The 113,441-nt window shown below is 64.0% G+C and carries 107 protein-coding genes and 1 tRNA gene; 57 read left to right on the top strand and 51 right to left on the bottom strand.

Annotated elements, in window-relative coordinates; genetic code table 11:
- Positions 1 to 257 precede the first annotated feature (257 nt).
- Positions 258 to 361 (top strand) — tRNA-Arg (locus C480_RS08355).
- 237 nt (positions 362 to 598) lie between these two features.
- Here C480_RS08355 and C480_RS08360 read toward each other — a convergent pair.
- From C480_RS08360 to C480_RS08370, 3 genes are all read right to left on the bottom strand, one after another.
- Complete coding sequence (locus C480_RS08360) at positions 599 to 1,078, bottom strand: type IV pilin (RefSeq protein ID WP_006665172.1); 480 nt, start codon at positions 1,076 to 1,078, stop codon at positions 599 to 601.
- 629 nt (positions 1,079 to 1,707) lie between these two features.
- Positions 1,708 to 1,911 (bottom strand): hypothetical protein, encoded by a 204-nt coding sequence (locus C480_RS08365; RefSeq protein ID WP_241433806.1) that lies wholly within the window; start codon positions 1,909 to 1,911, stop codon positions 1,708 to 1,710.
- Between the two features lie 564 nt (positions 1,912 to 2,475).
- The gene (locus tag C480_RS08370) at positions 2,476 to 2,964 is read right to left on the bottom strand and encodes a hypothetical protein (protein WP_006665174.1); all 489 of its coding nucleotides are present in this window, start codon (positions 2,962 to 2,964) and stop codon (positions 2,476 to 2,478) included.
- A 312-nt stretch (positions 2,965 to 3,276) separates the two neighbouring features.
- On the opposite strand from C480_RS08370, the gene C480_RS08375 reads away from it, so the two are divergent.
- The 4 genes from C480_RS08375 to C480_RS08390 all read left to right on the top strand — a co-directional run bounded on the left by C480_RS08375 (position 3,277) and on the right by C480_RS08390 (position 6,158).
- Positions 3,277 to 3,912, top strand: coding sequence for a VOC family protein (locus C480_RS08375; protein WP_006665175.1), 636 nt, complete (start codon positions 3,277 to 3,279; stop codon positions 3,910 to 3,912).
- Entirely contained in the window at positions 3,909 to 4,586 is a 678-nt protein-coding gene (locus tag C480_RS08380; protein ID WP_006665176.1) for an alpha/beta hydrolase, read from the top strand. The genes C480_RS08375 and C480_RS08380 overlap by 4 nt, the downstream gene beginning before the upstream one ends.
- Positions 4,587 to 4,700: 114 nt before the next feature.
- On the top strand, positions 4,701 to 5,222 hold the full coding sequence (locus tag C480_RS08385) for a hypothetical protein (RefSeq protein WP_006665177.1): 522 nt from the start codon (positions 4,701 to 4,703) through the stop codon (positions 5,220 to 5,222).
- Between the two features lie 156 nt (positions 5,223 to 5,378).
- Positions 5,379 to 6,158, top strand: a complete 780-nt coding sequence (locus tag C480_RS08390; protein ID WP_006665178.1) for an SDR family oxidoreductase — start codon at positions 5,379 to 5,381, stop codon at positions 6,156 to 6,158.
- Between the two features lie 25 nt (positions 6,159 to 6,183).
- On the opposite strand, the gene C480_RS08395 is transcribed toward C480_RS08390, so the two are convergent.
- Positions 6,184 to 6,600, bottom strand: a complete 417-nt coding sequence (locus tag C480_RS08395) for a universal stress protein (RefSeq protein ID WP_006665179.1) — start codon at positions 6,598 to 6,600, stop codon at positions 6,184 to 6,186.
- 97 nt (positions 6,601 to 6,697) lie between these two features.
- On the bottom strand, positions 6,698 to 7,939 hold the full coding sequence (locus tag C480_RS08400; protein ID WP_049903461.1) for an MFS transporter: 1,242 nt from the start codon (positions 7,937 to 7,939) through the stop codon (positions 6,698 to 6,700).
- Positions 7,940 to 8,110: 171 nt separating this feature from the next.
- Here C480_RS08400 and C480_RS08405 point away from each other — a divergent pair, with 171 nt between their 5' ends.
- From C480_RS08405 to C480_RS08420, 4 genes are all read left to right on the top strand, one after another.
- Positions 8,111 to 8,779: a DUF6517 family protein gene (locus tag C480_RS08405; protein ID WP_241433807.1), complete on the top strand. Its 669-nt coding sequence runs from the start codon at positions 8,111 to 8,113 to the stop codon at positions 8,777 to 8,779.
- Positions 8,780 to 8,913: 134 nt separating this feature from the next.
- Positions 8,914 to 10,254 carry an O-acetylhomoserine aminocarboxypropyltransferase/cysteine synthase family protein gene (locus C480_RS08410; protein ID WP_006665182.1) on the top strand — a complete coding sequence of 447 codons (1,341 nt, stop codon included), beginning with the start codon at positions 8,914 to 8,916 and terminating at the stop codon, positions 10,252 to 10,254.
- Entirely contained in the window at positions 10,251 to 11,513 is a 1,263-nt protein-coding gene (gene metX, locus C480_RS08415; RefSeq protein ID WP_006665183.1) for a homoserine O-acetyltransferase MetX, read from the top strand. The genes C480_RS08410 and metX overlap by 4 nt, the downstream gene beginning before the upstream one ends.
- Before the next feature lie 124 nt (positions 11,514 to 11,637).
- Positions 11,638 to 12,669, top strand: a complete 1,032-nt coding sequence (locus C480_RS08420) for a hypothetical protein (protein WP_006665184.1) — start codon at positions 11,638 to 11,640, stop codon at positions 12,667 to 12,669.
- Positions 12,670 to 12,778: 109 nt separating this feature from the next.
- Here the strand turns inward: C480_RS08420 and C480_RS08425 are convergent, their stop codons facing one another.
- Positions 12,779 to 13,168 carry a hypothetical protein gene (locus C480_RS08425; protein WP_006665185.1) on the bottom strand — a complete coding sequence of 130 codons (390 nt, stop codon included), beginning with the start codon at positions 13,166 to 13,168 and terminating at the stop codon, positions 12,779 to 12,781.
- Between the two features lie 96 nt (positions 13,169 to 13,264).
- Entirely contained in the window at positions 13,265 to 13,909 is a 645-nt protein-coding gene (serB, locus tag C480_RS08430; protein WP_006665186.1) for a phosphoserine phosphatase SerB, read from the bottom strand.
- A gap of 357 nt (positions 13,910 to 14,266) precedes the next feature.
- Here serB and C480_RS08435 point away from each other — a divergent pair, with 357 nt between their 5' ends.
- The 5 genes from C480_RS08435 to serA are packed head-to-tail and all read left to right on the top strand — an operon-like array spanning position 14,267 to position 21,485.
- Positions 14,267 to 15,817, top strand: a complete 1,551-nt coding sequence (locus C480_RS08435; RefSeq protein WP_006665187.1) for an ABC transporter substrate-binding protein — start codon at positions 14,267 to 14,269, stop codon at positions 15,815 to 15,817.
- 1 nt (position 15,818) lies between these two features.
- The gene (gene nikB / locus C480_RS08440; RefSeq protein WP_006665188.1) at positions 15,819 to 16,769 is read left to right on the top strand and encodes a nickel ABC transporter permease; all 951 of its coding nucleotides are present in this window, start codon (positions 15,819 to 15,821) and stop codon (positions 16,767 to 16,769) included.
- A complete protein-coding gene (gene nikC, locus C480_RS08445) occupies positions 16,766 to 17,674 on the top strand; it encodes a nickel transporter permease (RefSeq protein WP_006665189.1) in 909 nt (302 codons plus the stop codon). Before nikB ends, nikC begins: the two co-directional genes overlap by 4 nt.
- A 2-nt stretch (positions 17,675 to 17,676) precedes the next feature.
- Positions 17,677 to 19,839 carry a dipeptide ABC transporter ATP-binding protein gene (locus C480_RS08450; protein ID WP_006665190.1) on the top strand — a complete coding sequence of 721 codons (2,163 nt, stop codon included), beginning with the start codon at positions 17,677 to 17,679 and terminating at the stop codon, positions 19,837 to 19,839.
- Positions 19,840 to 19,898: 59 nt separating this feature from the next.
- Positions 19,899 to 21,485 carry a phosphoglycerate dehydrogenase gene (gene serA / locus C480_RS08455; RefSeq protein ID WP_006665191.1) on the top strand — a complete coding sequence of 529 codons (1,587 nt, stop codon included), beginning with the start codon at positions 19,899 to 19,901 and terminating at the stop codon, positions 21,483 to 21,485.
- Between the two features lie 88 nt (positions 21,486 to 21,573).
- On the opposite strand, the gene C480_RS08460 is transcribed toward serA, so the two are convergent.
- Complete coding sequence (locus C480_RS08460) at positions 21,574 to 22,518, bottom strand: hypothetical protein (RefSeq protein ID WP_006665192.1); 945 nt, start codon at positions 22,516 to 22,518, stop codon at positions 21,574 to 21,576.
- Positions 22,519 to 23,266: 748 nt separating this feature from the next.
- Here C480_RS08460 and hisI point away from each other — a divergent pair.
- Both hisI and C480_RS08470 read left to right on the top strand, forming a co-directional pair.
- Entirely contained in the window at positions 23,267 to 23,680 is a 414-nt protein-coding gene (hisI, locus tag C480_RS08465; RefSeq protein ID WP_006665193.1) for a phosphoribosyl-AMP cyclohydrolase, read from the top strand.
- Positions 23,681 to 23,689: 9 nt separating this feature from the next.
- The gene (locus C480_RS08470; protein WP_006665194.1) at positions 23,690 to 24,850 is read left to right on the top strand and encodes a DUF7118 family protein; all 1,161 of its coding nucleotides are present in this window, start codon (positions 23,690 to 23,692) and stop codon (positions 24,848 to 24,850) included.
- Positions 24,851 to 24,981: 131 nt separating this feature from the next.
- Here C480_RS08470 and C480_RS08475 read toward each other — a convergent pair whose 3' ends face one another.
- Together C480_RS08475 and C480_RS08480 are read right to left on the bottom strand one after the other, a co-directional pair.
- Positions 24,982 to 25,209, bottom strand: a complete 228-nt coding sequence (locus tag C480_RS08475) for a helix-turn-helix transcriptional regulator (protein WP_006665195.1) — start codon at positions 25,207 to 25,209, stop codon at positions 24,982 to 24,984.
- Positions 25,210 to 25,213: 4 nt separating this feature from the next.
- Positions 25,214 to 25,618 carry a hypothetical protein gene (locus tag C480_RS08480; RefSeq protein ID WP_006665196.1) on the bottom strand — a complete coding sequence of 135 codons (405 nt, stop codon included), beginning with the start codon at positions 25,616 to 25,618 and terminating at the stop codon, positions 25,214 to 25,216.
- Between the two features lie 180 nt (positions 25,619 to 25,798).
- Between C480_RS08480 and C480_RS08485 the strand changes: the two genes are divergently transcribed.
- Positions 25,799 to 26,248 carry a universal stress protein gene (locus C480_RS08485; protein ID WP_006665197.1) on the top strand — a complete coding sequence of 150 codons (450 nt, stop codon included), beginning with the start codon at positions 25,799 to 25,801 and terminating at the stop codon, positions 26,246 to 26,248.
- Between the two features lie 103 nt (positions 26,249 to 26,351).
- Positions 26,352 to 26,861, top strand: a complete 510-nt coding sequence (locus C480_RS08490; RefSeq protein ID WP_006665198.1) for an HPP family protein — start codon at positions 26,352 to 26,354, stop codon at positions 26,859 to 26,861.
- A gap of 17 nt (positions 26,862 to 26,878) precedes the next feature.
- Here C480_RS08490 and C480_RS08495 read toward each other — a convergent pair whose 3' ends face one another.
- From C480_RS08495 to alaS, 3 genes are all read right to left on the bottom strand, one after another.
- A complete protein-coding gene (locus C480_RS08495; protein ID WP_006665199.1) occupies positions 26,879 to 28,246 on the bottom strand; it encodes an AMP-binding protein in 1,368 nt (455 codons plus the stop codon).
- An 80-nt stretch (positions 28,247 to 28,326) separates the two neighbouring features.
- Positions 28,327 to 29,133: an alpha/beta fold hydrolase gene (locus C480_RS08500; RefSeq protein WP_006665200.1), complete on the bottom strand. Its 807-nt coding sequence runs from the start codon at positions 29,131 to 29,133 to the stop codon at positions 28,327 to 28,329.
- Between the two features lie 295 nt (positions 29,134 to 29,428).
- On the bottom strand, positions 29,429 to 32,209 hold the full coding sequence (gene alaS / locus C480_RS08510) for an alanine--tRNA ligase (protein WP_006665201.1): 2,781 nt from the start codon (positions 32,207 to 32,209) through the stop codon (positions 29,429 to 29,431).
- A gap of 300 nt (positions 32,210 to 32,509) precedes the next feature.
- Between alaS and C480_RS08515 the strand changes: the two genes are divergently transcribed.
- Positions 32,510 to 34,786 (top strand): GAF domain-containing protein, encoded by a 2,277-nt coding sequence (locus tag C480_RS08515; RefSeq protein ID WP_006665202.1) that lies wholly within the window; start codon positions 32,510 to 32,512, stop codon positions 34,784 to 34,786.
- A gap of 26 nt (positions 34,787 to 34,812) precedes the next feature.
- On the opposite strand, the gene C480_RS08520 is transcribed toward C480_RS08515, so the two are convergent.
- Positions 34,813 to 37,905 (bottom strand): replication factor C small subunit, encoded by a 3,093-nt coding sequence (locus tag C480_RS08520; RefSeq protein WP_006665203.1) that lies wholly within the window; start codon positions 37,903 to 37,905, stop codon positions 34,813 to 34,815.
- Positions 37,906 to 38,044: 139 nt separating this feature from the next.
- On the opposite strand from C480_RS08520, the gene C480_RS08525 reads away from it, so the two are divergent.
- The 4 genes from C480_RS08525 to C480_RS08540 all read left to right on the top strand — a co-directional run bounded on the left by C480_RS08525 (position 38,045) and on the right by C480_RS08540 (position 42,048).
- Positions 38,045 to 39,196 (top strand): bactofilin family protein, encoded by a 1,152-nt coding sequence (locus tag C480_RS08525; RefSeq protein ID WP_006665204.1) that lies wholly within the window; start codon positions 38,045 to 38,047, stop codon positions 39,194 to 39,196.
- Between the two features lie 575 nt (positions 39,197 to 39,771).
- Positions 39,772 to 40,032: a ubiquitin-like small modifier protein SAMP2 gene (samp2, locus tag C480_RS08530; protein ID WP_006665205.1), complete on the top strand. Its 261-nt coding sequence runs from the start codon at positions 39,772 to 39,774 to the stop codon at positions 40,030 to 40,032.
- A 141-nt stretch (positions 40,033 to 40,173) separates the two neighbouring features.
- Complete coding sequence (locus tag C480_RS08535; RefSeq protein WP_006665206.1) at positions 40,174 to 41,418, top strand: serine hydroxymethyltransferase; 1,245 nt, start codon at positions 40,174 to 40,176, stop codon at positions 41,416 to 41,418.
- Between the two features lie 279 nt (positions 41,419 to 41,697).
- Entirely contained in the window at positions 41,698 to 42,048 is a 351-nt protein-coding gene (locus tag C480_RS08540) for a nuclear transport factor 2 family protein (protein ID WP_006665207.1), read from the top strand.
- A 217-nt stretch (positions 42,049 to 42,265) separates the two neighbouring features.
- On the opposite strand, the gene C480_RS08545 is transcribed toward C480_RS08540, so the two are convergent.
- The 3 genes from C480_RS08545 to C480_RS08555 form a co-directional block, all read right to left on the bottom strand.
- Positions 42,266 to 43,891 carry a BCCT family transporter gene (locus C480_RS08545; protein WP_006665208.1) on the bottom strand — a complete coding sequence of 542 codons (1,626 nt, stop codon included), beginning with the start codon at positions 43,889 to 43,891 and terminating at the stop codon, positions 42,266 to 42,268.
- A gap of 191 nt (positions 43,892 to 44,082) precedes the next feature.
- Positions 44,083 to 45,402: a threonine ammonia-lyase gene (gene ilvA / locus C480_RS08550; protein ID WP_006665209.1), complete on the bottom strand. Its 1,320-nt coding sequence runs from the start codon at positions 45,400 to 45,402 to the stop codon at positions 44,083 to 44,085.
- 4 nt (positions 45,403 to 45,406) lie between these two features.
- Positions 45,407 to 47,923 carry a GcvT family protein gene (locus C480_RS08555; protein ID WP_006665210.1) on the bottom strand — a complete coding sequence of 839 codons (2,517 nt, stop codon included), beginning with the start codon at positions 47,921 to 47,923 and terminating at the stop codon, positions 45,407 to 45,409.
- Positions 47,924 to 48,859: 936 nt separating this feature from the next.
- Between C480_RS08555 and C480_RS08565 the strand changes: the two genes are divergently transcribed.
- Positions 48,860 to 49,666, top strand: a complete 807-nt coding sequence (locus C480_RS08565; protein ID WP_006665212.1) for a mechanosensitive ion channel family protein — start codon at positions 48,860 to 48,862, stop codon at positions 49,664 to 49,666.
- A 15-nt stretch (positions 49,667 to 49,681) separates the two neighbouring features.
- Here C480_RS08565 and C480_RS08570 read toward each other — a convergent pair whose 3' ends face one another.
- Positions 49,682 to 50,107 (bottom strand): hypothetical protein, encoded by a 426-nt coding sequence (locus tag C480_RS08570; RefSeq protein WP_006665213.1) that lies wholly within the window; start codon positions 50,105 to 50,107, stop codon positions 49,682 to 49,684.
- A gap of 214 nt (positions 50,108 to 50,321) precedes the next feature.
- On the opposite strand from C480_RS08570, the gene C480_RS08575 reads away from it, so the two are divergent.
- Complete coding sequence (locus tag C480_RS08575; RefSeq protein WP_006665214.1) at positions 50,322 to 50,774, top strand: hypothetical protein; 453 nt, start codon at positions 50,322 to 50,324, stop codon at positions 50,772 to 50,774.
- A 26-nt stretch (positions 50,775 to 50,800) separates the two neighbouring features.
- Here C480_RS08575 and solA read toward each other — a convergent pair whose 3' ends face one another.
- The gene (solA, locus tag C480_RS08580) at positions 50,801 to 51,955 is read right to left on the bottom strand and encodes an N-methyl-L-tryptophan oxidase (RefSeq protein ID WP_006665215.1); all 1,155 of its coding nucleotides are present in this window, start codon (positions 51,953 to 51,955) and stop codon (positions 50,801 to 50,803) included.
- Positions 51,956 to 52,221: 266 nt separating this feature from the next.
- Here solA and C480_RS08585 point away from each other — a divergent pair, with 266 nt between their 5' ends.
- On the top strand, positions 52,222 to 53,361 hold the full coding sequence (locus C480_RS08585) for an aromatic ring-hydroxylating oxygenase subunit alpha (protein ID WP_006665216.1): 1,140 nt from the start codon (positions 52,222 to 52,224) through the stop codon (positions 53,359 to 53,361).
- A 29-nt stretch (positions 53,362 to 53,390) separates the two neighbouring features.
- The gene (locus tag C480_RS08590; protein WP_006665217.1) at positions 53,391 to 53,807 is read left to right on the top strand and encodes a hypothetical protein; all 417 of its coding nucleotides are present in this window, start codon (positions 53,391 to 53,393) and stop codon (positions 53,805 to 53,807) included.
- Positions 53,808 to 53,877: 70 nt separating this feature from the next.
- Here the strand turns inward: C480_RS08590 and C480_RS08595 are convergent, their stop codons facing one another.
- Complete coding sequence (locus C480_RS08595; RefSeq protein WP_006665218.1) at positions 53,878 to 54,525, bottom strand: helix-turn-helix domain-containing protein; 648 nt, start codon at positions 54,523 to 54,525, stop codon at positions 53,878 to 53,880.
- Positions 54,526 to 54,759: 234 nt separating this feature from the next.
- On the opposite strand from C480_RS08595, the gene C480_RS08600 reads away from it, so the two are divergent.
- A complete protein-coding gene (locus C480_RS08600; protein WP_006665219.1) occupies positions 54,760 to 55,212 on the top strand; it encodes a GNAT family N-acetyltransferase in 453 nt (150 codons plus the stop codon).
- Positions 55,213 to 55,309: 97 nt separating this feature from the next.
- Positions 55,310 to 55,957 (top strand): SHOCT domain-containing protein, encoded by a 648-nt coding sequence (locus C480_RS08605; protein WP_006665220.1) that lies wholly within the window; start codon positions 55,310 to 55,312, stop codon positions 55,955 to 55,957.
- A gap of 60 nt (positions 55,958 to 56,017) precedes the next feature.
- Here C480_RS08605 and C480_RS08610 read toward each other — a convergent pair whose 3' ends face one another.
- Positions 56,018 to 58,390 (bottom strand): ATP-dependent DNA helicase, encoded by a 2,373-nt coding sequence (locus C480_RS08610; protein WP_006665221.1) that lies wholly within the window; start codon positions 58,388 to 58,390, stop codon positions 56,018 to 56,020.
- Positions 58,391 to 58,781: 391 nt separating this feature from the next.
- Between C480_RS08610 and C480_RS08615 the strand changes: the two genes are divergently transcribed.
- Genes C480_RS08615 through C480_RS08625 form a run of 3 tightly spaced genes read left to right on the top strand, consistent with a single transcriptional unit; the run spans position 58,782 to position 59,616 of the window.
- On the top strand, positions 58,782 to 59,018 hold the full coding sequence (locus tag C480_RS08615; RefSeq protein WP_006665222.1) for a hypothetical protein: 237 nt from the start codon (positions 58,782 to 58,784) through the stop codon (positions 59,016 to 59,018).
- Complete coding sequence (locus tag C480_RS08620; protein WP_006665223.1) at positions 59,018 to 59,416, top strand: hypothetical protein; 399 nt, start codon at positions 59,018 to 59,020, stop codon at positions 59,414 to 59,416. Before C480_RS08615 ends, C480_RS08620 begins: the two co-directional genes overlap by 1 nt.
- Positions 59,417 to 59,418: 2 nt before the next feature.
- A complete protein-coding gene (locus C480_RS08625) occupies positions 59,419 to 59,616 on the top strand; it encodes a helix-turn-helix transcriptional regulator (RefSeq protein ID WP_006665224.1) in 198 nt (65 codons plus the stop codon).
- Between the two features lie 32 nt (positions 59,617 to 59,648).
- On the opposite strand, the gene C480_RS08630 is transcribed toward C480_RS08625, so the two are convergent.
- Entirely contained in the window at positions 59,649 to 60,602 is a 954-nt protein-coding gene (locus tag C480_RS08630) for a CPBP family intramembrane glutamic endopeptidase (protein WP_006665225.1), read from the bottom strand.
- A gap of 204 nt (positions 60,603 to 60,806) precedes the next feature.
- Between C480_RS08630 and C480_RS08635 the strand changes: the two genes are divergently transcribed.
- Positions 60,807 to 61,442 carry a DUF1684 domain-containing protein gene (locus C480_RS08635; protein WP_006665226.1) on the top strand — a complete coding sequence of 212 codons (636 nt, stop codon included), beginning with the start codon at positions 60,807 to 60,809 and terminating at the stop codon, positions 61,440 to 61,442.
- Between the two features lie 154 nt (positions 61,443 to 61,596).
- Here the strand turns inward: C480_RS08635 and C480_RS08640 are convergent, their stop codons facing one another.
- Complete coding sequence (locus C480_RS08640; protein ID WP_006665227.1) at positions 61,597 to 62,277, bottom strand: class I SAM-dependent methyltransferase; 681 nt, start codon at positions 62,275 to 62,277, stop codon at positions 61,597 to 61,599.
- 339 nt (positions 62,278 to 62,616) lie between these two features.
- Between C480_RS08640 and C480_RS08645 the strand changes: the two genes are divergently transcribed.
- The gene (locus tag C480_RS08645) at positions 62,617 to 63,195 is read left to right on the top strand and encodes a DUF7090 family protein (RefSeq protein WP_006110821.1); all 579 of its coding nucleotides are present in this window, start codon (positions 62,617 to 62,619) and stop codon (positions 63,193 to 63,195) included.
- A 65-nt stretch (positions 63,196 to 63,260) separates the two neighbouring features.
- Here the strand turns inward: C480_RS08645 and C480_RS08650 are convergent, their stop codons facing one another.
- From C480_RS08650 to C480_RS08670, 5 genes are all read right to left on the bottom strand, one after another.
- Positions 63,261 to 64,049 (bottom strand): DUF7089 family protein, encoded by a 789-nt coding sequence (locus C480_RS08650; RefSeq protein WP_006665228.1) that lies wholly within the window; start codon positions 64,047 to 64,049, stop codon positions 63,261 to 63,263.
- Positions 64,049 to 64,138 carry a hypothetical protein gene (locus C480_RS24910; protein WP_006665229.1) on the bottom strand — a complete coding sequence of 30 codons (90 nt, stop codon included), beginning with the start codon at positions 64,136 to 64,138 and terminating at the stop codon, positions 64,049 to 64,051. Before C480_RS24910 ends, C480_RS08650 begins: the two co-directional genes overlap by 1 nt.
- A gap of 160 nt (positions 64,139 to 64,298) precedes the next feature.
- Complete coding sequence (locus tag C480_RS24760; RefSeq protein ID WP_083873359.1) at positions 64,299 to 65,405, bottom strand: OapC/ArvC family zinc-ribbon domain-containing protein; 1,107 nt, start codon at positions 65,403 to 65,405, stop codon at positions 64,299 to 64,301.
- A gap of 6 nt (positions 65,406 to 65,411) precedes the next feature.
- Positions 65,412 to 65,819, bottom strand: coding sequence for a DUF2073 domain-containing protein (locus C480_RS08665; protein WP_006110825.1), 408 nt, complete (start codon positions 65,817 to 65,819; stop codon positions 65,412 to 65,414).
- Positions 65,820 to 65,825: 6 nt separating this feature from the next.
- Complete coding sequence (locus C480_RS08670) at positions 65,826 to 66,464, bottom strand: Era-like GTP-binding protein (RefSeq protein WP_006665232.1); 639 nt, start codon at positions 66,462 to 66,464, stop codon at positions 65,826 to 65,828.
- A 1,137-nt stretch (positions 66,465 to 67,601) separates the two neighbouring features.
- Here C480_RS08670 and C480_RS08675 point away from each other — a divergent pair.
- Together C480_RS08675 and C480_RS08680 are read left to right on the top strand one after the other, a co-directional pair.
- On the top strand, positions 67,602 to 69,560 hold the full coding sequence (locus C480_RS08675; RefSeq protein WP_006665233.1) for a Cdc6/Cdc18 family protein: 1,959 nt from the start codon (positions 67,602 to 67,604) through the stop codon (positions 69,558 to 69,560).
- A gap of 87 nt (positions 69,561 to 69,647) precedes the next feature.
- A complete protein-coding gene (locus C480_RS08680; protein ID WP_006665234.1) occupies positions 69,648 to 70,211 on the top strand; it encodes a twin-arginine translocation signal domain-containing protein in 564 nt (187 codons plus the stop codon).
- Between the two features lie 83 nt (positions 70,212 to 70,294).
- On the opposite strand, the gene C480_RS08685 is transcribed toward C480_RS08680, so the two are convergent.
- Entirely contained in the window at positions 70,295 to 71,392 is a 1,098-nt protein-coding gene (locus C480_RS08685) for a S24/S26 family peptidase (RefSeq protein ID WP_006665235.1), read from the bottom strand.
- 131 nt (positions 71,393 to 71,523) lie between these two features.
- On the opposite strand from C480_RS08685, the gene C480_RS08690 reads away from it, so the two are divergent.
- Positions 71,524 to 73,110: a DNA-directed DNA polymerase II small subunit gene (locus C480_RS08690; protein ID WP_006665236.1), complete on the top strand. Its 1,587-nt coding sequence runs from the start codon at positions 71,524 to 71,526 to the stop codon at positions 73,108 to 73,110.
- A gap of 163 nt (positions 73,111 to 73,273) precedes the next feature.
- Here C480_RS08690 and C480_RS08695 read toward each other — a convergent pair whose 3' ends face one another.
- On the bottom strand, positions 73,274 to 73,888 hold the full coding sequence (locus C480_RS08695; RefSeq protein ID WP_006665237.1) for a TetR/AcrR family transcriptional regulator: 615 nt from the start codon (positions 73,886 to 73,888) through the stop codon (positions 73,274 to 73,276).
- Positions 73,889 to 74,051: 163 nt separating this feature from the next.
- Positions 74,052 to 74,495 (bottom strand): hypothetical protein, encoded by a 444-nt coding sequence (locus tag C480_RS08700; protein ID WP_006665238.1) that lies wholly within the window; start codon positions 74,493 to 74,495, stop codon positions 74,052 to 74,054.
- Positions 74,496 to 74,721: 226 nt separating this feature from the next.
- On the opposite strand from C480_RS08700, the gene C480_RS08705 reads away from it, so the two are divergent.
- The gene (locus tag C480_RS08705; RefSeq protein WP_006665239.1) at positions 74,722 to 75,900 is read left to right on the top strand and encodes an aspartate kinase; all 1,179 of its coding nucleotides are present in this window, start codon (positions 74,722 to 74,724) and stop codon (positions 75,898 to 75,900) included.
- A gap of 221 nt (positions 75,901 to 76,121) precedes the next feature.
- Positions 76,122 to 77,468 (top strand): tryptophanase, encoded by a 1,347-nt coding sequence (locus C480_RS08710; RefSeq protein ID WP_006665240.1) that lies wholly within the window; start codon positions 76,122 to 76,124, stop codon positions 77,466 to 77,468.
- 99 nt (positions 77,469 to 77,567) lie between these two features.
- On the opposite strand, the gene C480_RS08715 is transcribed toward C480_RS08710, so the two are convergent.
- Together C480_RS08715 and C480_RS08720 are read right to left on the bottom strand one after the other, a co-directional pair.
- Positions 77,568 to 77,936, bottom strand: a complete 369-nt coding sequence (locus C480_RS08715; RefSeq protein ID WP_049903482.1) for a hypothetical protein — start codon at positions 77,934 to 77,936, stop codon at positions 77,568 to 77,570.
- Between the two features lie 62 nt (positions 77,937 to 77,998).
- Positions 77,999 to 79,093 carry a thiamine ABC transporter substrate-binding protein gene (locus tag C480_RS08720; RefSeq protein ID WP_006665242.1) on the bottom strand — a complete coding sequence of 365 codons (1,095 nt, stop codon included), beginning with the start codon at positions 79,091 to 79,093 and terminating at the stop codon, positions 77,999 to 78,001.
- A 118-nt stretch (positions 79,094 to 79,211) separates the two neighbouring features.
- On the opposite strand from C480_RS08720, the gene C480_RS08725 reads away from it, so the two are divergent.
- Positions 79,212 to 79,943 (top strand): DUF5518 domain-containing protein, encoded by a 732-nt coding sequence (locus C480_RS08725; protein WP_006665243.1) that lies wholly within the window; start codon positions 79,212 to 79,214, stop codon positions 79,941 to 79,943.
- A gap of 15 nt (positions 79,944 to 79,958) precedes the next feature.
- On the opposite strand, the gene C480_RS08730 is transcribed toward C480_RS08725, so the two are convergent.
- Both C480_RS08730 and C480_RS08735 read right to left on the bottom strand, forming a co-directional pair.
- Positions 79,959 to 81,269, bottom strand: a complete 1,311-nt coding sequence (locus C480_RS08730; RefSeq protein ID WP_006665244.1) for an ABC transporter permease — start codon at positions 81,267 to 81,269, stop codon at positions 79,959 to 79,961.
- Entirely contained in the window at positions 81,269 to 82,039 is a 771-nt protein-coding gene (locus tag C480_RS08735) for an ABC transporter ATP-binding protein (RefSeq protein ID WP_006665245.1), read from the bottom strand. Before C480_RS08735 ends, C480_RS08730 begins: the two co-directional genes overlap by 1 nt.
- 126 nt (positions 82,040 to 82,165) lie before the next feature.
- Here C480_RS08735 and C480_RS08740 point away from each other — a divergent pair, with 126 nt between their 5' ends.
- Together C480_RS08740 and rpiA are read left to right on the top strand one after the other, a co-directional pair.
- Complete coding sequence (locus C480_RS08740; protein ID WP_006665246.1) at positions 82,166 to 82,918, top strand: S24/S26 family peptidase; 753 nt, start codon at positions 82,166 to 82,168, stop codon at positions 82,916 to 82,918.
- 106 nt (positions 82,919 to 83,024) lie between these two features.
- Positions 83,025 to 83,771, top strand: coding sequence for a ribose-5-phosphate isomerase RpiA (gene rpiA, locus C480_RS08745; protein ID WP_241433808.1), 747 nt, complete (start codon positions 83,025 to 83,027; stop codon positions 83,769 to 83,771).
- 6 nt (positions 83,772 to 83,777) lie between these two features.
- Here rpiA and C480_RS08750 read toward each other — a convergent pair whose 3' ends face one another.
- Together C480_RS08750 and C480_RS08755 are read right to left on the bottom strand one after the other, a co-directional pair.
- A complete protein-coding gene (locus C480_RS08750) occupies positions 83,778 to 84,203 on the bottom strand; it encodes a hypothetical protein (RefSeq protein ID WP_006665248.1) in 426 nt (141 codons plus the stop codon).
- 98 nt (positions 84,204 to 84,301) lie between these two features.
- Positions 84,302 to 84,718, bottom strand: coding sequence for a hypothetical protein (locus tag C480_RS08755; RefSeq protein ID WP_006665249.1), 417 nt, complete (start codon positions 84,716 to 84,718; stop codon positions 84,302 to 84,304).
- Between the two features lie 139 nt (positions 84,719 to 84,857).
- On the opposite strand from C480_RS08755, the gene fni reads away from it, so the two are divergent.
- Positions 84,858 to 85,919: a type 2 isopentenyl-diphosphate Delta-isomerase gene (gene fni / locus C480_RS08760; protein WP_006665250.1), complete on the top strand. Its 1,062-nt coding sequence runs from the start codon at positions 84,858 to 84,860 to the stop codon at positions 85,917 to 85,919.
- 158 nt (positions 85,920 to 86,077) lie between these two features.
- Here fni and C480_RS08765 read toward each other — a convergent pair whose 3' ends face one another.
- Positions 86,078 to 86,245 (bottom strand): DUF1931 family protein, encoded by a 168-nt coding sequence (locus C480_RS08765; protein ID WP_006665251.1) that lies wholly within the window; start codon positions 86,243 to 86,245, stop codon positions 86,078 to 86,080.
- A gap of 258 nt (positions 86,246 to 86,503) precedes the next feature.
- On the opposite strand from C480_RS08765, the gene larB reads away from it, so the two are divergent.
- From larB to C480_RS08775, 3 genes are all read left to right on the top strand, one after another.
- Positions 86,504 to 87,262: a nickel pincer cofactor biosynthesis protein LarB gene (gene larB, locus C480_RS08770; protein ID WP_006665252.1), complete on the top strand. Its 759-nt coding sequence runs from the start codon at positions 86,504 to 86,506 to the stop codon at positions 87,260 to 87,262.
- A 118-nt stretch (positions 87,263 to 87,380) separates the two neighbouring features.
- Complete coding sequence (locus C480_RS23775) at positions 87,381 to 87,539, top strand: DUF7563 family protein (protein WP_006665253.1); 159 nt, start codon at positions 87,381 to 87,383, stop codon at positions 87,537 to 87,539.
- A 93-nt stretch (positions 87,540 to 87,632) separates the two neighbouring features.
- The gene (locus tag C480_RS08775) at positions 87,633 to 87,944 is read left to right on the top strand and encodes a GIY-YIG nuclease family protein (protein WP_006665254.1); all 312 of its coding nucleotides are present in this window, start codon (positions 87,633 to 87,635) and stop codon (positions 87,942 to 87,944) included.
- Between the two features lies 1 nt (position 87,945).
- Here the strand turns inward: C480_RS08775 and C480_RS08780 are convergent, their stop codons facing one another.
- The gene (locus C480_RS08780; RefSeq protein ID WP_049903486.1) at positions 87,946 to 88,545 is read right to left on the bottom strand and encodes an NADPH-dependent FMN reductase; all 600 of its coding nucleotides are present in this window, start codon (positions 88,543 to 88,545) and stop codon (positions 87,946 to 87,948) included.
- 175 nt (positions 88,546 to 88,720) lie between these two features.
- On the opposite strand from C480_RS08780, the gene C480_RS08785 reads away from it, so the two are divergent.
- Entirely contained in the window at positions 88,721 to 90,172 is a 1,452-nt protein-coding gene (locus C480_RS08785) for a phosphohexomutase domain-containing protein (RefSeq protein ID WP_006665256.1), read from the top strand.
- 93 nt (positions 90,173 to 90,265) lie between these two features.
- On the top strand, positions 90,266 to 90,643 hold the full coding sequence (locus C480_RS08790) for a hypothetical protein (RefSeq protein WP_006665257.1): 378 nt from the start codon (positions 90,266 to 90,268) through the stop codon (positions 90,641 to 90,643).
- Positions 90,644 to 90,744: 101 nt separating this feature from the next.
- Here the strand turns inward: C480_RS08790 and cysE are convergent, their stop codons facing one another.
- From cysE to C480_RS08805, 3 genes are all read right to left on the bottom strand, one after another.
- Positions 90,745 to 91,257 (bottom strand): serine O-acetyltransferase, encoded by a 513-nt coding sequence (gene cysE / locus C480_RS08795; protein ID WP_006665258.1) that lies wholly within the window; start codon positions 91,255 to 91,257, stop codon positions 90,745 to 90,747.
- A gap of 304 nt (positions 91,258 to 91,561) precedes the next feature.
- Positions 91,562 to 92,230, bottom strand: a complete 669-nt coding sequence (locus C480_RS08800; protein WP_006665259.1) for a metallophosphoesterase family protein — start codon at positions 92,228 to 92,230, stop codon at positions 91,562 to 91,564.
- Positions 92,231 to 92,344: 114 nt separating this feature from the next.
- A complete protein-coding gene (locus tag C480_RS08805) occupies positions 92,345 to 92,941 on the bottom strand; it encodes an IMP cyclohydrolase (protein ID WP_006665260.1) in 597 nt (198 codons plus the stop codon).
- Positions 92,942 to 93,048: 107 nt separating this feature from the next.
- Between C480_RS08805 and C480_RS08810 the strand changes: the two genes are divergently transcribed.
- Positions 93,049 to 93,642: a homing endonuclease associated repeat-containing protein gene (locus tag C480_RS08810; RefSeq protein WP_006665261.1), complete on the top strand. Its 594-nt coding sequence runs from the start codon at positions 93,049 to 93,051 to the stop codon at positions 93,640 to 93,642.
- A gap of 230 nt (positions 93,643 to 93,872) precedes the next feature.
- Positions 93,873 to 94,679 carry a rhodanese-like domain-containing protein gene (locus C480_RS08820; protein WP_006665262.1) on the top strand — a complete coding sequence of 269 codons (807 nt, stop codon included), beginning with the start codon at positions 93,873 to 93,875 and terminating at the stop codon, positions 94,677 to 94,679.
- Here C480_RS08820 and C480_RS08825 read toward each other — a convergent pair.
- The 5 genes from C480_RS08825 to C480_RS08845 all read right to left on the bottom strand — a co-directional run bounded on the left by C480_RS08825 (position 94,676) and on the right by C480_RS08845 (position 101,862).
- Complete coding sequence (locus C480_RS08825) at positions 94,676 to 96,100, bottom strand: oxidoreductase (protein WP_049903473.1); 1,425 nt, start codon at positions 96,098 to 96,100, stop codon at positions 94,676 to 94,678. The two genes, C480_RS08820 and C480_RS08825, sit on opposite strands and share 4 nt — an antisense overlap.
- A 93-nt stretch (positions 96,101 to 96,193) precedes the next feature.
- Positions 96,194 to 96,709, bottom strand: a complete 516-nt coding sequence (gene cgi121 / locus C480_RS08830) for a KEOPS complex subunit Cgi121 (protein ID WP_006665264.1) — start codon at positions 96,707 to 96,709, stop codon at positions 96,194 to 96,196.
- Positions 96,709 to 99,129, bottom strand: a complete 2,421-nt coding sequence (locus C480_RS08835) for an ATP-dependent DNA helicase (protein WP_006665265.1) — start codon at positions 99,127 to 99,129, stop codon at positions 96,709 to 96,711. The genes cgi121 and C480_RS08835 overlap by 1 nt, the downstream gene beginning before the upstream one ends.
- Before the next feature lie 123 nt (positions 99,130 to 99,252).
- On the bottom strand, positions 99,253 to 100,629 hold the full coding sequence (locus tag C480_RS08840; RefSeq protein ID WP_006665266.1) for a hemolysin family protein: 1,377 nt from the start codon (positions 100,627 to 100,629) through the stop codon (positions 99,253 to 99,255).
- 180 nt (positions 100,630 to 100,809) lie between these two features.
- The gene (locus tag C480_RS08845) at positions 100,810 to 101,862 is read right to left on the bottom strand and encodes a poly-gamma-glutamate hydrolase family protein (RefSeq protein WP_006665267.1); all 1,053 of its coding nucleotides are present in this window, start codon (positions 101,860 to 101,862) and stop codon (positions 100,810 to 100,812) included.
- A 198-nt stretch (positions 101,863 to 102,060) separates the two neighbouring features.
- On the opposite strand from C480_RS08845, the gene C480_RS08850 reads away from it, so the two are divergent.
- Positions 102,061 to 102,306 carry a ferredoxin gene (locus tag C480_RS08850; protein WP_006665268.1) on the top strand — a complete coding sequence of 82 codons (246 nt, stop codon included), beginning with the start codon at positions 102,061 to 102,063 and terminating at the stop codon, positions 102,304 to 102,306.
- 14 nt (positions 102,307 to 102,320) lie between these two features.
- Here C480_RS08850 and C480_RS08855 read toward each other — a convergent pair whose 3' ends face one another.
- Entirely contained in the window at positions 102,321 to 102,977 is a 657-nt protein-coding gene (locus tag C480_RS08855) for a helix-turn-helix domain-containing protein (protein WP_006665269.1), read from the bottom strand.
- A gap of 80 nt (positions 102,978 to 103,057) precedes the next feature.
- On the opposite strand from C480_RS08855, the gene C480_RS08860 reads away from it, so the two are divergent.
- Positions 103,058 to 104,494, top strand: a complete 1,437-nt coding sequence (locus tag C480_RS08860) for a cytochrome P450 (RefSeq protein WP_006665270.1) — start codon at positions 103,058 to 103,060, stop codon at positions 104,492 to 104,494.
- A 17-nt stretch (positions 104,495 to 104,511) separates the two neighbouring features.
- Here C480_RS08860 and C480_RS08865 read toward each other — a convergent pair whose 3' ends face one another.
- Together C480_RS08865 and mdh are read right to left on the bottom strand one after the other, a co-directional pair.
- Entirely contained in the window at positions 104,512 to 105,186 is a 675-nt protein-coding gene (locus C480_RS08865) for an HAD family hydrolase (protein ID WP_006665271.1), read from the bottom strand.
- Between the two features lie 223 nt (positions 105,187 to 105,409).
- Positions 105,410 to 106,324: a malate dehydrogenase gene (gene mdh / locus C480_RS08870; protein WP_006665272.1), complete on the bottom strand. Its 915-nt coding sequence runs from the start codon at positions 106,322 to 106,324 to the stop codon at positions 105,410 to 105,412.
- 90 nt (positions 106,325 to 106,414) lie between these two features.
- On the opposite strand from mdh, the gene C480_RS08875 reads away from it, so the two are divergent.
- The 5 genes from C480_RS08875 (at position 106,415) to C480_RS08895 (ending at position 110,716) form a co-directional block, all read left to right on the top strand.
- Entirely contained in the window at positions 106,415 to 106,873 is a 459-nt protein-coding gene (locus tag C480_RS08875) for a TIGR00725 family protein (protein ID WP_006665273.1), read from the top strand.
- Positions 106,874 to 106,977: 104 nt separating this feature from the next.
- Complete coding sequence (locus C480_RS08880; RefSeq protein WP_049903474.1) at positions 106,978 to 107,415, top strand: GNAT family N-acetyltransferase; 438 nt, start codon at positions 106,978 to 106,980, stop codon at positions 107,413 to 107,415.
- Between the two features lie 164 nt (positions 107,416 to 107,579).
- Positions 107,580 to 108,356, top strand: a complete 777-nt coding sequence (locus C480_RS08885) for an Sjogren's syndrome/scleroderma autoantigen 1 family protein (protein WP_049903488.1) — start codon at positions 107,580 to 107,582, stop codon at positions 108,354 to 108,356.
- A 171-nt stretch (positions 108,357 to 108,527) separates the two neighbouring features.
- Positions 108,528 to 109,685, top strand: a complete 1,158-nt coding sequence (locus C480_RS08890; protein WP_006665276.1) for a multicopper oxidase domain-containing protein — start codon at positions 108,528 to 108,530, stop codon at positions 109,683 to 109,685.
- Between the two features lie 152 nt (positions 109,686 to 109,837).
- Complete coding sequence (locus C480_RS08895) at positions 109,838 to 110,716, top strand: phosphatase PAP2 family protein (RefSeq protein WP_006665277.1); 879 nt, start codon at positions 109,838 to 109,840, stop codon at positions 110,714 to 110,716.
- A 46-nt stretch (positions 110,717 to 110,762) separates the two neighbouring features.
- Here the strand turns inward: C480_RS08895 and C480_RS08900 are convergent, their stop codons facing one another.
- A complete protein-coding gene (locus C480_RS08900) occupies positions 110,763 to 113,267 on the bottom strand; it encodes a DEAD/DEAH box helicase (protein WP_006665278.1) in 2,505 nt (834 codons plus the stop codon).
- Between the last annotated feature and the right edge of the window lie 174 nt (positions 113,268 to 113,441).

The raw sequence follows: 113,441 nt of genomic DNA on the forward strand, positions 1-113,441 counted from the left end.
GATGTGTATAAGAGACAGGGGCAACATGGACGGAACGACGGACGACACCAGCGGCGACGAAACCGAGACCGGTACCGAGACAGGCGACAACGAATAGTCCCCTGACAGAGAGCCAGCCACCCTGAACGCAGACACCAGCACAGAACACACCAACCCCTTCCTTTTCGGTTCCCGATTCCGATCGTCCGACCCGTTCGGACCCATCAGTCAAAGGGTATAAATTGGCCTGACGAATACGGACGTGATGACGAACTCGTGGGCACGTAGCTCAGTCTGGACAGAGCGTCGGACTTCTATCCTCATTGGGATTGCAATGGGGGAAGCCATCCGATGGTCGTGGGTTCGAATCCCATCGTGCCCGTTATCTGCGAACGACGTGAGCAGTAACGGCACCGGGATTCGAATCAGGGAGGTGTTACTGTGACCGCGGTTCGAATCCCATCGTGCCCGTGCAGAAACTATCTCCGCGTTGCGGGACTGCTCGACGAGAACGGCAACCGACGAGACAACCCTCACATTCGCAGTCGTCACGTTGGCAAGGGGAATAGCGTCTTGAACGCGTGGAATTGAATTACGACCGATAAATACGGAGAGTGGGTTAGCTGAAGTCCCAACTCCCAGTAGAGGCCTGGCTTTCTGCGCTCCCGTCTTGTGCTACGACAGTGAATTCACCAGCCGAATCCAGCGTGTAATCGGAGGTGGAACCGTCAGTAGAGAACCCGCTGAAGTTAGACGTACTATTAGACAACGTCGCTGATTCGCCCGCAGCGTTCACGTCTAACTCGATTTCAGCCACATTGTTGAAATCATCACTACGAACGATGAAGGTACTCGCATCTTGGGGGTCCTCAATAGAGACATCAATTGTCCCGTCATCGTTGGCAACGTCCGTTCCAACAATCGCGTTCACTGGACCCTCACCCACACTATCGCCCATGTCAAGCACGAACGCCGCGATCACAGCTGCGAGAATGACTGTTATTGCAACCATGAGAATGAAACCAATAACGGGCGAGGCGGCGCGCTCCTCTTCGTTGCCGATCAGTTTGGCTCGATATTTCGGACTATCCATCGTCATTTGTGTTAGCTGAAGTCCCAACTCGCCGTTGCAATTTGACTCTCTGCACTTCCATCCTGCGCCACGACGGTCAATTCACCTTCTTGCTCACTAATCTCGTGAACGTTGGCGTTATTACTAATCTCAGATTGTTCAGCGGAATCCGGGTTATAATAGAACGTATCCGATTCGCCAGCAGAGTTCGAATCGAGCGTTGTCTCATCGATATTGTCTCCTCGGACAACAAATGAACTCGCATCCTGTGAGTTTTCAATAGAAATCTCGAATTCTCACATCTGATAGTTTCAGCGGCCGGATTTTGTCTCTCTGCACTGCTGTCACCGATAAACTGAAACCAGTCGGTGATCGACGAGCACGAACTCCCACGCCGACGATAGTGGGGCGGACTGGGTCACAGCACGACCACTTGCGTCAGTAGTAACGGCTACAACCGCGTTCATTGCTCCGGGAATTGCGATTCCAATGAAGACTGAACGTGAGAATTGATGCACCGACCATCGTTCAGTTCTGGCATCGGTTGTGTGACGACGAAAATCAACGCCGACCTGCTGGTCCATCAATGACCAATATAGAGTTCACCAAACGATCGAAGCCACGGTACGGATACACCGGTGGAGAGAGGAGAGCGACTAGCGGCTAGCCTCGAACCGCTGGAGCACAACAACCACCCTGTAGAGAAGATACGTCACGGCCAAGCCGATCCCCATCCAGAACCACGAGACAACGATTCCGCTGTCCGCTTCCTGCCCGCCGCCGAAAATACCGATTGCTGTACAGACGAGAAGGATACTGATCACTACCTGTCGAATATGAGAACGCTGATCGGTGGCCATACGTCCGGCATTCTGTCCGATTGCCATCACTATTACGATAACTACAACGTCGACGACGGAAACAAACATCAGTGGTTCGGTGTGGGAGGCGACACTCCGCTCGAGAGTTGAACGCGAGGTCTAATGGCCGTTTGGCAGCCGGGTACCGCTGTCAATCGAACGCAAATCCGGCTGCAGAGACTGCAAGCCCAGCCGCGAAGAAGGGGAACCGGGTTCGACGGCAAATCCGAGAAGTGTAAAGTGAAGTCCAAAGATCGTTAGTTTGAGCCCCGTTTGGTGACCGTCGAGTGTTGGCATCACTTCGAATATTCCGTTTCATTCACACCAGCGTTCGGATTTCGACCGGCAACGAGGTTTCGGCAGGCGACTCTCGCTCGCGAGAACGCCGATCCGCGGTGTTAACTGAGATACGAGCGCGGGAGCGAGCGGTCCACCGGTCCGTCGACAGTACGGAGAACGTATCTGATCAATTTCGTTGCTCAGCGTACGCATGCCGCTGCTTCTGCGAGTTCAGGTCGTTCGATCCGCGCGTCGCCGGAGCGCAATCGCGGCGCAAATCGCCGGTCACGCGGCGGACGACGAGTCTCGGTGAAAACCGATGCGGACGATGCCGTCGGCGAGTTCGTCCGTCGACTGTATCCGGTCGGTTCGGTACGTCGTCTCCTGGTCGAGATCGACCTCGAACGGCGGAAAGAAGAGCACTCGTTCCTGCGTGTTCTCGTATCGAATGAGGCGTGTATCGTAATCGCTCCAGTAGAGGTCTCCCAGAAACGTCTCGCCTTCCTGAACCGAAACGGCGGGTTTGTATTCGAGGGAGGAAGAGACCACGCGAAAGCGCGCAGCGGGATAGAAGTCGTTGCCGTAGAGTCGAGCCTGGAAGTCTGGTTCGGGTTCGGATTCGGCCTCGGATTCGGGTTCCGATTCAGAACTGGACCCGGATTGCGCCGAAACGCGCGTAGCACCGATCGATCCGGAGGCGAGCGCACCGAGGAGAAGCGACCCGGTTCGCACGACCGATCGTCGCGAGACGGAGTGATGGCCTGGGTTTGACATAGTTGCCTCGCCGGTTGCCCGGTACTGCGTCGGTCTCGATCGCACGAGTTCACAACTACTCGCCGATCGGGAGGACCTCGCCGCTGGTACACGTCGGAACTGCATAAACGGCGACGATGAGAGTACAGGGCAGCGTAGTGGCCGGCGGGGCGTTCCTGCGCCGGGCGAACTCCTCTCCGTCGGGTTCAGGAGGGAGCTGTTCGTGCGGTCTCGGTGGCAGCACTGTCCGGGCGGGTCTAGTAACACGGATGTCACGTGGTTGGTCCCGCGTCTCTGCAGGCTTCATACGTCGCGGTAACATAGTGTAACCACATGAGCGACGAGACGACACCATCGAGTTCGGTGCCGGTAACGCCGGAGCGCCCCGACAGCCCGGTCCACATGCAGGGGACCGACCACATCACGATCTGGGGGAGCAACGCCGAGGACACGATCGAGTTCTATCGCGACCTGCTGGGAATGCCGCTGGTGCTTCGCCAGCCGAACCTCGACGATCCCTCGCAGACGCACCTGTTCTTCGATACGGGCGACGGGCGGATTCTGACGTTCTTCGTCAGCGACGACCGGCCGTCGAACCGGCGCGGGCAGCGCGGCGGCGTCGGAGCCGTCCACCACCTCTGTTTCAGCGTCGACCCCGACGAGTACGAGGAGACGATGCGGGCGCTCGAGGACGCCGGCCACCAGTACAACGTCTTCGACCGGGGTATTTTCCACTCGATCTACACGACGGACAACAACGGGCTCGTCATCGAACTCTCGGCGGACAAGTACGAGATTCCGAACGACCGCCGCGGCGAGGTGCTGGCGAAAGCCCAGGAGCTGCGCGAGTCCGACGGTGCCGAGTACGCCAAGGACGAACACCTCCGCGGAGCGATCGAGGAACTGGGACTCGAGGTCGTCGAGAACGACTTGCCCGACGCGAGCGCCGGCGTCGGTGGTCTAGAATGAGTGACGCGAGCGACGGTATCGACGGTCCCCACCAGGACCAGCCGCTCGTCACGGCCGGCACCGAACTCGGGGACGCCACGGCCGCGGTGATCCTGGTTCACGGACGGGGTGCGACCGCCCGGAGCATCGTCCAGATGGGGCGGGAAGTCCACCGCGAGGGCGTCGCCCTCCTCGCACCGCAGGCCGAGCGCAACGAGTGGTACCCGAACTCCTTCCTGGCACCCGTCGAGTCGAACGAACCGGGCCGGTCCTCGGGGCTGCGGGCGATCCGGGATGCGATCGAGACGGCGACCGACGCCGGGATTCCGACCGAGCGCGTCCTGGTGCTCGGCTTCTCCCAGGGTGCCTGTCTCGCGAGCGAGTTCGTCGCGCGCAACCCCCGACGGTACGGCGGGCTGGCAGCGCTGAGCGGCGGCCTCATCGGTGACGAAATCGAGGCCGACGACTACGCGGACACCGACGACGACCTCGACGGAACGCCCGCCTTCCTCGGCTGTAGCGACGTTGACCCGCACATTCCCGAGGAGCGAGTTCACGAGACGGCGCGCGTTCTCGAGGCGTTAAACGCGGACGTCACCGAGCGCATCTACGAGGGGATGGGCCACGGGGTCAACGAGGACGAACTCGAGGCCGTCGCGGAGCTGGTCGCTGAACTCGTCTCGGCGTCGCGGTAAGGTTTCCTCGTCGACCCGGTTTCGAGTGCAGCACCCGTCGTATCCGTTAGCAGCGACGACGTTCCGATTGACGCGGACTGGGGCTTATGCTGCTCTCCGTGCTAATACGACCTAATGGCCGCGAACCGATCGGAACGGCGCGCGTTCGTGGCACGCACTGGTGCGGTAGCCGCGGGAGTGGTCAGTGCCGGCTGTCTCGGATGGGGGAATAACTCGACGGGCGACGCCGAGACCGACGAGTCGGAGCCGGTCGTCGACGTGGCGGAAGCGACGACGAACGACACCGATCCCGATACCTGGGCGTCCGTCTCGACGGTCCGACTCGACGCTTTCGTCGGCGGGTGGGTCGGCGTCGAACCCGCACACATCGACCGCGTCGAGAATCCGACGCTCGTGCTCCTCGAGGGTCGGGAGTACGAGTTCACCTGCGAAAATCGGGATAACGTCAAGCACAACCTCGCGATTTACGACGCGGCCGAGGAGGCCGTGGATGAACTCGCGACTGGTGTCGTGGCTGACCGGGGCGAGACGGCGAGTCTCACCGTCGAAGCGACGGCGGAGATGACGACCTATATCTGCGAGCATCAGCCGGTGATCCAGCGAGGAGAGATCGAGGTTATCGATCCGGACCTGTGAGTGTGAGTGAGTGTGAGCGTGTGCGTTCGCGTGAGTGCGAATACGAGCGTGGGTGGGGCCGGAGTTCGGGGCCGGTGACGGGTCGAATGTGAGGACCTATTGGCGGGGTGACTGATGGACACTACTTAGCAGACTGCTGTGGTACGACGGTCGGCTATGGCACAGTCACAGATGCTCGAAGACGACGTAACGATCGTAACCGGCGGATCGAGCGGCAACGGACGCGCGATTGCGCGCCAGTTCGCGACGGAGGGATCGGATGTCGTCGTCGCGGACATTCGAGATTCGCCGCGCGAGGGCGGCACGCCGACGCACGAGCTAATCGAGGAGGAAACGGACGCCGGCGCGACGTTCGTCGAGTGCGACGTGACGAGCGTCGGCGACCTCGAGAACGCCGTCGGCGCGGCCGACGAGTTCGGCGGCGTGACCGTGATGGTGAACAACGCCGGGATCTTCCACGGGGAGGAGTTCCTGGAGGTCGGCGAGGACGACTTCGATCGGATGATGGACATCAACGTCAAGGGGGTCTACTTCGGGGCGCAGGCGGCGGCGAATCGGATGGTCGAGGCGGACGGCGGCCGCATCATCAACCTCTCGTCGATCGCCGGGCTCGAGGGGGCTGGCGATTTCGTCACCTACTGCGGGACGAAGGGAGCGATTCGCCTGCTGACCTACGCGATGGCGGCGAAGTTGGGTCCGGAGGGCGTTCGCGTGAACGCGATCCATCCCGGGCTGATCGAGACGACGATGACGACCGACGACGTCGAAATCTTCGGAACCGAAGCGGAGTCGGGATACCTCGAGACGATTCCCTCACGACGGGCGGGCCAGCCCGAGGACGTGGCAGACGCGGCGCTGTATCTCGCGAGCGACCTCTCGTCGTACATCAACGGCGAATCGCTCGTCGTCGACGGCGGGCTAACGAATACGCAGTGAGTCGGCTGTGCCCGTCAGGGGGCGACTACCGAACGATCGTCACCGGCATCGGGGCCCGGCGGGCGATCCGCTCTGCAACGCTGCCGAGAAGCACTCGAGAGACGCCAGACCGGCCGTGGCTGCCGACGACGATCTGATCGACATCGTTCTCCTCCGCGAACGCGACGATCTCACGATCCGGCCGTCCCACGACGGTTTCCGTCGTGAACTGGACGTTCTCGCTGTTTGCGAGTTCAGTCGCCTCGTCGCGGAGCGTGTCGGCCGCGGTGTCTTCTTCTTCCTTGAGGAGGTCCTGAGCGTAGTTGATGCTCGCGCCGGTCGAGCCGTCCGCGGCTTCGACGACGCGCAACAGGATGATCTCGTCGTCCGCGTGGGTGGTGAACGCGTACTCTGCGGCCTGCTGTGCCGGGGCCGAGCCGTCGTAGGCGACGAGGATGGACATCGGTATTCGTTCGTATCGTGCCGGGAGCGTATAAAAACGGCTGTCGTCACGGGTGCACGGAGACGGGTGGTACCGCTTTCGAAGCGGACAGCGTCGATTAGCGGTTGCCGGTCTCGCGTCCGGTGCTGCCGTCCATGGCCGGATCGGAACCGAGCGAGAGTCGGACGAAGATCGGAATCGTGACGATCGCGATCGCGATTTCGAGGCCGCCGACGACGAGAAACGCCAGGCCGTAGCCGTAGGCGCTGGCGACGGTGCCGCCGACGAGAAAGCCGCCGAGGAAGCCGAGGCTGCCGGCGAGATTGAATCCGGCCATCGCAAGGCCGCGCTCGCGTTCGGACGCGAGATCGGTCACGAGCGCCATGGTCGCCGGGGAGACCAGCGCGCCGAGGATGCCGACAATAACCATCGCCACGGCGGCGGTGCGTACCGACGGGGCGACGCCGACGCCGAGGATACCGAGCCCGTAGCACGCCGACCCGGCGACGATCGGGATCGTTCGGCCGATTCGATCCGAGAGCGATCCCATCGGATACTGGAGCAGGGCGAACGGCGCGAAGAAACACGCGAGCAAAAGCCCGGTCGTCCCGGCGTCGAGATCGAACGCGTCCTGGAAGTAAAGCGTTCCCACGAGGGCGAAAAAGCCCGCTGTCATCCGATCGATGAAGCCGAACGCGTAGGGGATCGACAGCGTCGGTCGCCGGCGGACGCCCTCGAGCAGTGCCCGCGCGCTCCGGCTCGTTTCGGGCGTTCGATCGGCGAGTCGAGAGACGAGCGCGCCGACGCAGACGAGCAGTCCGGCCGCGACGAGCAACGGCGCGACCGGATCGAGTTCGGTGAGTTGGCCGCCGATCGGCGCGCCGAGGGCGGCCCCGAGGCCGATGGCGATGCCGGCCGCGCCCATGTTGCGCCCGTGGCCGCCCTCCAGGTCCATCAGCATGGTCATCGTGAGCGAGAACGCGCCGATGGTCATCGCGCCCTGGAAGACCCGCAGGAGGAGGACGCCGCCGAAGGGGATCGAGCCGATCGCGGGAACCGCCGCGAGGACGGCGTAGCCGACGGCTCCGGCGAGTGCGCTCGCGACGATGAGGGGCGTTCGCCGGCCGGTCACGTCGCTTATCGCTCCCCAGACGCCGACGAAGACGACGTAGGCGGCGAACTCGGAGACGAGAAACCACATGCTCGCGTCGAGCGTCGTCGCGGTAAGTCCCGAACCCGTCGTCTCCGCGCCCAGCACGGAGACGAGCGTGCCGATGCCAGGGTAGAGCAACAGTTGGGAGAATAACACGGCGAAGACGACACCCGCGAGCACCAGCCGGTCACGATCACTCGAGTGCACGCTGGCCCCTTCGGACTACGGCCCTATGAAGCCGTCCGTTTCGCCGCGTAGAGCGCCGAATCGACCAGAAGCGGTCCTGCACGACGTCCCCGAACCGAGTGACTGTCACTGAACTGTCCCGTTACGAGCCATATCGACGGCTTTTCACTGATCCACGACACCTCGTGAATGATGACATACACGCGTCGACACCTGCTGGCGATGGGTGGGGCGACCGCAACAGCGGCCCTGGCCGGGTGCTCCGGGCGGCTCGAAGGAACGCTGTCGGCGGGGCCAGCAACCGTCTCCGCGGACGCACGAGCGGAAACCGGCTACGAGGAACACACCGTCGAAGAACTCGTCGTCGAACGGACGGTCGGCCGGTTCGGTATCGAGCGGACGATCGAAGCGACCAACTGGTACGCCGAGTACGACCGCGCAATCGCCCTCGATAGCCTCGGCCTGACGCGCGTGCAAGCAGCAGTTACTGCGGTGCTTACCACGCCGCAGGTATCCGTTCTCGGACGAACGTTCAACCCCGTCGGCGACCTCTCGACGGCCGAACTCGTCACCATGATCCAGAACCGGTACGACGGGCTCGAATCCGTCGAGTTCGAAGACGAGACGACCCTCTCGATACTCGGATCCGAGACGACCGTCGATCGGTACGTGGCGGAGGCGCGCCTGATCGACGCCGGGACGACGGTCGACGTGTACCTGCAGGTGTCCGAACCGGTCGAACACGGCGAGGACTTCGTGATCTGCATCGCCGTTTATCCGCAGGCGCTCGGGTTCGAAGCGGAATCGGGCGCGGTCGAAACGATGTTCGAGGGCCTCGAACACGACGCGGAGGGCGACTAGCGAAGGCGCAGCCCACGGTGAACTCGTCTCGCGGCGAAGCGAGAGGCGGCGACTGCGTGCGATGTGTCAGCACGTCCAGCGGATTTTGCCGTTACTGCGACGCATATGTGGATGGATCAGTATGCATACTAAACATGAGTGACGACGCGAGCGACGGGACTGGCGCCGAGTTCAGTGCGGACGGATTCGGTACGCGAAGCGTCCACGCCGGGCAGGAGGCGGATCCGGAGACGGGTGCGCGAGCGCCGCCGATCTACCAGACGACATCCTACACCTTCCCCGACGCGGATACGGCGGCCGAGCGCTACGCCCTGGCGGACGACGGCTACATCTACTCACGGATCAGCAATCCAACGGTCGAGACCCTCGAAGAGCGACTCGCCTCGCTCGAGGGCGGCGCTGGTGCGGTCGCGACCGGTAGCGGCATGGCCGCGCTCGACTCGGCCACGCTGATCCTCGCCGAGGCGGGCGACAACGTGGTCTGTTCGACCGATACCTACGGCGGGACGACGGCTTACTTTTCGAAGACGGCGACGCGACGGGACATCGAACCGCGATTCGTCTCGACGCTCGAGTACGACGCCTACGCGGACGCGATCGACGAGAACACCGCCTTCGTCCACGTCGAAACGATCGGGAACCCCTCGCTCGTCACGCCCGACTTCGAACGCGTCGCCGCGATAGCTCACGAGCACGGCGTGCCGCTGGTCGTGGACAACACCTTCGCCACGCCGGCACTGTGTCGGCCGCTCGAACACGGCGCGGACGTGGTCTGGGAGTCGACGACGAAGTGGCTCCACGGCTCAGGAACGACGGTCGGCGGGGTCCTCGTCGACGGCGGCTCGTTCCCCTGGGGTGAGCACGGCTACGACGAAATCGCCGGGCAGAACCACGCCTACCACGACGTCGACTTCTCGCGGGACTTCCCCGAGGCCCCCTTCGCCGCCGCGGCCCGGTTCCGATCGCTGCGGAGTCTCGGGAACCAGCAGTCGCCGTTCGACGCCTGGCAGACCCTCCAGGGGCTCGAATCCCTGCCGCTTCGGGTGGAGAAACACTGCGAGAACGCCACCATCGTCGCCGAGTACCTCGACGACCACGACGACGTGGCCTGGGTCACCCACCCCGGTCTGGAGTCACACCCGACCCACGATAACGCCACAAACTATCTGGCCGACTACGGCGGCATGGTCGCGTTCGGCCTCGAAACCGGCTACGACGGCGGCAAGACATTCTGCGAGAGCGTCGAACTCGCCGGCTTCCTCGCCAACATCGGCGACGCGAAGACGCTCGTGATCCACCCCGCCAGCACGACCCACGGCCAGCTCACCCCCGACGAACAGGACGAAGCCGGCGTGACGCCCGACCTCGTCCGCATGTCCGTCGGCATCGAAGCCCCCGAAGACATCCTCGCGGATCTCGACCAGGCCATCGAAACCGCGACGCGCACACCGACGGGAGGGCACCCGCACACATGACGAGAGACACCGTCGACCTCGGCGAGTTCACCTTCGAATCCGGCGAGTCGATTCCCGAACTCGAGGTGGCCTACGAGACCTACGGCGAGTTCACCGGCGACAATGCGGTGCTCATCTGCCACGCGCTGACCGGGAGCGCCCACGTCGCGCGCCGACCGGACGCCGGCGACGAGACCGCGGGGCAGGCGCGGGCCTGGTGGGGCGACGTGGTCGGCCCCGGGAAGGCGATCGACACGACCGAGTACTACGTCGTCTGTGCGAACGTGCCGGGCTCGTGCTACGGAACGACCGGCCCCGCGAGCACGAACCCCGAAACGGGCGAACCCTACGGCACCGACTTCCCGCCGGTGACGGTCGGCGACTGGACCCGCGCCCAGCGCCGACTGCTCGACGAACTCGGCGTCGGTCGCCTCCACGCCGTCGTCGGCGGCAGCGTCGGCGGGATGAACGTGCTGGACTGGCTCCGGCGGTATCCGGACGACGTTGGCCGGGCGGCCGCCGTCGCAACGGCGGGACGGCTCGACGCGCAGTGTCTCGCGATCGATACGGTCGCGCGACGGGCGATCACGAGCGATCCCGACTGGAACGGCGGCCACTACTACGAGGCCGCCGGAAGCGAAGCGAACGGCGACTCGTCGGACGAGTCCGACGGTGACGGCGGTACCGGACCCGAGGACGGCCTCGCCCGGGCGCGTCAGCTCGGACACATCATGTACCTCTCGAAGGCGTCGATGGCCCAGAAGTTCGGTCGCCGCTCGGCCGGCCGCGAAACGGTTCGCGAGGAGCCGCCGGATCCGGCGGCCGCGTTCTTTCCCTACCGCGAGGTCGAATCCTACCTGGACTACCAGGCCGAGAAGTTCGTCGACCGCTTCGACGCGAACAGCTATCTCTACCTCACGCGCGCGATGGACGATTTCGACCTCTCGACGGGCTACGAGTCCGATACGGCCGCGCTCGCCGCCTTCGAGGGCGAACTGCTGCTCCTGTCGTTTACCGCCGACTGGCACTTCACCGTCGACCAGGCCGAAGCGCTCGCCGAATCGGCTCGCGAGGCCGCCCTCGATGTCGCACACCACGTCATCGAATCCGACCACGGCCACGACGCCTTCCTCGTCGAACCCGAGACGGTCGGGCCGCCGCTGTCGGCGCTCCTGGCTGACGGGCTCTCGGGGCGACCGATTACGGACACCGCCGAGTCGAACTCGTCGGCTCCGTCCGAAACGTTCGCCCCTGTTCACACGAGTTTGTTTTCACAGTGATTTCTGAACACTGTACGAGATCGGTCTGCCGACCGATAGAAACCGCGAAGTACAGTGTGAGAACCCGAACGGGCGGTTCGAAACTAGGCTTTTTTATATATCACGTTCGCTGGTGTATTCGTACATGACTAACAGCGGATCGCGGAGCGGCCGCGGAAGCGGTAGTGAGAAGCGCAGACGGTTGCTATCGAAACGGCTCGCCCTCTTTGGCGTCGTCGCCGTGCTCGTGCTGACGGCCGGTTGTCTCGGCGTCCTCGGCGGCGGTGACAGCGAACCCGCCGAGCACGCGCCTGCGGGCAGCAACATGCTCTTGCACGTGGACGCGGACGTTTTGAGCGACGAGGACAACCAGCAACTGGTCGACGCGTTCGCCTCCGTGGAAGACGAGGAGGCGGTCGACGACCAGGGAGACGTCGTCAGCGAGTTCGAGAACGAAACGGGACTCGACATCCGCGAGGCGAATCAATTCCTGCTGTTCGCAAACACCGACGAGGGTCCCGTCGACGAAAGCGGCGGCATCATCGTCTACAGCGACTGGGAAACCGATGCCGTCATCAGTGCGATCGAGGAGGAAGACGAGACGGAGTACGAGCAGACCGAGTTCGAGGGCGAGGGCGTCCTCTACGAACCGGCTGAAGATCCCGAGTACGGAGCGCCGCAGTACGTCGGCGACCTCGGTGACGGCCGGTTCGTCTTCGGACCAGAAGCACCCGTTCGCGGAGCGCTCGAGGTCGAATACGGCGATGCAGACCCGGTCTCCGGCGACGTGCGGGAGGCCTACGACGAGACGCGGGACGGGCACGTGACCCTGGCGATGTCGCTTCCCGACGGATCGGTTCCGGAAAACGATCCGATGACCCCCAACGTCGACGTCAGCGCCTTCCAGAACGTCAGCGTCATCACCGGCGTCTACGACACGGACGGCGGCGAGGCCGGCATCGAGATGGGAATCCACGCCGACAGCGAGGACGACGCACTCGACGTGAAAGACGTGATCGACGGCGCGATCTCGATGTTCAGCGGCTCCACGACGAACGACGATCTCAAGGACACCCTCCGCGAGATCGAGGTCGAACAGGACGGCACGACCGTCGACGTCTCGTACTGGAACGACATCGACGAACTCGTCGAGTTAATCGAATCGAACGACCTGTAAGTCAGTTCGAGCGAGAAGGGAAAACAGAAAAAGAGAGAACAGCACCGTTCCCGCTGCTATCGAACGTGAAAGCAGCGATTACCGAACGGTACCGGCCTGCAAATTACTCTTAATCGGCTGCGTTACGTTGTCCGTGCTGTTCGTGTCCCGGATTGGCCTGTGCGTACTGATCGACGACGCTGTAACTCGGCCGTCGTCGTGCCGCCCACCGTCGCAAGTCGCTACCGAGTAAGTCGAGGCCGGTCGCTCGCATGAACCGCCGTGCAGGCGGCGATCGAATCATCGTGATCAGGGCCCACATCGTTCCCGCCGTAAACGATCCCATCGCCGAGAACGTCATCCCGAGCGTCAGGAACGTCGCCGAGTAGACGTACCCGATCGTCATCGACGGAATGCTCGTTCCGAGCGGCACTCGTGAACTCGGGTTCAACAGCGTCGGCCCGAGAAAGACGATAGAGAGGCCGCTTCCGATCATGAAGACGAAGTCTTGCCACATCATCAAACGCGCTTACTCGATTGTGAGTTAAAACTCTCTCGGTCGGGAAATAAGCAGTTACAACCGACATTCGTGCTGAATCGAGGTACCAGATCCGAACTAGGAACGGTCGAGAACGCCCTCCGAAACTAGCGTCTCTTCGACGGCCGCCATCGAGGAGACGACAACATCACAGTGCGGTTCAACGGCCGGTTTCGGCTCGAATCCGATCGCGAGCGACGCGGCCTCAAGCATCGGTAAGTCGTTCGCGCCGTCGCCGACCGCAACGGTGTCCGCGAGTGAGACGCCGACCGTCTCCGCGAGTTCAGCGAGCGCATCGTCTTTGGTGCCCTCGATCAGCGGACCGTCGACCTCGCCGGTGAGTTCGGCTTCGGTTACCGGCAAGCGATTCGAGACGATGTGATCGACGGTTACGCCCTCGCGCTCCAGTGCGGCCGCGACGCCGCGTTCGAAGCCGCCGGTGAGAATCGCCGTCGTCACGCCGGCCTCGTTCAGCGTCTCGATGAGATCGGCCGCCCCCGGTCGGAGTTCGACCTGATCGAAGGCGGCGGTCGCGTCGGCCTCCGGCAGCCCTTCGAGCAGGGCCGCTCGCTCGCGGAGGCTCGTCGCGTACCCGATTTCGTCGTTCATCGCGCGATCCGTGATCTCGGCCATCTCGTCGGCGACGCTCCGGCGCTCGCCGAGGAGCACCGTCATCTCCGAATCCGAGAGCGTCCCGTCGAAGTCGAAAGCGACGACTGTCATTGCCCGCCGATTGTGGCCGGTCGGATAAACCAGTTCAGGTTTCAGGCAGGTTTGACGCAGTGTTGGAAACCGGCCATCCGCGGAGTCCCATCGAAAGAAGCACCGAAACGCCTCGTCCCGGGCGGTAGGACACGCCCCAATCGAGTCACGTCAGGTGTCGAGAACCAAACCAGAACATTCACAAGTGTACTTTCAATACACAAATTTAGATTGTATAATGCGCGAAATCGACCCGATACCCGACGTTCACAACCTGACGGAAACCGACAGTAAGGCCGATCTCTCACGGCCACACGGCGATATTCCCCAGCTGTTCCGGATTTCCCGACGAGGACCATCCGAATAGAGACGAAGACAATGACTGCAGACCTCTCACGACGACACCTCCTCTCCAGCGTTGGTGGCGTTGGATTCGCCGGTCTCGCCGGCTGTGCAGAAACCGGGTTGGACGATACCGAAACTGCGTTCACGATCGTCCCCGGTTCGGATCCGACCGGGACCGGCGACTCCTGGGATAACTGGGGTGGGATGGCTCCCTACTGGACGCGCGTCGTCGAACCGCTCGTCTGGGGAACTGACGACATGCAGCCCCAGCCGTGGCTCGCCACCGACTGGACTGCAACCGACGAGACAACCTGGGTGTTCGAACTCCGGGAAGGCGTGTCGTTTCACAACGGTACGGAACTGACCGCCGACGATGTCGTCCACTCCTTCGAAGAAAACATTCTCACCGAGCGCGGCGACTTCGTCCACGGCTGGCTCCACCTGGAACCCGGAAGCGTCGACCGAATCGACGAGTTCACCGTCGCGTTCGAGACGACCGACCCCTTCCCTGGCTTCCCCGGCACGATCGCACACAACATGATCGACATCCAGCCCCCCGAGGCCGACCGCCGGGCCGGCGAAATCATCGGCACCGGGCCGTTCGAACTCGCGAAAATGGATCAGGGCCAGCAGCTCCGCGTCGAACGCTTTCCGGACTACTGGGGCGGCGAGCCAGCCCCGACTGAACTCGCGTTCCGGGCCGCCGAGGACGCGACGACGCGAACCGACCTGCTCGAGGCCGGCGAAGTCGACCTCGTCTACGAACCCGCAACGAGCCGTATTTCCGGACTTCGCGATCGCGACAACATCCGGACCGAAATCCAGCAGTCCTCCGCCTCTCGGTTCGTCTCGATCAACATTCATCGAGCGCCAACCGACGACACCGATCTACGGCGAGCGCTCAACTACGCGATTTCCCAGTCGGAAATCGTCGACACCGTCCTCGAAGGCATCGGCGAACCCGCACACGGACCGATTTCGACGGTCATCGACTGGGCTGCAGATGAATCGCTACCGCGCTATGACCGGGATCGAGACACGGCGCGCGAACTCGTCTCGCAGTCATCTTACGACGGCGAGGCGCTCACCTGCCTCGTCGAAACCGATATGGACGACGGCCGGACGCTCGTCCAGATCCTACAAGAAGCGTTCAAGTCGATCGGGGTCAGCCTCGATATCGAAGTGCTCGAGAAAGCGTCGCTACAGGACCGCACCGATCGCGGCGAGTTCCATCTCGAACTCACTAATTCCCAATCAAACAGCCCGGCGGCGGACTACATCATGTGGGAAAACTTCCACACGATGGGCATCGAGAACAAAGACCTGTACGAAGCCGAGGGAACGGGACTGTACAATCTCGGCGGCGAGGTCGATGACCTGATCGAAACGGGATTCCAGTCCTACGATGCAACGGAAACCCGGGAGTCCTACATCGCCGCACAGCGTGCGATTATGGATGCGGCGGTTGTCATTCCCCTCTTCTACGAAGAATACGTCGTCGCCGCAGACGCCTCCATCGATGGGCTCGACCTGCACCCGATCGACAAGTTCGCCCAATGGGGCGACCTGACACGGACAGCATAACATGGACGACGCCACGTACCTCCTCCACCGGCTTGGAACGTCGATCATCGTCCTCCTCGGCGTTTCGGTCGTCACCTACGGGCTCCTCTTTCTCACGCCCGGCGATCCAGCTGAGGTGATCCTTACCCAGCAACTCGACCGCCAGCCCTCCGCGTCCGAAGTCGAGTCGTTTCGGGCGACCCACGGCATGGACGACCCGGTTCCGGTCCAATACGTGAGCTGGGTAACCGACGTGCTCCGGGGCGATCTTGGCACCTCCTACTACAGCGATACGGCGGTGTCGACGCTCATCGTTGACGCGCTCCCGCTGACGATCGAACTCGCCGTCGCCTCGCTACTCGTCGCGCTCGCGATTGCGATCCCGACCGGCGTCTTGAGCGCCGTCCACCGCGGCTCGGCGATCGACTACGCGAGCCAGCTCGGCGCGCTGGTCGGCGTCTCGATGCCGAACTTCTGGCTCGGCTATCTGCTCATCCTCGTGTTCGCATTGACCCTTGGATCCCTCCCGGTCGCAGGCGCAGGCAGTTACGGCCAGCTCGTCCTGCCCGCGATCACGCTCGGTACCGGGATGGCCGCCGTGCTGACGCGACTCATCAGGAGTTCGATGCTCGAGGTACTGGACGAGGCGTACGTCGATACCGCACGCTCGAAAGGGCTGCGCGAGCGGATCGTCCTCTACAAGCACGCGCTGCGGAACGCGCTCGTTCCCGTGGTGACGATTCTCGGTGTCCAACTCGGATCGCTGCTCAACGGGGCTGTGGTCGTCGAAATCGTTTTCCAGCGGCCGGGACTCGGAATGTTACTCGTCGACGCGGTGTTCGAACGAAACTATCCCGTCGTACAGGGGATCACGCTCGTCACGGCGGGTATCTTCGTCGGAACGAACGTGCTCGTCGACCTCAGCTACCGGTACCTCGATCCGCGGGTGGAACTGGGAGGTGAGACGGTGTGAGCGGCGTGCTCGGGTCGGTCGGAACCGCCGTTCGCCGTCGTTACCGGGCCCTCCGAACCTCTCGCAAGGTGGCTGCGTTCTGTGCGAATCCGCTCAACGTTGTCGGGCTCGCACTCGTCGTCGCGATCGCGGTCGCCGCGGCCGTCGGCCCGTTCATCGCACCGTACGACCCGACGACACAGCAGCTGACGAACAGGCTACAGCATCCCTCGCTGGCGCACCCGCTCGGAACCGACCAGCTCGGCCGGGACGTGCTCTCGCGACTCCTCCACGGTGCGCGGCTCTCGCTCGGCATCGCCGTCGCCGTCACCGGAATCAGACTGACTCTCGGGACGACGATCGGCCTGCTCGCGGGCTACGCCGGCGGCTGGACCGACGAGTTCTTGATGCGACTGGTGGACGTGCAACTCGCGTTTCCGGGACTCGTTCTCGCGCTCGTAATCGCCGGGATTCTCGGTCCGAGCCTGCGGAACGTGATGCTCGCACTCGCGCTCGTAGGATGGGCGTCCTACGCTCGTCTCGTTCGCGGAACCGTCCTCGCGACGAAAGAGCGCAACTTCGTCCGAGCGGCGCGGCTGCTGAACGTCTCCCGGTTTCGGATCGCGACGCGACACCTCCTCCCGACCGTCGCCGGTCCCGTCGTCGTCCTCGCGACGCTGAACATGGGAACGGTCATCCTCGGCACCGCCGGCCTCTCGTTCATCGGCCTCGGCGCACAGCCGCCGACCGCCGAGTGGGGGACGATGCTTTCGGACGGCCGCCACCACCTCCGGAGCGCCTGGTGGATCGCGAACGTTCCCGGCGTCGCGATCATGCTCACCGTGCTCGGATTCACCCTCCTCGGCGACGGCCTTCGGGACGTGCTCGATCCGAAACGCGATGCAACGATCGAAAAACTATCCTGATCATGCAACAACCGAGAAAGACCGCGTCGGAGTCGACGCATTCGACGCCCGCGTTCGATACCGACGATTCGAACCACACTGCCTGTACAGCCGAGTCGACAACCGATCTCCTCACCGTCGAGGGCCTCCGGGTCCAGTTTCCGTCCCCCGACGAACCCGTTCGGGCCGTCGATGGCGTCTCCTTCGGCATTGCCGACGGCGAAATCGTCGGCCTCGTCGGCGAAAGCGGCTGTGGCAAGTCCGTCACCGCTCGTTCGATCATCGGACTCGACCCACCGGAGGCGGCCGTCCGCGGCTCCATCGAACTCGACGGTACCGACGTGACTGCCGCAAGTGAGCGACAACTCCGCCGACTCCGCGGAGATACCGTTTCGATGGTGTTTCAGAACTCGATGGAGACGCTCAACCCCGTCCTCGACATCGGCGAACAGATCGCCGAATCGACCAAGGTCCACGACCACCCCGACTCACAGCGTCTGCTCGATTACCTTCACGCACCCCTGTTCAGCAGCCGCGCCGACTGGCACGAGCGCCGCGAACACGCGGCCGAACTCCTGGATCAGGTCGGCATCGCCAGCCCCGAAGAACGCGTCGACGACTATCCGCACGAACTCTCCGGCGGCCAGATTCAGCGCGTCGCGATCGCACTCGCACTCGCATCGGACCCCGACTTGCTCATCGCCGACGAACCCACGACCGCGGTCGATGCAACCACGCAGGCACAACTTCTCGATCGATTTCGACACCTCAACGACACCCGCGGGATGGCACTGCTCCTGATCACGCACGATCTCAGCGTCGTCGCCGAACTCTGTGACCGAGTCGTCGTCATGTATGCCGGGCAGGTAGTCGAAACCGGACCCGCAGGACGCGTTCTCCGCGATCCGAGCCATCCCTATACCCGGGCGTTGCTCAACTGTCTCCCACAGCGCGTCGACCGCAACGAACGGTTGCCGACGATCGAGGGAGCAGTCCCCGACCCGACCGACGACCGTTCAGGGTGTCCGTTCGCGCCGCGGTGTGAACGTGCGACCGACGACTGCCGACACGGCGACGTACCGACGATCGATCTCGGAGACGGCCGCGGCACTGCGACTTGTTACGATGTCGATGATAGCCGACCAGCGGCCCCCTACAACCGACCCGGGATCACCGTCACCGCCGGCGAGGACGAATCCGACCCGACTCGAGAACCGACGACCGCCGCCGAAACGCCCGCCGCCGAAACGCCGAGTTCAGAATCGACGGCGCGCTCGTCGACGAGAGAGAAAACGCGACCGGAATCGACCGCCGACGGCGATCGGCAGCCGCTTGTCGAACTCGAGGGCGTTACGAAGCGGTACGCGACGGCGAACGGGCTCATCGATCGCCTGTTCGGAGCCACCGCCACTCGCCGTGCAGTCGCCGATGTCGACCTCGAGATACGCGCGGGAGAGACGCTCGGCCTCGTCGGCGAAACCGGCTGCGGGAAAACGACGCTCGCCGAACTCGTCACCGGGCTGGAGACGCCGACAGCCGGCGAGATTCGGTTCGGCGGGGACCCGGTAGGGGGCGTCGAGAGCCGCTCGGCCGAGACGCTCGCCGATGTCGGCGTCGTGTTTCAGAATCCGCGGTCGAGTCTCAACCCGCGACTGACCGTCGAGCAACTCGTCGCCGAACCGCTGCGCAGTCGGGGATGGTCGACGGGCCGTCGCAGAGAGCGCGTCCGGACCGTTCTCGATCGGGTCGGGCTCTCGGAGCATCGCGCAAGGAGCTATCCGCACGAACTCTCCGGCGGACAGGTCCAACGCGTTGCGATCGCACGTGCGATCGCTCCCGATCCGACGCTGATCGTCCTTGACGAACCGGTTTCCGCACTCGACGTGTCCGTTCAGGCCCGCATCCTCAACCTCCTCTCGGAACTGCAAGCCGAGTTCGGACTGACGTACCTACTGATCTCCCACGACCTCGCCGTCGTCGAACACGTCGTGGATCGCGTCGCGGTAATGTCCCGCGGCGAATTGGTGGAGATCGGCCCCGTCGACCGGGTGTTCGATCAGCCGACACACCCGTACACGAAGACGTTGCTCGCCTCGATTCCGTCGCTTTCACCCGAGGAGACAACCGGTGTCCGACCGTCCGCGTCCGACGGCGTTAGTAGCTCTCTCGACCGACCGACGCGGTAGTTTTTGCCACCCGTGTCGACAACGGAAGGGTTTACCTGCTCCGCCCGATTGTCTCGCGCATGAACGTGCTCGTCACGGACCCCATCGCGGACGCGGGTCTTGACGTACTCAGAGACGCCGGCCACGAGGTCGAAACGGGCTACGAACTCGAGGGCGAGGCCCTTCTCGAAGCGGTCTCGGACGCCAACGGACTCATCGTTCGATCCGGGACGGAGGTCACCGAAGAAGTACTCGAAGCCGCCGACGACCTGGTTATCGTCGGCCGCGCCGGGATCGGCGTCGACAACATCGACATCGACGCCGCAACCGACCACGGCGTCATCGTCGCCAACGCACCGGAAGGCAACGTTCGCGCCGCCGCAGAGCACACCGTCGCCATGACCTTCGCCGCCGCCCGCTCGATCCCCCAGGCCCACATCCGCCTCACGGACGGCGAGTGGGCAAAAAGCGAGTACCTCGGAGCCGAACTCGACGGCAAAACCCTCGGCGTCGTCGGCCTCGGCCGCGTCGGTCAGGAAGTCGCCAAAAAACTCGACTCGCTCGGCATGGACATCGTCGCCTTCGATCCCTACATCTCCGAGGAACGCGCCGACCGCCTCGGCGCCGAACTCGTCGAGTTCGACGACTGCCTCGCACGCGCCGACTTCCTCACCATCCACACGCCGCTGACCCCCGAAACCGAAGGCATGATCGGCGAGGCTGAACTCGACCTCCTCGAAGACGGCTACGTCATCAACGTCGGCCGCGGCGGCATCATCCAGGAGGATGCACTCGCCGCGAAGGTCGAAGACAGCACGCTCGCCGGAGCAGCGCTCGACGTGTTCGCGGAGGAACCGCTGCCCGCCGAGTCGCCGCTGCTCGAACACGAGGACGTTATCGTCACGCCCCACCTGGGTGCGTCGACCGAGGCCGCCCAGGAGAACGTCGCGACCTCGACGGCCGAACAGGTCAACGCAGCCCTCTCTGAGGAGCCGGTCGCAAACGCGCTCAACGCCCCCTCGATCGACGAGAGCGCGTTCCCCCGCGTCGAACCGTACATCGAAATCGCCGAGACCGCCGGCAAGGTCGCCGCCCAGTTGCTCGACGGCCGCATCGAAACCGTCGAGGTCACCTACGAGGGCGAGATCACCGACGAGGACATCGAGTTCGTCACGGCGTCGGCACTGAAGGGCGTCTTCGAGCCGCTCGAGTGGCAGGTCAACGCGGTTAACGCGCCCCAGATCGCCGAGGATCGCGGCGTCGACGTGACCGAATCGAAGACCCACCAGGCCGCGGACTTCCAGAGCCTGATCTCCGTGACGGTCGGTAACGACGAGGACGAGATCTCCGTCGACGGAACGCTCTTCGCCGGCGACGACCCGCGGATCGTCCGCGTCGACGGCTACCGGGTCGACGCCATCCCGCACGGGAAGATGGTCGTCACGCGTAACACGGACGAGCCGGGCGTCATCGGCCTGATCGGCTCCGTCATGGGCAAACACGGCGTCAACATCGCCGGCATGTTCAACGCCCGCGAAGCCCACGGCAGCGAGGCGCTGACGGTGTACAACGTCGACAGCCAGGTTCCCGACGCGGCGAAGGACGAACTCAACGAGGACGAGCGGATCATCGGCGTCGACTACATTACGCTGAACGGCCAGAACTGAGCCTGAGGCTGAACGGCCAGATCTAAGCCGCATTGCACTCGATAGCCGGCGTTCAGATTCGAATCGCTGCTCCGGCGACCGTTGAACGTTATTCCGACTGGGATTCCTGGTCCTGTTCCGCCGACGGCGACTGCTCCGGCGTCTCCGGCGGCTCCGGTGCCGACCCCGTGATCGTCACCGTCCGCCCCTCGACGCTACTCTCGTGAACGTCGCTCGTAATTCCTTCGAGTTCGGCCACGACTTCGTCGGTCAGGTCGGTGCCCGGCTCGAGGATGAAGACCCAGGTCATGGTATCCGCCATCGGCGTCTCGCTGGAGACGCCCCAGATGTATATTTCGTCGAGCGTGACCGCATCGCCCGCTGGAGCGTTGTATTCGCCGGTAACGGTCGTCTCGTGCGGAAGTTGTCTGAAGAGGTGGGTGAACTCCTGGTCGACGTCTTCGAGGCGGTCGTGGTCGCCGTTGTGGGCGTCGATCCGCTCCTCGTAATCCGGCCCGACGACGATGGTCTCGTTGCTCACCGCGATGTCGCGCCGTCCAGACGAGTTCGGAATCGCGCCGTCGATGACGGCGAAGTCCGCGTACTCCTCGACGAACTCGTACTCGTCGTCGCCCTCGACGCCGTCGACGATGGCCTGCTTGTCGAACGAGCCGAAGAAGACCTGCGTGAGCGACTGGATCAGGTGTGCATCGACGGTGTCGGCGGAGACGCCGAAGTACTCCGGGAAGACGGAGGAGAAATCGGTGTCTTCGGGGAACGACTCGGTGTAGTCGAAGCGTCGGTTACCGCCGTTGAACGGGTCTGCGTCGGTCAGCCACGTTCGGAAGGCGGCGGCCTCGTCCCAATTCGCGTCGATGTCGCGGTCCGGGATGTCCCGGTCGAGGCCGTCCTGTTCGCCGTTGCCGTCAGTGCTGTTTCCGTCATCTTGATTGCCGTTCCCGGTATCTTTGGAGTCGTTACTGCCCATACAGCCCGCCAGTCCGACTGCGAGAAGCCCGATGACGCCGCGGCGCGTGACCGTTGAAGATGCCATGTCTCTGGTAGGCGTCAATCACGGGCAGACGGATAATGACTCGTGACTGTCTATCCGCGTGAGAACGTCCGTAATGTTAAGGTGTCTCGTAGCGCTGCAGGCGCTGGTGGGGCGCGAACGCGGACCGCACATCGGGCGCAGTCCGCGCCGAGCGACGTTCCGAGCGGGTAACAGTAGGTATAAGCCGCTATAGATCAACAATTAGACCGGAAGCCACACTCCAGAGTGGGGACAACCGCGCAAGCGGAAATGTCCCGGGTGCTAGGCCCACCCGAGACGTGGCTTCCAAGTTTGCACCACTTCGAAGCCATGACCTGGTTCATTCTACCGGGATATAAACGTCCCGACAGATTGACGAATACGCGGGAGAATCAGTGGCATCCGCCGGGTTTGAATCTGACAAGAATAAGAGAAATACGGCCAACAACTGAGGCGGGTCGAGGTGAGCCCGATGTGTGATCGCGATCCACCCGATGACGCTGAGCGGCCGAACGTCCTCTCACTGTCTACCTGTCCGGTGTGCGGCGGGTCGATCACTCGCGTAACAGTTCACAGCCCCTCCAAGGCCGTTTCGACCCCCTGTGGCTGTCAGTTTCCGCCCGCCGGTCTCGAGTTCGAGTAGCCGGTCGCGTCCGCAGTATCCACAGCCAGTCGGTACCGAACAGGTTCGGGTATCCAGTGCCCGCGTGCGCGATGTGCGATCGGTAGCGGCAAAAGACCTATCGGCCCAACGGCCAACCCATCACTTATGAACGACAATGCCGACGTCGCGGTCGAGTTCGACGACGACGGACTCGTTCCCGCCGTCGCACAGGACGCCGAAACGGGCGACGTACTCATGCTCGCGTACGTCTCCCAGGAAGCGCTCGATCGAACACGGGAAACCGGCCGCGCACACTACTACTCGCGCAGCCGAGACGAACTCTGGGAGAAAGGGGCAACGAGCGGTCACGTCCAGACCGTCCGGGAGGTACGCGTCGACTGCGACGCCGATACCCTCCTCTATCTGGTCGAGCAGGACGGCGGCGCGTGCCACACCGGCTACCGCTCGTGTTTCTACCGGACCATCGAGGGCGATGTCGTCGGCGAGCGGGTGTTCGATCCGGATGCTGTCTACGACGCGGACGCAGACGGCGAGGAAACGACCGAAACCGAGGGCTAACACGGGCGAATGAGCGAACGCGTCCACCCCGCCGCCGACGTCGGCGACGAGACACCTACACCCCTCGAAGCGCTCGAAGCGGCCAGAGAACGGCTCGAGCAGGCAAATCGGCGCATCGAGGACCACGGCAGCGACGCCGTCGCCGAGGCCGCCGAAGCCTACCGCAACGCGGACGAACTCCTGACCGAGTACGTCGACCGAGCCACCGGCACCGGCCGCGAGAACTTCCAAGCCTACGTCGAACTCGAGGGCCAGTTCTCGACGCTGGTCGAAAGCCTCCCCGACGACCTGAAAGCGCGCGCGGCGTTCGACGACGCACTCGACGCGATCGACAAACGCCGTCTCAGCGAAAGCGACTTCGAACGCGCACACGACGCCCTCGAACCCGCCGCCCAGTACGCCGACCTGCTCGACGAACGCGAAGCCGCCCGCGAGGCTCTCGACGACGCCCGAACCGTCGCCGCCAAGCGCCGCCGCGAACTCGACGACGAGATCGGCGAGCGCGAACGACTCGTCGAACTCGGGACCGCCGATCTCGATGCCCCGGTCGAGCGGTTGCGAGACCCGATCGAGCGCTACAACGAGGCGGTCCGCGAGGCGTTCTCGGCGTATCTACACGAGACGTCGGCTCGCGATGTCTTCACCCTCCTCGAACGAAGCCAGTGGTACCCCTTCGTCGAGTTCAGACAGCCGCCCGCAGACCTGCGCGAGTACGTCGAAGAGAGCGCCGACGGCGAGGACACGATCCCGGAACTGCTCAAGTTCGCCGACTACTCGCGGTCGAAACTCGAGCACTACGTCGAGAGCGCGGACGTGCTCAAACGTCGGGTTGCGACCCAGCAGACCTATCTCGACGGAATCGACGCCGAGCCGCTGACCGTCGAGTGGCCGCCCGGTCCCGCCGGCGCGCTCCGACGCCGAGTCCGGGAGTATCGCCCGTTCGTCGCCCGCGTCGCCGACGAGGAGACGGTCGATCGACTCCGAGCGGTCCGCGAGTGCACGTTCGAGGACGAGTACGACCGCCTCCAGACGGCCGCTCAGGCGGTCGTCCGGCTCACGCCCGACGAGCGCGAGCAACTCGCAAGCGGCGCACTCGACGCTGAACTCGAGGCGCTACGAGAGGAGCAGGCTGCGCTCGAAGCCGCACTCGAGGTCGACGATCCGGTATAACGCGGTTCGAGACTGCGGCTGTGACGGGGTTTGAAACACAGTTTCGCTTAATGAGCAGTGAGTATCGGAGATCGATCATCGAGAAGCGAGAAACGAGAAGCGAGAAGCGAGAAGTGAGCATCGAGCATCGATCAGTCGTCAGGACTCGTCCCGTTTTCCGCCGCGAGTTCACCCGGTTCGAAAATGTCCTCGATCGGGCAGTCGAAGTACGCGGCGAGTTCGAACGCGAGTTCGAGCGAGGGGTCGTATCGCTCGCGTTCGATCGCGTTGATCGTCTGTCGGGTGACGTCGACGGCCGCGGCGAGGTCACCCTGGCTCAGGTCGGCCCGTTCGCGGCGGGTCCGAAGGTCGTTTTGCATACTGTTACGCTCGGAACCGGACGTACGTGTACGTACCGCCCCAGAGCAGCCAGAACGCACACCACGCCCAGAAGACGGAGAGGAGTTCCGAACTCCAGGTGAACCGCCCGAGGAGTTCGAGCGTCCACAGCGAGACGAAGACGGCGAAGCCGCCGAATCCGATCGCCGTCAGGACGAGGTCGCTCGTGCGAGCGGCCAGCGCCTCGTCGCGTTCGTCATAGACCGGCTGCGGTGACGCTCGCGGGATCGTGACGCCGACGGCAAACGCGGCGACGTAGACGACAGTGCCGATCAGCGCCTCGCCGACGGCGACCCCGAGGAGGAGCGCGGCGATGCCGACGACGTAACTCGCGTTCGACGCTCTACGGTACGTCCGGGAACTGAACTCGGAAATTGGGAGTGCGGTCATGGGTGGTCTCGGCGGGAACGGTGGAAAGTTCCCTTTACAGTAAAGGATGTTTTACACCCTTATGAAACTAGCCACTAGTCGGATTTCTGTCAGTGGATCGACCCCGGACGAGACCACCAAAGGTGGGCAGAATCGACGGCCGAGCACGGAGTTTTCACTGTCGGTCGCATAACGTCGGCCATGACTCGCCACCTGCTCGTTCCGATGGATGACTCCGAACCGGCTCGTGCAGCCCTCGAGCACGCGCTCTCGGTATTCCCCGACGACGAACTCACGGTTTTGCACGCCGTCGATGAACTCGAGGCCGGTTATGGCGGCGAGCCGTCAGCCGCCACTGCCGCCGTCAACGAGGGCAACGAGAGCGACGAGTTCGAGCCCGAGTTCTTTGCGACTGTCCGATCGATGGCCGCGGAATACGACCGGAGCGTCGAAACGGCCGTCGTCGAGGGTACGTCGGCAGCAGCGATCCTCGAGTTCGCTCGCGAGGAGGGCGTCGATCAGATCGTCATGGGAAGCGAGGGGCGATCGGGCGTTTCCCGGATGTTGCTCGGGAGTATCGCGGAGGGGGTCGCTCGACGCTCGACGGTTCCGGTGACGATCGTTCCGGGTGGAGAGACTGAGGAGGACTGACGAGTGACGAACGAACAGATGTTTAGCAGACAAGTGACGAACTGAGAGACGGCGGATCGCCGAAAATCGGCGGGTTTTCCAGGGCACAGCCCAATCGAGACGTATGGACGACAGGACGGGGACGACGCTACACACCGGCCTGCTTATCCTGACGACCGCCACGATCGCGTGGCTGTCCGGGCTGCCGATGCTGTTTCCGAGTCTCGGTCCGTCGGCGTTCGTCCTCGCGCTCTTTCAGGACAGTGACGCCACCTCGCCGCGGCGGGTGATCGGCGGGCACGCAATCGGCGTCGCCGCCGGATTACTGGCGTATCACCTGCTCGCGACCGGCGTCTCGATGACGAGTTCACCGCCGCCGGGGTCGATCGAGGGGCTTCGCCTCGCGGGGAGCGCCGTCCTCGCGACGATGCTCACGGCGGGCGGGATGCTCGCAACCGATACCCGTCATCCGCCCGCGTGCGCGACGACGCTGATCGTTTCGCTCGGCCTCCTCTCGACCGTCTTCGAGGGGGTGCTGATCGCGCTCACCGTCGTCGTCCTCGTCGTCGCACACCAACTCCTCCTCGCGACCGAGCGCGCGGGTGCGCGATACGAAAAGCGGCTCCGATCGTGAGGACGCACTCCCCGCGTTCAGCGTCGGACGTAGCGTCCGTCCTCGTCGCGGGCGAACGGTTGGCCGGTGTCGAACCAACCGTCGACGAACCGACCGGCGGCTGATGAGTCCGCATCGGTCGCGTCGGATTCTACTGCCTCGTGCTCCCGTTCCGTCTCCGCTCTCGTATCCGCCTTACTTTCGCTACCGACGGGCGGCGCGCGTTCGTCGGCGACGATCGGTCCCGTCACCTGCAACCGGCCGGTTCCCGCTCCCTCGAGTTCGGCGTCGCCGGCGTCTACCAGTCGCACGCGGCAGTCGAGCACCGGTCGGCCGACCGCGCCTGGGACGGACTGGGCGTCCGCTCGCTCGCCGTCTGGCGTCTCCCGGTTGCGCTCGACCGACTGCGCGAGAACGGTCGGACATTCGAGGCGGCCGTAGGCCCGCGAAACGGCGATCCTACTCGTGTTCGTGTTCCTGCGCTCACTTTTGTTCCCGTTCCCGTTCCCGTTCTCAGCGTCAGAATCAGTTCCGGGAGCAGTACCGGAGACCTCGCGGTAGGGCTCGAGAACGTCGTCTTCGACCGTCGAATCCGCGATCACCCGCTCGATCGATCCGATCGCGTCGTCGAACGCCGGTTCGGCCGCGAGATCCCGGAGTGCCGGCGTGCGTCCCGCCAGAAGCGTCGCGTTCTCGGCCGCGATCGCCGTCAGCGCGTCGCCGGGATCGAACGCTCGATCGAGCAGCAGTCGACCGCCGGCATAGAGGAGGGGAAGCGCGACTCGAATGAGCCCGTCCGGCGTCGACAGCGGCGCGACGAGCGGTGCTACGTCGTCCTGCGTGATCCCCCACGTCACGAGCGCCGTGATGCAGTTCCACTCGAGCGTCCGCGCGGAGAACCCGGCAACCGGCTGGCCGCCGTCACCGTGCAAGCACAACAGCGGGTTCGACGCGTCGGATTCGTCCCGCCAGTCCGCCTCGGGGGAAACGGTCGCCAATTCTTCCAGCGTCACCGACCGATCGAACGGGATCGAGCGGACCAGATCGCGCTGAGCCGGCTCGGCGACGACGAGTTCGGGATCGATCGCGTCGAAGGGGCGTTCCACGGTCACCGGCGTCAGTAGGTGCGAGATCGGGGCGAGCGTCGCGCCGAGTCGGCGGCAGGCGAAGAGGAGCGCGAGCGAGAGCACGCGGTTGCGCGAGACCAGACAGACGGTATCGCCGGGGTCGATATCGAGCCCCGAGAGCCGGGCACCCGCCCAGTCGGCGAGCGTCGAGAGATCGCCGTAGGTGAGCCGCTCCTCGCTGATCGTCTCGGCGGGCGCGTACAGCCGTTCTTCCGAGATGTCGACGACGGCCGTTCGGTCGGGAAAGCGTTCGGCCCGTCGCGAGAGCGAAAGGGTCACGGGAGCACGAACGACGCTCGCAGCCGTAATACGAGAGGGGTCATTCGCAAGCACGCATCGGACGAGGCGTCGCCGGGCGCTTACGATTCGCCCGCCGGCGAGTTCACCTGCGATTCCAGAAATCCGAGCAGCAGATCGTTGGCGTCTCGCGAGCGCTCGACGAACGCGAGGTGGCCCGCTCCCTCGAGTTCGGTGAACTCGCCCCGCGGCAATCCCCGGGCGAGTTCGCGTCCGGCCGCGGACGCGACGAGGTCGTCCTCGCTCCCATGGAATATCCGCGTCGGCTGCGTCACCTCGACGAGCCACTCAGTCGCGTCGAACTCGTCGAGGGCCGCACGCTGTGCCTCCCAACCCGCCCGGTCGGCGTCGCCGTCGGCCCGCCAGTCGACGATCCCCTCGACCGCGTCGGGTTGGGCGGCGCTGAACTCGTCCGAGAGGGCCGCCTCGAGCGAGTCGCGAATCGCCTCGCGATCGGTCGGCGGCGCGAACAGGGCATCGAGACCGAACTCGTCGCCGCGGGCGGCGGTGCCGAACAGCGACAGCGTCGCGACGCGATTCGTGGTTCGGGCCGCCGCGAGCGCGATCGCGCCGCCGAGTCCGCAGCCGACGAGGTGGGCATTGTGGATATCGCACTCCGCGAGGACCGCCTCGAGATCGGCGACGAGTTCGGACATGGCGTACGGAGCCGGCGGGGCGTCCGAGCGGCCGGTTCCCCGGAGGTCCCAGACGACGGTTTCGAAGGGGCCGGTGAGCGCGGCGTGTTGCCAGCCCCAGAGCCAGCCGCCGAGGCCGGCCTCGGAGACGAAGACGACGGGGGCGGCGTCGCCCGCGGTATTGCCCTCGCGGTCGTAGTACAGCGAGACGCTCCCGTTCGATGCGATCGGCATGGCTACGGCAAGGAGACGAGCGAGGGTGAAAGCGACGATTTCCTCGCCAGACCGCGGCCCGACGCGGGTTCGACCTCCGCGTCACCGTCGAGGCGACGCTCAAGGTGGCAGGTACCCTCGGTCTCGGCCAAACGTACGACCTCGAGGGTGAACTCGTTCGAACGCTTCCGGGGACCGATCGGGTCGAGTGAGGAGTGAGATTGATGCAGTCGATCGACTGCGAGGATCGTCACTAGCAGGTCGCAGTCGTTCGAGCGAAGTCAATCGACGAACAGAGAAGATCCGAGTGAGCTCGTTACGCGTCCAGGACCTGCCGCAACACGTCCGGCGCATCCTCGAGTGCCGCATCGAGATCCTCGACGTTCGGTCCGCCGCCCTGTGCGAAGTCCGGCGGACCGCCGCCGCCGCCGCCGACCTTCGCGGCGAGTTCGCCGACGACCTCGCCGGCGTTGACGGCGACGTCGTCCGGCACCGCGACGACGAACTGGGCACCGCTCTCGCCGCTGCCGAGAACGGCGATACTGCCCTCCTCGGCGATGGCGTTCGCGGTCGCGCGCAGTTCGTCCACGTCGGTATCGAGTCGGTCGACGACGGCCGTCCGATCGCCGATATCGAACTCGTCGCCGCCGCCACCGCCGCCGGCGCGGGCGGCCGCGAGCTGTTCCGTGAGGTCGTCGATCTGCTTGCCGCGATCCTTCCACTCCCGGAAGAACCGTGCTGCGGTCTCGGGAACGTCCTCCGGGGAGACGTCGAGCGTTTCGGCGGCCTCGTAGAGGGCGTCCTCGTTGGCCTGGGTCGCCTCGAGTGCGGCTTCGCCGGCCGCGAAGGTGATCCGCTCGACGCCGTCTTGCACGCGCTCGGTGGTCAGGATCTTGATCGCGCCGATGTCGCCGGTTCGGTCAACGTGCGTGCCGCCGCAGGCCTGCACGTCGTCGGCGACGTGGATGAGCCGGATCTGTTCGCCCGGCGGGATGCCGCCCTGGTAGAGGTCGAAGCCGTGTTCGGACTCGGCGTCGTGGCGGTCAGGCCACTCCTGGGAGACCGACGTGTTGTCCATCACGAGTTCGTTCGCGACGCGTTCGATTTCCTTGACGTCGTCGCGGGAGATGCGGTCGTAGTGGCGTAGGTCGATCCGCGAGGAGTCGATGCCCTTCTGTGCGCCGGCCTGGCGGACGTGCTCGCCGAGGACCTCGCGCGCGGAGTGGATGATGATGTGCGTGGCCGTGTGGTGGCGCATGAGTTGGCGGCGACGGCCGGCGTCGAGTTGGCCGTTGACGAACTCGCCCTTGCCGAGTCGCTCGTCGGTGCGGTGGAGGATGACGCCGTCTTCGATCTGCACGTCGCGGACGTCGACGGTCGCGTCGTCGGTCGAGAGCGTCCCCTTGTCGGCGGGTTGACCGCCGCCTTCGGGGTAGAACATCGTCTGATCGAGGACGACGTCGTAGCCGTCCTCGCGTTCGAAGACGTCGAGCACGACGGCCTCGAACTGGGTTCGCTGCTGGTCGTCGTAGTAGAGTCGTTCCGTCTCGGGAAGGTCCGCGAAGCGCTCATCTTCCTCGTCGGCCGCCTCTTCGACCGTCTCTGGGGTATCGTGGCGCTTGGCGACGAGACTGTAGAAGTCGTCGGGGACGGCGACCTCGGCACCGGATTCTTCGGCGATTTCCTCGACCATGTCCGGCTGGATGCCGTGGGAATCGTAGAGTTCGATCAGTTCCTCGGTGGGGATCGGCTCGCCCTTCTTGGCGTACTCCTCGGCGAGGCTCTCGACGCGGCGGCCGCCGCGTTCTAAGGTCTCGCGGTACTTCTCGACCTCGGTGCGGACGATATCGCGGATGGTGTCGCGGTTCTCGTACTCCAGGCGCTCGGCCTGCATGTCGACGAGTTCATCGAGCGGTGCGTCGACGCCGACGGTGTCACAGAGGCGCTTGGTGCGCCGGAGAACCATCCGGGCGAGGTAGCCGGTGCCGACGTTCGAGGGGACGATGCCGTCACCGAGCATGTACGCGAGGGTGCGGGAGTGGTCGGCGATGGCGTAGATGTCCTCAAGGGGCTCCATCAGGTCCTCGAGTTCGCCGGCGTCGACGTCGAGTTCGGCCGCGATGTCGCCGCGGGCGGTTTCCATGTCCTCGGCCTCGTCGATGTCCATGTGGCCCGCGAGTTTGGCGGCGCGGTGGATGAGCGCCTCCTCGTCGTCGGAGTGGTCGATCCCCGCGTTGTCCTTTAGGAACTCGATCATGTCGGGGTAGACCGCCTCGTAGACCGTCGGGGTTCCCTGGGACACCCAGGTCCACCGTTCCAGACCGTAGCCGGTGTCGACGATGTAGGTGTCCATGTAGGAGTAGCGGTTCCCGTCTTTCATCTCGAACTCGCCGTCGGGGTCTTGCTCCATGCACATGAAGACCAGCGTGGCGAGTTCGACGCCGCGGTAGATGACCTCGATCGCGGGGCCGGCGTTGCCGCCGCCGACCCACGGATCCTCGATGTAGATGACCTCTTCTAAGTCGACGCCCATCGAGTCGAAGAACTCGTCGCAGAGTTCGACGGTGTGGTCCTTCCAGTAGACCTCGCCCTGGTAGGCGTACTGGTCGGGGTCGTCCAGATCCTCGCGAGCGTTGAACGCGTGGTGGGCCATCATTTCGAAGGCCATGGTGTGGCGGCCGGTCTTCCCGACGTTGTCGATATCCTGCATCCGGATGCAGGGCTGGGAGACGGTGAGCGGGTTCGCCGGCGGCGGCGTCTCGCCGCTGGTGACGAGCGGTTGGAAGTCGTAGATCGACGCCTGGGTCAGCAGGACGTCGTCTCGCCAGCGGTTCGCCGCGACCGGATACGGGTCGATCCGTTCGTGGTCGTGGGATTCGAAGAACGAGAGGAACGCCTCGCGCATCTCCGTGAGGTTGTAAGCCTCGTCGAAACCGGGATTGTCGATGAAGTCGTACTCCTCGCAGGGCGGTTCCCCGCAGGTTTCCCGGTCGTGGTCGCGCGTCCAGAAGTGCGCACCACAGGAGGGACATTCCTTGCGGACGAATCCCTCCGTCTCGAAATACTCGAGACGATACTCCTCCTCAAGTGCACTCATTATACACGTGTTGGCCATGCAGGGCGTAAAACAGTTCCGCAACGTTCATTGTCCGAGAATCGCCTTGCCGTCGGCCGGTTCGTAAGAAGTTGAGACTGTTCAGTTATTAGTTATGTCGAGTACAAATAAGTCACAGTGAGATAAATCATCCGGAGAGAGCGTGTTCTCGAATAGTCGACGGCACGTGTATCCGATAATAACAGATAGTTGTATTGTTAGGAAAGGGAGACACTCAGCAGAATCTTTATCGTGGTGATACGGACAGTACGAATAGACGATCAGTCAGAGGGCACCACGACGATGGGGAACGAGACATCACGACACCGACCGCAGACGATCCTCTACGTGGCCGCAACCGACGAGGCGGCCCGGAGCGGAGCGACGGCGCTCGAACGGGTTCCTGCAGGGCCAAAGCGGGCCGTCCGGCCGACGACATCCGTCGAGCGCGTTCGAAACTGGGCTCCGAACGTCGATTGCGTCGTCTTCGCCGAAACGCCGACGACCCCCGCCGGCGCGCACCTCCTCGAGGTCGCCGACGCCTGCGGGTCGACTCCCCTCGTGCTCTTCAGCGAGTCCGCCTACGGCGCGACCGCCGCCCGTTCGACCGACGGCATCGACGGCTACGTCCGCCGTGACACTGACAACGCTATCGCGCATCTCGCCGACGAACTCACCTGGCTGTGCTACGGCGACGAGGCGGCCGCGACAGCCGAGTCCGCCGATCGATCCGCCGGGACGAGTTCAGTTCTCGCGGCCGCCGCCGACCTGATCGCACGCCGCGACCGGGACCGGTTGCTCGAGCACCTCGTCGAGGCCACCGTCGAGGCGATAGACACCGACCGGTGCTGGATCGCGACCGTCAACTTCGGCGAACTCGTGCCGCAGACGACGGCAGCGGGCGTCGATGCAACGGCGATCGAACCGGTGTCGACCGGCGGCCCGCTCGGGGAGGCGTTCCGCGCGGGCGAGTCGCTCCGGCTCCCGGACCTCGAAGGGCGAACTGAACTCGAGTCGCCGTGGTCGGACGCACGATCGCTGTGTAGCGTCCCCATCGCCGATCTCGGCGTCTTGCAGATTGCCGCCGACACCCCGGAGGCGTTCGACGACGCCGACGTGGCGCTCCTCGAGTCGCTCTGTGCGGTCGCGAGCGCCGTTCTCGAACGGAACCGTGCCGAGACGCGCCTCACCGCCGAACGGGATCGGTTACGGAACGAACTCGACGCCCGCACGAGCGAGCGAAACCGACTCGCCGACGAGCAAGCGGTGATCGGGCAGGCCGCCGAACACCTTGCAGCCGAGCGCGATCGCTTCCGAGCGGCGTTTTCGAGCGCGCCGCTGCCGATGCTGCGGTACGAGATCGATGGCCCCCGCTCAAACGCAGACGCTGCTCGAGACGCACGTCCGGAGTCAATCCCAGATACGCCGGATTCCGAGCCGAATCAGGCTCCCGAAGCGACCATTACGGACGTCAACACCGCCTTCGAGACGACGTTCGGCGAGGAGCGAGCCACCGTTCTCGGCCAGCCGGTCAGCGACTACACCGTTCCCTCGGGAGTTCGCGACCGCGAAACCGAACTCACCGAGGCGCTCCGCGCGGGCGGCCGACGCGAACTCGAGTGTCGCCGCGAAACGACCGACGGCATCCGCGAGTTCAGCGTGACGGTCGTGCCGCTCGAACGGGCGGCGCGGGACCGACGGGACGGTGGAGACGACGAGATCGAACCCGGATCGGGAACCGAATCCGCGCCCGATAGCGCACCCACCGACCACCCGACCGGCATTCTCTACTTCACCGACATCACCGACCGGACCCGCACGCAGCGGGCGCTCACGGCCGCTACCCGACGCCTCGACGCCATCGCAACCCTGCTCGAAGACGAGGTCCAGACGCCGCTTAACGTCGCCCGCGGCTACCTCGAACTCGTCGAGAAAACCGGCGACGGCGACCACTTCGAGGTGATCGACGACGCACACCTGCAACTGACCGACCACGTCGAATCGCTGTACGAACTCGCCACTACCGACGAGATCCTCGCCGAGACCGAACCGGTCGCGATCCACGACGTCGCACGGCGCGCCTGGCTCACCGTCGACACCGGCGACGCCGAACTCGTGGTCGAATCGACCCTGATGCTCGAAGCCGACAGAGTGCGGTTGCACGACCTGTTCGAGTCGGTCCTGCGGCTCGTCACCGGGAACGATAGCGAAAACGGGACGGGTACCGTCCCACCGTCGGTGACGATCACCGTCGGGGCGACCGAGGACGGCTTCTACGTGGCACGCGACGGGCCGGCAGCCGACGATCCGCGGTTCGATCGCGCTCCCGAGGACCCGGGCAAAGAGGGCGCGACAGCCGCCGACAGCGATGGGACCGCGCACCGATCGACATCGACAACGACAACGACAGCAAGCGCAACCGACCCCGACCACCCCGACTATCCCGCCCGCCCCGACACCGACGGCGCACGTGAACTCGTCGAACAGATCGCCGATGCGCACGGCTGGGATGTCGGAATCGCTGCAGATGAGGCTCGGACGGCGTTCGCGTTTCGGGGCGTCGATTCGGTCGATCTCTAGGGACGACGGCCCGCGTGAACTCGTCGCTACTCGTCTTCGAGTGCCAGGGATGCGAGCATCGCTTCGAGCTGCAGACGCTCGTTCGCGCCCTCGGTGATCCGGAAGTCGACCTCGCCGAGTCGTTCGAGCAGTCGCACCGTCGCCCGTTCGGGGATGTCGAACGTCCAGGCCGACCGGTGAAGCTGGTCGATAACGTCGCCGCCCGCGAGCCCGCGGTCGGTCAAGAGGTCCTCGAGCGTCGCGCGGGCGGCGGTGAAATCGCCGGCGATGGCGTGGTCGACCATCTCCTCGACCTCTTCGGGCCGAGCCGTGGCGGTGATCGCAAAGACGGTCTCTTCATCGACCGTTTCGCCCATCACGGCCGCGGCCTGCAGGGCGTTGATCGCCTTGCGCATGTCGCCGTCGGCTGCGTAGACGAGCGCGTCGACGCCGTCGTCGGTGACCTCGATCCCCTCTGTCTCGGCAATTTCGCGGACCTGCGCCTCGATGGCGTCCTCGGTGAGTTCGGTAAAGCGGAAGACGGCGCAGCGGGACTGAATCGGGTCGATGATCTGGCTCGAGTAGTTACACGAGAGGATAAAGCGGGTGTTGTTCGAGAACTGCTCCATCGTCCGGCGCAGGGCCGACTGGGCGTCGGAGGTGAGCGCGTCGGCCTCGTCTAAGAAGATGATGCGGTGGTCGTAGCCGCCGAAGGAGGCGCGCGCGAAGTCCTTGATCCGGTCGCGGACGACGTCGATCCCGCGCTGGTCGGAGGCGTTGAGCTCGAGGAAGTTCTCGCGCCAGTCGTCGTCGTAGACCTCGCGAGCGATGGCTTGCGCTGCCGTTGTGTTGTGCATAACCGTTGGTATGTCCCCCGCGACGTAGTTTCGGGTTCCGGGTACCGTAAGGTCGTAGACCCGCTGCTCGTCCTCCACTTGCTCTACAGTCGACACGCGGTCGAAGTAGAGCGTGCCGCGGGAGAACCGATCGAGCGCGACCAGTCGTTCGACGGTGTCCATCGAACACATCTCGTCGGCGATGTCGTGAACTCGATCAGCGACGGTCTCGAATCGTGGGAGGGACGCAAGATCGTGGTCATCGTTCTCGACGAGTTGTCGGACGTCTCTTCCGAGCAACTCCGTCCCCTCGGCGATACGATTGTCCGAAACGCCGAGTGCATCGATCACGGTCCGGAGCGATTGCTGTACGGAGGCGATATCCGGCGTTTCAGTGTGCGACTCTACCGCGGCAAGCAACTCTCCTGTGCGACTTGCGGTTGGCGACCGTCGTCCGTCGGAGTACTCGAGTAGCCGGTCCGTCCGGATTCCTGTTTTCTCCTCGACCTCTTTCCGCATCTCGAGCGGCCCCAGTGCGTTCCGCTGACCGATCCACGCCGTTGGAACGGCGGTCACCGACTGAATATCGGATCGAACCTGCTCTATCTCTTGCTTGGCCTGCTGTGCGGCCTCGAGACGATCTGACGCCGCCTCGAGAACGCGGTCGATGTCCTCGAGGTGGGATTCACGACCGGGATTGTCGGGGTGCAGGCTCTCGGTCACCAGTGGCTCCTTTTTCAGTGCGAGCGTGCAACAGAGGTCGTCGACGGCCGCCTGTGCAGGCATCGTATCGTAATTCGGGTTCCCAGAGCCGGCCGTCGCGTCGGCGAGACGATCGCGCTTGTAGTCGATAGTGAATCCGACGGCGTCCTCGAAACGCGAGAGCGCCGACACACCCGAGACGTATAGGGTGTGGTATTCGCGCTTCGTTTTAGAGCCGTTCGTCGCGGTCTTCTCGGCGCAGTCGCGTCGCGTCTGAATTCCAAACGAAGCGAGCAGATACGAACAGAGTGTGATCAGCGACTCGTCTTTCTGTGTCAGTTCGATCGTTCCCTGATCTGCGACGTAGGCCTCCGAATCGAAAACAGCCCGCAGGAACGCTGCTCGGACGTCTTCCGGGGCATGAACGAGGGTTGAACCGATAGCAGACGCCGACGAATCACCGAAGACATCGAAGGAGGATTCGAGGAGATGATGGAGCGATTTGGTCTGAAGTTCGACGTACGGCACGCCTTTCTGTACACCGCGGGCCGTCTCGACATCGAACAGGTCCTGTGCAATTCGTTCGAACGACGTACAGAGGTCGTCATCGGTGTTGTAGAACTTGATACGGCCGTTGTCGATCCGTGCTTCGCTGATCGCGAATCCAACGAAACGCGCCAGGTCCGGAGTGAGTTTCCAGGGAGGCGTGATCGGGCTGGATCGCCTGTTGTACCGCGTAACGTAGCTGACGGATTCGACATGAGATCGAAGTTCCGATTCCTCGACATCGAGCGATCGAAGATACGTCAGTGAACAGGTCGTGGACGGTTCGTCGAGATCGACCGAAACCGCGCGTTTGTAATTTTGAGCGGTTTTACGAGAGACATCGGACTCGGCGACGATTTCGTCGATCGAATAGCCGCGGCGGAGACAGCCGATTACCGTTTTCTTCTGTCCGACGTAGTTCTCTTCCACCGGAATCTCGTATCGCTGAGCGAATGGCTTCGAGACAGTGACGAACGTCCGATTGCCATCCATTGACGAGAGCCAGTCAAGCGACGGTGATGAGTCGTCGGCGACGGGTGTTTCTAGCGGCCGAGCAATTCGTTCTCCATCAGTGATCGACTCGGCTTGCTTCCAGGAGAGACCCGTCTCGTCAGCGACGAGGAGTTTGTGTTCGGGCGTAACCGTGATCTCGTTTCCATCCCGCGTCTCGATCGAAATGAGATTAGCCGCTTCTTTGGAGAAGACGTGCGACGGAGCGGCGTACTCAAACGAGCCGTCGTCGTTGTACGTGAGGATCTCGAGGTCATCGTCCGGTGTATCGAAGCCGTCAATAGCACCGACGACTGCAGATATCGGGGTGATCCCCTTGTTCGTCAATACCGGTGTCTCGCCGGTAACACACTTCCCGGTGCCGGCCGGCCCCGCAAACATGAGGTGGGGCAGGTCGTCTTGCTCGACGTACCGCTCGAGACGCGGAACGATATTCTCGTGGCCCTTGATCTCGTCGAGTCGCTCCGGGCGGTACTTCTCGATCCAGACCTCGGTCTTGCCGGGAGTCGACTCGGCGACCTCGGCGTCCGCGTCGGCGTCGCTCATACCGGACCAAGGAGTGGCCCGAAGATAAAACGACCGAACGACACCGTCGTCGCCACTGCGACCGATCCGGTACGAAACCGACGTATCTAGCCATTGAACGAATGACAGATTTTTCACACTCGTCGGGAAAGATATACTCATGGTGACAAAACAGACGGCCCGGACGAGTTCGCGTCGCGGATCAGTGCTCCTCGTCCTGGTGCTCGTCATCCTCGTCGGCTGTAGCGCGCTTTCGGCACCGGTCGCCGCACAGACCGACACGCGAACCGGGGGGACCATCACCGTCGAAGCGGACGAGACCGTCGATAGCCTCACCGCCGTCGGCGGCACCGTCATCGTCGAAGGGACCGTCACCGGCGATGTGAGCGCCGCTGCGGGTGAAGTTCGAATCGAGGGCGACGTCGGCGGCGATCTCGAAGCGGGGGCTGGGAGCGTCACGATCACCGGCACCGTCGACGGGGATGTCGACGCCGGGGCCGGCGGCTTTGAACTCGCCGAGGGCGCGACCATCGGTGGCGACCTGACGGCCGGCAGCGGCGGGGCGACGATCGACGGGACGATCGAGGGCGACGCCGAAATCGGGGCCGAAACGACCCGCCTCGGCGACGAGGCCGCGATCGAGGGCGACCTGCGCTACGGCGGCGATCTCGAGGGCAACACCGACGCCGTCGCCGGGACTATCGAGTACGACTCCACGTTGGGCAACGACTTCCTTCCCTCGTTCGACCCGATCGGCTCCCTCCTCGTGTCCGCGTACGTCCTCGCGCTGAACCTGTTGTTCGGAGCCATATTACTGGCGCTCTTTCCGCTGTTCTCCGATCGCGTTGCGGGCCGCGTCGCGGAGACGCCCGCCCGGTCGGGACTGGCGGGCCTCGGCGTCCTCATCGGCGTTCCGATCCTGCTCGTCGCGCTCGCGATCACGGTCATCGGGATTCCGCTCTCGATCGTCGGCGCGTTCGTCTTCGCGCTGCTCGTCTGGATCGCCGGCATCTACGGCTGGTTCGCCGTGGCAGCGTGGCTCCTCTCGCTTGCCGGCATCGGAAACCGGTGGATCGCACTCGTCGTCGGCCTCGTCGGCGGCGCACTCATCGCACAAATCCCCTGGATCGGCGGCCCGCTCAACTTCATCGTCCTGCTGCTGGGACTCGGTGCGCTCGCGCTCGCGCTGTTCGGCCACCGGCGAGCGGTCCGCGAGCGAGAACGGCGACGGGACCGAGAGCCGCGGGCGGATACACGAACGGACCGCGACACCCGCGATAGCTTCGATTCCGACGAACCGGCGGCCGAATGAGTCGGTCGTGTGCCTACGCTGAATGCGAATATCAATGAGGGCGTCATAGAGCTCTGCTCAAGAATTGGTTTTACCCCAGACACCGGTGAATCAGCCGGTAGGTCTGCGAACCTACCAGAACAGTCGGTTAGTCCGAAGTGGTACATATCGAAACGATCTACGGCAATTTATGTCGGGTAATAAATCCAATTCTGGGAGCCTGTATGCCCGACTGCCGTGGAGTGTGAAACTCGGCTTTGCACTGCTAAGTCCGGTGTACGCTGTAGCGATACTGACCGACACTATCAAGGACCCAATCCCAAATGACGTCTGGGCAATCATCTGGTTCGCGGTGGCTGTTGGTCTGCTCGTACGTGCGGTTCGTCTGCACAGACAGTCGTGATAGGCTTACACACTGTATGTAACGCTCGCCGAGATCAACACAATCGGTACGCGAACCGTCCCCTGACAGTCATTACCAAACTAACACTGACCGAACCAAACGGTAACCCGATTTGCACACCGATACCGCGCGAATACGAACTCGCGACAAACACGAACGACGCGCTCAAGACCTACCCTCGATAATCCCGTATATGCGCGTCACCGTCGATATCAAAGGCGAGGGAACCCACGAAATCGAACTCGCAACGCTGAACGAGGAGCGCAGCGACGGCGACGCCACGAGTTCAGCGCAGCCGTCGGTCGCGACCGAGCCGACGTATGCGGATCTGCTTCGCGAGGTCGACCTCAGCCCGCACGAGGTGAGCGTGCTGGTCGACGGGCGGCCGGTGCCGGAGGATCAGCCGGTCGAGAGCGAGCACGTGACGGTGTTGCGGCTGATCAAGGGCGGTTGACGCTGGCGGCGTCGGGTGGAGCGAGTGGCGCGGACGGCGTGTATCGCACGGGTGCGCGGATACTACGGCTCGGGAGGGCCTTTTCAACGGGTCGATCACCTGCGATCAAGCTACTTAGAACGGAGCATCGATGGCAGTGATATGTCAAGACCTATCAGAGACGTTGCGCCGACGGTCGCCGACGCCGTCGCGAACGAACGCGAGCGCCAGGAGTCGACGCTCGGGATGATCGCATCCGAGAACCACGTTTCTGAGGCCGTCCTTGCGGCCCAGGGGACGGTGCTGACGAACAAGTACGCCGAGGGCTACCCCGGCGCGCGCTACTACGGCGGCTGCGAGTTCGTCGACGAGGTCGAGCGACTGGCCGTCGAACGGGCGACCGACCTGTGGGGTGCGGATCACGTCAACGTCCAGCCCCACTCGGGCACGCAGGCGAACATGGGCGTTTATTTCGCGGCCCTCGAGCCGGGCGAGACGATCCTCTCGCTCGACCTCACCCACGGCGGGCACCTCAGTCACGGCCACCACGTCAATTTCTCCGGCCAACTCTACGATGTCTCCCAGTACGAGGTCGACCCCGAAACCGGATACATCGACTACGACGAACTCGCCGCGCTGGCCCACGACGTCGATCCCGAGCTAATCGTCAGCGGATCCTCGGCGTACCCCCGCGAGTTCGACTGGGAGCGCGTCGGCGAAATCGCTGACGAGGTCGGTGCCCACCAGCTCGCCGATATCGCGCACATCACGGGGCTCGTCGCGGCCGGCGTGCACTCGAGTCCCGTCGATCACGCGACGTTCGTCACCGGCAGCACGCACAAAACGATCCGGGCCGGCCGGGGCGGGATCATCATGTGCGACGCGGCGTACGCCGACGACGTGGACAGCGCGGTCTTTCCCGGCAGCCAAGGCGGGCCGCTCATGCACAACGTCGCCGGCAAGGCCATCGGCTTCACGGAGGCGACGACGCCGGCGTTCGAGGCGTACGCGGAACAGACCGTCGCGAACGCGACCGTTCTCGCGGATGTCCTCCGTGATCGCGGCCTGTCGCTCGTCTCCGGCGGCACGGACAAGCACCTCGTGCTCGTCGATCTGCGGGACTCACACCCCGATCTCACCGGCGACGACGCCGAGGACGCCCTCGCCGCCGTCGACATCGTCGTCAACAAGAACACCGTGCCGGGTGAGACGCGGTCACCGTTCGTCACCAGCGGGATCCGGATCGGGACGCCCGCGCTGACGACGCGCGGATTCGGCGCGGACGAACTCGAAACGGTCGCGCACCACATCGTCGACATCCTCGACGAGCCCGACGACGAGGACGTTCGAAACCGCGTTCGCGAGGACGTACAACGGCTCTGCGAGACGCACCCGATTTACGACTGATACGGATTACCGTCCCGATTTCCCGGCGCAACCGTACAACCGCACAACCCGTAGACGGGTCGCGGGTGCACCGACACTGACTGCCAGCAGTCCGTCTACCGCGGCCGCCGAACCGAACTCGTTCTGCGAGAGAGCGCCGTCGCGGCATTGGTGTTAGCGGCAACTCACCGTCCAGTTGCCGTTCAGCCGCGTTTTCCCGCAACCCGACAGAACCGTTATGATGGATCGTGTTGAATCAGTACCAATCCCGTCGAACGGATGCGGCGGGGTCTGCATTTCATGACTACGACCGAAGACGTACTGAACCACCACCTCGAAGCGTTCGAGAGCCAGGATCTCGACGCCGTCATGGAGGACTACACCGACGAATCGACCGTCGTCACGAACATGGGGACGTTTCGGGGACTCGCGGAGATCGAGGGACTGTTCGAGACATTATTCGACGAGTTCGATGCGCCGGACGCATCGATAACGATGGACGAACAACTCGTCGAAGACGAGTTCGGCTACATCACGTGGACGGCCGAGACGCCGGAAAACGACTACGAGTTCGCGACCGATACGTTCCACATTCCCGACGACGAAATCGCGTTCCAGACGTTTGCGGGGAAGATCAGCCCGAAGGAGTGACCGAGCGCCCGATCGATCCGGCGGTGTGGGTCGATCGGCTGCACTCGGCGGCGAGTGCGAGTCGCGCGGGTGCGAGTCGCGCGAGTGAACTCGAGTTCGAGTGCGGAGCGTCACAGAGTCACAGAGTCGGTTGCGATTGCGAGTCGCGTGTGAGAAGGAGTTGCGGAGTCGGGCGTGAGTCGGCTGCGGGAACCGCGTGTCCGAAGGTCGGAGCCGATCAGTCGTCGTCTTGGGCGCCGCTGCTGACGACGTCGCTGGAGCCGGGCATCTCCACGCTGTCTTCCTCGCGGAGGAACAACGCGCGTTCGGTGCCGAACGAGTACGCCATCGACGCAACGGCGAGGAGGGCGATGATCGAGAACGGCCCGCCGGTGATGATCGCGGCCGCCTGCAGCGCGTCGACGCCGCCGGTGACCATCAGCAGCGACGCGAGCGCGCCGATGAGGACGCCCCAGATGACGCGGTTGATCGTCGACGGGCGTTCGGCACCGCCGGTGGTGAGCATCCCCAGCGCCAACGTCGACGAATCGGCCGACGTGACGAGGAACGTCGTCACGAGCACGAGGAACAGGACCGTCAACAGGCCGCCGAGCGGCAGGGCTTCGAACAGCGGGTAGCCCGAGCCGGCCTCGCCGAGTTCACCGATGACGGAGAGGATGTCGGCCCGCCCGGTCTGTTGCATGAAGATTCCCGTGGCACCCATGGTGGCGAACCATGGGATCGTGACGCCGGTCGAGGCGACGACGCCGGTGACGGCGACCTGTCGAACCGTCCGGCCGCGCGAAATCCGCGCGATGAACAGGCCGACGAACGGCATCCAGGAGAACCACCACGCCCAGTAGAAGATCGTCCAGTCGCCGACCCAGCCGGCGATCGCGCCGCCGGCAGTCTCCGCGGAGCCGGTGTAGAAGCTCATCGTAACGAACTGGTTGATGTACGCCCCGAGCGCCTCGGTGCCGACTGACATGATGTACGTCGTCGGGCCGAGAACGAACGTGATGACGGTCAACAGGGCGAACAGCGCCATATTGAAGTACGAAATTCGGCGGATCCCCTTTCGGACCCCGAGTGCGACCGAGACCGTGAACGCGACGGTGAGGCCGGTAATCACGAGGACGGTTCCGGCGTCGCCGACGCTCGCCCCCGTCATCCACTCGACGCCGACGAGGAACTGATTCCCGACGAGTCCCAGCGTGGTCGCGACGCCGCCGATCGTCGCGAACACCGCGAGGATATCGATGACTTTTGCGAGCGGACCGTCGAGGTTGTCGAGTCCGACCCACGGAGCGATCACCGTCGAGATGCGCAACGGGGCATCGTAGCAGTACGCGTAGTACGCGATCGGGAGCGCCATAACCACGTAGGCCGTCCACGCGGAGATACCCCAGTGGAAGAAGGTGTACTGGACGGCACCGACGGCGGCCGCGGACGATTGCGATTCGGCACCGATTAACGGCGAAACGGTATCGTAGTGGAAGATCGCCTCGGCCGGCCCCCAGAACACGATCCCGGCGGCGATCCCCGCCGAGTACAGCATCGCGAAGTACGCGAGAAACGAGAACTCCGGTTCTTCGTCGTCGTCGCCGAGCGTAATGTTTCCCCAGGGGCCGAAGATGAGGAACGCGACGAACGCGACGAGGATGAACATCGCGATCAAGTACCACCAGCCAAGCGCCGTCCAGAGGAACTCGTTCGCGTCGTTCATGTACTCCGACGCCCGGTCCGGTCTGAGGATGAACGCGAGCACTGCGATGGCCGCAACGACGAATCCGACGCCGAAGACGACGGAATCGAGTTCATCACGGAACCTGGATAGTGGATGCTGTGAGCCTGAGTCGTTCATGGGTTGTCACCGTATCACGCCGTGTCCGCCTGTCTCCGTGCTCTCGATCGGTCGACCGTCGATCGAGCGACGCAGTCTCCGTGCTTCGCCCCATCATGTGACGGACAGTCATGGCAATAATTGGCAAATGGGGCTATCAGTGTTCATCTTAATCAACGGTGGGGCTTTTAACTGGTCGAAAAAGAGGATCGTCAGGCGTTGACGTGCGTAACTTCGTAGCCGTGATCGCGGATCGAGCGGATGATCGCTCGTGCTTGCCCTGCGCCGCTGGTCTCGACCTGGAAGTCGAGGTGGGCCTCGCCGACGTCGAGTTCGGGTGCGGATCGATCGTGGCGGACGGTCTGGATGTTGGCGTTGTGATCGGCGATGAGTCCCGAGATTTCCTCCATCTTGCCGGACCGGTCGTCGATACGAACGCGCAATCGAAGCAGTTGTTCGCGATCGCTCAGCGCGTGGACGAGGACCGTCTGGAGCATCGTCATGTCGAGATTGCCGCCGCCGAGCAGCGCCACGACCGTCTCGCCTTCGACGTCGAGTTCATCGCTGATGATCGCAGCGACCGCGGCCGCGCCAGCGCCTTCGACGACCTGTTTCGCTCGCTCTAACAACAGCAAGATCGCGCGAGCGATTTCGCCGTCCGTGACCGTTACGACCTCGTCGACGTGGTCCTCGATGAGCGAGAGCGTCAGGTCCGACACGCCGCCGGTGGCGATACCATCGGCGATGGTGTCGACCGACTCGAGCGCGATCGGGGCCCCCTTTTGCAGGCTGTCAGGAACGGTGGCAGCACCCGTCGCCTGCACGCCGACGACGCGCGTCTCCGGCGACAGTTCCGAGAAGGCGGTCGCAATCCCCGAGATGAGTCCCCCGCCGCCGATCGGGACGACGATCGTGTCCACGGACGGAACGTCCTCGTACATCTCGAGTCCGAGCGTTCCCTGCCCGGCGACGATCGCGGGGTCGTCGTAGGCGTGGACGAACTCGGCGTCGGTCTCGTCGACGAGGTCCCGAGCGTGAGCCATCGCGTCCTGGAAGTCGGTGCCGACGAGTTCGACGGTCGCCCCGTAGCCCCGCGTCGCGTCGACCTTGGCCTGGGGGGCGGTTCGCGGCATGACGATGGTCGAGTCGACGCCCAGTTTCGTCGCGGCGAGGGCGACGCCTTGCGCGTGATTGCCGGCGCTCGCGGCGACGACTCGGTCCGTCTTCGTTTTCGTTTTCGTTTCCGTCTCCGTTTCTGTTTCCGTCTCCGTTGCCGTTGCCGTTTCTACCCCCGTTCCCGACGCCGACTCACCGTCAGCGACGAACTGGGCGATCTTGTTGTACGCGCCGCGGGTCTTGAACGAGCCCGTCCACTGCAGGTGCTCCATCTTGAGGAAGACCTCGGCACCGGTTAGCTCGTCGAGGGACGTGCTTCGCTCGACCGGCGTGTGTTTGACGACCGAGTCGTCGTCGAGTCGGTCGCGGGCGGCCTCGATATCGTCGACGGTGACGGATTCGAAATCGTGAGTCATCGTATCAGCGCAACAGTTTCTTTCGGTCGGGGTCGAATAATGGTTCGTCTCGTACCGTCGCGGGATGGCGCTCGTTCTCGTACCCGATCTCGACCTCGCGGCCCGCCTCGGCCGCGGCAGCCGGCAGGACGGCGTAGGCGATCCCCGCGTCGATCGTGTAGCCGTAGTCGGCCCGGACGACATCCCCGAGCACGTCGCCGCCGTCGGGATCGAACACCGGATGGCCGGCGTCGACGAGTTCGCCCGGTTCATCGAGCGTAATCGGCGCGATTTTCCGGTCGATTCCCGCGTCGCGCGACTCGAGCAGCGCCTCCTTTCCGACGAAATCCGTCTCGAGATCGACGGCGAAGCCGATGCCCGCCTCGTAGGGGTTGAACTCGGGCGTCAGGTCGGTTCCCCACAGCCGGAACCCCTTCTCCATGCTCGCCGAATCGAGGGCCGCCCACCCCATCGGAACGATGTCGTACGCCTCGCCGGCGTCTTCGATCCGCTCCCACAGCCGCGCGCCGTACTCCATCGGCGCGTAAATCTCCCAGCCCAACTCGCCCGCATAGGAGAGTCGAAGCATGGTCACTGGCAGACTCTCGAAGTACGTCTCGCGCGCCGTATAGAACGGGAACGCGTCGTTCGAGAGATCCGCCTCGACCAGCGGAGCCAACACGTTCCGCGCGTCGGGCCCGAAGACGCCGACCCCACACCGACTCGAGTCGTGCGCGGTCACCGAGACGGAACCGTCGTCGGGTGCGTGCTCGCGGATCCACCGCGAGTGCAGCGTCGCCGAGTTCCCGCCGCCCGTAAACACCATGTAGCGATCGTCCGCCAGCCGACTGACCGTCAGATCCGCGAGGACGCCGCCGTCCCTGTTGCACATCGCGGTGTAGCGCATCCGGCCCGGAGAGACATCGACATCGTTGGTCAGCAGTCCCTGGAGGAACTCGCAGGCACCCTCCCCCGTCACCTCGATCCCGGTGAACGTGGTCATATCGACCATCGCGACGCGGTCGCGGACCGCCTGGTGCTCGACGCCCTGGGCCTTCGACCAGCCGCGGTCGAGCCAGTCCGGCCTGTCCGGAACATCGTACTCCTCCAGCAGGGCCTCGTTGGACTCGTACCACTGCGGCACCTCCCAGCCGCCCGAATCGTAGAACTGTGCACCGAGTTCAGCCTGGCGCTCGTAGAACGGACTCCGGCGGAGTTCCCGCTGGTCCGCCGGCTGTTCGCGCGGATGGATCAGCTGGTAGACCTCCCGATATTGCTGTGCGCCGCGGCCTCGGGTGTACTCTCGCGAGCCGGCGTGGGGCTGGAAGCGAGAGATGTGTGCGGGCGTCGCATCGACGCGCTCGCCGTCGAGCCGCGGGACGCCGTCTTCCATCCAGTGGGCCACGATGTTCCCGGCACCCCCGGACTGTGTCACCCAGATGGCGAGCGCCCACCAGAGCCCGTCGATATCCTCGGTGGGCCCCAGGATCGGCATCCCGTCGGGCGTAAAGCAGAACATCCCGTTGATCGCCGACTCGAACTCGGCGTCCCGTAGGGACGGTACGAGTTCGGCCGCCGCATCGGCGGCCGACTGGTCATGGTCAGGATGCGTGTTCTCGACGAAGTGCTCCGCGGTGAACTCGCGCAAGGACGGGTACTCGAGGCCGAGATCCGCGAGTTTCTCGGGGCCGTAGATGTCGGCAGGGTCGACGAGCAAGGATTCGTGGTTGTACGAACCGATGCCGTAGCGCTCGCCGTGCTGGCGGAAGTACAGCGACTGGTCCTGGTGGCGAAGCAGCGGTTGTTCGATTTCCCTGTCCGCGCCCGCGAGTGCAGCGAGTTCGTCGGAGACGAGGTACTGGTGGGCGCAGGGGACCAGCGGGATATCCACGTCGACCATGTCGCCGAACAGCGGCCCCCAGATGTTCGTCGCGACGAGCACCTCGTCGGCCGCGATGCGCCCGCGATCGGTGACGACCGTCTGAATCTCGCCGCCGGCCGTTTCGAGGTCGGTTACCGTCGTCTGGCCGTAGAACTCGGCACCGGCAGCCCGGGCGCGCTCGGCCATCGCGGCGGAGGCGTCGACGGCGTGCGCTTTGCCGTCCGTCGGGACGTAGTAGCCGCCGTGGATGGTATCCGCGTCGATCTGCGGGATCCGTTCGGCGACCTCGGCGGGCGAAAGGAGTTCGCCGCCCTCGACGCCGTACGACTGCCCCCGTTCTCGCTTTCGTTGCAGGTAGTCCCAGCGGTCCTCGGTGGCTGCGACCTCGATGCCGCCGCACGTTCGAAATCCGTCGAGCGCCTCGTACAGCTCGCGCGTGTACGACGCCATCCGCGTCATCAGCTTGCAGCCGCCGGTCTGGAACACCAGTCCTGGCGCGTGTGACGTGGAACCGCCGGTCTCGAACAGCGGTCCCTGATCGAGCACGACGACGTCCTCGCGTCCGAGTTCGGTGAGATGGTAGGCGGCACTACAGCCCACGCAGCCGGCACCGACGACGACGGTTCCCGCGCTGTCGGGTATCGTGTTCCCTGTACTCATATGACATGGAACGTGCCATGCGATCGACTATAGCTACCCGGGTGGATAATCTGGGGCGTATAACTGCCGTCGGGTGAGCGCGACGATTTCAGCGGCGAAACGAACCGAACGGCGCGGGCGTCGCGGCTATTCGTGCTGGCGGATTCCACAGCACCGTCGTCCATCGAAGGATGCTACACGAACCGCCGGTCGCTCCGACTCATACGGTCTACTGTAACTATTTACCGGCGCAACCGCGCCCGTCCTGCGGTTGCGCCGGAAATGACTTACAGCAGTCCGTATCACGCACCCAGACGGATCCGTTTCGGTTGCACTGGTCTCACTGGTACCGGTCGCGCTGGTGCCGCGTTCCGCTCTGTGAAGATTCATTCGGAGCGGTGATGGTAATACCGTATTACCGACGCTTACGGCATCGCGGTGATCTCGCGCTGCATTCGGAAGCCGACCGTCACACCACTCGGAGCCGACAGACGAGTTCCCGTACCCGATCGTAGAGACGCCCGCGAGAGCAAACGAACTCGCGCCGACGCGAGCCGGCGAGTCGCCGTCGCTCGAGGAGGACCGAGAACGGAACGCCTCATCGAGTCGCGTTCCGAATCGTATTCGGATCCGGATACTGAGCGAAAACTGAAACGTCCACCGAATCGGCGTCGGATCACGACGCCGACCGCAAGCCGATCGTCGACAGCGTCGGTGCCGATCGCGATCCAACCAACTGTTATCGGCGCCACGTCCCACGATTTCGGCGCTGCTCGTGGTCGGTCGCGCGTCAACAAAACGCCCCGTTCGGCATCGCTCCGAGACGATCCATATGTCGTATAATTCGCCGTAACAGATGCTTCACCCGTCGTATCGGTCGTGCTAGTGAACGGATTTTTACAGACTCTCGAATAGTTGGATAATTACAAAGAGTGGCGGAGCGCAAGCGCGACACGTATGGTACAACTCCAACCCGCCCAACAGGTACAGGTACCGGAGTGGTTGCAGGATCCGGTCGCGGAACTGGTCGTGTTCCTCCCCCGACTGATCGGCGCGCTGGTCATCCTCCTCATCGGCTGGGTCGTCGGTCGTTTCGCCGCACGGGTCGTCCGACGAATCGCCGACGGCATTGAACTCGACCGGATGGTCCTCGAGACGCCGCTCGGGCGAATACTCGGGGGGACTGAACGGGCCGTCTCCAGGGCATTCGGCAAGCTTGGAAAGTGGTTCGTCTACGCGCTTGCCATCCTCGCGGCCGCGAACGCGCTCGCGATCCCGACCCTCTCGGAGTGGATCGCGACGGCGGTCTCGTACTTGCCGGCATTCATCGCGGGCCTGCTCGTCATCGTCTTCGGGTTCGTGGTCGCCGACTTCATCGGCGACGTCATCGAACGAACGCGAGCGGCAGCGGAGACGGCGTACGCGAGCTGGTTCGCGAACGGCGCTCGCATGTTCCTCTACTTTACGGCGATCGTCATCGGTCTCGACACGATGGGGATCGATGTCGGCATCCTGTACGTCTTCGCTCGAGCGCTCGCGTGGGGACTGGCGGCCGCCGTGGCCATCGGTGCCGGCGTCGCGTTCGGCTGGGGCGGTAAGGACTACGTCGCTGAAAACATCGACCGCTGGATGGGACGGACGAGTTCGGTCACGCCGACCGAGAGCGATACCAGTAGCGAGCGTCCCCGCGGCAGCGAGTCACGCGGTAGCGACCGAGAACCAGGAACCGAGCCGGGCCCCGGACGGGGCGCGGAAGACGACTGAGTCGCCGCAGTCGCCTCAGTCGGTCGGCGGAGCCACGTTCTCCGTCGTCCGGTCGGCCTTGGCTTTGGCCTTGGTGCGCGGAAAGAGCGGCTTGACGGGCACGACGACGTAGGACGTGACGAGACGGCCGTCGATCGATCGCCACTTCTCGAGCTGTGCGAGCCGGTGTGTCCCGGCATAGGCGTCCTCGATTCGCTCGAGGATCGCCTCGAACGCGTCCACGTCGAACGTCTCGGCGGAGACGCGGTCCGTGGCGACCGCGATGCCCTGCGACCGAGCGTAGATGTCGAGTCGGCCCTCGAAGGCGTGCTCCAGTTCGTCGATTCGGTCGTGGATATCGCCGACCGGCCGATCCGCCCGCGACGGGAAAGCGACGTACGCCTGGTATTGGTCGGGGCGACCCGTAACGCGGCGTTTCCAGAGGTGTCGTAGCAGCTTCATCTATCCGTGGTCGGTGTGCGGCACCCGGCGTTCGATCGCCCGGTAGCGGTTTCGTTCGGAACCCTGCCGCACCCGGTTTCACGTTCGCCTTGTCCGCACGGGTAATACGTTCTTTGTTGTGCGCCGACGGGCGTCAGCGAACTGTTTCTTCACGGTAAGCGACGGTTCGAAGTTCGCGAAACCTTTGTACGATCCGCTGTAATCGGCGGGCAGTATGCGCCCCACCCTCCCCGCATCGTCGACGCTACTCCCGGCGGTTTCGGCTGGAATCGTCGCGATCGGCGTGACGATTAATACCGGCTTTCCCGCCTCCGTCCGAACGGTGCCCGCAGTGCTCCTGATCGCCGCCGGTCTCTTCGGCGTGGCCAGATCCGTTCGCGGCAGGTCCGTCGACTCCCTTCGACTCGCCGCGAGACGGTGGTGGGTACTCGCGTTCGCCGCCTTTCTCCCGTACGGGCTCGCGACGGCACCCTCGAACGAGCAGGCCGAAGCGGTCGGCGAGGCGTTCTCCGGACCCCTTGCAACGACCGCGCTCGAGGGAATCGCCGGGGCCGCTATCCTGTGTGCGGTCGCGGTGACGGTGCTCTACTGGTTCGCGAGGTACGGCATCCACCCGGGGCGGCCGACGCCCGAAGAGCGCATTCTGGACGATCAGGGGAGCAAGTAGCGGGTCGGTGAGCGCCGTTCTCGGAACTATCCCGGCCCGTCGTCGAACCGGTCGAGTCGGAACATATCGATCGGATGGTCGGTCTCGCCGTCGACGGCGAGGTCGGCGAGAATCTCGCCGATCACGCTGGCGAACTTGAATCCGTGGCCCGAAAAGCCCGCACCGACGGCCACCTGCGGATGGTCGGGAAGGGTATCGAGAATGAAGTGTTCGTCCGGCGAGTTCGTAAACATACAGGTGGCGAGTCGCATCGTCGGACCGCCGGCCTCGGGGAAGTAGTTCGCCACGACCTCCCGGAGCAAGCGCTCGTCGTCCCGGTCAGGGTCCGTCTCGTAGGCGTCCGGATCGACCCGTTCGTCGCGGTGGTGGTACTTGCCGATCTTGAATCCCGGAACGTCGTAGATCGGCAGCCCGTAGAAGCGGCCTTCGGGGATCTGCAGGTTCCAGACCGGGAAATTATCGGGTTCGAACGTCGATGGCCGCTCGGGCTGGAACCAGCCGAGGACCTGGCGTTCGGGAACGGCGAGTCCGTCGAGTTCGTCTGCGAACTTGTAGTTCCACGCGCCGGCAGCGAGGACCAGCGCCGACGCGTCGTAGGTGCCGCGGTCGGTCTCGACGCGCACGCCGCCTGCCGGCGTCGGCTCCCAGTCGTGAACTCGTTCGCGGGCGCGGACGTCCGCCCCGGCGGCTTGTGCGGTCTCGACGTGCCCGATGATCGACTGTTCGGGGACGACGAACCCGCCGTCGGGCTGGTACAATGCCTTGTACCCCTCCGGAAGCCGATAGCCGGGAAAGCGCTCGGTAACCTCCTCGCTCGTCAGGACCTCGTGTGGAATATCGTGTTGCTCGCAGGAGCGCAGCGAGCCCTCGAAGACGACGGTGTCCTCGGGACCGGCGTCGATCGATCCCGTCCGGCGGATGATCTCGCGATCGGTCTCGGCCGCGAGTTCATCCCAGAGGTCGTACGCCCGCTCGATGAGCGGAATGTACGACGGGTGTTCGTAGTAGGCCCGGCGGATGATCCGCGTGATACCGTGTGATGACCCCATCGTGTGCGGGATATCGTATCGCTCGAGTCCCAGCACGTCGAGTCCGCGCTCGGCGAGGTGAGCGGTCGTCGCGCTGCCCATGCCGCCGACGCCGACGACCACGACGTCGTACCGGTCGTCTGGTGAGTGCATACTCTCGGTCGGTTCGAGGACTGGCACCTTGGTAGTTGGTCTGTCTCACGCCATCCCTTTTTGGCGCAACGGCGGGCGACTTCGCGCTGTGTATCCGGCCCGGAAACGGACGTATCATGCCTTCGAGACGGCGAGAGAGCGGAAATAAACGGTCCACGGTGCAGCCGTTCTCGATGGGATCGAGGCCGAATCCCCCCGCCACTTATACGTCCGAACTACCTGCGATCAACCCTTATTGAACGGTACGCCTTGGCATACCATATAGTATGACGCGGTGGAACAACGGTCTCGACGAGGTAGAGCAAGTGAGCGCCGACATCACCGACGAAACGAACGCGCTCCCGGCGCGGTACTTCACCGACCCCGCCGTCCACGAGATGGAGAAAGAGAAAGTGTTCGGGCGGTACTGGGTGTACGCCGGCCACGCGAACTGCATTCCGGAGGCGGGAGACTACTTCACCCGCACCATCGGCGACCGGGAGATTATCGTCCTCCGGAACCACGACGGCGACATACAGGCGTTCTACAACGTCTGCGCCCACCGCGGATCTGCGATCGTCGAGGAGACCCCGATGACCGATCCGGACAACGCACGACGGATCCAGTGTCCGTACCACCTCTGGACTTACGACCTCGACGGCGACCTCGCGAGCACCCCGCGGAGTTTCGAGGAGGCGCGGCTAAACCCCGACCTCGACGACGAGGACGTTCCCGACCTGGACGCCGAGGAAAACTCCCTCATGGAGGTCCACAGCGACCGTATCGGCCCGTTCGTCTTCGTCAACTTCGCCGACGACCCGATGTCGCTCGCCGAACAGGCCGGCAAACTGAAATCCGAACTCGAATCGCTCCCCCTGGCGGAGTACGAACTCGCCCAGCGAATCGTCTCGGAAGTCGAGTGCAACTGGAAGGTCTTCGGCGGCAACTACTCCGAATGCGACCACTGCCAGGCGAACCACCAGGACTGGGTCACGGACCTCGAACTCCTCGACTCCGAACTCGAGGTCAACGACTACCACTGGGTGCTCCACTACAAGCACAGGGAGGACGTCGACGACGAGATGCGCATTCACGACGAACACGAAGCGCAGTTCCACTACTTCTGGCCCAACTTCACGGTCAACATGTACGGCACCGCCGACGGCTACGGAACGTACATCATCGACCCGATCGACGAGGAGCGGTTCCAGCTCGTCGCGGACTACTACTTCAAGGACCCCGAGCTGACCGACGAAGAAGAGCAGTTCATCCGAACGAGCAGACAACTCCAGGAGGAGGACTTCGAGCTGGTCGAACGACAGCAGCGCGGTCTCACATCCGGCGCGATCGCACAGGCCCAGCTCGGCCCGAACGAACACACGGTACACAAGCTCCACCGCCTCGCTCAGACGGCGTACGAGGCCTAGGTGCCCGATATCCCTCTCCGCAACTACGTATGCCCAACCACACCCATCACACCCACCACTCGCAGCCCGCACCGTTCGTCGCCACCTGTCCCGACTGTGAGATCGAACGATCCAGCGAGTCGGCCACCGAACTCGTCGCGTTCTATCGGCGACACCACGGGCACACGGGACACGATATCGTCGTCACCCGCGCCGATCTCGAGTTCGGCGCTGCACTCGACGCTGCGGACGACGTCGCAGCGGTCGTCGACGGTCTCGACGCCCGGTACGGTGTCGACAAGCACGATAGTACCGAGAGCGGTACCGCCGGGGTGCCGATCGGTATCGTCGTCGCAGCGATGAGCGAACGGGGATTCACCGTCGGTGAAACCCTCGAGGAGATCGCCGACGTTCGGATGACCGGAGCGCTCTACGAGCCCCGCGACGATCACCTCGCGGCCTTTTGAGCGGCACCGTCCGAGTGCACTGTGTCGTCGCGACGGTGCGTTCGGTTCTCTCGTCTCTGTCCCAGTGCGATCACCGTTCCTCGTACAACGTTGCCTCGACGAGTTTGCCCATGCCGCGCCGAATGCGGCCGCCGACCGCCGTCGGCGAGATGTCGAGGCGCGTCGCGAGTTCTTCGAGCGACGTTTCGCGGGGTTCCTCGAAGTATCCCTCCTCGTAGGCGTTCACCAGGGCAGCCTGCTGTTCGTCGGTTACGTCGGTCGCCGGTCCGTCGACCCACTCGTCCTGGCGGAAGACGCGATGCAGTTCGACGGAAATGTCCTCGGCCTCGCAGAACTCCCACAGCGTTGCGAGCGCCTCCCGATCCGGCAGGTGCAGTCGAACGGTCCAGCCGCGATCGTTGCTTTCTGCGTTGAGCATGAGTCCGCCGATCCCGGCGGTTTTCGGCGAAATGAGTTTCGTTCCCTCGGCGTGTTCCAGTCGGTAGACACGCGTCGAACCAAAGTCGTCGATAAGCGTCCAGTCCGTGACCGTGTGATCGCCCTCGAGAGCCGACTCGAACGCCTCGTCCGCGCCTTCGACGAGGAAAAAGAAGAGTCCGGTTTCAGGGTCCGTCGTCGAGTGAGAGACGACCTGAATGGACACCTCGGGGCACTCGTTGATCGTCGGCGTCAGCGCAAGATTCGGATGTGCGATATCGAGTATCGCGATCAGACTCATTGGCACTCACTTCCCACTGCGGGATGAACCGGTCGCTCCCTCGCTCGTCCGCAAGCCGCCCGCGCCGCGAGCACGGATCGGTCGAAGGCGGCCGTCCCTGCGATCCACATTGGTGTGTTTTACCACACCACCATCCTTAACGATTACTACAATCATGCGCGCGAGCCCGCACGAGCGATCGAACCGATTCGAAAGCGACGCGCTGTTGATCGACGCGAACCGAAGTCCCGTCGAATGCGCGTCCACGTTCGCACCGCCGACCCCGACGACGAACTCGATGTCCGCCGGATCATCGACGCCGCCATGCTCGATCTCGGCGATATCGAAGCCCGCATCGGCAACGAAGACGTGCTCGTCGCGGGCGACCAGCGCGGCGTGACCGACGAGTTCACTGAGACGGCCGAGACGAGCGAGCGGGAACGCATCCTCGGCGTGATCGTTCTCGACCCACACACGGACGAACGCGGGGCCCACATCTCGGCCGTCGCCGTCCGCAACCGCCACCGAAACCGGGGCATCGGGCGAGAACTCGTGAGCCGTGCACTCGAGCGCCAAGGGCGGTTGACGGCGCGATTCGATGCGGACGTGCGGCCCTTTTACGGGGCGCTCGAGTTCGCGATCGAACCGGTCGACGACCGCCGGTATCGTGGTGTCGTCGCGCGGTCGGGCGACGGGATCGACGGTTGACCGACGACCGACCGACTGCTGCCAGGTTGCACCCGAGCGCAGCGCCACCGACGCGCGAACAGTTGGAATTATTATATCGGGTCGCTGTCGTAATCACATGGGTCCTCGCCGCTCCGGGTCGAGCACGAACTCGCGTCGCAGGTGGCACGCACGGATCGAACAGTACACGCCGGACGGAGCGCTCGGGCGATGGCTCCTCGGTGCTCCGCTCGGAATGACCGGGCTCTGGCTGCTCGCACTCAGCGTCTTCGAAGTTCCGCGCTGGGGGCTCACCCTCGAAGCGTTATTCTGGGGGCCGGCCCTGGTCGGGGCGGGGCTCCCGACGCTCCTCCTCGCGGTTCTCGTCCTCTGGCCGGTGTACCTCTCGCTCATCGGAAACATCTCGTCGCCGGCGGCGTACTCGGTCGCCGACACCGCAGCGTCCGCGTCGAAACCGGCCGTGAACTCGTCCGGGCCGGTGGCAACCGGGGACGACGCCGGCGAACGCACCGCCGCCAAACGCACCGCCGCCGACTCCACCCGCAGAACGGCAACACCATCGTCGCCGCCGGACGTGAACTCGCCACCGTCGACGCCCGACCCGGTCGAGGACCTCAAACGACGGTACGCGGCCGGCGAACTCGGCGAGGAGGAGTTCGAACGACGAATCGAGGCGCACTTTCAGGACGACAGCCGCGATCGAAACGCGGAGACGAACGACGAGCTATCGGCCCGCGAGTCCGAGCGACTCGGTGAGCACGACTAACGAACCACCCAAGCGCGAGCGGAAAAGCGGCGCAGGCGAGGCCAGCGCGAAGAGACACCGTCACGAGAGCCGCGACCGAAACCGGTCGAGGCCGTACTCGAGCATGTCCGGACTCACGGCCTGGAACTCGTCGTCATCCGGCAGATACGGCACCACCGAATCCCAGCTTTCGCGGGCGTAGCGCTCGTCCAGGAGCACGCGAACGCCTACATCTTCGGGCGAGCGAATTACCCGACCGATCGCCTGGCGCGCCTTCCGGACCGCCGGAATCGTCAGCGCGTACGTGAAGCCATCACCGAACTCGTCGTCGTAGGCTCGCCGCACCGCCTTCGTGCGCGGGCTCGAGGTGTTGACGATCGGAACGCCGCAGACGACGGCCGCGGAGAGGCGGTCGCCGCTGTAGTCGACCCCCTCCGTCAGCGTCCCGCGAAGGCTCGTCACCAGCACCTTCCCCTCGCCCGCGAAGAACTCGCTCTTGAGCGACTCCGTCGTCTCGTCGTCGCTCGAGGCGTCGAGCAGGACGGGCTTCGAGAGACGGCCCTCGAGAATCCCGGCGATCCACTCGGCCTCGGCGTAACTCGGCATCCCGACGAGGACGTTACCCGGCAGTCGGCCGACCCGTTCGATCGTATCCGCGTAGTGAACTCGCGTCGGATTGTCGTCCCCCGTCCGCCCTCGATTGTCGTACGTGAACTTCGGCGCGGCGACCGCGAAACTCTCGCGGTTCTCCGCGGGGAAGTGCAGCCCGTATCGGCGTTCGACGACCGGGCGATCCTCCTCGCGCGCGAGGTACTGCAGCCCCGTCACCTCGGTGAAGGCGTCCATCGGTTCCAGGGTCGCGCTCATCAAAATCCCGCCGCCGAAGGCCGCAAGCCGGTCGCCGATGGCGTCACTTGGCACGCAGTTGTGCAAGGCGAGTCGGGCCGTGTAGGCCCTGCGCCAGGAATCCGCGGGCTCCGCGTCGTTCCACGTGCGCTCGAGTTCGATCTCGCGGAAGTAGTCGGTGTGTCCGCAACGGTACCAGTCGCCGAGGACGCGCCCGACGGCGGGCGCGGCTCGGATTCGGTCTTCGTCTTCGGCCTCGTTCAGAATTCGCGCGGCGACCGCGCCGACCGCTTCGGCGCGGACCCAGTCGGCGTCGCCGTAGCCCGCGTCGCGCGCCCACTCGGAGAGTTCGTCTTCGGCGGGATCGGCGGGGTCACGAAGCGGAATTTCCTCGTCCGGAAGGTCGGTGAGATTCGACTGCCACCCCCTGTGTTTCCGGTCGAGATGGGCACGCACCCGGCGATCGAGTTCGCTCCGCAGATCCTGGATGAACTCGCGCGTGCGATTGAGTTCCTCGAAGGTAACGTCGCTGTCCTGCAGTTCGGCGCGGACGAGATCGGCGTCGGCGGTCTGGGACCCGCCCTGTGCGCGGCGGCCCTCGCGTTCGAACTCGATGGGCTGGATGACCCGCGAGAGTTCGGTTTCGGCGTCCCGGAGGGTGGCGTCGGCGACGCCGTCGCTGACGAGATCGCGCACGCGCGGTTCGAGCATGTGGGCCTCGTCGCAGACGACGAACGTGGAGTCATCGAGTAGCGCGCCGGTGAAGGAGCCGGTCGTTCGCGGGTCGAACGCGTGGTAGTAGTTGCCGATGACGACCTCGGTGTGGGCGAGCGCCGCGCCCATGATCGAGTGGGGGCAGGTGCCGTGGCGGACCGACCGGGCGACCAGGTCCTCCGGCGTGATCATTCCCGCGTCGGTGAAGTCGTAGGGAACCGCTTCGACCGCGTCGCCGTCGCTGCCTTCGTCCGGGAGGTCGTCCAAGAACCGGGCGTAGAACGGACAGAACTCGGTTTCGGCGCTCACGGGACCGCCGTCGGAGTAGGTCGGCATCTCCGGCGGGTAGGCGGCCGTCTCACCGGCGGTCTCGAGAAAGCGGCCGGTCGGCCCGGACTGGCCGCTGTCCGCGAGGCCGGTCTGTTGCTGGCGCGCGTTCGCGGTGAGCGCCGCGGCGGTCGTCTCGCCGCCCTCGCCGGTCAGGTCCCGCGTTCGGTCGCGCAGCGTTTCACAGCGGTCGTAGACGTTGCCGTCGTCGATGTCGCCCGCGCTCTCGCGATTGTACGGGCAGACGTCGGCCTTGCCGACGAGCGTGAGCCCCGAAATCGGGTTCCAGTCGTCGGGCAAGTTCTCGTTGATCGTCTCGAGGTCGGCTTCGAACTGGCGCAGTTGCTGTTTGACGCTCGTGAGAACGAAGACGCGCTCGTAATCGGTGTCGGGATCGCGAACGAGTTCGATCCCGGCGGTGAGCGCGATCATCGTCTTCCCCGTTCCGCACGCCCCCTCGATGACGGTGTAACCGCCATCCTGCCCTGCGTCGATGGCGGTCTCGATGCCGTCTACCTGCGGGTCGTAGGGATCGGCGTGGCCGAATATCGAGCGCCAGTCGGTCATGCTGGCCGAACTCGTCGTCGGGTAGCCAAAGCGTTGACGGACCGGCCGCGCGAGAACTCGTCCCGGGAGGCCGTGAGTTCGGCTGGCGGCCGGCGGCTGGCAGTTGGCAGTTGGCAGTTGGCAGTTGGCAGTTGGCAGTTGGCAGTTGGCAGTTGGCAGCCGGCGAATGGCGGGTAGTGAATGACGGATGACGGACGACAAACGAGGATGACGAACGGTAACTCGCGCGCGGAGTCACAATCACAAGAGCGGGCGGCGACATCGTGTAGCGACGGAAGCGACCGAACCGGCACGCGTGCGACGAGAGCGTCCGGGACGCGGATGTTAAGCAACCCACCCATTTTGCAAAGGTAGCTTAACATTTATGTGGTATCAGTAAGATGGTGAGAATATGGTGCAGAACCCACGGCAAGCGTACGGTGCCCTCTTCGTCGTCATCGTTGCGGCCATCAGCGGCGTTATCATCGCCGCCGGATTCGTCGCGCCCGAGTTCGTAATACGGGGAGCGACCTTCTGGCTCTTCATCGGCGCGGTCGGAGTAATGGTCGTCTGTGCGATCATCAGCTGGCTCGCGGATCTCCCGGGAATTCTGGCGCGCGAGTTCGGCTCGAACGGGGGTGACCACTGATGGGACGGTGGCTACCGGCGACGTACAACGTTCTGCTGTTTCTCGTTCCGGCACTCCTGTATCCGATTATGGGGGTTTTCATCGGCGAGCCGTTTACGGAGCCGACGATCGTGGAGTTGACCGTCGTCCCGGCTGCGATCGTCCTCGGCGGGAACGTTGCCTACGCCGTCCGCACCGAGCACGGTGACTCCGGCGTCGTCGACGAGCGGGATCTGCGCAACATTCACACCGCGCTCGCGGGGGCGGGCATCGTGCTTCTCGGGTCGCTCGTCGCCGTCTACGTCGGCTACGCGACCGCGACCCGGGCCGCACCGGCCGCCGTCGACTACATCGCGTTGGCCGGGGTCGCGACGATCTTCGCCATCTTGGGCGGAACGGAACTCCAGCAACGACTGTAGACATGGAAAACAGACTGCGGGTCAAACGCGCGGAGGCGGAGATCACACAACAGGAACTCGCCGATGCGGTCGGCGTCAGCCGCCAGACGATCTACGCGATAGAGAAGTCGAAGTACGATCCCTCGCTCGAACTGGCGTTCAAACTCGCCGAGTACTTCGAGTGTTCGATCGAAGAGCTGTTCGAGCCGGATTTCGAGTAACAGCCGTTCAAACCGGAAGTCGAGTTGCGCCGTTACGCGCCGTTTTCGGGCTCGGTACTGTCGGTCTCGACTCCGGAGTCGGCCGCATCCTCGCGTTCAGCCTCGCGCTCGTCGTCGAGCGCCCACTCGCGCGTCAGCGCCGGCGCGCCGCGAACGGCGATCGCAGCCGTCGCGAGGCCGAACACCACAATTCCGACCGCGCCGACGGGGTTGACCACGAGTTCGGATCCGCCCTGGGCGAAGACGATCATGGTCGTGCCGAAGGCGTTGAACGTGCCGTGGAAGATCGACGGGGCGATGACCGACTCGGCGTTGAGCGTGATGTAGGTGTAGACCGGCGACATCGCGAGGCAGGCCGCGACCATGACCCCGACGCCGACGACGGGATAGTTCGGATAGTTGTACCCTTCGAGGATCACCGGCGCGTGCCACAGGCCCCAGACCAGCCCGGTCGCGGCCGAAGCCGGCCAGAAGCCGTAGGGGGCCAGTTCCGTGAGGAAGACGCCGCGCCAGCCGAACTCTTCGCCGAACGCGAGCACCGCGTTGATCGTCACGCCGGCCACGACCGCGACGACGATCGTCACGAGGAGGTTGAGCGGCCAGTCCGGCAGCGACGGCCCGGCGGGTTGCTCCGCGTCGGTCGGCGCGAACTCGGTCCCCTCGCCCGTCAACGGGTTCGCGTCCGGGACGAACGAAACCTCGGGGAGGAGCAAGGCAATCCCGGTCCCGAGGAGGATCAGCACGAGCGGGACGGCAACGGCGATTGCGAGCCAGCGAAGCCGCCCCCAGGGCGCGCGAAGCCCGGCCTGCTCGAACGACGGCGAACCGGTCAGACACGTCACGATTCCGGCCACCATCGGCGTGAACATGTACGCCGGCGCGAAGGCGATCATGCTCACGTCCGTCACGCCGGAGATGAGAACGAACGCGCCGGCGAGCACGATCAGCGAACTCAGAAACACGACGATCGGGCGGCGGTCGGTCATCGATTCACCACCCGAAACGAGGGAGCGTCGTACTGTAACATGGCTGAATTGTACGCAATGGACGACTAAGTATCCTCCTTCTGATCCGGCGTCTGCGTCGGATCCCGAGTCCGGTTCCGAGGTGGGCCACTCCCGCACCACAAAGTGGCTCCCGACAGCCCGCAGAAACACAACACACACGAGTCGCGACACCGAACAGGCTGTATGAGCGACACCAACCGCGAGGAGAGCGATACGAAAGCCGGACCCGGTACCGACGCTGACGCTGACGCTGACATCGATATCGACCAGTGGCGCGACGAACTCGAGGCTAAACGCGCCGAGAAGGACGAGTTCTTCGACGAGCATCCGCAGTCGCCGATCCCACCCGAAGAACGCGAGGACTTCGAGGGTCTCGACTACTTCGACCCCGATCCGGACTACCGCGTCACCGCGACCGTCGAGGCCCACGACGACCCCGAGGTCGTCCTGATGGATACCACGGCGGGTCGGGAGATGCGGTACCTTCGAGCCGCTACCCTCACATTTGACCTCGACCGGGCGGATGCCGACCTCGAAGACGCGACGGCCGAACTCGCGGCGTACCAACTCGAGAGCCCCAACGAGGAGGCGTACTTCGTTCCCTTCCGCGACAAGACGACCGGCCAGCAGACCTACGACGGCGGACGCTACATGGAACTGGCAGCCGACCGAGACCTCGAAACCGGCGACGAACTCGTCGTCGACTTCAACCTCGCCTACTCGCCGTTCTGTGCGTTCAGCGAAACGTTCGACTGTCCGCTACCGCCGGAGGAGAACTGGCTCGACGTGGCGATTCCGGCGGGAGAGCGCCACAAGTAACGCTCGGTAGCCGACTGACTCGTCGTCTGTCGCGCATAGACGTGTGTTTCAGCTGGAAAGAAACGGATAGTAGACGGTACGACACCATCGATAGAGCGGGTTCGAGTCGAAACAGAGGGGGAACGACGATCAGCGAATGGGACTATCGACGACCTTACGGGGCGACGCCGACGGTAAGCAGCGTCCCGAACTCGCGATAACGTTCGACCATCTCCTCGCGGGTATCCCAGTTCTGCGTCGGGAATTCGGCCTCGGCAGGGATCGTGATCTCGCGGTCGGGAATGGTGTCCTGCTCGGCGACGTAGAGCCCCGACTCCCGGAAGGCATCGCGGTACTGCTCGCGGTCCCAGCGGGTCATCTCGATCGAGATTTTCTCCTGCCACTGGTGAGAGTGGACGTTTTCCTCGTAGTAGTTGACGGCACAGTAGAAGGTTCCACCAGGACGAAGCACACGAGCGATCTCCGCGAGCGTTTCGCGCGGATCTGCGGCGTAGTAAAACGCCTCCATGGACCAGACGTGATCAATCGTGTTCTCGCCGAACGGAAGCGAGCCGAAGTCACCGACGAGGTAAGAAACCTGCTCGTCGTCCGTATAGCCCGCCGCATTATGCGCCATCTCGGGCGACCCATCGAGTCCATAAATTCGACCCGCATCCTTGGTATCTCGAAGCGCCCGGCCCGCATAGCCGCTCCCACAACCCAGATCGAGCACCGTATCACCGGGTTCGACCGGAATGCGGGCGAGTGCGTGCTTTGCCGTATGCCAGTGGCGCTCTTCCATTCCTCGATCGCGACCGCTCGTAGCCCAGTCGTCGAACTCCTCGCGTACGCTCATGTCCGTTCTACGTCGCTCCGTGTGCAAAACGAGTTCGGCTTGCACCGACAGCCGAAACTGATGACCGGCGTGTCACAATTGCCGTGTGCTCTTACAGCGACAGATTCTTTAGGGTAGCCTAAAAATATACGCGTGGAGAGAAACAGGCCGGCCGAACTACCGTGGGCATCGGTGGTGGCCGTCACTGACGGCGCGACTCTCCGAATAGCGATCTTTTAGCGAGTATCCGGAAACGCACGACAGCAAGAACAGTATGCGGTGACTCGACGGAGAAGCCGATGGCGGCGAGTTCCATCGATCCGCACTATTAAGTCGATCCCGAAAGTTGTTCACGCCAGTATGGATTACACGCTCGAGATCGAGGAGACACCCACCACGGTACCGGGTGGGACAGGCATTCTCTTGCTCCATCCAAGTACCGGCGAAACCGACCGCATCGACACCGATTTTCTCAAAACCGATACGGATCATTTCCTCGTCGTCTCCACTCGAACGACTGCCCGCGAGGCCAAACAGAAACTCGAGTACTACGATGTCGACGAAGACCGCGCCGAAATCCTCGACACCCTCAGCATCGAACACGGCTATTCGCGCCGCCAGAGCGACAGCGTCCACTACGTCGCTGCCCCCGACGATGTCGACGGCATCGTCGACCACATCGACGGCTTTCTCGACGCCCACGACGGCAAACTCAGAATAAGCTTCGACTCCGTCACCGAACTCGCCTACTACGCCGGCGACGAAGAGGCACTCGACGCCGTCGACCGCATCCTCGAACTCCTCGCAGCGTACGACGCCGTCGGTCTCTTTCACGTCTCCGAAGACCCCCACGATCCCGAACTCGTCGAGCGATTCCGGGAACGCTTCGATGGCGTGATCGACCTCGACGAGGACGGAAGCATCGACGTCGATTTCTGACGACGACCGCGGTGAGTTCCCGAAACGCACACGTATTTCTCCACCCGAAACTCGGGGCGTCGTTCTCACTCCGCAAGCGCATCGAACGTCTTCTCCGCCCACCTGATCGCGTACTCGGGTCCGTGGTGACGATACGCATCCGTATCGAGCGCCCCGAACGGTGCGGGTAACTCGATTGCGTGTTTGATCGCCGCACACGCGAGTTCAGTCGCGTCCGCAAAATCCGTGTCACCGCGTGCGACCGCCCGCGACAATTCCCCAACGCGGTCTTCGAGTCTCGTTCCCGCATCCTGCCAAGAATCGCCGAGAGCCGCGCGGTCGGTCCGGTCGTGCCACGTCGCGAACGTCTCGCGCGTCTGCAGTCCCAGCCAGCCGTCGTACAGCGCCGCAGCGATCTGGTAGGTGCTGTTGGGCCCGCGCTCGACCGCCCGGTCGAGATCCACGTACCGCTCCTCGAAGAACCCGAGGAAGTGTTCGGGCGTCTCGAGTCCCAGTTCGACGAACGCCTCCGCGAGCAGGAACTCGATGAACGGCTCCGGAGACCCCTCGACGCGCGGTTTGACGAGCACGATCGGCGGATCGGTCTGGCGCGTCCAGACGACGCTGCCGTCGCCCGGCATCCCGATCGTCAGATCCGAACTCGCGTAGCGAGCGAGCAGCGTCGGGGCATCCGCGGGGAGCCACGCGTCGGGATAGCTCACCGGGTCGAGTCCGTCGACGAGGAGGCCGAGGTCCTCCGCCTGCGCGGGCGGCAGCGTCTCGAAGTCACGCTCACAGTCAATAACGAGTGCGCCCGGAGCGTGTTCGTCCCGAACGGCCTCGACCGGGGATGAAAGGTCGCGGGTCTCGAACATCAGGCGAAGACGCTCTGGAAGACCAGCAGGATCGACAGCAGCGCCGATACAGCGACCGTTGCGACGACAACCTTGGTTGCAGTGCTCATGGTCCGAACCTGTCGCCCGTCTCGCTTAAATCCATCTGTCCCGGCCGAACGGCATTCGGTCTTCGGTCTGCGGCACGCGGTCTTTAGTCCGCGATTCACGGCTACAGGATCACAACTACAGGATCACAACCACAGGATCACAACCACAGGAGAAACAGCCTCACTCGCCCTCATCGCGCCACGAATCCGGAACGTCGATTACGTATCGACCGTCCTCCTGCAGCGAAATGATGTACTCTTCCCGGTTATACAGCTCCATTAGATTGAGCTCGTACTGCCCGGGCTGGACGATCTTGATACTCTCGAACTGCTTGTTGAGTTCTTCCCGTAGTTCCTCCATCGACGGGGTCTCCCCCGTCGGTTCGCTGACGACACGCCCGTGGTCCGGTGACCCTTCGGCAGCCGCCTGTGCATTGCCGGAAGGCGAATCTGTCGGAGGAGCCGAACCCGGACCCGATGCCGGTGGCGATGTCGGATCGCTGGGAGAAGACGAGTCCGATTCGGACGACACTGTCGACCCGGTCGGCAACTCGTCCGTCGGAACCACCTCGCTCCTGGCGTCCGACTGCGCCGTATTCTCGCTGTCCGCCATCGTCATCCGACTCGGACTCGCACTCGAATCCGGACCTGCACTCGAAGCCGAACCCGAACTCGTCTCCGAGTCTGCAGGCGCGGCCGAACGCGGCTCCACATCCGAGCTCGGACTCGAATTCGAACCCGAACTCGAATTTGAACTCGATTCCGATACATTACCGTGCCCGCCCTCCGGACTCGTCGATCGGTCTTCAGGACGGCGAGCAGTATCGGGCCACTCCTCGAACGATCCGAGTTCACCCGACTCCGCTTCCTCCGCCGTCTCCGCCGACGAGTCACCAGCTGAACTCGTATCTGCAGCCGCTGTTTCCGCTGTCTCGGAAGAGGAAGGAGACGAAGAGGAGGATCCGGTAGATCGCCACGCCGACGACTCGTCGACCGACGCATCCGCTTCGTCTCTCGAAACCCAATCGCGGACGGTTTCTGCGGCGCGAGAGGTCATTCCGCTGGAATCGGATTCTGATTCCATCCCTGATTTCGACTCCGATCCCGTCTTCACAGAGTCGGATGGCTGCTCCGCCGCCGAGTTCCGGCCGGCGCTCGAATCCGCGGACCCCATCGCCGACGACGGCGTAAACTGAAACTTGTTCCCGTTGCAGTCGGGACAACCCGAGAGCATCTCCTTGGAGCCATCGGGAAACGTCCGACCGCAGTTCGTGCATTCGTGTGGCATGAGTTTCTAATCACGGGAGACGAGCGCGCTGATCAGCGTTTCGTCCTTGTGTAGGGTCTCGATCTGGTTTGCCGGGCCGATTACCGTCAACTTCGTCTCCGACTCGTTGTTACCCATGATCCGGCCGAGCAACGACGAATCGCGCGTCTCCGATTTCGGATACGTCTCGATCTCGATCCCGTTGAACTCGTCCGGACTGATTTCCGACATCGTCACCTCGATGAGACGGCTCTCCTCGTCGGGCGTCAACCCTTCTTCTAAGATAACGATGTTGCCATCGTGAACGCCATCGAGGATCATCCGAATCTTCTCCATCGTCGCCATGTTGTCCATTCGCTCGCCGCTGATGAGATCGATCTGGACACCGTCAGAGTCCGGGGAATCCGAGTCGTCCGCGTTAGTAGCCTCTGGCATAGGCGATCACCCGAAGTACTCCGCGATAGAGTCGTACACTTCGTCCATGTTGTCGCCTTCCTTTGCCGACAGCGGGATCGTCTTGTGCTGTGGGAAGGCGTCTTCGATGCGTTTGATGCTCGAGTCGTCGAGATCGATCTTGTTCGCGAAGATGAGCACCGGCAGATCGCGAGATTCGATGATGCCGATCAACATTGTGTTGACCTGCGTGATCGGATCCTCCGCGCTATCGAGAACGTAGACGACGCCGTCGACGTCCTCTCGAAGCCAATGCATCGCCTCGGCGACGCCTTCGGTCGCCTCTCGCGAACGGCGGATGGCATCGTCTTCTTCCATCTCGTCCGTAAACTCCTCGTAATCGACCTTCGTCGTCACACCGGGCGTGTCGACGATATCGATCGTTACCGTCTTGCCGTCGCGTTCGATCTCGACGTTCTCTTTCCTGCGCGCGCGCCGCGTTTCGTGTGGAACGTGGCTTTCGGTCCCGATTGCATCGCCAGTCCAGTCGCGGGCGATTCGATTCGCGAGCGTCGTCTTTCCAGCGTTCGGCGGACCATAGATACCGATTCGTTTGGGTTCCTGTTCGGAGAACAGGCGGTCCGTAACCCGAGAGATACTATCTTTGAGTTCTGTGAACAGTCCCATCTGTAGGGCCCTCCAGCACCGCGGGGTGCATCTGCGCGTACTACTGACTGAACTCACTTAAGCCTACGTCAAACGTATTGAGATTCAGACAACACAGAACGGATATCGATCATGTTCGACATTGATGATCCGTGAGACCGATCGGCGAGCTCCGATGAAAAACGACCCTTCGGGCAAACCGGTCAGTCAAAGCATGACACTAGACCACGTGGTATTATCTACTATCCACCCATGCTCGATACATCATTACGAGTTCAAATCTGCGTCCGGCGGTAGTGAGAAGAGTGAACATGATAGTGCATGAATGAGGAACATTCCATTATAGAACATTATATGCTTCTCCCTCCCCCACCCCTCCGTTTCAACTGGAGAGTTCCGAGAGAAGACGGCGATCTCGATGGCTGAGAGAGAAGAGAGGCCTCCGTTTCACCTCGAACGATGGTCTGAGCCGGTCTTCGTCCAGAATAGCCGGAAATCGACTATTCTAGTAACAGAGAAAGTTCTCTAGTAGAGTAGATTGGTAGAGAACAGCAGTCTAGTCACATCTAGTAATATTCTTAGATATCCTAGTAAGATATACTCAACTGCTAGTGGTACGGACCGTATTTCTCACCCACCGGCATAAATCCCTGCCCTCTAGATAACCCCCTCCCCCACCCCTCCCGTTGTAACAGTTCCACCTGAAACGAAGGGGTGGGGGGCATCGATCCAAACGACAACTCACAATTCACGGTTCGACGCTGTCCGACTCATCGCTTCCATACTCACCATCACACTACTGGCAATGACATCCACCGACAACGCATGATCTTCGGCGAACCAGTTACAACCTCCCCGTTCGACCGACTCCCGTCCCGAGTACGGTCGGACTCGAGTTCAGTCGGAGTTCACCGGCCGATTGGAAGCGACACGCCGAGCCGAACGACTCTGCACCCGGTCCAGCCTTTGGACTCATCACCATCCGTGAACTGAAGGGAAGAATTTAATATCACGCTCTTCCTCTGTTTCGTTTGCATCAACTGGATCCGAATCGCGTTACTGAAACAGTAGACTAGCCGCTCTGGCTCGTCTATCCTACGAAATCTTCGCTGTCGGGTTCGGATCTGCACCCGAAACGAGGGGGTACGTGTACGACGAATGTCAGACGACGAAATGGACCGAACGAGTTCGGAGACAGCTACAGAGCGGAATGGAACCGAGAACGGCGAGTCCGCATCCAATCCGGGTTCCCGTGCCGATATCGATACCGATACCGTCGATGCCGCGTCTGAGGCCGACGCTGATCCCGATCCTGCTTCCGCTGTTGCCCCGGACCGGCACGAGAGTCCGGGAGCAGATGGCGACCGCTCAGACGCTGGATCCGAGCACGGTCAACGCTCACCGTCTGCGGATGCACAACCACGCACGCAGGCACAATCACAGTCACAACCATCGCCACAGTCACAACCGGATACCACCGAATCCGATCGAACGCACGGATTTTCTAACTTGCCCGACACCGAACTCGGAGGCGGCGGAGACGAGGACGATTCGAACCAAGGGCTGTTCGACGATCTACTGAGTGGCGAACCCATCTTTGAGAACAAAGAGGTTCTGCGGCCGTCCTATACGCCCCACGAACTCCCGCATCGAAGCGACCAGATCAACAAGATGGCGACGATTCTGGTCGCCGCACTTCGCGGGGAAACGCCGTCAAACATCCTCATCTACGGCAAGACCGGAACCGGCAAGACCGCAAGCGCGAAATTCGTCAGCAAAGAACTCGAGAGCACATCCCAGAAGTACAGCGTGCCATGTGATGTCGAGTACATCAACTGCGAGGTAACCGACACGCAGTATCGAGTTCTCGCCCAACTTGCGAACAAGTTCATCGAAAAGAACAAAGCTCGGATCGACGACCGGATCGAGTCACTCGATGCGTTGCGCGATCGTATCGAGACGTACGAGAACGGTGAACAGACCTCTATTTCAAATCGAACCGATTCTTCTGAAGGAGCCTCTCCAAGTGGAGATTCTGGATCACGTCCAGTTGAAGGAACGGGGTACGATTCGACGAATGATCCGGCGACGGATTCGGTTGCTGGATCGCCCTCCACAGCGGACGATTCCCAGCCTCAGTCGACCGCCCACCCCCTCGATAGCACCGAATTCGACTCGATCGACGCGGTCGAAACACGGATCGACTCCCTGGAAGCGGACAAGGAATCCTTCGAAGAGGTTCCGATGACTGGCTGGCCGACAGACCGCGTCTACAGCGTCTTTTTCGACGCTGTCGACTACGACGAACGGGTCGTCGTCATCATGCTAGACGAGATCGACAAACTCGTCGAGAAAAGCGGCGACGATACCCTGTATAACCTCTCGCGGATGAACTCCGAACTCGAGAACTCGCGCGTTTCGATCATCGGCATCTCGAACGACCTCAAGTTCACGGACTTTCTCGATCCGCGCGTCAAATCCTCGCTCGGTGAGGAAGAGATCGTCTTCCCGCCGTACGACGCAAATCAGTTGCGCGATATCCTCCAGCACCGCTCCGAAGTCGCGTTCAAGGATAATGCGCTCTCTTCGGACGTGATTCCACTGTGTGCCGCCTTCGCCGCCCAGGAACACGGGGATGCCCGCCGCGCCCTCGACTTGCTCCGGACCGCCGGTGAACTCGCAGAGCGCGCCCAGGCGGAGACGGTCGTCGAAGAACACGTCCGCAAGGCCCAGGACAAGATCGAACTCGACCGCGTCGTCGAGGTCGTGCGCACGCTGCCGACACAGAGCAAACTCGTCCTCTTTGCGATCATCCTGCTCGAGAAAAACGGCGTTCACAGCATCAACACGGGCGAGGTGTTCAACATCTACAAGCGCCTCTGCGAGGAGATCGACGCCGACGTGCTCACCCAACGGCGGGTGACCGATCTCATCAGCGAACTCGACATGCTCGGTATCGTCAATGCCGTCGTCGTCTCGAAGGGTCGATACGGGCGGACGAAGGAGATCAGCCTCTCAGTGCCGATCGACGAGACGGAAGCCGTCTTGCTCTCGGATTCGCGTTTGAGCGATATCGACGACATTCAGCCGTTCGTTCAGGCGCGGTTCGAGAACTGACGTTCCTGCGGTGGGTCAGCAATTGGCGCTTCTTGTGCGGGCGGAACTGTCGAAGCATAGATACCGCTGGACTCGCTTCGACAGCATATGCAACGACGAACGGTACTTTCGATGGCCGGTGCGGCCGGTGGGATGCTCGCGCTGAGCGGTTGCCTCTCGAATGGCGGACTGTTCGGATCGAACGATCGAATCAATAAGAACGGCGAAATCGCCATCACGGTCGACGGCGAGTCGTTCGAGACGAAATCACAGTTCCAGTCCGAAAACGTCGACAACGAGTCCGCCGCCTTCCACCTCCACGAATCGAACGGCCGCTGGTACATGGAGGGCGAGGAACCGGTGACGGTTGCGGAAGGGATCGACTTGCTCCCCTCCTTCGAGTTCGAAATGGCGTCGGGAACGCCCGTGATGACGATCGACGGCACGGAGTACGATGCGAGCGAGCCGGGAACGGAAATTTCGTTCAGACTCGACGGAGAGGAGATCGATCCGACAGAGCACGAACCTGTAGACGGGGAGGAAATCAGTGTCGAGATCACGACCGAGTCCGAGACCGAGACGGCGGACGATGATGCGGCAGATGAAACGAATGCGGCGGACGAGACTGGCGCTGCGAACGAAACGGAATCTACGTCGGACGGAGAGAACTGAAAAGTAAAGTGGACGGTCGACGTATCGTCGCCGCGGAAGAACGGATCGAACCGCAGTCGGTAACGGGGTGTGTTGCCGTCGTTTTACGATCGATACCGACCCGCCACAGCGACGAGGCCGGCGCTTGCCCCGACTCCCGCGCCGGTCACCGCCTCGACGCTAGCGAGACCGAACGGTGCGACGCCGGGAACCGACGGTGCGAGCATGCCGCCGAAGAAGCTATCGAAGAAAAGGCGAATGTGGCCGAGTAACGGAATCCGGTACATCGCTTTTCCGGTGACCCAGTCTGGGTGAACGATGGTCGTCCTGGCACCGCCTTCGTACTGGTCGTATCCGTTATTGTTGTCTCCCTTCGTCACGAATCCGTCGTGTGGGGCCGGACAGGTGCGGACCTGATTACAGGTCACATCGCCGACGATGTCCTCGTCCGCCTTCGTCTCGATCCAGTTTTCGTCCTCTTCGACCCAGAAGTGGGCGCGGTGGATCACCGGCGTCTGCCGTGAATCGCCGTTCGGGAGGAAGACGATGACATCACCGGAGCCACCGAACTTGTCGTATCCGCTCTCCTGTGCATTTTCGCGCGTGACTATCCCAGTCCCGTCGATGGGATTGTCGCCGACGAACCGGTTGTCGTCGACGACGAACACGAGATCGCCACGCTGCATATTCGGCTCCATACTTCCACTCTCAACGGCGACCAGCGGCGGCCAGATACCACTGACAGCAAACAGGAGCAATCCGACCGCCGCGACGATCGCAACGCTGCTCAATACGTCTCTGACGACGACGACACTGCCGTCGTCCGACCGCAGGAACCAGCGGATAAGTCCGTCGTCCTCGATCGTGACTCTACTCCCATCACCGTCACTATCTCTATCAGTGGTTCCCCCGTTCGATCCGGTTCGTGCGCCCGAGCGAGCGCTCGTGTGCCCGTCCTCGGTCTCGGTCTCCGTCTCAGTTTCAGTCCCGGTCGCTGAACTCGTCTCGGCCGAGTTCACCGCCGGACCTGTCGGTTGATCGCGGTCGTGCTCGCGCTCGTTATCGCCGGTCGTGTGTGCGGGGGGGCCGGGAGTGTCAGAGCGGTCAGTTGGCCCACGGTCGTCGGTATCGTCCCACGCGGAGCCATCACCACTGCGGTCACCACCATCGTCATCGGTACCACCCGAATCAGGGCCGCTCATCGTCCCTGGTTTTGCCGGGGTTCGCAATCAACCTTCTGCTCGTGGCCCCCGGACCGTCCGAACTCGAACGCGTCGCCGGGGGCGATAACTGATCCGCTACCCTTTTCTCTCCGGTCACGAATACGAATCGTGTGCCACTCGAGGGGGCAGCCAGGATCGTCAGCGAACTCACGAGCCGCGGGTACAACGCCGAGCGAGAGGCCGTCACGAAGATCGCGTCGGCGGAGAATCCGCCCGCGGTGCTCGACCGCGTCGTCGACGAACTGCCGGCAGACGCGCTCGTCGTTCGAACCACCCACGTCGATGCGGTCCTGACGGCCGCGACGCATCCCTCGACGGCGACCGATCCGGATCGTCCGTCCGAACCGCTCGACTCGAAACAGGGGGCCGCTCGGAACGGAACACCACCCTCCGCTTCAACTGGAGTAGAGACAGCCAATACGCACGATTCTGCAGGCGATTCTCCAGTCGAAACAGGGGGGTCTCACATCGAGCGCGAGGTCGACCTCTCGAAGCGGTCGCTCGAAATCGCCGGTGACATGACCGGCCAGAGCACGGGGACCGGCGCGTACGAGGATTTCGTGTCCGTCTTTCGGGATCGACTCGACCGACTCGGCGGCAAGCTCCGCGGCCGGGTCAACCACCGCCCCGCGACGGCCATCCAGAGCATGCCGGGCGGGAGCGAGGCCGGGATGGTCGGGCTGGTCAACGACATCCGCTCGACCGCGAGCGGCCACTGGCTGATCGAACTCGAAGACGCGACGGGGACCTTCCCGTGGCTCGTGATGAAAGACCGCGAGTTCGCCGATCTGGTCGATCAGTTGCTCTGCGACGAGGTGCTGGCGATGGAGGGAACGCTCTCGGACGACGCGGGAATCGCGTTCGTCGATTCGCTGTACTTCCCCGACGTGCCCCGCACGCACGAGCCGTCGACGGCCGATCGCCACGTCCAGGCGGCGTTGATCAGCGACGTTCACGTCGGCAGCCAGGAGTTCATGGCCGACGCCTGGAACGCCTTCGCCGACTGGCTGCATACGGAGCAGGCCCAGCACGTCGAGTACCTGTTACTTGCGGGCGACATGGTCGAAGGGGTCGGGGTCTATCCGGACCAGGACGACGAACTCGATATCGTCGACATCTACGAGCAGTACGAGGCGTTCAACGAGCACCTAAAGCGGGTGCCCGGGGATCTGGATATCGTGATGATTCCGGGCAACCACGACGCGGTTCGGCTGGCGGAACCGCAGCCGGGCTTCGATGAGACGCTCCGGGACATCATGTCCGCACACGATCCGCAGATCGTGAGCAATCCGTCGATGGTGACGGTTGAGGGCGTCTCGGTCCTGATGTATCACGGCGTCTCGCTGGACGAGGTAATCGCCGAACTTCCGGAGGAGAAAGCGAGTTACGAGGACCCGCACAAGGCGATGTACCAGTTACTCAAGAAACGCCACGTCGCGCCGCAGTTCGGGGGCCATACGAGACTCGCCCCCGAGGAGAAAGATTACCTCGTCATGGACGAGGTACCCGACATCTTCCACACCGGTCACGTCCACAAACTCGGTTTCGGGAAGTATCACAACGTGCTCGCGATCAACTCGGGCTGTTGGCAGGCTCAGACCGAGTTCCAGAAGAGCGTCAACATCGATCCCGACTCCGGCTACGCGCCGATCGTCGACCTCGATACGCTCGACGTGACGGTTCAGAAGTTCAGCTGATCCGCTCGTTGCGTTCTTTGCATCGTTTGCGTTCTTTGCATCGTTCGCGTTCTTTGCATCGTTCGCGTTCTTTGTGTCGTTCACATCCGTCTCGTCGTTCGCGTCGGTTCTGGGTTCCGTCGGGTGACAGCAGTGACCGTCGCATTCCCGGCGTCAACCGCAGTTACGGCTCTTCTTCGACGACCAACTGCGTTCGGATGTATTCGGAGAGTTCGTCTCGCGCGGCACGAACCGGTTCGTCGCTCCCCGTCGTGACGCGCTGCATTTGTGCGCCGTTGATCGTCGCAACGACGAACGCGGCAGTTCGTTCCGGATCGACCGGCCGGAAGACACCGCTGTCGATGCCGTCGCGAACGATGTCGGCGAGGTGCGCACGGAAGAAGTCGTCCGTATCGGCGAACTGCGTGCGGAAGGCGTCGTCGTACGGTGCCTGTCCGCGAAGGGCGGTGAGCGCGCCGAGGAAGTCGGCGTGGTTCGAGTCGAAACTTTCGAGGGAGTACTCGACGATCGTCCGCAACTGCTCGCGGGCGTCGTCGAAGCCGTCGGTCGGCACGTCAGCTTTGAACCGCTCGAGGAGGAACTCGAGGAAGGCGACGAGCAATTCGTCCTTGCCGTCGTAGTGTTGGTAGATGAGCGATTTGCTCTTCGGGAACTCGTCGCCGATACGCTGGATCGTCAGGTCCGAATAGCCGTGTTTCTGGAGCGCATCGTAGGTCGCTTTCATCATTTCGGTGCGCGTCTCGTCGGGTGACGATTCGAACGGATCGGGTGCGCCCATATGAATGAATATTCATTAACCATCTATATACTTTGCCACTTCGGCTACCCGTGAGCGAGACGAACCCGATCGATACAACCCGCATCGAACTAACGGACGCTGGCGGGACGGCGGGCGGTCTGTCGTCCGCGGCTTCGCTCACGCGCGGGAGTTCGTGGCACCCCTACGGTTCGAGTCGAAACCGTACCGTCGGCGAGCCGTCGAACTGCGGTCCCCGACCCTGTTTCTTGAAGCCGAGTTCTTCGGCGGCGGTCTCGATCGAGTTCGTCTCAGGGGCGACGAGCACTTCGACGGCCATCGACTCGCCCTCGGCGAATCGGACGGGTTCCGCGAGGAGGCGTTTGCAGGCGTCGCTCGTCCCGTCGAGTTGCGTGACGTGGACGGTGTTCTCGCGCGCGTCGAAGCTGATGAATCCGAGCAGGTCCTCGGGATTGGAGCCGCTGTACTGTGACTCTGAACTCGAGATGTCGGCGTTCGGGTCGCGGCTGCTGTCTTCTGCGACGCGGACAGTGCGGTCGTGGACGAGATTCTGCATCACGTCTGTCGGGGAGTCGGCGATTGCCGCCAGCGCGTCCGCGTCGGCTTCGAGTGCATCCCGTACGTTCATCAGTGTGTGGTAATGGCATGCACAAATATAAATCCAAGCCGCGACGCGGTCCGGTACTAGAACGATCGAAAATGGAGGTTTTCGGCGACCACAGGGCGATAGAACACCGGAAAAATACGTGAAAGGGGACACAGTTATCTGCCCGCTCTGGTAACGGGGGGAGTATGAGCCACGCCACCAGTATTCGCTCGCAGCCGCGTGTCGAGAACGAGGATGAGGTGTCGGTATGCGCGTTGTAGCCAAGTTCGGCGGGACGAGTTTGGGAAGCGGCGATCGCATCAATCGCGCTGCAGACTCGGTCGCCGCCGCCGTCGAGGACGGCCATGAAATCGCCGTCGTCGCGAGCGCGATGGGATCGACGACCGACGAATTGCTAGACGAGATTTCCTTCGAGACCGATGAGGCAGACCGCGCCCAGATCGTCAGTATGGGCGAGCGGACCTCCGTTCGCATGCTCAAAGCCGCGCTTTCGGCCCGCGATATCGACGCCAAATTCTTAGAGCCCGGCAGTGACGGTTGGCCCGTCGTCACGGACGAGTACGGCGAGGTGGACGTGCCGGAGACTCGCCGGCGCGCGCGGACCGTTGCCGAGGGAATGGACGGGACGGTCCCGGTCATCACCGGCTTCCTCGCCGAAGGACCCGACGGATCGATTACGACGCTCGGCCGCGGGGGCAGCGACACCACTGCCGTCATGATGGGCAAGTACATGGACGCCGACGAGGTCGTCATCGTCACCGACGTCGAAGGCGTCATGACCGGCGATCCGCGGGTCGTCGAAGGCGCGCGAAACGTCGGCGAAATCTCCGTCGACGAACTGCGCAACCTCTCGTTCCGCGGGGCCGAAGTCGTCGCCCCTTCCGCGCTGTCGTACAAGGAAGGCGGCCTCGACGTTCGTGTCGTCCACTACCAACACGGCGATCTCCTCTCGGGCGGCACGAGCATCGAAGGCGAGTTCGAAAATCTCGTCGACCTGCGCGAGCGCCCTCTGGCCTGCCTAACCGTCGCCGGCCGCGCAATCCGCAACGAGCCGGGCATCTTCCATCACCTCTCGGCCGCACTCAGCGAGAGCGACGTCAACATTGACGCCGTCGCCAGCGGCATGGACACCGTCACGTTTTACATCGACGAGTCGGAGGCTGAACGCGCCGAGAACATTCTCCACCGCGAGGTCATCGCCCGGGACGAACTCTCGAGCGTGACCGTCGACTCGCCCGTGGCCGTCGTCCGCGTCACCGGCGGCGAACTGCCCAACCAGCCGGGGATCGTCAGCGAGATCGTCACCCCGCTCGCCGATGAACGGATCTTCCTGCAGGATGTTATCACGAGCGCGACCAGCGTCGCCCTCTTCGTCGACTGGGACGACCGCGAGAAGACCCTCGAGCTGACGCAAGACCTTTTCTAACGCGCTCGGTTCTTCGGTCGACCTGCCCTCACGTTCTCCCTACAGTTCAGTCCGCTCTTTACCGTTCGGCTATCCATACCTCCCCGCAGCCGCGCCGAATCCGATCTGCGAACCCGTGCACCACTGTCCTGACCTGTCCCCTGACTGCCGTCTCGCACCGTCGGCATCCAGGTCCCGTCAATCGATTTGATCACAATCGCGGCCGTGATACGGAGATAGTTATGGTCGCATACAAATCGAAAATGGTCGAACGGATTCGACTTCCCGCACGGAACCAGCGCGAACGCAATCTCGAAGCCGCCGGCTACAATCTCTTCAATCTCTCCTCGGACGACGTCTTCGTCGATCTGCTCACCGACAGCGGTACCGGTGCCATGAGCGACGCCCAATGGGCCGCGCTGATCCGCGGCGACGAATCCTACGCCGGCTCTCGGAGCTTCGCCGAACTCGAAGATGCAGTCATGGACGTGATGGGCTTTTCGAACGTCGTCCCAACCCATCAAGGCCGAGGCGCGGAGAACGTCCTCTACGGAACGCTCCTCTCGGACGGCGACGTTGCACTCAACAACACCCACTTCGACACGACCCGCGCGCACGTCTCGAACCAGGGCGCTGACCCGGTCGATTGCCCCGTTGCCGTCGCTCACGATCCGGACTCTGAGGAACCGTTCAAGGGAAACTTCTCGCTCGAGCGCGCCCGTGCAGTCGTCGACGAGGTCGGTGTCGATCAGATCCCCCTCGTCATCCAGACCATCACGAACAACTCCGCTGCGGGCCAGGCCGTCAGCGTCGAAAACACCCGCCGAGTTCGCGAGTTCGCGAACGAAATCGACGCGACGTTCGTCATCGACGCCTGCCGGTTCGCAGAGAACGCCTACTTCGTCCGCCAGCGCGAGGATGAGTTCAGCGAGGCGACCATCGCGGATATCGCCCGCGAGCAACTCGGCTACGCCGACGCGCTCGTGATGAGCGGGAAGAAAGACGGCCTGGTGAACGCCGGCGGCTTCGTCGCGACGGACGACGACGCGCTGTTCGACCGCTGTAAGCAGCGCGCGATCCTCTACGAGGGCTTTCCGACGTACGGCGGCATGGCCGGCCGGGACGTCGCCGCCATGGCCGTCGGTCTCCGCGAGGCCGTCGATGAGGCCTATCTCGAGGACCGCATCGAGCAGGTCCGCGAGTTCGGCGCGCGACTCGCGGCGGCCGGCCTCCCGGTGTACACGCCGACCAGCGGGCACGCCGTCTACCTCGATGCCGGCGCTCTGTTCCCGCATCTCGATCCAGAGGAATTCCCCGGCCAGGCCCTCGTTTGTGAACTCTACCGGGAAGGCGGCGTTCGCGGCGTCGAACTCGGCAGTTTCGCGTTCCCGGACACCGATCGCCCCGAACTGGTTCGCCTCGCCGTCCCGCGTCGAACCTACCACCGCGAGCACTTCGAGCACGTCGTCGAGACCGCCGAAACCGTCCTCGAAAAGCGCGAGACGGTCACCGGACTCGAACTCGCGAGCGATCCCGCGATGCCCGAGATCAGACACTTCACGGCTGAACTCGAGCCGCGCTCGTCGTAGCGACGCCGTTCCCGCACGGCGTACATTCGTCTGCGGGTAGTCGCGATGTCGAGTCTCGAGTCTTATATATCGAGGAGAGTCTCCGCAAGATCGAGACCGCTATCGATTCGGCAAGAGCCCCCGCGCTCGGTCGCGGACGGTCGGCTCCGGTTCCGACTGCGAGCGCCGGAACCCGCGTTTCGCAGCCGTTCGAACCGCCTCTTTCGCCGCTGCTGATTCCGCAGCGTCGAGCGCCCAGTCGGGAACCTGCGACTCGATTTCCGATCGTTTCTCCGCTTTTAGCTGACTGTATTTCCGGAGTGCGAGACCGATACCGATGAACAGGCCGGCATCGGTGAGTTCCTGTCGAAATCGATTCCTGTCGTCACGGACCGCGATCGCCTTGACCAGCGAGATCACGCCGATCACGAGGTAGAGCTTCGATGTCCGTGACGGATCGCCGCTGAGTATCCGTTGTGCGATAGCCATGCGCAACGTCGTACCACACTCGTCGTCATAAAACTGCACCGAGTTCTCACGCACGCGAGAAGTCACTCAGGGAACTCGTTCGCCCACTCTCCAAGCCAGCCGTCGAGTTCACCGCGCAGGTCGTCGTACCCGAGCGTTACCGTTTCCGGCGGTTCCCGTGCGTACCTGGGGAATCGATCGTCGAGATCGACGAACTCGGGTTCGACGGCCGGGAACTGGACGTTTCGGGTCGCGAGTTCGGCCTGGGCTGCCGACGAGAGCAGGAGATCGACGAACTCGTAGGCGAGATCGGTTCGCGCGGCCTCCGCGAAGAGGGCGACGCCTTCGGTCTGTCGGTAGCCCGCCCCGTTCAGTGGGGCAATCCGATGGCGTCGCAGGTCCCTGTCGGCGGCGCTGGCGGCGACGCGGTCGGTCGAGTAGGAGACGACTAACGGCCGGTCACCGTCGAGATAGCTGTCCCGGTAGGCCTCGGTCCAGTGCTCGCAGAGCCGAACGCCATTGTCACGAAGGTCGCGCCAGTACGCCGTGAAGTCAGACCCGAACTCGGCGACGGTCCACAGCAGAAAGGCCCGACCCGGATCGGACGTTCGCGGATCCTGGGCCAACAGCGCGTCTCGGAACCGGCCTGCGAGCAGGTCGTCGAACGTCTCCGGCGGCCGTTCGAGTTCGATGGCGTCGTAGACGAGCGTGATGTAACCGGTGTCGACCGGGAGCGCTCTGTCGCGCGGCTCCGCGAACTCGAGAGCGTCCCGCACGCGGTCCGCGTAGTCGAGTCGGCTTCGATCGAGGGACGCGAACAGCCGCGTTTCGTCGTCGAGTGCAGCATCGACCAGCGCGAGTTCGGCTGCGGTGAGCCCGAGAACCACGTCAGCGCCGACATCGGCACCGAGCTGGGCTCGCCGGATGTACTGGTCGATGCCCGATTCTGGAACGTGCCACTCGACTTCTTCGCTGAACTCGTCCGCGACGGTTTCTCGAAGCCACTCGCCGGCGGGCGTCGGGCCCGTTGCCATCGAGGAGTAGGTGACGACCCGGAGCGGTCCCTCGTCCACGGCCGGGTCGTCGGTTTCGCCGTTGCGGGTGAGACAGCCGGCGAGGCCAGCGAGGCCGGCAACTGCTCCGCCGCCGACGCCGCGGACGAAGACCCGTCGGTTCATCAGTGTCCCCCTATGACGGGTGGGGTTAAGGACCTGTCCCGATTCGGAACGGTCTCGCTCGGCGGTATCGACTCTTTCGACCACCGACACTTTTCTCGTTGCCCGTCGTCCGTACGGTATGGTTAGTGGTCGAACCGTCATCCACGCGTTCATCGGTGCCGTTGCCGCCGTGATCCTCTCGTTCGTTCCCGTCTCGACCGTACTCGGGGGTGCGATCGCCGGGTTTCTCGAGGGGCCGGACACTCGAGACGGGGCGATCGCCGGCGCGCTCGCGGGTGCCATCACGTTCGTTCCGTTCGCCGGGATCGCACTCTTCGTCCTGGGATTCATCGGACTCGGGATCGGCGCTGCCGTTCCGGCCGAAGGCTTCGCGATCGTGTTTTTCGCTTTCGCGATGATCTCGATGGTCGTCCTGCTCTATACCGTCGGCTTCTCGTTACTCGGCGGGATGCTCGGCTCGTACCTCGCACGCGAATACCCCGAGAAACGAGCGCGCACGCACCGGACGATCGGCACGGACCGCCGTGATCGCCGACGCCACGATCGACACTCGCGCCGCTCACGGAACGCACACGCTCGTTCTGACTCACGGCACGAAGCCGAGACCTCGCGGTCTCGCCCCGACGATGCTGGCGAGTTCACCCGCGCCCAGCCTCGCTCTCGGTCCCAGTCTCGGTCCGAAGAGCCACGCGAGCACCGCTCGGACGCGGAGCGAACGCGAACTCGTAACCGGTCAGAATCTGACGTTCGCTGGCACGAATCCCGTGATGAGGACTCCGAATCCGAACCCGAACCCGAATCCGACTCGCGCTCCGACGGTGACGAAACCCGTGATTCTGAACTCGAGTGACCGCTCGATGACGGCTCACTCGTAGCGAAGCGCGTCGATCGGATCGGTTCGCGCCGCCCGCCAGGCCGGATAGAGCCCCGAGAGAACGCCGACGAGGACGCCGACGGCGATCGCGAGGGCGACGTAGCCGTAGGGATAGACCAGCGGAATATCGATGTACCAGGTTCCGGCGTAGCCGACGAGGAGCCCGAGGGCGGTTCCGAGTATCGCGCCGATGACGCCGAGCACGACGGCTTCCGTCAGGAACAGTCCCAGGACGTCCCGGTTCTGTGCGCCGACGGCTTTCATGATCCCGATTTCGCGCGTCCGTTCGGTGACGCTGACCAGCATGATATTCGCGATGCCGATCGATCCGACGACGAGCGAGATGGCGGCGATGCCGACGATGAAACTCTGAAGCAAGTCGAGTACGTCCTGTAATTGCTGCAGTAACTCGGTGCTCGTTTGCATGGTCACCGCGAGTTCGTCGCCGAGCAGTTCGCTCGCATCGGAATCGTCGCTCTCGAGGTACCCGAGTGCGCTCTCGCGGGCGCGGTCGACGTCGGCGTCGTCGGCCGATTCGGCCTGGACGACGATCGCGAGGAAGAGCGCGTCCTCGCCGACGCCGGTGCCACCTCCGGCGCTCGAACCGTTCTCCGACGCGTTCTCGCCCCCGAGCCCCGCCGTCGCGCTCTCGACCTCCTCGGTGTAGTACGGATCGGTCGGCACGTAGACTCGCGGCGACGGTTCGAACCCCTCGAACGGGCTCAACCCCTCGGACGTGTCGGTAATGCCGACGACGGTGACGGTCGTCTGCTGGCCGCCCTGTAACGCGATCGTCAACTCGTCGCCGACGGAGACGTTCTCCTCGAACTGGCCCGCGACGGCGGGGTTGATCACCGCTTCGCGCTCGCCCATCTCGAACTGTCGCCCCTCCTCCAGCGTGTCCGGTCTAATGTACGGCGGCCCGGCGGCCACGAGCCCGTCGCTCTGGGGCGAGAGTTCACCCTCGTACACCAGCGCCTGCGTCGAGATCGGCATGTAACCGTAGGCGGCGTCGACGCCGTCGCGCTCGCTGACCGCGTCGAGGTCGTCCTGACTGAACACCGGTTGGGCCCCGGCGAGCGGCCCGCCCTCGGTGTCGGGATCGGCGGCCCAGCCGTACAGGTTCCGCTGATCGTCCGGACTGATATCGCCGACGAGTCCGGCCTGCAAGCTCGCCCCGAGCGTGACGAACGCGATGACCGCCGCGATCCCGATGACGATTCCGAGCGTCGTCAGCGCCGACCGGAGCCGGTGACTGCGAATCGCTCGCCAGGCGAGCCGACCGAACTCGAGCGGGCGCATCAGCGATCGGCTCCGGACGCCGCTCCCGTCCCGTCGACGCCGTCTCGTTGCCCCTGGGCTACGTCCGAATCGCGGCCGGCGTCATCGAGTTCTTCGACGCGTTCGATCCGTCCGTCTAACAGGTGGACGATCCGCTCGGCGCGCTCGGCGACGTGGCGCTCGTGGGTGACGACGAGCATCGTCGTTCCCGCGTCGTAGAACTCGTCGAAGAGGTCGAGCACGTCGGCTTCCGTGTCGGTATCCAGGTTTCCGGAGGGTTCGTCGGCCAGGACGATCGTGGGGTCGTTCACCAGCGCGCGGGCGAGGGCGACGCGCTGGCGTTGGCCGCCGGAGAGTTCGTTCGGCATGTGGTCGGTTCGGTCGCCGAGTCCCACGCGCTCCAGCAACTCGCGTGCGCGATCGCGGCGTGTGCTACGGCCGACGCCCTGGAAGAGTTGAGGGAGCGCGACGTTTTCGAGGGCGGACAGGCGCGGCATCAGGTTGAACGTCTGGAAGACGAAGCCGACGGTGGTGCCGCGGAGGGTCGTTCGCTCGCGGTCGTCGAGCGTCGTCACGTCCTCGCCGCCGACGACGACGGTGCCGTCGGTCGGCGTGTCGAGACAGCCGACGAGGTTCATCAGGGTCGATTTCCCGGAGCCGCTCGGTCCCATGATCGCGGTGTAGGTGCCCCGCGGGATCTCGAGCGTGACGCCGTCGAGTGCGTGAACCGGTTCGCCCAGTTGGTAGGTCTTCCGGACGTTCTGCAGGCTGACTGCGGTCCCCGTCGCCATGGGCGTTCGACGACAGGCGAAATAAAAAAGCTTCGCCGCTCTGTGGCGTTCGTCTCTCCCTGCGACCGGGGAAACCGATCGATAGCAACAAAACGTTGATAGTCAGTCTTGACAGAATACGAACGAATGAGCGAGCGCCGCCCCGAGGACCCTCCCGCGACCGATTCGGATACCTCGAGCGTCAGTATCGAGGACGACGGTCTGCTCCGCTGGTTGCTGCGGTCGGAGGAGGGCACCGTTGTCGTCGTCCGGGATGTCGCGAGTACCGTTGCAATCGTCGCGCTGATCGGTCTGGTGCTGTTCGCCGCAAGCGGCGTTTGGCCGCCGCTGGTCGCCGTCGAGAGCGGGAGTATGGAACCCAACATGCACACCGGGGATCTCGTTTTCGTCGTCGACGACGACCGATTCGTCGGCGAAAACGCTGTCGATGGAACCGGCGTTGTCACACTTGAAGACGGGCAAAACGGCGGTGATAAGCACTTCGGTCGGCCCGGCGACGTCATTGTCTTCGCCCCCAATGGCGACGCGAGCAAGACGCCGGTGATCCACCGCGCTCGCTTCTGGGTCGAGGAAGGGGAAAACTGGGTCGAGACGAAAGCCGACGCGGACGCGCTCGACGGAAGAACGTGCGCCGACCTGTCTTCTTGCCCCGCTCCCCACGACGGGTTCGTGACGAAAGGCGACGCGAACGGCCTGTACGATCAAGTTGACGGACAGTATGCCAAGACGACCGTCGTCAAACAGGACTGGATCTCCAGCAAGGCCGGGTTTCGGATTCCCTGGCTCGGCCAGGTACGACTCGCGTTCGATTCCCTGCTTGCCGTCGTGACCCCGCAGCCGCTCTCCGGACCGCTCTCGTCGCCGATACTGTGGCCGTAACGATCGCAGGCCACAGCCACAACGACGGCCACAGTTGCTCACGCCGGCTGCTCGACACGAGATGTACAACGTTTTTCCCCTCGCCGCCCGCCTGAGAAACCAGAGCATGAAGACGGAGGGCGGCAGCGAGACGGCGAAACGAAACGCGGGCAAACGCGCGGCCAAGGAGGTGACGGACGGCTCCGTCGTCGGTCTCGGTACCGGCTCGACGGCCGCCTACGCCATCGAAGCCATCGGCCGGGCCGTCGACGACGGCCTCGACGTGCAGGGTATTCCCACCTCGTTTCAGTCCCGGCAACTGGCACTCGAGGTCGGCATCCCGCTGACCAGCCTCGACGCCGTCGACGGCGTCGACCTCGCGATTGACGGGGCCGACCAGGTCCGTGATGATCCCTCTCCGAACGCGGAGACGGACGCGAACGCAACCACCGCCAACAGCAACGGTGACGGCACGCTCATCAAGGGCGGCGGCGGCGCACACGCCCGCGAAAAGCTCGTCGCCGCCGCGGCCGACCGCTTCGTCGTCGTCGCCGACCCCTCGAAACTCGTCCCCGAACTCGATCGGTCCGTTCCAGTCGAAATCCTCCCCGCCGCTCACACGACCGTCGCCGAGCGCGTCCGTGAACTCGGCGGCGAGCCGACGCTTCGCGACGCCGAACGCAAGGACGGCCCCGTCGTCACCGACAACGGCAACCTGGTGCTCGACGTCGCCTTCGGTCCGATCGACTCGCCGGCCGAACTCGCGCCGACGCTCGCTGCGATCCCCGGCGTCGTCGAACACGGACTGTTCATCGGGCTAGCCGACGCGACCTACGTTGGCACTGCCGACGGCGTCGAGAAGCGGACGTACTGACGCGCCTTAGTCGTCTCCCGTCGCGTTCTCTTCCTGCATCGGCGTCGCCACTCGTCTCGCACCCAGCGCCGCGACGAGATAGCACGCCCCCAGTACCCGAGTCAGGGGAACGACCCACGAGTTCACCTCGAGTTCGGCGGCGTTCTCGTAGGAACTCGCGAGCCCGAACTCGAGGGTCGATCGCGGGAACAGGGCCATCACCGCGCCGAGTGCGGCGAACAGCGGCCGGACGAACGCCGGCGGCCCCGCCGCACGCGCGGCGAGCCAGGCGAAGAGGAGGCCTTCGAGTCGAGCGATCGGGATCGTCCACCGCCGAAGCCGTCCCACCTCGGGGTTCTCGAACGCGAGGCGTTCGGCCGGCTCGATGATCCGGTTCGGTGCGATGGCTTCGAGCAGTCCGGCTACGATTACGAGCGCTCGCGTTCGGTGCATACCTCTCACGTCGACGAGAGGTACCAAAAAGATCACTCGCACGGAGAGGGGCGCAGAGAGGTGTTGAACTCGAAACGTGGGTGTGTCTGTGTCCGTATCTATGCGTCTTCGTCGCCGGTCGCTGGCGAATCACCGTTCACGGGGCGCGCGAGGGCGACGACGAGCAGGTAGAGTATTCCGAGCAACCGCGCCGCGGGGACCACCCACGATTTCAACTCGAGTTCGGCCGTATTCTCGTAGACCAGCGACTGACTGAGTTCGATGATCGGACGTGGGAGCACGACGAGAATCGTGCCGGCCAGCCCCAGCAGTGCGGTGATGACGGTCGAGCCGTCCCGTTCGCGGAGAAGTGCCCAGACGAAGACCAGTCCTTCGAGTCTGGCACCCCAGAGTGCCTGCGGACGGCGCTCGGTTGCGGATGGATTTTCGAGACCGATCCGCTCGCACGCCTCGATGACCGGTCGTGGCTTGGCGAGTTCGGCGAGTCCGAAGCCGAGTAAGAGCTTGCGAAGCATGCTCGAGGGCGTACACCGACCAACCCCAAAAGCGTGTCTCCGGCCGTTGCTCGGTACCGGCCCCGTCGGCTCGCGAGGCGTGCGCTCGAATGGACACCTTTTCAATACCGTCCTCCCACCTTCCGGTGGAGACGATTCGATGCCCGAGACATCCGACAGGAAAGACGATCACATCCGTATCATCGAGGAGGAAGACGTCGAGACAGCCGGGACGGGATTCGCCGACGTCGACCTCGTCCACGAAGCACTGCCGGAGATTCACCGCGACGAAATCGACACGACGACGACACTGTTCGGGCACGAGTTAGCGGCCCCGATCGTCATCGAGAGCATGACCGGCGGCCACGCGAACACGACGAAGCTCAACCGGGCGCTCGCCGAAGCGGCCCAGGAGACGAACGTCGCCATGGGCGTCGGCAGCCAGCGCGCCGGACTCGAACTCGACGACGAGGACGTTCTCGAATCCTATACCGTCGTTCGCGAGGTCGCCCCCGACGCCCTCCTGTACGGCAACGTCGGGGCGGCACAGCTGCTCGAGTACGACGTCGCCGATGTCGAGGCGGCCGTCGAGATGATCGACGCCGACGCGATGGCCGTCCACCTGAACTTCCTTCAGGAGGCCGTCCAGCCGGAAGGCGACGTCGACGCGCGCGGTTGTCTCGCCGAAATCGAACGCGTCGCGAGCGAACTCTCGGTGCCGGTCGTCGTCAAGGAGACGGGCAACGGCATCTCGCGGGCGACTGCGACACGGCTCACCGACGCCGGCGTCGACGCCATCGACGTCGCCGGACAGGGCGGGACGACCTGGTCGGGCATCGAATCCTACCGTGCGGCTGCAGTCGGTGCCTCCCGCCAAGAACAGGTCGGCCAACTCTTTCGCGCGTGGGGCGTCCCGACCGCGGTCAGCACGATCGAGTCCGCAACAGTCCACGACTGCGTGATCGCAAGCGGCGGCGTTCGCTCCGGACTTGACATCGCCAAGGCGATCGCCCTCGGCGCTCGCGCCGGTGGCCTCGCAAAACCGTTCCTCGCGCCGGCGGGACAGGGAACCGATGCCGTCGTCGATCTGATCGAGACGCTCACACTCGAACTGACCACGGCGATGTTCGTCACTGGCTCGGCGTCGATCGCTGAACTCCAGGAGACCGACTACGTCGTCTGCGGCCGGACGAAGGAGTACCTCGACGAACGGTCCCGGTAACGCGGCTGCTGTCTCTCCTGTTTCGGTTCGCGAACGCTGCTACTGTTCCGATTATTGCTACTGCTACGGTCGCTCTTCTTTCCGTTAACCGCCTCTGTTCAACTCGGAGCTATCGCTTGTCGACGTAGTGCTCGAAAAAAATTGTTTTGACGGTACCCTTACAGGTCGCGCGGCTGGACCGTCTTCCGGTCGTTGGCCTCTGCGCGTCGGGCAGCGTCGGCGAGCAGTTCGTCGACTTCCTCGTCGAGTGCGTCGTAGAAGTCGGAGGCGACGTTCTTGTCATCGAGCGCTTCCTTCACAGCAGCTTTGACGATAAGGTCTGCCATACGATGTAGCGGTTCCTTCTTCCATATTATAAATGCTTTGGTTGTTCACGGAAATACCGGGGCTGGAGCGGTTGCGACGGCCGTTTCGACACCCGGATCCACCGGAAAGTATATGACTTATGAATCTACGAACTGGGATTCGCCCCGCTCGAGTTCACGATTCCCGCTCGCGCGCGCCGTTGGGCGCTCTCGCGCGCACTTTCGAAATCCCATCTCGCGGGTCGACGGATTCGAGTAGCGGGACGACCCAGTAGCGATATGCGCGAACTCCTCGAAGCCGTCGCAGACGGCTCGATGTCGCCGGCAGCGGCGGAAGCCGAACTCAACGGCTACGTGACCAGCGAAGCGGGGCGTTTCGACGCGGCGCGCCAGCAACGGCGAGGGATCCCCGAAGCGATCTTCGCCGACGGCAAATCCGCGGCGCAGGTCGTCGCACTCGCCGAAACCGCGCTCGAGACGACCGGGCGAGCGCTGCTTACCCGCGTCGATGACGAGCAGGTGACGGCGCTTCGGACGGCGCTTGCCGATAGCAACCCCGAGGCCACCGTCGAGCGCCGGCATTCGACCGTCCGCGTGCTCGCCCCGACGTACGACCCACCTGAACTCGATGCGACCGTCGGAATCGTCACTGGCGGGACGGTCGACGAACCGGTGGCTGACGAGGCAGAAGTCGTCTGTTTGGACGCGGGCGCGACGGTCGATAGAGTCGACGATATCGGCGTGGCGTCGCTCGCTCGGACGCTCGATCAGGTCGATCGCTTCCGCGGGGCTGACGTGCTGATCGTCGCTGCCGGACGCGAGGGAGCGCTCCCGACCGTCGTTGCCGGACTCGTCGATACGCCGGTTATCGCCGTTCCGGTCGATAGCGGGTACGGCTACGGCGGTGATGGAGACGCAGCCCTCGCCGGCATGCTCCAGTCCTGTACGGTTCTGTCCGTCGTCAACATCGACGCTGGATTCGTCGCTGGTGCCCAGGCAGTTTTGATTTCGCGCGCGATTGATCGTGCCCGAAGCTAATATTATTTTCGAGTAGAAAAATCATTCTTTCCTGCTCCAAACTCTTGGGCTTGATCTAGGAAGGATTTTTATCTACTCTCCGAATAGTACTACCTGCCGGCGTTCGCCGGTGTGACCAATGCCCACGTGTGATCACTGCGATGCGCACGTTTCCGAACGGTTCGCTCGCGTGTTCGCCGACGAGCACGGAGAGATCCTCGCGTGCATTAGCTGTTCAGCCAACGCAGGAATCGCCGAAGCCGCACGCGAACGTGCGAATCGACCCTCCCACGACTGACGCGATCCGTCGAGAACCGCCCGTCCCGACCGACGAGTTCGTCTTCGGACGAGTTCGAGTTCCTTTTCGGATCTCCCGCCGTACGGTCGATCGATGTCGGAGCGCGATTCCCGGGGTGACGCTGCAGTCGGACCCGATTCTCGTCCAGCCAGTGGCAGTCACATCGTCTATGTCCTCGAATGTGCGGACAACTCGCTGTACACCGGCTACACGACGGACCTCGAACGGCGTATCGGTGAACACAATGCGGGCGACGGCGCGAAGTATACCCGCGGCCGCACGCCCGTCGAACTACGCCATCACGAGCGGTATGAAACGCGCTCTGCGGCTCTGTCTCGCGAGTACGAAATCAAGCAACTTTCGCGCGCACAGAAAGAACGACTCGTCGGACTCGACGATGGGTGATTCAGCCGTCCGACTCCGTACGCGGGGAACTCACGTCCGGGTCGATGAACGCGTACTCGACGAGCATTCGGCCGAGTTTCTCGACGCGTTCCTGTAACTTCTCCTCGCCGAATACCCGTCCGTCGATCTCATCGGGTCCCGTGCCGTCGACGAATCGACTCGACGCGTTGCGGATGCCGACTTGATGGGGCAGTACCCAGCCGTGAACCCCTCGAACGGTGATTCGGAGGTGATCGAGCGTCGAGCCGTAACTCCCGCCGCCGGCGGTCGCGAGCAGCCCGACGGTCGTGTCCTCGTACTCGTCCCAGCCGCAGTAGTCGTGAAAGTTCTTCAATGCTCCCGAGTACGAGCCGTGGTACACCGGCGTTCCGAGCGCGACGGCATCCGCTTCCCGCATGAGTGCGGTGACCTCGCGACTATCGCCCTGGTCGCCGATATCGGGATCGTACAGCGGGAGATCGACTTCACGAAGATCGAGGAGCGTCGTCTCGGCACCCGCCTCGGCGGCGGCTCGGAGGACGTACTGGAGCGCGGTTCGGGTGTAGCTTCTCTCGCGGAGGCTACCGCTGACCGCGAGAACTGACGGTGTGGGGCGGCTCATGGATCCGTCTTGGAACGGCATCCGGAAAATGTCGTTGTTACTCGTCGGTTTTGCCCGTTGCTCGTCTCACGGCCTTCGATATCTCTGCACGGCCTTCGATATCTCTGCACGACCCGCGATCTCTCGGGGGAGTCAGCAGCGTCGCTTTTTTCGCACCCGGCGGTGAGAAACGCGTATGGACACGGACGCCATCACCTTCGGCACCGACGGCTGGCGGGCGACGCTCGAGGAGTTCACGACGCCGCGCGTCCGAACCGTCGGCCAGGCGGTCGCGACGTATCTCACCGACGAAGGACGGACCGCCCCCGTCGTGATCGGCTACGACGCCCGCGAGACCTCTCGCGGCTTCGCGGAAGAACTCGCGCGGGTCCTCTGTGCGAACGGATTCGACGTCCTCTTGCCCGAGCGGGACCGGCCGACACCGCTCGTGGCACACGCGATCGTCGAGCGCAATCTTGCGGGCGGGTTCGCCGTCACGGCGTCGCACAACCCGCCGGAGTACAACGGCGTGAAGTTCATCCCGCACACCGGCGCGCCGGCGCTACCCGCCGTCACGGACGCGATCGCGGATCGGCTCGCAGAGCCCCGCTCGCTGCCGGAACGCGATCACGGCACCGTCCGCGAGGTCGACCTCGCAACACCCCACGCCGATGCCGCGTTCGAACTCGTCTCGTCGATCACCCGCGGCGGCGACGGCGCGGGCCGCGAGGACGAAGACGAGGACAAGGACGACCTCGATCTTTCCGATACCGATCTGACCGTCGCTTACGACGCCATGCACGGCAGCGGCCGCGGGACGACAGACACTGCGCTCGAACGGGCCGGTCTCGCCGTCGACCGCCTGCGCTGCGAGCGCGATCCCACCTTCGGCGGCGGCGCACCCGAACCGGCCGCCGAGAACCTCGCCGAGCTGATCGAACTCGTCACCGATCCCGACAGCGCTCCCGAACTCGGCCTGGCGAACGACGGCGACGCGGACCGGCTCGCCGTCGTCACACCGGGCCGGGGCTACCTCGACGAAAACCTCTTTTTCGCCGCGCTGTACGACTACCTGCTCGAATCCGACGCGGGCTCGGCCGTCCGCTCGGTCTCGACGACGTACCTGATCGACCGCGTCGCCGAGGCCCACGGGGAACCCGTCCACGAGGTCCCCGTCGGCTTCAAGTGGGTCGCCCGGGCGATGGCCGACCACGACGCCCTCGTCGGCGGCGAGGAATCGGGCGGCTTCACCGTCCGCGGCCACGTCCGCGAGAAGGACGGCATCCTCATGGCCCTGCTCGCAGCCGCGATGCACGCCGCCGAACCGATCGACGACCGGGTCGACCGACTGCTCGCCGAACACGGCACCGTCGTCCAGGACAAGACCAGCGTCGCCTGCCCCGACGACGAGAAAACGCGCGTGCTCTCCGACCTCGAAACCGAGATTCCGGACGCCGTCGCCGAAACACCCGTCGCGGATGTCAACACCGCAGACGGGTTCAAACTCCTGCTCGAAGACGGCTCCTGGCTGCTCGTCCGCCCGAGCGGCACGGAGCCCGTGCTGCGAGTCTACGCCGAGGCCGAAACTGATGACCGGGTTCAGACCCTGCTCGTGGCCGGCACGGAACTCGTCGAGCCGCTCGTCTAACGCCCTGCAGTCGGTGAACGATCGATCGACACGCCGGCTGGTTGCGAGTTCCGGGTCTGCACTTACCGGCTTCCTTACCGATAGCACACGCACATGCCCCACCAAAACGAGGACGCGGCCTACACCGAACTCACACCCGACACCTGGCACCAGAACGACGAGGGCAACTACTACATCGACTGTCCGGAATGCGGCTCGGCGGCCACGCTGATGAACGTCGTCCAGCACGGCCGCTGTAACGGCTACCTCGACCAACGGGAAGGCGAAACTGAACTCGACGAAGAAGACATGGGCTGTACGGCGAAGCTCTGGTTCGAACTGGGGTACGTTTCCGATCCGGATTCCGATTCCGACCCCACCGCCGACGCCCTAACTGATGAGCCGACATCTGAACTCGACGTAGAATCCGACGACGGCGTCCCGGCCGAGGGCGAACCCGTAGGCACCGACGGAACCGTCGACGACGAGTAACGGCCGCTCGACCGCTTTGATTCCCCAGTGCTCTCTCGGCGTCGCCTCCGTCGCCACGGTCGATCGCGAACTTCTCTCGTCGTCGCTCGGCGTCGCCTCTCTCAGTCGTCGATGCGCCGTGCGGGAACCCCCGCAACCGTCACACCGGGCTCAACGTCGTCGGTAACGACCGACCCAGCGCCGACTGCCGCGTTCTCTCCGATCGTAATGTCGCCGAGAAGCGTCGCTCGTGCGCCGATTTTCACCCCGTCTTCGACCGTCGGATGCCGCTTGACGCGTTCGTTCGTGTCCCCACCGAGCGTGACGCCGTGGTACATATGCACGTCGTCGCCGACCTCGGCCGTTTCACCGATAACGACACCCATCCCGTGATCGATCGTCACCCGCTGGCCGATCGTCGCCGCAGGGTGGATCTCGACGCCCGTCAGGTGCCGCACGATATGGGACAACAACCGGGCGAGGAGTCGAAACCCACCGTTCCAGAGCCGGTGTGTAATCCTGTAGCCCCAGATGGCGTGCACACCGGGGTAGGTAAGTGCAACCTCGAAACACCGGCGCGCGGCCGGATCGCGGTCACACATCGCCCGCGTGTCCTCACGAAGCCGGTCGAACATCTGCCTCCGTTTTCGCGTTCAGCGCACCCGTCTGCTCGGCGCGACGGTCCTGTCGGACCCGAGTCGGGAACCGGATGGACCGACAACACCGGACCTCAACGTGAGTCGGTTGCGTCCTGTCCCTACACGCGAGGTCGCCGGTAACAACCATACTCGCAACTTTACCCGTGGCCCGCCTAAAGGATTCGATTCGACCCATTCTCCGTGCCACCGCGCCGTCAGCGATATCCTCACACGCTCCGTGACACTGCTGTCGCCCCCTGACACCGCTGACGCCGGACGACACACCTGCACCCTCTGTGACTTACTCCCCGCGAGCGAGTCGCGTTCCGATTCGCTCCGGAAGCCCCGCCTCCGTGACCGCCTGCTGGACCGCCTCGATGTCGTACTCGACGCGGTGCGTTTCGACGGTCAGCGCCGCCAGATCGACCACCGCATAGCCCGCCCGCGGATCACCGTCTCGCGGTTGGCCGACGCTTCCCGGATTAACGACGATGCCATCCCCGTACTGTTTGGCCCCCTGTACGTGCGTATGCCCGAGCACCAGCACGTCCTCATCGCCGAGCAAGCCCGCGCTGAACTCGTCCGGATACGTATACCGGGCATAGCGATGCGGATCGTCAGGATGGCCATGCACCAGTTTGACGCGCCCGCCGCACTCGGTTCGTTCCGTCGGTAGCTCACCGAGCCACGCCAGTTGGTCCGCCGCGAGTTCCGCGTTCGCGTACTCGACCCCCGCACGGGCCATTCCGTTGAACCGAAACGGCGTCTCCCCGACGACGGCGTCGTCGTGGTTCCCGAGCACAGTCGGCACGTCTCGCCGGCGCAACTCGTCGATACAGTCGCCCGGCCAGGGATTGTACCCGACCACGTCGCCCGCACAGACGAGTTCATCGACCGGCGGCATCTCTTCGAGTACGGTTTCGAGTGCGACCCGATTGCCGTGGATATCCGAGATGAGCCCGACCTTCATGTGCCACTATAGCTATCCGAAGCCGTTTGTAGGTTAGCCGTGATTCGTGATTCGGGATTCGGGATTCGGGATCCGTGATCACGGATCCCGGCAGCGAGAACCCGGCGAGAAGCGCTAGTCTCCGTTTTCGATCGCCGTCTCGAACCCGTCATCAGTCCGTGCCACACCCGCCGCACAGACCGCGTGTTCGAATTCGAGACCGTAACTCTCGCTCGCCGCCGCCGCGGCGGTGTCGGCGCTGAACTCGATCGGTTCGGGCGCGTTCTTCTCGTAGGTCGCAACGAGCGTCGGTTCGTCGACGGGTTCGACGAGCAGCGCGTCCTTGCGAACGGTGCCGATCAGCGCCTCGCCGTCGTCACCGATCGTCGCCGCGATCCGGGGGGTGTTGTAGTCGTCCTTTTCGTAATCGAGTGCGAGCAGGCTCTCGGCGAGCGCGTCGCGGGCCGGGTAGCCGCGTTCGAGTTTCTCCGCGATCGGATCGACGTGCGAGCCGTTGCCGAACGCGGCCGTCTGGCCGGTCGGCGTGTCGACGATCCGCAGGCAGTTGTAGGAGACGTATGGATTGTCCGTTTCCGGGGCATCTGCCGTGGGACCCACCGTGAGCGCGTCCTCTCTGGCGGTGATCTCGCGGTTCGGGAACGAGCGCGAGGAGACGCGGTACGCGCCGACCTCGGGCCCGACGACGACGAATCGTCCGACGTACGTACTCATGCCCGAATGTGAACCGGTGGGCGGAATAGTGGTATCGGTTCGAACTCGCGCTGAACGATTGCCGGAGCGGTACTGACGTTTATATACAAATCCGCAGCAAACTGGGTGTGACGACCGAAGCGGAGTGTCTCGACTCGTTACGACGAGCCGCCGAGCAACTGGGTGAATCCCCGACGAAAGCGCAGTACGAAGCACTCGGGTTGCGGCCGGCGTCTGCGACGATTATGGACGTGATGGGCGGCTGGAATGCGGCAAAGGAGCGCGCGGGATTGGAAACGTTCGATCCGTGTGTCTCCGGCGACCATCCGATCCAGCCGAAACCGGATTGGGTGGAACTCCCTGCCGACGTAGAATGGACAGAGCTTACGGGACAGCAACGCTGGTACTACAAAAATCGAGAGGAGCGCATTGAGCGCAAAGACCGCCGTCGATCGGAGATTCGACACTGGCTCTATGCGTATAAGGATCGCCACTGTGAGTGCGAACGATGCGGCGAAGGCCGACCGCCGTGTTTGGACTTTCATCATCCAGACGAGAAGAACCACGGTATTGCAACGATGGTCGTCAACGGCCATTCCAAGTCGAGCATCCGTGCGGAGATCGAGCGGTGTATCGTCCTCTGTGCGAACTGCCACCGCCTCGAGCACGCCGATCCGCCTGACTGCGATTCCGCTGAACTCCAACCCGACAATCATAAATAGGGTCGAATCCAACCATCTGTCGCAGCGCAGTCCCCTGGGGTAGTGGCCAATCCTGAAGCCTTCTGGGGGCTTCGACACAGGTTCGAATCCTGTGGGGACTACTTCTCTCGCATTTCACTTCGAGTTCTTCGACAGTACCGTCTCCGGATCTCCAGTTGAAACGAAGGGGTTTGTGGCTGAGTTCGTTCCGACCAGAACGCATATTGGGTCAACGCACGTATCGTTCGTCAATGGACCGACGGCAGTTTCTCGTAGTTGGATCGACGGCGGCCGTCATGGGTGTCGGCGGGTGTCTCGACAATAGCGGTGGCAATGGGCCTGGAAACGCAGGCGGGAACGGAAACGTGACTGTCGACGCCGACGACACTGGTGGATACGGTCCGGAACCGGAGACGGTGCCCGAAGAGCGTTCGATCGACACTGGCGCATACCAGACGCAGACGTTCGATGGCGTGGAGGTGCCGCTGGCACCGATCGACGATGTCTTCTACTGGTACCAGCGACAGGAGGCGCGGATGGCCGACGCACGCGGGTCCGATCAGTACCAGAGCGAACGCGTCGCCGGGTCGGTGCTGAGCAGCGCACCCCCGTACACTCCCGACAACGATCCAGTCGTAGACTGGTCCGAGGACGAGCGGATCGTGACCTACTGTGGATGCCCACACAATCTTTCTGGATTACGTGCTGCGGCATTGATCGACGACGGATATGAGGAGGTGTACGCCCTCGATGAAGGCTTCCGTGAATGGAGGGACCGCGGCTACCCGCTCGAAGGTTCGGATGTCGATGACAAACAGACTACCTACCAGATTGAAGGGCAGTCCACCGCCGACGCCGGTAAGATGGTTATGCTCGAGCAGGTCGATGCCGATCGCTTGGAAGCGGCACCGATTGGCGATGACGGCTCCTACTCCCTGCAACTCCATTATTCCGGCGCGCTCGATACCCAGTTCAGCGTCAAAGCCCCCGATTACACGGTCGAAGGGTCGCTCGAAGAACTGACGAACAACGCCGTTAGCGCCGACTTCGAGGCCTAATCGTAGGCTCCCTCCCGATCGAGTTCACCTCGTTCGCGAAGGACGCTCGGCGTTCGACACATGCCGGGCGCACCGGTCACCTGGGGAACGGTACAGTTGTTGCAGTTTTTACAGAGTGCGCTGGCGGTGTCGCTGTTACTGTTGCTGTTGTCGTTGGTATCGGTGGCGTTGTCGGAGCCAGTCGCGCCGCCGAGCAGTCGCGCGCCAAGTCGGGGTTCGGCGTAGAACGGGCGGGCCATGCCGACCATGTCGCAGGCGGGGTCGGCGTCAGTTGCACCGGTGCCGGTGCCGGTGCCGTCGTCGTTACCGTCGCCGTCGAGTTCCCGACCGGAGCCGAGCAGACGATCCATCTCCGTGCGGTCGCGAATCCCGCCCTCTGCGAGCACCGGAATCAACACCCGCTCGCGGACCCGTCGGCAGAAGTCCTCGTTCCACGCCGGTTCGAAGTCGTACTGCAGCGACTGCACGCGGTTGGCGAGCGCGACGAGTCGCTTCCGGGTCGCGCCGCCGAACGCTGCGTCGTACTCCTCCTGTAGCCGTTCGTTTTCCCACGCCCGATCCGGATACTCGCCGCGGATGATACTCATGTCCCAGACGACCGACGTTTGAACCGGCACCACTGCGTCGTAGCCGATCCGTTCGACCCGCCGCGCGAGTTCAACGCCGTCTCCCAGCGAGAGTTTCCGGCGGACGACGGGCGGGGCGGGGGTCTCCGCCGGCACCTTCGTCAGCAGCGGCACGTCTCCCGCTCGCTCTCGAATCTCGTCGTGAACCAGCGCGAGGAACTCGAGGCGGGCCTCGGGCGAGCCGCCGAACTCGTCCTCGCGGCGGTTGTAGAACGGCGAGAGGAACTGCTGGACGATCCCCATGTTCGCTCCCGCGAGGTGGATGCCGTCGTAACCCGCCTCGACCGCGCACGCCGCCGCGCGGCCGAAGTCGGCCGCGAGTTCGTAGACCTCGTCGGTCGAGAGTACGTGCGGCTCGAACGCGAGGAATCCTAGCCGGTCCAGCACTCGCAGTTGCCAGGGCGGCGTCGAGACGGCGAGCTGTTCGAGTTCGGGATTTGCTCGCCTGAACTCGGCGTGCCAGGTTTCCATGCTCCGGAGGCCGCCGTGTTCGAGTTGGAGGACGATACGGCTGCCGTGGTCGTGGATGCGGTCGGTCAGCCGCGAGAGCTGGGAGACGAACGCGGGGTCGTGGACGCGGGTCATGCCGGGTGCGGCGCAGCCGCCCTCACCGCGGACGATGGTTGCGCCCTGGCAGATGAGGCCGACCCCGGATTCGGCGGCTGGTTCGAGGTCGTCAATCAGCGTGTCGACGGCGTCAGGGCCGTTGCCCGCACACTCGAGTAGCGGGGCGCGATAGAGTCGGTTCGGGACCGTGAGGCCGCCGATATCGATGGGGTCCTCGAGCGTAGCCATCCGTGGTGTCGTCGGCGTTTCGACGGGAACGACCAAGAGTATACCGTCGCTACCAGCCAATTGCTGCCGGCCCACCGAGTGGGTCGCGAGTGCTTACTTTCCAACGTCGAGTAGGGCCACGCGCTCGCCGACCAGCGCCGCGAGCGAGGCGTCCGTCGCGGCCCGTTCGGCGTCCGTGATGTCGAAGAACGTCTGCAGAACGTCTTCGTCTTGCTGATCGAGCGTCGGCTCGGCTCCCGCGAACGCCTCGAGTTCGGTCACCGCGGTGCGGGCGGCGTCGAGGTTGCTCTCGTTTTTGGGGCCGGCGTGGTCGATGAGCACGACGGCTCGATTCTCGCCCTCGTCGACGCCCATCTCGAGTGCGCGGTCGATCTGGCGGCGACCGGCGGCGTACAGGAGGATCTCGACGGCGCGGTCGTGGGCGACGTTCTCGCCCCGGTCGGTCGCGCGGTCGGCGCGTTCGACGGCGCGTTCGAGGTGCGCGCGGTCGGCGACGTATCGCGCGTCGAAGGCCTGGAGCGTCGCGCCGTCTCGCTCGCCGATCGCGGTCAGGTCCGCGACGAACGAATCGAGATCGTCGATGTCGAGACGGCATTCGAGCAGGTCCATCAGAAGTCACCCAGGCTGGCTTGGTCGTCGTCCGCTTCGCCGTCGCGCTCGCGTTTCGTCGTCGTGCCCTCGCTTCCGTCGTTGTCGCCCGAGTCGGCTGCCGAACCAGCTCCGGCGTCGACCGGTACCGGCTCGACGCCCTCCATCGAGGGGTCCTCGCGGCCGGCGCTTTCGAGGATGTTCTCGGCCGTCTTCTCGCCCTTCAGGACGTGCAAGAGGACGCCCTTGTCCGCCGTTCGCAGATCCGCGGGCGCTTCGATGCCGGCCTCGTAGAGCCGGCGGGCGCGCTTTCGACCGATGCCGCTCACTGACACGAGTTCGAGGAGTTCCTCGCCGACGCCGTGTTCGACGCGGGTGCGGGCCTCGCGGACGGCGACGGTCCACTCGCTGTCGATCTCGGCTGCGAGCGATTCGGCGGCTCCGAGCAGCCACTCGGCGGTGTCGACCTTGCCGCGGAGGTCGCCGGGGCCGATCTTGTAGCGTTCGGTGATCGTCTCCTCGTCGTCCTCCGTGGCCCAGTCCTCGAGCAGCTTTCCCGTCTTCAGCGCGGCGAGCCAGTCCTCGAAGCGGTCCTCCTCGAACTCGCTAGGCGCGTCGCCCAGCAGTTCTGCCTCGCGCTCGTAGTAGAGTTCGCCGAACTTCTCGTCTTCGCCCGAGCGCAAGTAGAGTTCGTACATGTCGGGCGTACGCGAGACGAGTTGGTAGAGGCCGAGGGCGGTCGGGCGGTCGTCGGCGTCGTCGAGGCCGTGGACGATTTCGGCGGCGCTCATCGGATCGAGATAGAGCCGGGAGACGGTGTGGCCGAGGCTGGTGGCCTCGAGTTCTTCGTCCCGGCCGGTCGCGCTCTCGCTCCCGTCGCCGTCGGCCAGATCGGCCGCCGACGTGAACGCGCTCGCCGCGTCGGCGTCGGTGCCGAGGGTGTCTTCTAATCCGCCGCTGGACTCCGATGCGAGTGGCCGCTCGCGGTCGATGAAGTCGTTACGTTCGAGGTAGTCGAGCACGTCGTCGGTCACTCGCTCGAGGCGTCCGGCCTCGCTCGACTGGCTGGCGTAGAGGGTCGCTTCGAGGAACTCGAGGAGGCCCTCCCGCGTGCGGGCGAAGCCGGAGGCGATGGTCGCGAGCACGTGGGTTCGCAGCGCGGGCTCGGCGGCCAGTTTCGAGCGGACCGGCTCCGGATCGGCCCAGACGTACCGGTCGAACAGTTCCTCGCTCTCGTCGTGGTTTTTCGCGAGCAGGACGGCCTCGCCGTAGGGGTCGAGCCCCGGGCGGCCGGCCCGGCCCATCATCTGGTGGACTTCGAGCACGTCGAGCGGCGACATTCCGCCCGCGCTGGGGTCGAAACGCCGCCAGTCGCGCACGATGACGCGGCGGGCGGGCGTGTTCACGCCGGCGGCGAGCGTCGGCGTCGCGGAGATCACTTTGAGGTGACGGTCGCGGAAGGCGTCTTCGACCAGGCTGCGCTGGGTACTCGAGAGGCCGGCGTGGTGAAAGGCCGACCCGCGTTCGACGCAGTCGGCGAGATCCTGACTCGTTTCCGTGTCGCTGTCCTCGCGGATTTCCGCGGCCAGTTCCTCCAGGTCGGCCCGCTCGCCGGCAGTTAGCTCCCGGCTAGAGACCTGCCCGAGACGGCGAGCGGCGGCCTCTGCGTTGCGCCGCGAGTTCACGAAGACGAGCGAGGAACCGCCCTCCTGCAGGATGTCCCGGACGAGCGCGGCCTCCTGTTTCTCGCCGCCGTCGACGGGCACCTCCCGGGTCGACCCGTCGTCGAAGTTCAGGGCGTTGCCGTAGTGGACGCCCATCTGGAGGTCGATCGGCCGCCAGTCGGTGTCGACGAGGGAGGCGTCGAGCCAGTCGGCGAGTTCATCTGCGTTACCGACGGTCGCCGAGAGGGCGACGACCTGCAGTTGCGGGTTGAGCCGCCGGAGTTTGGCGAGGGTGACTTCGAGCGTCGGGCCGCGGTTTCGGTCGTCGATGAGGTGGACCTCGTCGCTGACGACGCAGGTGAGATCGGAGAGCCAGTCTGCGCCGTTGCGCACGAGCGAGTCGACCTTCTCGCTGGTCGCGACGACGATGTCCTTGGTCGCGAGCCAGTCGCTCGTGCTCTCGTAGTTGCCGGTCGCGACGCCCGTCGTCACGCCGAACTCTTCGTAGGCGTCGAACTCGGCCTTTTTCTCGCTGGCCAGGGCTCGCAGGGGGACGATGTACAGCGCCTTCCCGCCGCGTTTGACGGCGGAGAGCATCGACAGCGCGGCGATCATCGTCTTGCCGCTGGCGGTGGGGACGGCGGCGACGAGGTTCTCCCCGTCGGTTGCACCGGCCTCGACGGCCTCGGCTTGTGGCGGGTAGAGTTCCTCGATGCCGTCCCGCTGGAAGTGCGAAATCGCCCCGGGCGGGAGCCCCGACAGCTCCTCGACGTTCATTACCCGTGATTGGCGCGTCCCGGGGTTTAAACTGTCGTCTTCCGGGTCGCGTCGTGCTCGCCTTTCGCCGGCCGAGCAGTTGCCCTCGGTGAACGGGAGATCGATGCCGTTGGACCGCGATACTCAGCCCTCCGTATCCGGTTTCGGATCGTTCTCGTCCGTTTCAGACTCCGACTGCGGCCGAACGACGACTGTCGAGACGCGCATCCCCTCGACAGCCGTCACATCGAACTCGTAGCCTTCGATGGTGACCTGATCGCCGGTCTCCGGCGGCCGACCCAATCGATCGAGGACCAATCCCCCGACAGTTTCGACCGCATCGTGCTCGAACTCGCTTTTTAGCGCATCGTTGAGCGCTGCGAGGGTCACACCGCCGTCGACGACCGTCCCGTCCGCACGCTGTTCGTCGTCGATCGAGGGCTCCCGGGCCGCCACGTCGAACTCGTCGCGGATGTCGCCGACGACGACCTCGACGATATCTTCGATGGCAACGATCCCCTCGAGGACGCCCCACTCGTCGATGATGGCCGCCATCTGGGCTCGTTCCTCCTGGAGTTCCGCGAGGAGTTCGCCGACGGTCGTCGTCTCCGGGACGACCGGCATCTCGCGCGCGAGTTCACCGGCGGTGATCGGCGTGGACGAATCGCTGGCGTCCGCAATCGTCTCGCTCGCGCGGATGACATCCTTGGCGTCGACGAGGCCGACGACCTGGTCCGGGTCGTCCGCGTCGACGATGGGGTAGCGAGTGTGTCCCTCGTCGACGATGAGATGGCGGAGTTCCGGGAGGGGAGTGTCGGCGGGAACGCTGTGCACGTCAGGTCGGGGAACCATCACCTCGCGGACCGTCACGTCGTCGAGTTCGAAGACGCGCTCGACCATCTGCACCTCTTCGGTGGCGACGTTGCCTTCCTCACCGGCGCGGGAGAGGGCCATGCGGAGTTCCTCCTCGGAGAGCGTCTCGTCGGTCTCGGACACGGGCGGAACGCCGAGTAGTCGGGTGAAGGCGTTTGCCGTCCCGTTGAAGACGATAATGCCCGGAATGAACACGTAGTAGAAGGCTTTCATCGGCAGGGCGACGATCAGCGCGATCTGCTCGGCCTGTGCGATGGCGATGGTCTTCGGTGCGAGTTCGCCAAACACGACGTGGAGGAACGTGATGGCGCTGAAGCCGATCGCGACGGCGACGAAGTGGATCAGTCCGTCCGGAAGGACTTCGCCGAGGATCGGTTGGATGAGCGACGCGACTGCGGGTTCGCCGATCCAGCCGAGTCCGAGCGAGGCGAGCGTAATTCCCAGTTGCGTGACTGCCAGGTAGGAATCCAGGTCGTCCATCGCCTCCTGAAGCGTCGCCGCGCCGCGTCTTCCCTCCGCGACGAGGGTTTCGACAGCTGTCGCCCGTACCCGAACGTAGGCGAACTCGGCGGCGACGAAGAAGCCGTTGAGCCCGACGAGAAAGAGGGCGGCGGCAAGCCGGCCGAGCGAGAACGCGAGATCTACCATCGTCCTCGGCAGTGTTGTCGTTCGAAATCGACTCGACACGACGTCCGTCGGCGTGAATTCATGGGTAGTCCCTCTCGTGCCGATCACTAAACAGTATGGTCATTCTCGAACGCCACGGTAGGCGGTATCTGGCCGCATGCTCACGGATTCCCGATGGACTGGGTCCGCGAGCAAGCGGATTTACGCGCGCAGCGTTTCGATCGCGTCCGTAACCCCGTCGGCCACCGCGGCCCAGTCCGACTGTCTGATATCGGTCGCCTGTTCGATCTGGATCGTCCGTCCGATCGGGGCGAGTTCGTTGAGCACGTTCTCGGGGTTCGCTCCGGTGTAGGCCGTCGCGTCACGGTCGACGATCTCGACCGTTCGATCGGGCAGGCGTTCCGCGATGGCGTCTTTCACGGTGTCTTTGTCCGAGCGTTCGGCGGTTCCACCGATGAGAACGCCGTCGTCGGCGTACCCGTGGAAGGCAACGCTCCAGTCGAACTGCTGGTCGAGCAACGCATCCAGCGCGGGGAACGATCGACGGTGGAGTTCTGTCGAGTACGTGTGCCAGCGGGTGAACGCGCCCCCGCCGTCGTTGAACCCCGAACAGATCCATCCCGCCCCGTCGACCGCTTCGGCGACCCGGGACGCCTGGAAGTCCGTCCCGTATTCGATATAGCCGCCGTGGGGTGCGATCACTACAACACCGTCACCCTCGATACCGTACTCGACGAACTCGTCGTTCAGTTCCCCCGCTTGTCGGGTGTCGTAATCCGGGTGGGCCGCCTGCGCGCCGACCGCCCCCGTCGAGGAATCGCTTGCTCCGATTCGATCGAGCCCGCTCGCAGTCAGTCGAAGCATCTCGCCCTCGTGGTTCGACGCAACGGTGTACACCGCGTTTTCGAACCCGTCAGCCGTCGCTTCGCGTCCGATCCTGATCTGTTGCCCGATCGCCACCTGCTCGTTCTCGACCAACTGACATGGAACCGAACAGTACTGCTCCGAACTCGACCGTGATTCCCAGTCTGCGGCAGCCGTTTCAAGTGTCGCCTCCCAGTGATCGACGGTCTCACAACCGTCCGCGTACACCCACTGGTCGGAACCACTCTGCATCTTCGCCCGTGAGTCGGCGACTTGCGTCCGGACGCTGGTCGTCAATGCACCGATGCCGAGCAGCCCTGCGCCCGCCGCGATAATCCGCCGGCGCGAGCGAGTCTGTCGATCGCCGTCACCCGTCCCGTTTTCACGCATCGTAATAGTGATCCGCTATTAGAACCAGTTCAATCCATTGGTGTACGTCGCGGCGGCCCGTTTCTCATCACTTCCGCTCCGTCTCCGTCCTCCCTTTTCGAGGGTTCACCGTCGCGAACTTCTCGCCGGTCCGCACTTCTCGTTCTATCCGGGCGTCGGTCCGGAAACGGTATGTCGAAGACGTACCAACCGTCGTCCATGCGAGTCGAGTTCGACGAGGACACCTGTATCGGGATGTACCAGTGCGTCGCCGAATGGGACGCCTTCGAGGAGGACAAATCGAAGGGCAAGGCGACGCTCGAAGGAAGCGAGGAGGTCGACGACGGCATTTTCGCCCGCGACGTTCCCGACGACGCTGAACTCGATGCGAAGTTCGCCGCCCGGACCTGCCCGGTCGATGCGATCACGATTTACGACGATGACGGCGAGCAGTTGATTCCCTGACTGACGTTGATTTGCTAGTAGTTCAGTGCTGCATCCACCAGTTCCGACTCGACCGTTCGGAGGAGTGTCGAGGCTGCACTCTCCGAACACCCGAGTGCTGTCGCAACCTCGGAAAGCGACGCCGTCCGTGGAATGTCGTAGTACCCCGCTTCTCGAGCCGTTTCCATCGCCTCGAACTGCCGTGCGGTCAACCGCCCAGCGAGCGTCTCGGCTGTTTGCTGGTGAGCGCTCACTCGCTCAACTTCGACGCCGATATCCTCCGGAAATCGGTTGATCAGTCCCGAGAGGGCGTCGGATTCTCCGAGTACGGTGACGTGAACGGTTTCTCGTCCAGTGTACACAATTGGCGGAACGAGTACAAGGCCGGGTTCGTCGAACGCGCCCAGCAGCGTTTCGTCAGCAGCGCGGACATCCATCACGGCGTACGCGTAGAACGTGTCCCTATCGATCGGCATGAGTTCGAACCGATGGACGACATCCAGGTCGACCGCCGTCTCTCGGACTGCATCACAGTCGCCGACGATCAGTGAGAGGAACCGCACTCGTTCCGTCTCGGCGTCGACGTGCCACGAAAGCAACTCCTCGCGGTGAATCTCTAGTTCGGCGTCGGGTGTGGGAATTGGAAGTTGCATCCGCTCCGGAAGCTGAAGGGTCAGATCCGTCGACTGCATATCGACACATTCCGGACCAATATAAAGAAGTTCAGTGCTTCGAGGGAACGTCGACATAGCTCCCGGTCTCACTATCAGTTATGTCCGAGTCCGAGACCGAACCCTGCACTGATACCGAACCCGATTCCGCCACTGAGACCGATACCCACTCGCTGCAGGCCGACGATACGAGTTCCTCGGAGACTGATCTCTCGACCGCAGACCGACCGCAGGGACCGCGAGGACTCCCGCTGATTGGGAGTACGCTATCGATCGCCCGGGATCCGTTCTCGTTCGTCGAGTCGGCTCGAGAATATGGCGATATCGCTTCCTATCGGGCGTACGGAACCGAGTTCGCGCTCGTCTTTGATCCTCACGTCGTCGAAACGGTTCTCGTCTCGCGCTCGGACGAGTTCAGAAAGGGCGAGTTCGAGACTGCCTTTGGCGAACTCGTCGCCCCTGAGGGGATCGCGTTCACCGAGGACAGTCAGTGGCGTCGCCAGCGCAAGTTACTGCAATCGTCGTTTACGCCCGATCACGTTCGCGCCGCCGCTGACGAAATCGTCGCAGAGGCGAATGCATTCGTCGACGACTGGGACGACGGTGAGAGAGTCGCGCTCCGGGACACGATGTCGACGTACACCCTTCGCATCCTCACGCGAACGCTGTTCGACCTTCCGCTCGAGGACGACCGCGCAACGATCGTCAGGCGGGCGGCGAACGCCGTGAACACCTACGCGTCTCCGAAGCGACTCGCGCTGGGTTCGATCCTGCCGTCGTGGCTGCCGGATCGCGTCGAACGCGAGTACGAGGACGCGATGGCAGACCTCGAAACACTCACCACGGAACTCGTCGAGACCCGCCGTTCGGCGGATTCGACGGGTGAGGATCTCCTCTCGATACTGGCGCGGGCTGTGTACCCGGACGGCTCGCGACTCTCCCCCGAAACTGTGCGAGATCAACTCGTCACGTTCCTCTTTGCCGGCCACGAGACGACCGCGACGACGCTCGCAATCGCGTGCTGGCTGCTCGCGGACAATCCGCAAGTCCACACCGAACTCGAGCGCGAACTCGCCGCTGTCTGCGGTGATCGGAAGCCGGATGCCGGCGATCTCGCGAGCCTCGACTACACCGAAGCCGTTCTCAGAGAGGCGATGCGACTCTATCCCCCAGTCACTGGAATTTATCGCGAACCCCTGACGGACACGGCGCTTGCCGGGTTTCGAATTTCGTCCGGGACAACGCTGCAACTCTCGGTGTACGGTATTCACCGCGACGATCGGTGGTGGGAGGATCCCGAAGCGTTTTGCCCCGAACGCTGGCTCGTAGACGCCGACCGACCCGAGTACGCGTACTTTCCCTTCGGCGGCGGTCCCCGTCATTGCCTTGGGATGCGCTTTGCAATGGTCGAACTACAGCTCGCGCTCGCATCTATTATGCGCCGCGTCGAGTTCGAGTGCGTCACTCCAACTCTCGAGCCATCGCTCGGTGTAACGCTTGATCCAGGATCGGTCGAGACCCGAGTTCGGAAACGATAGCGAACGAGTTGATCGTCTCAGCTACAGACCCGTGCCACCACATCGTGCAGATCCTCCACTTCGTAGGTCGGAGACGTTTCGAACGTAACGTCACGACAGTGCGCTCGGCGAACGAACACCGAGTCGAGTCCGGCGCGCTCGGCCGCGACGATATCGCTCTCGCTGTCGCCGACGTAAAGCGCCGACTCCGCCTCGAGATCGGCCAGCGCCCGCTCTAGGTAGTGCGTGTTCGGTTTCTTCAACCGGAGACTTTCGACCGTCATCTCGCGCCCGTAGTGGGTCTCGAAGAGCGCCCCGAGTTCGAAAAACGTCAGGATGAACTCGATCGTGCTGTGGTGGTTGTTGCTCACGACGCCGCAGTCGACCGGGAGGTCGGCAATCGAGGTGATATCGTCGTAGCACCCTCGCGTGCCGTCTCTGAACGCGTCGAGTTGGAACGCTTCGTCGTGGCGCTCGCGCGCCTCCCAGAACGTCTCGGCGTCGAGATCGTACGCGGTGCAAATCTCGTCCAGCACGGCGGGCGTGACGCCGCTGACGATGGCGTCGACGTGCTGCCGGCTGGGATCGTCGACGCCGACCGCTCGAAACGCGGCCCGTGCCGCCTCGGATTGGGTATCGGCCGACGGGGGTTCGACGAGGACGCCGTCGTTGTCGAAGAGAACGGCGTCGTATGTGGGTTCCGGTACTGTCACACGATCTTACTGGTCGGAATCCGCGTTGATCCTTTCGGTTAGGATCCGGTACACCCGACTGGAGACGAACTCGACGAAAACGTGCGTGAGATGGTTGGAACCCGAACGGATTCCGGGCCCGTATCTGCGCCTATATCTGGGTCCGTATCTGCGTCGCGATCCAGGTCCGGATCGACGTCCGAATCCATCCCTGCATCTGCCGGATCGGCGTAGCGTCTCCGGTTCAGGCGATCTTCTCGTACTGCTCCGAGAGCTTCTCCGCCGCCTCGCCGAGTTCGTTGCGCTCGAACTCGGTCAGCTCCCACTCGACGATCTCCTCGACGCCGTTCGATCCCAGCTTCGCGGGCACGCCGAAGGCCGTCTCTTCGTGGCCGAACTCGCCCTCGAGTTTCACGCTCGCCGGAAGTACCTCGCCCGTATCGCGGAGGATCGCCTCGACCATGTGGCCGACGCCGGTCGCCGGGCCCCACTCCGTCGCGCCCTTCTTCTCGATGACGTTCATCGCCGAAGTCTGGAGTTCCTCCAAGAGTTCGTTCTTCTCGTCGTCGCTGAACTCGTGGTCCTGGCCGTCGACGCGGACCTTCGAGAAGACGGGGACCTGCGCGTCGCCGTGCTCGCCGAGGATGGTCGCCTCGACGTTCTGGACAGGGGCGTCGTAACGCTGGGAGATCACGTAGCGGAATCGGGCGGAGTCAAGGCGGCCGCCGAAGCCGATCACCTTCTCTCGGGCGCGCTCGCCCGTCTCGTAGAGGTGGCGGTTCAGCAGGTCGACGGGGTTCGACGTGGTGACGGTGATGAAGTCGTCGTTGTACTCCGCCACGGAGGAGCCGATATCCTCCATGATCGGCGCGTTGTCGCCCGCGAGGTCGATCCGGGTCTGGCCGGGCTGGCGCGGGATGCCGGCCGTGATGACGACGACGTCCGACCCCTCGGTGTCGGCGTAGTCGCCCTGCCGAATCGTCGTGTTCGAGTCGTAGGCGATGCCGTGGTTCGCGTCGGCGGCCTGACCGATCGTGTCGTCTTCCTTGTCCGGGATGTCGACGAACACGAGTTCGTCCGCAACGTCCCGGAGCGCGATGTTGTACCCTGCAGCGGCCCCGACGGTGCCGGCCGCACCGATCACGCTAACTTTCGTCATACCATCTCGTGGTGCGCTTGTATACACGTTAAATCCGTCGAAACCGGTGCTTCTATAGCCGCCAGTCTCCCAGTGGTGGGCAGTTTACACATGCGCGTGAGCGTCATCGGCGGCGGCACGATCACGGACGAGGAGGTCGAAACCGCGGCGGCGGTCGGCCGCGAACTCGGTGCCAGAGGGCACACGGTCGTCTGCGGGGGCCGCGGCGGGACGATGGAGGCGGTCTGTCGCGGGGCCGCTGCGGAGCGTGGGACGACCATCGGGATTCTGCCGGGGGCTGACCGGAGTCTGGCCAACGAGTTCGTCGACGTGGTGATCGCGACCGGGCTCGGACACGCGCGAAACGCGCTGGTGCCGTTGAACGGCGATGCGGTTATCGCGTTGTCGGGCGGCGTCGGCACGCTGTCGGAGATCGGCTTTGCGGGCATTTACGACCGGCCGATCGTGGGCCTCGATACGCACGACGTTGCGGGAGTCGAAATCGAGACGGTCGAGACGCCCGCGGCTGCGGTCGATGCCGTGGAAGCGGCGGTCGACGGGGAGCCGTAGGCGATCGGCGCGAGTCGTAGCTGGTGGTCGTCGACCGGCGGCCGGCAACCGGTGAGCGGCGGACAACCGGTACCGATTTTATCACTCTCCGCGTCCGGTGTGCTATGTCCGACCCGAACTCGGAAGCCCGAGCGGACGCCTACGCGATCCGCGAGGCGGTACCCGATCCCGAAACGTTCGCCGCGCTGCGCGAGGCCGCCGGCTTACCCTCCCGGTCGCGAGAGGGTATCGAACGCGGCCTGCCGAACTCCGTCTTCGGCGTCACCGTCGTCCACGAGCCGACCGGCGACCCGGTGGGCATGGGACGGATCGTCGGCGACGGTGGCACCGTCTTCCAGATCACCGATATCGCCGTCCACCCCGACCACCAGGGACAGGGCCTCGGCACGCGCATTATGCGCCGACTCGACGACTATCTGGAGGCGCAAGCACCGCCGCGAGCGTACGTCAATTTGGTCGCCGACGTCGACGGATTCTACGAGGCGTTCGGCTTCGAGGACACGCGCCCGCACTCGAAGGCCATGTATCGCCGCACCGAGTAACTGCTCCGTCTCCCACTTGGCACGAGATACCACTTAGCACGAGTTCAGTATACGTGCCGGCCCACGGGTCTGCCGGCCCGCTGGCCCGCTCCTGCCTCTCGCCCTCGCCCCTGCGCCCGTCCTCGTTCGCAGCTTTTTCGAGCGTTGACCGCGTTATGGTGGATATGAGCGACTTCGACAAGGAAGCCGAGCGCGAGAAACTTCGTGAGAAGTACGAACGCGACAAGGCCGAACGGGAGGCCACCCAGCGCATGAGCGATCTGCTACTCAAGGGTGCCACGATGACGAACTCTCACTGTGGCACCTGCGGCGACCCGCTCTTCCAGCAGGACGGCACCACGTTCTGCCCCAGTTGCCACGGCAACCCTGACGCCGTCCAGGGAACTGAACTCGAAGCCGAACCGGCGGACGGTGCGGCAACCGAACGCGCTGCCGGCGAGGACCCGGCGGCCGACCGGAACGGCGAATCGGATGAGCGGGACGCTGCTGGCGAACCCGACGCCGATGACAGCGCTCGACGGAACCGGATGCGAACGCACGGTTCCGAACGTCCCCGGGAGCAACTTGACCCCGATCGAGGCGCTGACGTTTCCGATCGCGCCGAGCCAACCGACGAGCCAACCACCGAGACGGTCGAGCCGACACAGCCGCGACAACCCGCCACGGCGGCTCCATCGCATCAGCCATCGACGCCGGACCGGCGCTCGAGTTCACGCGTCGACGCCGCCGGGTCTGACGCGCCCGCCGGCACCGGCACCGGTACTGGTACACCCCGCCGCTCGACCGACGGTGACAGCGAACTCGAGGCGGCCAGGGAGTCGCTTCGGCGGGCACTCGAGAAGTTCGCGGGGGAGGCTGCGGCGACGGACGACCCGCGCTACGCGACGGCGTGTCTGGAAGCGGCCCGAGAGGCGAGCGAGACGTTGTCGACGCTTCGCTGATCGCGGTCCGGTTTCCACGGCGGTTCTCGATGGGTAGCTGCTTCTCTTGTCGGTCGTCCAGCGGGGATTTCTCAGACATCATAAGCGTACCGGCGAACGTATTCGAGCAATTCTTTCCCTGTAAGAACCGTCGAGCGCCATTATTCACCGTCGATTCCAACGCTGACATGTATGACCGATCGCATTGGTGCTCCGGGGTTCGACATGTCGCGGCGCGAACTGGTCGCTGCAACGGGTGGGATGACGGCGCTGGCCGGCTGTATGAGTCGGCTTGGCGAGTCCGAGACGCCATCGTCCGAGGAGTCACAGCCGGCTGCGGAAACTGGGGATGACGAGGAGTCGTCGCTTCCGTGGACGAGTTCACCCGAGGTCGTGCAGGTGGACGAACGGGGCGGGAGCGTGACGCTGCGGTCGGTGACGGCCCGCCACGCGGTCCATCCGCTCGATTCGATGGGCGGGCCGGTCGAGTTGCCGCAGGTCTGGGCGTTTCAGGCCGACGAGGGCGAACCGAGCGTTCCGGGGCCGATCCTTCGGACGACGGAGGGTAACGATATCGAAGTGACGTTGGACAACACGGGGAACGTCCATCCACACACGCTACACTTCCACGGCGTGAGCAAGACCTGGGAGAACGACGGGGTACCGACGACGACGGGGATTCAGGTCGGTCCCGACGAGAAACACACGTACACGATTCCGGCGAACGTCCCGGGGACGCACCTGTATCATTGCCACTACCAGACCCACCACCACATCGACATGGGAATGTACGGCATCTTCCGGGTCGATCCGAAGGGGTACGAACCGGCTGACAAAGAGTACTTCTTCACCGTCAAGGACTGGGATTCGCGGCTCAATCGGCAGTTCGCCGGCGAGGACGTCGACTACAGTCCGCGCAATCGCAACCCGGATGTCTTCACGATCAACGGGAAGAGCCTTCCACGGACGCTCCATCCCGAAGCCGGATCACCCATCATCGTCGACCATGGCGATACCGTCCGGTTGCATATCGTCAACGCGGGGTACATGTCCCACCCGATGCACACGCACAACCACCGGTTCCGACTCGTCGAGAAGGACGGCGGCCAGGTCCCGAAGGCCGCCCAGTACGACCACGATGTCACGAACATCGCGCCCGCAGAGCGCCACACGATCGAGTTCACCGCCGACGCCGATCCCGGCATCTACCTCCTGCACTGTCACAAGGTCAATCACGCGATGAACGGCCGGGTCTACCCCGGTGGAATGGTGACGGGGATCGTCTACCGTGATGCGATGGACACCGACGTTTTCGCGGACCTGATGGAGTATGCCGGCTACGAGGGCTAACCCCGGGCCCGAACTGGGTAGTCGCTCGTCCTCGATTCGACGCCACTCGCGGCCTGCCGAACGGGCCGGTCGCTTGGATTTCCCTGATATATCCATGCACACTTATCCGAAAGTATCTTTAACTGAATCGATGAATATGATTGGTACGACACATGGCGCTTATCTCGATGGCGGTTTTGACCGCTCTCACCGTTCTCACTGGGCTGTCGATAACGTGCCTGCTCTGTCTCGAACCCCGACAGATTCGTCGGACGGCCAGTGAGTTCGGGCCCAGACTCCGAACCGTCGCCCCCTATCTCGGCGCTGCAGCGCTGTTCTTTGTAACCAAACGGGCGACCCACGAGTACAGCGTCGAACTATCCCACGCGCTCGACTGGGACATCACCGCTGAACTCTACGCCATCGAAGGCGAGTTCGTCGCGGATCTTCAGCACGCCGTCCCCGGGGCTACCCTGGAGTTCTTCTCGGTGATGTACATGTTCGGATTCCCGTTTCTCGTCGTGACGGCACCGATCCTCTATTTCCTGTTACCGTCCCAGCGACACCTCAAGGAACTCCTCATCGCGTACCTCCTCAACTACTTCCTCGGTGCGATCTGTTATACGCTGTTCATCGCGTACGGGCCGCGGAATCACCTGTCGACGGTCGACGGCCTGATGTATGACTTCTACCCGTCCACGCAGGATCTCACGGGGGCCGTTTCGGCGAACACCGACGTGTTCCCGTCGCTGCACACGTCGCTGGCGGTCGTCGTCCTCGTGTTCGCCTGGCGATCACGCCGAGAGTATCCGCGGTGGTTCCCGATTGCGGCGTTCGTGACCGCCGGTGTCGTTTTCTCGACGATGTATCTCGGCATTCACTGGCTGCTCGACGTCGTGGCGGGTGCCGCACTCGGCGTCGGAAGCATCTACGCGGCCGAACGATTCGTCGACCGCGCGGAAGGCGATGCCGAGCGCGGTCAGGGCCGAGAACAGGACTCCGTTCCCGACTCCGATGAGGAGGACGGCATCACGTCCGACGTGAGCGACTGACCGCTCTCGACCCACAACGTCTCGAACAATACTCACCGACGGGCCATCAGCCGCTGTACTCGCTGCCGATAACCTCTCGAATCCGCTCGGCCGTCACCGTCCCGACGCCGTCGGCCGCCTGTAACTCCTCTTCGCTGGCGATCATCACGGCTTCGACGGTGCCGAACTCGTCGAGCAGCGACCGGGCCGTAACCGGGCCGATTTCGGCGATCGAGGCGACGACGTACTCCTGTTGTTCGCCGAGCGTCTTGGACTGTTTCTCGCCGTGAACCGATACCTCGCGGTCCGTGAGGTCCTGCTCCCGGCTCGCGATCACCGCGAGCAGTTCGGTCGTCTCGTCCTCGCCTTCGGTGCGAAGCACGCTCGCACCGAAGTCCACGGCGAGACTCGAGAGTGCTCCCCGTACGGCGTTCGGGTGAATGTCACGCTGATCGTACAGCCCGTCACCTTCGACGACGACGATGGGTCGGGAGTAATGGCGAGCCATCGCGCCCACCTGCTCGAAGACCGATCGGTCGCCCCCGACGAGCGAATCGACGAAGTCGGCGACGGACTTCCGTTCGACGACGACGCGATCCGAGCAGACGTAGTCGCCCACGTCGAGGGTTTCGAGTCGAACCTCGATTTCCTCACGGCGCGAGAGTTCGCGGGCGATGTTGGCGTCCATCTCGCGCTGGTCGGCGACGATTTCGACGGCGTCGCCCTCGGCCGCGGGTTCGTGGGTTTCGACTGCCGGTGCGGCGTCTCCATCGTCGCCGTCTTCGTCAGGTTCGAACTCTCGGAGACCGGGCCGTTCCGAACCCCCCTCGCTTCCACTGGAACCATCGCCGCCTGCACCGGGTTTTCCGCCGCTAGCGTTTACTTTCGCTCCGCTGTCATCTGTCGTCGTGTGGCTCTCGTCATCGCCGCCGAAATCCGCGAGCGACTGCTGGGACTCGTCGAGTTCGTCCTCGATGTCGTCGGTCATCCCCTTCAGCTCGCGCAGTTCCGATTCCATCTCCTTCTCGCGCCGGCGGGAGATCCAGAAGTAGGCCTCGTCGCGGGTGTCTTCGGCCATGAGCACGACGACGCGGCCCTCGGACTGGCGACCCGTCCGGCCCTTGCGCTGGATGGACCGAATCGCCGTGGGAACGGGTTCGTAAAACAGGACGAGGTCGACCTCGGGCACGTCTAAGCCCTCCTCGGCGACTGACGTCGAGACGAGCACCTCGAACTCGCCCGCGCGGAACTCGTCTAAGACTTCCTGTTGTTGTTTCTGGGTCATCCCGTCCGAACCCTCGCGGTCGCCCTGGCCGACGAACCGTTTGGCGTCACAGCTCTCTGCGAGAAACTCCGTCAGCGCCTCGGCCGTGTCGCGCGATTCGGTGAACACGATCACGCGCTCGCCGTCCTCGATCCCGAGCGTTTCCGCGAGTAGCATCCGGGTCTTTCGGTATTTGGGGTGTAACTCGCTGAAACTCTCGGCCTTCCGCATGGCTTCGCGAACGCGCGGGTCCGAGACCATCCGCTGGCTGGCCTTCGACGCCCCCGACGAGCGGGCCTGGTTGCGCTGGCGGTCGAAGTACCGCCGCAGCGCCTCGACGCTCTGGGTTTCGACGAGCGTGACGGCCTGGCGGAGCTTCATCACCTCCGCGTGGATCGACATCCCCTCGAACCCCTCCGACTGGTCGTTGTTGATCAACTGCTGCAACTCGGCGCGCATTTTGTTCAGATCCTTCTGGGACTGATCCGGTTGCGTCGACTTCGCAACCCCCAACTCTTTCAGCTTCTCGAGGCGGTCTTTGATCACCTCGTTTAGGGCGTCCCGAATCTCGAGTACGTCATCGGGCAAGTCGATCCGTTCCCACTCGACCTCGGTGTCGTGGGTGAACTCGTCGACGTCGGCGTCCTCCTCGGTCATCACCTCGACCTCCTGCAGCCCGAGGTTCTCACAGACCTCGAGGATGGCCTCCTCGTCGCCGCCGGGTGAGGCCGACATGCCGGTGACGAGCGGGTCGCGGGCGTCTTCGTGATAGCGCTCGGCGATGTAGTTGTAGGCGTAGTCGCCGGTCGCGCGGTGGCACTCGTCGAACGTCAGGTGGGTCACGTCGGAAAGCGAGATGCGGCCCCCGACGAGGTCGTTCTCGATCACCTGCGGGGTGGCCATCACGACCGTGGCGTCCGCCCACAGTTCGGCGCGGTCGTCCGGGCTCACGTCGCCCGTGAAGACGACGATCTCCTCGTTTTCAGAACGCTCTGCGTTCTGATCGCTCGACGAGTTCCGCTCGTCGGTGTCCGAGATCTGGAGCGCCTCGCGGTAGAAGTCGGCGTGTTGCTGGACGAGGGGTTTCGTCGGTGCGAGCATCAGTGCGGTGCCGCCGACCTCCTCGAGCCGGCGCGCCGTCACGAGCAGGCTCACGGTGGTCTTTCCCAGCCCGGTCGGAAGGCAGACGAGCGTGTGGTCGTTCGCGGCCGTTCCGGCGAGTTTCAACTGGTAGAGGCGGCGCTCGAGAAAATTCGGTTCGAGCAAGGGGTGCTCGATCGACGGCGTCTCCTCGTCCTGTGCTGCCATTGGCGGCCGATTCGATGCGGTTGCGGTTAAGGATTGAGAAAGCGGGGTGGAAGTAAACGCATCATCTGAATCGACCGTTCTCAGGAGACTATCCCGCTGAACGATAACCTCCGTACACGGCTTGAGGCCGAACGCCGCCACCCTTTTTGTCCCAGCGCGCCGTAGTCTCCTCCG

Origin of the sequence: Natrialba aegyptia DSM 13077, assembly GCF_000337535.1 — an archaeon.
Taxonomy (GTDB): domain Archaea; phylum Halobacteriota; class Halobacteria; order Halobacteriales; family Natrialbaceae; genus Natrialba; species Natrialba aegyptia.

Coding starts and splice junctions, on each gene's coding strand:
- C480_RS08435 (WP_006665187.1), top strand. CDS start 14,267: ATGACTGCAGACCTCTCACGACGACACCTCCTCTCCAGCGTTGGTGGC.
- serA (WP_006665191.1), top strand. CDS start 19,899: ATGAACGTGCTCGTCACGGACCCCATCGCGGACGCGGGTCTTGACGTA.
- C480_RS08460 (WP_006665192.1), bottom strand. CDS start 22,518: ATGGCATCTTCAACGGTCACGCGCCGCGGCGTCATCGGGCTTCTCGCA.
- C480_RS08885 (WP_049903488.1), top strand. CDS start 107,580: ATGAGCGACTTCGACAAGGAAGCCGAGCGCGAGAAACTTCGTGAGAAG.
- C480_RS08775 (WP_006665254.1), top strand. CDS start 87,633: ATGTCGGAGCGCGATTCCCGGGGTGACGCTGCAGTCGGACCCGATTCT.
- C480_RS08620 (WP_006665223.1), top strand. CDS start 59,018: ATGGGACGGTGGCTACCGGCGACGTACAACGTTCTGCTGTTTCTCGTT.
- C480_RS08485 (WP_006665197.1), top strand. CDS start 25,799: ATGACTCGCCACCTGCTCGTTCCGATGGATGACTCCGAACCGGCTCGT.
- metX (WP_006665183.1), top strand. CDS start 10,251: ATGACGAGAGACACCGTCGACCTCGGCGAGTTCACCTTCGAATCCGGC.
- rpiA (WP_241433808.1), top strand. CDS start 83,025: ATGAAGACGGAGGGCGGCAGCGAGACGGCGAAACGAAACGCGGGCAAA.
- C480_RS23775 (WP_006665253.1), top strand. CDS start 87,381: ATGCCCACGTGTGATCACTGCGATGCGCACGTTTCCGAACGGTTCGCT.
- C480_RS08705 (WP_006665239.1), top strand. CDS start 74,722: ATGCGCGTTGTAGCCAAGTTCGGCGGGACGAGTTTGGGAAGCGGCGAT.
- C480_RS08595 (WP_006665218.1), bottom strand. CDS start 54,525: ATGAGTCTGATCGCGATACTCGATATCGCACATCCGAATCTTGCGCTG.
- C480_RS08405 (WP_241433807.1), top strand. CDS start 8,111: ATGACATACACGCGTCGACACCTGCTGGCGATGGGTGGGGCGACCGCA.
- serB (WP_006665186.1), bottom strand. CDS start 13,909: ATGACAGTCGTCGCTTTCGACTTCGACGGGACGCTCTCGGATTCGGAG.
- C480_RS08600 (WP_006665219.1), top strand. CDS start 54,760: ATGCGCGTCCACGTTCGCACCGCCGACCCCGACGACGAACTCGATGTC.
- C480_RS08540 (WP_006665207.1), top strand. CDS start 41,698: ATGACTACGACCGAAGACGTACTGAACCACCACCTCGAAGCGTTCGAG.
- C480_RS08370 (WP_006665174.1), bottom strand. CDS start 2,964: ATGTCAAACCCAGGCCATCACTCCGTCTCGCGACGATCGGTCGTGCGA.
- C480_RS08900 (WP_006665278.1), bottom strand. CDS start 113,267: ATGGCAGCACAGGACGAGGAGACGCCGTCGATCGAGCACCCCTTGCTC.
- C480_RS08845 (WP_006665267.1), bottom strand. CDS start 101,862: ATGCGTGAAAACGGGACGGGTGACGGCGATCGACAGACTCGCTCGCGC.
- C480_RS08720 (WP_006665242.1), bottom strand. CDS start 79,093: ATGAACCGACGGGTCTTCGTCCGCGGCGTCGGCGGCGGAGCAGTTGCC.
- C480_RS08765 (WP_006665251.1), bottom strand. CDS start 86,245: ATGGCAGACCTTATCGTCAAAGCTGCTGTGAAGGAAGCGCTCGATGAC.
- C480_RS08850 (WP_006665268.1), top strand. CDS start 102,061: ATGCGAGTCGAGTTCGACGAGGACACCTGTATCGGGATGTACCAGTGC.
- C480_RS08555 (WP_006665210.1), bottom strand. CDS start 47,923: ATGAGTACAGGGAACACGATACCCGACAGCGCGGGAACCGTCGTCGTC.
- C480_RS08670 (WP_006665232.1), bottom strand. CDS start 66,464: ATGGGACTGTTCACAGAACTCAAAGATAGTATCTCTCGGGTTACGGAC.
- mdh (WP_006665272.1), bottom strand. CDS start 106,324: ATGACGAAAGTTAGCGTGATCGGTGCGGCCGGCACCGTCGGGGCCGCT.
- C480_RS08420 (WP_006665184.1), top strand. CDS start 11,638: ATGACTAACAGCGGATCGCGGAGCGGCCGCGGAAGCGGTAGTGAGAAG.
- C480_RS08535 (WP_006665206.1), top strand. CDS start 40,174: ATGTCAAGACCTATCAGAGACGTTGCGCCGACGGTCGCCGACGCCGTC.
- C480_RS08800 (WP_006665259.1), bottom strand. CDS start 92,230: ATGAAGGTCGGGCTCATCTCGGATATCCACGGCAATCGGGTCGCACTC.
- C480_RS08735 (WP_006665245.1), bottom strand. CDS start 82,039: ATGGCGACGGGGACCGCAGTCAGCCTGCAGAACGTCCGGAAGACCTAC.
- C480_RS08520 (WP_006665203.1), bottom strand. CDS start 37,905: ATGAGCGACGCCGACGCGGACGCCGAGGTCGCCGAGTCGACTCCCGGC.
- C480_RS08640 (WP_006665227.1), bottom strand. CDS start 62,277: ATGAGCGTACGCGAGGAGTTCGACGACTGGGCTACGAGCGGTCGCGAT.
- nikB (WP_006665188.1), top strand. CDS start 15,819: ATGGACGACGCCACGTACCTCCTCCACCGGCTTGGAACGTCGATCATC.
- C480_RS08575 (WP_006665214.1), top strand. CDS start 50,322: ATGCGCCCCACCCTCCCCGCATCGTCGACGCTACTCCCGGCGGTTTCG.
- C480_RS08645 (WP_006110821.1), top strand. CDS start 62,617: ATGGATTACACGCTCGAGATCGAGGAGACACCCACCACGGTACCGGGT.
- C480_RS08750 (WP_006665248.1), bottom strand. CDS start 84,203: ATGCACCGAACGCGAGCGCTCGTAATCGTAGCCGGACTGCTCGAAGCC.
- C480_RS08365 (WP_241433806.1), bottom strand. CDS start 1,911: ATGGCCACCGATCAGCGTTCTCATATTCGACAGGTAGTGATCAGTATC.
- C480_RS08385 (WP_006665177.1), top strand. CDS start 4,701: ATGGCCGCGAACCGATCGGAACGGCGCGCGTTCGTGGCACGCACTGGT.
- samp2 (WP_006665205.1), top strand. CDS start 39,772: ATGCGCGTCACCGTCGATATCAAAGGCGAGGGAACCCACGAAATCGAA.
- C480_RS08890 (WP_006665276.1), top strand. CDS start 108,528: ATGACCGATCGCATTGGTGCTCCGGGGTTCGACATGTCGCGGCGCGAA.
- C480_RS08565 (WP_006665212.1), top strand. CDS start 48,860: ATGGTACAACTCCAACCCGCCCAACAGGTACAGGTACCGGAGTGGTTG.
- C480_RS08585 (WP_006665216.1), top strand. CDS start 52,222: ATGACGCGGTGGAACAACGGTCTCGACGAGGTAGAGCAAGTGAGCGCC.
- alaS (WP_006665201.1), bottom strand. CDS start 32,209: ATGAGTGCACTTGAGGAGGAGTATCGTCTCGAGTATTTCGAGACGGAG.
- C480_RS08715 (WP_049903482.1), bottom strand. CDS start 77,936: ATGGCTATCGCACAACGGATACTCAGCGGCGATCCGTCACGGACATCG.
- ilvA (WP_006665209.1), bottom strand. CDS start 45,402: ATGACTCACGATTTCGAATCCGTCACCGTCGACGATATCGAGGCCGCC.
- C480_RS08825 (WP_049903473.1), bottom strand. CDS start 96,100: ATGGCTACGCTCGAGGACCCCATCGATATCGGCGGCCTCACGGTCCCG.
- larB (WP_006665252.1), top strand. CDS start 86,504: ATGCGCGAACTCCTCGAAGCCGTCGCAGACGGCTCGATGTCGCCGGCA.
- C480_RS08615 (WP_006665222.1), top strand. CDS start 58,782: ATGGTGCAGAACCCACGGCAAGCGTACGGTGCCCTCTTCGTCGTCATC.
- C480_RS08380 (WP_006665176.1), top strand. CDS start 3,909: ATGAGTGACGCGAGCGACGGTATCGACGGTCCCCACCAGGACCAGCCG.
- C480_RS08630 (WP_006665225.1), bottom strand. CDS start 60,602: ATGACCGACCGCCGCCCGATCGTCGTGTTTCTGAGTTCGCTGATCGTG.
- C480_RS08390 (WP_006665178.1), top strand. CDS start 5,379: ATGGCACAGTCACAGATGCTCGAAGACGACGTAACGATCGTAACCGGC.
- C480_RS08605 (WP_006665220.1), top strand. CDS start 55,310: ATGGGTCCTCGCCGCTCCGGGTCGAGCACGAACTCGCGTCGCAGGTGG.
- C480_RS08895 (WP_006665277.1), top strand. CDS start 109,838: ATGGCGCTTATCTCGATGGCGGTTTTGACCGCTCTCACCGTTCTCACT.
- C480_RS08700 (WP_006665238.1), bottom strand. CDS start 74,495: ATGAACGTACGGGATGCACTCGAAGCCGACGCGGACGCGCTGGCGGCA.
- C480_RS08570 (WP_006665213.1), bottom strand. CDS start 50,107: ATGAAGCTGCTACGACACCTCTGGAAACGCCGCGTTACGGGTCGCCCC.
- C480_RS08480 (WP_006665196.1), bottom strand. CDS start 25,618: ATGACCGCACTCCCAATTTCCGAGTTCAGTTCCCGGACGTACCGTAGA.
- C480_RS08410 (WP_006665182.1), top strand. CDS start 8,914: ATGAGTGACGACGCGAGCGACGGGACTGGCGCCGAGTTCAGTGCGGAC.
- C480_RS08685 (WP_006665235.1), bottom strand. CDS start 71,392: ATGAGCGGCCCTGATTCGGGTGGTACCGATGACGATGGTGGTGACCGC.
- C480_RS24910 (WP_006665229.1), bottom strand. CDS start 64,138: ATGAGCACTGCAACCAAGGTTGTCGTCGCAACGGTCGCTGTATCGGCG.
- C480_RS08490 (WP_006665198.1), top strand. CDS start 26,352: ATGGACGACAGGACGGGGACGACGCTACACACCGGCCTGCTTATCCTG.
- cgi121 (WP_006665264.1), bottom strand. CDS start 96,709: ATGGACCTGCTCGAATGCCGTCTCGACATCGACGATCTCGATTCGTTC.
- C480_RS08650 (WP_006665228.1), bottom strand. CDS start 64,049: ATGTTCGAGACCCGCGACCTTTCATCCCCGGTCGAGGCCGTTCGGGAC.
- C480_RS08470 (WP_006665194.1), top strand. CDS start 23,690: ATGAGCGAACGCGTCCACCCCGCCGCCGACGTCGGCGACGAGACACCT.
- hisI (WP_006665193.1), top strand. CDS start 23,267: ATGAACGACAATGCCGACGTCGCGGTCGAGTTCGACGACGACGGACTC.
- C480_RS08500 (WP_006665200.1), bottom strand. CDS start 29,133: ATGCCGATCGCATCGAACGGGAGCGTCTCGCTGTACTACGACCGCGAG.
- C480_RS08790 (WP_006665257.1), top strand. CDS start 90,266: ATGCCCCACCAAAACGAGGACGCGGCCTACACCGAACTCACACCCGAC.
- C480_RS08710 (WP_006665240.1), top strand. CDS start 76,122: ATGGTCGCATACAAATCGAAAATGGTCGAACGGATTCGACTTCCCGCA.
- C480_RS08590 (WP_006665217.1), top strand. CDS start 53,391: ATGCCCAACCACACCCATCACACCCACCACTCGCAGCCCGCACCGTTC.
- C480_RS08395 (WP_006665179.1), bottom strand. CDS start 6,600: ATGTCCATCCTCGTCGCCTACGACGGCTCGGCCCCGGCACAGCAGGCC.
- C480_RS08730 (WP_006665244.1), bottom strand. CDS start 81,269: ATGCGCCCGCTCGAGTTCGGTCGGCTCGCCTGGCGAGCGATTCGCAGT.
- C480_RS08785 (WP_006665256.1), top strand. CDS start 88,721: ATGGACACGGACGCCATCACCTTCGGCACCGACGGCTGGCGGGCGACG.
- C480_RS08450 (WP_006665190.1), top strand. CDS start 17,677: ATGCAACAACCGAGAAAGACCGCGTCGGAGTCGACGCATTCGACGCCC.
- C480_RS08695 (WP_006665237.1), bottom strand. CDS start 73,888: ATGGGCGCACCCGATCCGTTCGAATCGTCACCCGACGAGACGCGCACC.
- C480_RS08860 (WP_006665270.1), top strand. CDS start 103,058: ATGTCCGAGTCCGAGACCGAACCCTGCACTGATACCGAACCCGATTCC.
- C480_RS08755 (WP_006665249.1), bottom strand. CDS start 84,718: ATGCTTCGCAAGCTCTTACTCGGCTTCGGACTCGCCGAACTCGCCAAG.
- C480_RS08805 (WP_006665260.1), bottom strand. CDS start 92,941: ATGAGTACGTACGTCGGACGATTCGTCGTCGTCGGGCCCGAGGTCGGC.
- C480_RS08425 (WP_006665185.1), bottom strand. CDS start 13,168: ATGATGTGGCAAGACTTCGTCTTCATGATCGGAAGCGGCCTCTCTATC.
- C480_RS08360 (WP_006665172.1), bottom strand. CDS start 1,078: ATGACGATGGATAGTCCGAAATATCGAGCCAAACTGATCGGCAACGAA.
- C480_RS08375 (WP_006665175.1), top strand. CDS start 3,277: ATGAGCGACGAGACGACACCATCGAGTTCGGTGCCGGTAACGCCGGAG.
- solA (WP_006665215.1), bottom strand. CDS start 51,955: ATGCACTCACCAGACGACCGGTACGACGTCGTGGTCGTCGGCGTCGGC.
- C480_RS08740 (WP_006665246.1), top strand. CDS start 82,166: ATGAGCGAGCGCCGCCCCGAGGACCCTCCCGCGACCGATTCGGATACC.
- C480_RS08610 (WP_006665221.1), bottom strand. CDS start 58,390: ATGACCGACTGGCGCTCGATATTCGGCCACGCCGATCCCTACGACCCG.
- C480_RS08515 (WP_006665202.1), top strand. CDS start 32,510: ATGGGGAACGAGACATCACGACACCGACCGCAGACGATCCTCTACGTG.
- C480_RS24760 (WP_083873359.1), bottom strand. CDS start 65,405: ATGCCACACGAATGCACGAACTGCGGTCGGACGTTTCCCGATGGCTCC.
- C480_RS08635 (WP_006665226.1), top strand. CDS start 60,807: ATGAGCGACACCAACCGCGAGGAGAGCGATACGAAAGCCGGACCCGGT.
- C480_RS08680 (WP_006665234.1), top strand. CDS start 69,648: ATGCAACGACGAACGGTACTTTCGATGGCCGGTGCGGCCGGTGGGATG.
- C480_RS08835 (WP_006665265.1), bottom strand. CDS start 99,129: ATGAACGTCGAGGAGCTGTCGGGGCTCCCGCCCGGGGCGATTTCGCAC.
- C480_RS08780 (WP_049903486.1), bottom strand. CDS start 88,545: ATGAGCCGCCCCACACCGTCAGTTCTCGCGGTCAGCGGTAGCCTCCGC.
- C480_RS08675 (WP_006665233.1), top strand. CDS start 67,602: ATGTCAGACGACGAAATGGACCGAACGAGTTCGGAGACAGCTACAGAG.
- C480_RS08475 (WP_006665195.1), bottom strand. CDS start 25,209: ATGCAAAACGACCTTCGGACCCGCCGCGAACGGGCCGACCTGAGCCAG.
- C480_RS08875 (WP_006665273.1), top strand. CDS start 106,415: ATGCGCGTGAGCGTCATCGGCGGCGGCACGATCACGGACGAGGAGGTC.
- C480_RS08855 (WP_006665269.1), bottom strand. CDS start 102,977: ATGCAGTCGACGGATCTGACCCTTCAGCTTCCGGAGCGGATGCAACTT.
- fni (WP_006665250.1), top strand. CDS start 84,858: ATGCCCGAGACATCCGACAGGAAAGACGATCACATCCGTATCATCGAG.
- C480_RS08625 (WP_006665224.1), top strand. CDS start 59,419: ATGGAAAACAGACTGCGGGTCAAACGCGCGGAGGCGGAGATCACACAA.
- C480_RS08665 (WP_006110825.1), bottom strand. CDS start 65,819: ATGCCAGAGGCTACTAACGCGGACGACTCGGATTCCCCGGACTCTGAC.
- cysE (WP_006665258.1), bottom strand. CDS start 91,257: ATGTTCGACCGGCTTCGTGAGGACACGCGGGCGATGTGTGACCGCGAT.
- C480_RS08880 (WP_049903474.1), top strand. CDS start 106,978: ATGTCCGACCCGAACTCGGAAGCCCGAGCGGACGCCTACGCGATCCGC.
- C480_RS08840 (WP_006665266.1), bottom strand. CDS start 100,629: ATGGTAGATCTCGCGTTCTCGCTCGGCCGGCTTGCCGCCGCCCTCTTT.
- C480_RS08725 (WP_006665243.1), top strand. CDS start 79,212: ATGGTTAGTGGTCGAACCGTCATCCACGCGTTCATCGGTGCCGTTGCC.
- C480_RS08820 (WP_006665262.1), top strand. CDS start 93,873: ATGGACCGACGGCAGTTTCTCGTAGTTGGATCGACGGCGGCCGTCATG.
- C480_RS08525 (WP_006665204.1), top strand. CDS start 38,045: ATGGTGACAAAACAGACGGCCCGGACGAGTTCGCGTCGCGGATCAGTG.
- C480_RS08545 (WP_006665208.1), bottom strand. CDS start 43,891: ATGAACGACTCAGGCTCACAGCATCCACTATCCAGGTTCCGTGATGAA.